We start from the raw sequence: 113,982 nt of genomic DNA, 5'->3' as shown, positions 1-113,982 counted from the left end.
GTCTTTTCGAGTCGACCTCAGTCGATCCAGCTGGGACGTTTGCGATCGCTCATGCCCTGAGTCGATCTCGGTCGACCTCGCTCGACGTGTAATTTCGCCCTTAAATCGCCCCTAGTTCCTGACGAAGCACCAGCCCACGCAAGCTGGACCACCTGATCGAGGATTCCGATCAGGTACGAAGCTGCCCAGACTGACCAAAATTCGCCGGTATGATCTTCAAACACCCAGGTCAATTAGTGTCGTCCCCGCGCAGGCGGGGTTGGTCCCGGTGTCTCGTGGGTGACGGTGCGTGGCGGTGAGTCGTCCCCGCGCAGGCGGGGTTGGTCCCGTGGCATCGTGTTCCCAGCCCGGCATCGCGACGTCGTCCCCGCGCAGGCGGGGTGGTCCCGTGCCGTGCGCACCGGGCACGAACCTCTCCGTGTCGTCCCCGCGCAGGCGGGGTTGGTCCGTGGAGCGGCCCGAACAATCCCGAAGGCGCCGCGTCGTCCCCGCGCAGGCGGGGTTGGTCCCGCGAGCACGACGTCCGGTGACCGGCCCGCTTCGTCGTCCCCGCGCAGGCGGGGTTGGTCCCGGTCCCGGACGCCCAGCAGGTTTCCGGTCCGAGTCGTCCCCGCGCAGGCGGGGTTGGTCCGGAACTGCGCGGCTCGCTGCCGCGTCTCGATCTGTCGTCCCCGCGCAGGCGGGGTTGGTCCCCCGATCACCCCGCCCAGTCCGACGCCACTAGCGTCGTCCCCGCGCAGGCGGGGTTGGTCCCGCGCCGGACAGATTCGCGTTATCCAGGCGGGCGTCGTCACCCGCACAGGCGGGGTTGGCCCCGCGTGTGGGATGCCGCGGTTTCGTTCAGGAGGTCGTTCCCGCGCAAGCGGGGCTAGCCCCTACCGGACCTCGCATCCCAGCGAGGTAAGGAAGTTCTCCCCGCGCGAACGGGGTGGTCCGGGCATCCTCGGCCGGTCAGTCACCCTGACGTTGTTCTCCCCGCGCGAGCGGGACTGGCCCGCCGGCCGCGTCACTTACCGCACGCAAGCTCAGGTTCTCCCCATGCGAACGTGGCTGCCTCGCGACTGGGCGGGTTCCCACGACCCTAGCCAGACGTCACCGCACCGCATCGTCAGGCAACACCGCAGCAGCCGTAACCCGCCTGTGCCACCATCGCCGAACGGCACAAGTCTCGTCACTGCTCCCTTGCGACCGCCTCAACGACCTTCAATGAAGCTCTCGAAAGACCTCAGGTCGGGGTAACCATCCGGAGCGCCCACCACTCGTTCATCAATGACGTGGACCTCAAAGCGCCCAAGGTCATAGCCCCGGGCTTCCCACGCCATGTCACTCGTCTCCACACGCCACTCACGCCCAGTGACACGCTCCCGTACCAGCCAACCCAGCTCATCCACCTCCTTGACTCCGCGTCACGTACCGACCGACCACGCAACCCCACAAACGGTAGAACGCATGTTCGCATCCAGCCTCAGCTGGGTAGCGATCGAACGGCGCCTCTGGCGCCGACGTGCACGGTAGCGCTCTTCCAGCGTGCCGAAGGTAGGTCCGCCGGCTGGATGTAGCTCTGCATGAGAGATCCCTCGCGCAGCGCGATCACGGGGCGGGCGATGCCGTCGTGGTCGGGATCCTCGGCACTACCGCTTTCGTCTTGCTCACACAGCGATCTCCAAGAGCGGCCTCAGCGTGCATCGGACTCTTGCGTCGTGGTCAGCGAGCACTTGTGCTGCCTAAGCATCGCGTAGAACTTGAACTCCGTCGAAATCAGGAACCAGGTCCGGCTGTCGTGACTCACCTCGGCGAACCTTAGATTGTCTGGCTATGACTGTTTGAGTTGACCGCAGATGTTCGTGGGTTGTGACCGCACTTGCGGGTCGAGTTCATGATCAATGTTGGTGGGAATTGACCGCGCTGGTGAGGCTAGGGCGGCTGGTGTCCTCGGTTGATCCAGCTGTGCATGATTTCGGCGGCGAGCCAATGCCCGCGGCTTTCTGCCTCCTCGACGACCGGGATGCCGTTGCAGCGCCGGAGTGGGTCGGCCCCGCGAGCGAGCAGGAACGCGGTAGCGTCGGCGTGTAGCGGCTCGCCGGTCTGGATGTGACCGTCGTGTTCGACGTCGATGGCGTGGCGGAGAAGGGTCCAGCCGTCGCCGTTGTCGTCCTCGATGTCGTGACCGGCATCGAGGAGGTCTCGTAGCCGGGGTAGGTCTTCGAGTTCGATGGCTTGGTGAGCTGGTGACCAGGACATGGCGTGCCTCTGCAAGATCGATGCTGGTTCTGTCGCACGATATCCGGCCGAGGCAGATGAGAAGTCGCTGGGTTGCGGCGATCTCGACCTGTGCTCGTGAGGCCAGCGGCTGTCCGCGATCGGTGTCCCGGGGTCGAAACGGAGCTGCGCGTCATCGGGGCTGGTGCCGAGGGCGTGGCCAATCTCGTGCCAGGCGCTGCCGCTGGCTCGTGCGTCGTGCACTAGCTGCGGCAGAAATCGTTCGGCCTGTTCGATCAGGCTAACGACCAGGGCGATCGTGGCGAGGTCGTCGCCGAGCCAGCAGCGGCGGCGTTCAGCGAGGGTGGCCAAGGCCTCATCGATCAGGTCGAAGGTGTCATCGCCGCTTCGCGGGCTTGGAGCGTTGCTGGTCATGGTCCTCTGCCTGGGCTCGGCTGTGGGCGAGGCGATAGGAGTCGGTGCCGGTTTCGATGATGTTGCCGCCGAAAGTGAGGCGGTCGACGATGGCGGCGCAGAGCCGTGGGTCGGTGAAGGTTTTGGTCCAGCCGCCGAAGCTTTCGTTGGAGGCGATCGCGACGGACGCCTTCTCTTCGCGTTCGGTGAGAACCTGGAAGAGCAGTTCGGCGCCGCGGCGGTCGAGTTCCATGTAGCCGAGCTCGTCGATGCAGAGCAGGTCGACGCGGCCGTAGCGGGCGATGGTCTTGGCGAGCACCATGTCGTCGGCGGCCTCGACCAGCTCGTTGACCAGCTTGGTGGCCAGGGTGTAGCGGACCCGGAACCCGGCCATCGCGGCTCGGTGCCCAGTGCGATGAGCAGGTGGGACTTGCCGGTGCCGGAGTCGCCGATCAGGCAGAGCGGCAGGCCTTTCTTGACCCATTCGCAAGTGGCGAGAGTGTGGATGACGGCCGGGTCGACGCTGGGGTTTGCTTCGAAGTCGAAGGCGCGCAACGACTTCTCCCGCGGGAACGCGGCTGCTTTGATGCGGCGCTCGGAGCGGCGACGGGCTCGGTCGTCGCATTCGGCCATGAGCAACTCGGCGAGGAACCCGCGGTAGGACATCTGCTCCCGGGTCGCCGCCTCGGCGATGTCGGGGAACTGGGTGCGGATGGTGGGCAGGCGCAGCAGGCGGCAGGCCTGATCGACTGCGGCGTCGGCAGCTTGCTCGGTCAGGCCGCGATGGCGTTGAGCGGTCATGTGTTTGTCCCTTCTCTGGGAGTTCGGTGGCTGGGCAGCAGCTGGTCGTAGATCGCCACCGACGGCAGCGGCCGGGTGTCGGGCGGCAGCTGGGTCAGCCGCCGTTCGGTCAGCGAGGCCACCGCCGCGGCCGGGACGACCCGGTCGGAGGCCGACGGTGGTGTGATGTCGGTGTCGGCGGCCTTACGGGCTTCGAGCGCGACCGCGTCCGCGGTCAAAGCGCCGGCGCGCAGCGCCGCGGCCAGACCGGCGACGACGTGTTCGTGGGTCATGTGCCGGTGCAGCAGCAGGACCTGGATCAGCGCGCGGGTGCCGTCGCGGTCGCCGTGGGTCTTGCGGGCAGCGGCCCACCAGGCGTCGTGCACCGGCGTGAACTTGCCCGCCGCGCGAGCCTGCTCGAGGGCGGTCGCCCCGGGCAATGCGCCGGGCTTGCGGACCAGCGCTTCGAGGTAGTGGTCCAGCTCGAGACGGCTGCCGGCCTTGGCCAGCAGCCGTTCGTGCCGGGCGACCTCGGTGCGGCCGTCGAACACGATCAGCTCGGAGGCATGCAGCAGCACCCGGACCCGGCGCCCGATCACCCGAACCGGCACCGAGTAGCGGTTGGTGCGGATGCTGATCTGGCTGAACCGGTCGACCCGCGGGGTGAACCAGCGGCCGATCTCGAACGGCTCGTCCGGCAACGGCCGCAGCAGCGGCGCCTCGATCGAGAACATCTCGCCGACCGTGCGTGGCCGCGCCCCGATCCGGCGGGTCTCATCGGCGACGTCCCAAGCGTCAACGCAGGCGTTGAGCTCGGCCAGCGAGCCAACCTCGGGAACCGGGACGAGGTGAGTGCGGCGGAACCATCCGATCTGGCCCTCGACCCCGCCCTTCTCGTGCGCGCCCTGCGAACCGGGCTGGCAGTAGAAGGGCTCGATAGCCCAATGCGACCGGAACGCGGTCCACCGCTCGGTTTCCACCCGCTGCCGCGAGAACCCCAGCACCTGGGCGACGACCGCGGCCTTGAGATTGTCATAGCGGATCTGGCCAAGCGGGACACCACCGAGCACCCGGAACGCATGCTCGTGCCCCTCGAAGAACGCCTCCTGTCCACCCGACAGGGAAATCTTGTGGACGGCCTTGCCGGAAAAGGACAGCCGCAGCGAGAACAGGAAACACGTCACGAGCGTGCCGCGCCGCCGCACGGCCACCTCACCGAAGTCGACCTCCGCCTCCTGCCCCGGCCGATGCGACTGCGGTATGAACACCTCGGCAGGGCCGCGGCCGACCTCGGTCCGGATCTCAGGCTTGCGGATCGCGACGTAGGCGCGGACGACCTGATACGACACGTCGGCCATGGCGTGTTCGTCGATCAACCGGTCGAAGATCCGCTTCACCGTGTGCCGCTGTTTCCGCGGCGCATCCAGATCAGCGCGCAGGATTTCGTCGATCACCGACTTGAACGAGTCCAGCTTTGACGGGCGAGGCGGTGGCTTCTTCCTCGGCTCCGGCCACGCCGACGTCAACGCCTTGACCACCGTACGTCGGCCGACGTTGTACTTCCGCTCCAAAGCACGCCCGGACATACCAGCCCGGGCGTCCCGGCGGATCGCCGCGTAGAGCTCTACCTTCGACAGTGGGGACATACGTGCTCCGCCATGCACACGTAGCCGCCCACTGCAAGGGTTCACCCGCGGTCAAATCTCACGAACACCAACTTCGCAACCGCACCGGCCGCGGTCGCAACAGACGAACATTCGCGGTCACATCACGCGGACAAAACCACTAAGCCTTGTCGGCAACAAGCGTGACGTCATTGGCGGTCAGCATGTCGATCAGGATTGCGCCGATTTTCCACCGTCATCGTCCGCACACCCGGCAACGCGACCCTTCACCCCAGCTGGACCAAGCGGCAGAACCCGGCATCACTCGACACCATCCGACACGGAGTTTCACCGGCTCTGACCATTGGGTTCGAGCCCCTGATGGCGCACCGTGAGAAAACAAAGCCCACCAACGATTTTCCCGTGGTTTCTGGGTTGCCGTCGGTGGGCTTTGTTGATGCGTGAGCCCGAAGTAGGCCGCTGATCACTCAGCTGATATTTCTGGCAGGTTTCAAGGGCCAGCGGCGAAAGCGGCAAGCTGCGCGGCTGTACCGGCGAAAACATCCTGGTCGCCGGGGAAGGTGCCCGATTTGGCCCACTGGTAGAAGGTGTACGCGGTCCAGCCCGCGGGCATTCCGGGTGGCCCGCCGGCGTCGGAGGACACCGGAGAGATCCACAACGGCGAATTGGCCGGAATGGTCGTGTTACTGCCGGTGCAGTGGTTCCACCAGCCACGGGTCGTGTAGACCACCGGCCAGCGACCAACACTGTCGTGCACCGTGGTGACGAAATCCGTGAGCCAGGCCGTGACCTGCTCCGGCGTACGGTTGTAACACCAGCCCGCCCAGTCCACGGTCGAATAGGGGTTGTACTCGATATCCAGCACCGGCGGCAAAGTTTTTCCGTCGCCGACCCATCCCCCGCCGTTCGCAAGAAAGAACCTGGCCTGGTCCCCGCCCGATGCTTTGTCCGGCAGGCCGAAGTGATAGGCACCCCGCTTCAGGCCCGCGTTCGCCGAACCCGCGTAGTTCGCCGCGAACGTCGGATCGCGATAGGTAGTGCTCTCCGTCACCTTCATGTAGGCGAACTTGGCACCCTTCGCCGCCACCGCGGGCCAGTTCACACTGTTCTGGTAGTGACTGACGTCAAGGCCTGGCAGTCCCTCCGGCGCGACAGCGTTCACCGAAGCCGCCGACGGCCAGGCTTTGGCCGCACGCTCGAAACTCGGAACAGACGAACCCATGTAGTCCGCCTCTGGATGTGCTGGAGCCAAGGCGTCCGCCGCGGATGCCTGCGCGGCCTCTACAGACACCTGTCCGGCGAGCAAGGCCAACGTCAAGCTTGCTGCCACTCTCGCACGTCTCAAGTTGACCATTATCGAAACCTCTCAAGTCGATGACCCTGCCGCTGTCAATGTCGAAAATCCTGCTTGATCAACCCAGCTACCTATCCGACGAGGGTTTTCACCCGCCGTTATAGCCACACTGATCATCACTCTTTTGACAGAGTGGAAACATGAACGAAAATGCTCGACAATACGATGAATTACAGTCAGCGACTGTTTTCGAGAAGCTCAGAAATCCGCTTCAAATAACCCGATTCCCGGTCGGGCCTTATGCGATAGTAGGACAGCGGGTGAAGTTCAATCGAACGACCATCGTTCAGCGAAAGCACTGGCACGCAGAGCCACACCAGAAGGTAATTGGTCTTCTTCGCGTCGACGGATGCGATCTGCCCCCACGGGATAGGCCCTGAGGACCGCAAGCCCTGCCGCACGACAATCCCGGACTCGTCAACGACGACCCCTCGGCGGAGGCCGACCGCCACTACATAAAGGCCAACGATCCCAACACAGAAACCGATGACCTTTGACGCCGTGTCGAAGCCACTGGCGATCAGGGCTGCTCCGATGCCCGCGAAGGCCAGCCCGGCAAGGACAAGAACCAGGTTCCACGAAGACCTGAACTTCGCCGCCTCTGACTTGCGGCCCTGTTCCGACATTTCCGGACTGCTCCTTGACTGGATTTATGCGTAGGTGGACGTTAACACCCGCGCCGTCGGGGTGTCCGGTGGCCAACGCTTCCGGACACCCCGACCTTGGCACAGCTGTCAGCAGCCGCGGCGGTATACCCGGCAGCCGTAGAATTTCAATCCTTGCGCCCCACCGGAAGCACCAGCGACTACGCCCTTGTGCCACCAGCGCATGCGCTTCCACGTCTTGGTGTAGATCTTGGGCTGCCGCCAGGCCTTGATCCTCCCGAACTTCGCCAGACGGGCACCGACGCCCACTGTGCCGAAGGTCGCGGCGGTGAACAGCGCATCACCGACGTTGGCCTTCCAGGTGGCCTTCCATCCGCCGCCTTGCTGCGCACGCTGCTGCGCGCGAATGGCGAGAGCACCTGCTTGAAGGGCACCGCACGCACCCCAGCCGACCGCAGGCACGAGGCAGGCTCCGGTGGCCACGACCGTGGCGACGGTGCCACGGTTGTTCCAAACCCAAGTCGCGGCTTGGGTGGCCTTCTGGCCGACCCAGCTAGCGGCGTTCGTGAACCAGTTACGCCCGTCTAGATCCAGTTTATTGATCGGGTCGGCCAGCACGTATTCGTAGTCATTGGCCGATCCTCCTTCGACCGGGTCGACGGAGAGGAACCGGCCCAGGAGCGGGCTGTAGGGCCGTGCGCCCATCTGTACGAGCGCCAGCGATCCCGCGTGTTCGTAAGGTCGCTGGTGCTGTCCGAGCCAGCCGTAGTCCATCTGACCTGGCTGGTTGTCAGGCACAGCGTCGTTGTTGACGGCACCCGTGGTGTTCAGCGGTTCACCGTAGGGGGTGTAGCTCCTCAAGTCCCCGAGTTGCTTGCCCGAGTTGTCGCAACTGGCGATGATGTCGCCTCGGACCGACGGCAGATCCCAGCTCTCGACCGGGGCGCTGTTCGCGTAGTTGACCGTGTAGAGGACACCGGCCGGCAAGGTGATAGAACGGGTGAGCAGACGCTTGTCCGGAGCCAGTGTGAGGTCGGTTCCGTCACCGTTCGCCGTGTACGAGTAGAGCAGATCTCCCGAATTGTCTCCCTGTGTGACGCTGCGGCGAGTGATGCGGTCCGTCGCGTCGCGACCGTAGGAGAGGTCCGCCCGGTCGGCCCCGGTGGTCCGGGCCGTGATGTTGCGGTCGGCGGAGTCCCATCCGAGATAGGTCGTCCCGGCGCTGTCCGCGAACTGGGTGGTGTTGCCATGGGAGTCGTAGCCGACAGAGGTGATCGCAAGCGCCCCGGTGGTACCGAGCAGCCTGTCCGCGCCGTCGTAGCAGTATCCGGTCTCGGCAGTGCCCGAGGCGGTCTGGTCCAGCAACCGGACACGGTTGGTGTTGAGCCCTGCGTTGCCCTGGGTACCGCTGGGGCAAGTCACGGGGGCGGGGGACGAGAAGTCGTATGTGTAGTGGTGCCCTGGCACATAGGCTTCGACCATGCGGCCCGCCGCGTCGTAGACGTAGTTCGGCCCGTTCGGACGAGGATCGACTCCTCCTGAAGACTCGTCCACGATGGTGCCGGCCCGGGTTCTGCCGACCTGCGAGGTGATTGTCTTGTTGTCGCTGGTCTTCCACGTCAGCGAGACAGGCCTGCCGGCCTCGTCCTTGCCGATGGAGGTCAGCGCGGCTCCGTTGGCGTAGGACACGCTCGCCGGCTCGCCGGCGTTGTCGTAGGCCGTGGTGGCAAGGACCGTATTACCGAGTTTGGTGCTCAGCAACCGGCCCGCGTCGTCGTAGGTGTCCGCTGTGACCTGCACGGCGTCAGCGGGGTTGGCAGGGAAGGTCTTCTGTTCGGTGACCCGGCCGACGAGGTCGTACCCGGTGGCCGTTCGGACACCGTGGACGTCGGTGTAGGAGATCACCCGGCCCAGCAGGTCGATTTGCGTGGTGATCGTGCCTGCGTTGTCGGCGACCGAGGTCGTCAACGGATCCCCGCCGACCGCGTAGTTGTTCGTGACGGTGCGTTCGGCGGCGGTCGGATTCGCGGGTGTCTTGACCGTGATGAGGCGGTCACGTGCATCGTAGGTATTGCACGTCCAGTCGCCCGAAACGGCTTTGGCGATGATACGACCCGATGCGTCGTAGACCTGCTCGTCGACCCTGGGCTGGCCATTCGCCGGGGCAGTGGAAGTGGTCGTCTTCGCCATACCGGCCTGGTTGATCGCCGGACTTCCCACCGCACACGGATTGCTTCGGGCTTCCGTGTCTCCGTAGTACGCGATCGTGGTGACCGCGCCTGTGGGCATGGTCTTCTTCGTGGCACGCAGGTAGCCGGTGCCCGGAGCCTCGTAGCCGGTGCCGGTGGTCAGCTGTGCGCCGCCGCTTCCGGTGGTGGAACTCGTGGCGAGACCGTACGCCGCGTCGAGGCCGTTCTGGTTGTACTGGCTTGTACTCACCTTGTCGGGTACGCCGTCGGACTCCGACGTGACGGTGGATGTGGCAAGTCCGTAGCGCGGACGCAACTGGCTGCCGGGGACGAGTTCCTGGATTCCCGAGGGGGTGGTCCAGTTTAGGTCCAGCTTGGCGTACCCGCCATTGTCGTAGTAGTCGATGCGGATTTTCTTGACTTGTCCCGGTTTGTCGCTGTGGACGGTCGCCTCGCGCCAGGCCGGTTCGCTGATCTGCCAGTAGTCCATGACCAACTGGTCGTCGATCCACATCCTGATGCCGTCGTCGACGTTCGCTCGCAGTTTGTAGTCGCCTGCGGTGGGAAAGACGATTTCACCGTTCAGCCGCAGAGAGAACACGTCACTGGAGAGACCAGGAGTGACGTCCTTGCCGTACTCCCAGGAACTCTTGATGGTTCCGCCCGCGCCGCCGATACCTGTGGTAAAGGCCTTGGGTGCGCCGGTGAGTGTCGGGTTGTCGTAGAAGGCGGCCGAGAGTCCTGGCAAGCCCTCGTCGAATCCCGTGTGAGTGTGCGTCACGGTTCCGGCACAAGCGGCGGTGGGCAACTGCGCCGCGAAGCACGATGCGGGCGCCGGGCCGTAGACGTCGGTGGGTCGATCGGCATGGTCGTAGACGGTTGTCGAGACCCTGCCAGCAGGGTCGGTCGACGTCAGCTTCTGGTCCTTCGCGTTCCAGGTTTGCCCGGTGCTTTTGCCAGTGGCGTCGACGGTGGACAGCAGCCTGTCGGCGTCGTCGTAGGTGACCTTGGAGAAGAATCCAGTAGCAGGATTCAGCCCGGCGACGGACAGGGTGGTCGACCTGCTTGCGGCGTCGTAGGTGTACCCGCGCTGTGGGCGAGCCTGCCCGGGAGAGGGTGCCTGTACCAGCACTCCCGACACCTTCGGTTTGCCGGAGCTGGTGTCATAACTGATTTCCGAGCGGATGTCGGTCGCTCCGGACCGGTTCGCCGGGTCCGCGGCGATCCAGTCGTTGATCAGCGAGGAACGCTGCGTGATCATGAGTCCAGTGGCGTCGTAGCCGTAGTCACTGACCTCGGCGCCCGGATCTTCGATACGGGTAAGTCGGCCTTGGGAGTACCACAGGCGGGTTTCAGTGCCGTCCCAGTAACTGACGCGGCACAACATCTGGGCGGGAGCAAGCGTGTCCGCTCCTGCCGGTACACCGGCACCGCCGTAACAGTCGTCTCCGGACCGGTTGTAATGCAGGGTCTGCGAGCGCTGCGCGACGGGATCTTTGATCTCCCGCAGCCGCGACGGTACGCCGTCATAGACGTACTGAAGCGTTGCCGGTTTCCGGCTGTCGACGACGGCGGATTGACTTTCCAGTTTACCGTCGGCGCGGAACACCGAGACACTGCCGCCGTCGATCAAGGTGATCCTGCCGCCGGTGTCGAGCGCGAGGATCCCGCTCTCGTTCTCGGGCGGGGTGTAGCCGCCGGCACTCTTCTTCGTCCACGTGTGCTTGGCCCCGGAAGCGTCGGTCAAGACGATGGTCTGATCGGCGACCTTGGCTTCGGTGTAGCCGGCTCCGTCACCGTCCAGGTCGACCGATACCGTCCAGCCCTTGGGCATGGTCGAGAGATCGTTGGTGTAGAGCCAATCCGCAGGAACGATCTGCGGGGTGACCGTGGTGTTGTCGGTCGTACGCACGAACAGGCGCATCTTGGCCGCACCGGTGGCTTCCGCGTTCTCGACCTTGATCGGCACCCGCTGCCCCGCGGTGAGGGAGACATTGGTGGCCTGGGTCCAGTTCACGTCGCTGGGGGTGCCGACGTCGTAGACCTTGGCGTTGTTGACCCAGACGACCGCGCCGTCGTCGTGCACCCCGGCGAATTGGTAAGTACCGGTTGCGGGAGCCTGGAAGAAGCCCTCCCAGCGGGCGACAAACCAGTCCGCGGACAAGGCAGGCGCGAAGGGCGAGTCGGTCCCCCAGTCGACGTTCACCTGCGGCTCGGTGCGTACCAAGACCGGCTGTTGCGCGTCGCTGATCAGGCCATTGTGCGACAGGTCCGCGAAGTAGGAAGCCTTGAGGCCTTTACTCTCCGATTGCTGGGAGTTGTAGGTGAAGTTGAGACCGGTGTTTCCCCCCACGGTGGTGAACGTGGGCCCGGCTTCGGAAACCGACGCGTTGCCGTTGGCCAGGTTGACGCTGACCGGACCGGCGGTGTCCACAGGGGACGGGCCGTGGTCACCGATGCGCTGGTCGACCTTGAGGTGACCGATCCACGTAGGTGTCGTGGTGGTGGTTCCGCTGTAGGTCAGGGCTTGCCAGGTGTAGGCGACACCGTCCTGCAGGATCCCGGCGGGGACCGTCCAGGTGGGGGTGGTCAGGCAGCCGGATTCGACCACGACGCCGGACTTGGCGTCGGCACCGGTCGCGACGCGGAAGCAGTACTTGACCGGGTCGCCGTCAGGGTCGGTGACCGGGTTGACCGCGAGGGTGGGGGTCAGCGAGGTGGAGACGGTTCCGTCGGCGGGGCCGGCGAGAACCGCGGCGGGCGGTGCGGAGCCGGTGTCGACGGTGAGGGTGGCGTTGAGGTTCTTGTAGGTCCAGGTGCCGGGGTTCTCGGCGCCGAGCAGCATGAACGACACGTTGATGTCGCGGGCGTTGACGCGGTCCCGCAGGAAGTTCGTGAACGCCGTGCTGGAGAAAGAGCCGACGTCGCCGACGAGCGCGGACGCCAGGTAGGGGCCGACACCGTTGAAGTTGTTGTCCGACGCGTGGTACAGGTTCGCGTTCCAGGTCTTAACCGACCCGACGACGCTGGTGTTACGGGTGAGATCCAGGGTGGCGCCGACGACGGTCTTGCCCCACAGCGGCGAATAGTCCAGGTGCGCGACCGACCGGTTGTAGGTGTCGCCGTTGGCCTGGCTGTTACCGATCCGCAGACCACAGTCGGTGCACTTCGAGCCATCGGAACGGAACGCGAACGAGTACTGCACGCCATAGGTGAAGGTGGGGTCGATCGAGACCGGGTAGACCCGCTTCGGGTCCTTCAGCCAGTTCGCGTCGACAGCGACCGTGAGCCACCACTCGGAGCCGGTTTGCTCGAGAGTGTAGGTACCACCGGTCATCGCCGGGGCGGTCTCCCCATGCCCGGCGGAGTCCCAGGTCTCGATCGGCGGCAGCACGAACTTCGCCGCTCCGGCCTTGTCCAGCAGCGATACCGCCTTGGACTGCGCGTCCAGCTTGGGCGTCAGGTCACCGGTGGTGAGCTTGAAACGCCACGAGGAACGCCCGTCGGCCGGAGGCCGCTTCAGCTTGATGGTCTCCTTGACCGCCCCAGGCGTGACCTCGTAATCCAAGTCGGTACCGGCAGCAACCTCCGGATAGGTCACAGAGTCGCCCTTCACCACCGCGGCGGCGGGGGCGGCCTGGTCGAGCGCGAGGCTGGCGGTGTGCCCGGCCGACTCGATCTGCAGCACGGAAGGATCGTTGGCCTTCCCGGCGAGGGAGGGGCTCAGTGGATGGTTGTCCACATCGGCGCGCTTGGTCACCGCGTCGGTGTCCGGCGTGGTGTCCACCGGCTGCCATTGGCCGGCCTTGTCCTGCACGTTCAGCGGTTGCGTCGACTCCCGTACCGAATGGGTGCCGTCCGGGTTGAGGTACTCGGTGGTGAACATCGACCGCGACACCGGCTTCGACCTCGCCGGGTCGAAATGACTTCCCGCTCCCCCGTCCAACCGGGCCTGAGCAGCGAAGTCACCTGCTTTCGGGGCATTCGGCGCCACGGCCGCGGGCGGCTGCGACGACAGCACCGGAACATCCCGCGGGCTGATCGGAGCGGGAGCCGCGGCCGCGCGAGGCGGGGCGGACACCGCCTCGACAGCGCTGATGCCGACCACGGCGACCAGCATGAAAGTCATTGTTCTGATGGCGTTCGATCTCCGCGCGGCGCGCGACATCCAGAGCACCGATGGTTCCCCTCGTCATGCACGGCTCTTGTGAAGCCGTACCAATCCCGATCCGCACCGGGCCCGCGGTCAGGCGGACCCCATCCGCGATATACGGACACGACAACGAACCCCTGAGAGGGGTGTCGGTGGCGTGGTGGGCTGGGCGAAAGCCCCCGGGCTTTCGTCCTCAAGCTTGATCGTCTTCACCTCACGCGGTTGTTACCTCGCTCGACGTGGTGAATGTCGACCGTCACCGTTCCGTTATACGAAAAGGGACACTTTGGCCAAAGTGATAGCAAATCACTCAACAAAACTTGCCTCGATTCACCCGCATCACCAATACGTGGACGTCTGTCTATCCTCAGACAAGTGATCGCAACCGATTCGCACTATTCGGACACCCGTCTCACGACGACCGGGCAACGGGTAGTGGTGTATCTCATCCTCACGACCGTGTCGCTGATCAACCTCATCTCCTACGCCCCCCTGGAATTGCGGGCGCACGAGAAGGCGTGGGGCGACGCGGTGAACTACTACGCGATGTCCGAGCACACCGGTGCCCAGGTCGACAACCCCTTCGCGCTGAGGATGCTCAGCCCCTAGCTGGTACACCTGGGCGGCAAGATCTCCGGCCTCGCGCTCGACACCGTGTGGATCGGCTTCACCTTCGTGATCACACTCGCCTGCACCGTGGTGTTCTTCGAGTTCTGCCGGAAACACCTCAAGCTGCAGCCATTCACCTCGGCGCTCGCCGCGATCGCGCTGGGCAGCACCTTCTGGTATGACCCCTACGCCTTCAGCAACCCGTACCTGGTCGACCCGCTCAACAACCTGCTCTACCTGGTCGCACTGTGGCTGTTGTTCCGGCGCAAACTGGTCTGGTTCACCGCCGTCGTCATCCTCGGCGCCATCAACAAGGAGACCACCCTCCTCCTCGCGCCGCTCTACCACTGCTGACCTGGACCCGCACCCGCTCACTCCGCGACCGGCAGGTCCTCGCCGGGATCGTGGCCGTGCTCATCGCAGCCGTGGCCTACATCGCGTTCCGCCTCTGGGCGCAGTCACTGATCGGCGGCACCTACGGCTTCGGCTCCGGACAAGCCAACAAAGGCCTGCTCTCCAATATCTACTTCGCACTGTCGTCGAACAAGCGCGGGGAACACGCCGCGCTGTTCGACACCTTCCACTTCTTCTGGCTTCTCTTCGCCTACGGCCTCTACCACCAGTACCGCAAACACGGTCCCCGCAACGAACTTCTCGTCGCCGGCGGCTGGCTCATCCTGTGCTGCCTCGCCGGACGCATGGTGGCCACCGACACCCAGCGAGTCTTCGTCATGCTCGCCCCGCTCGTCATCGCACTGGTCGCCATCACGCTCGACAACCAACGCACCAACGCGCTCCGACTGCTGACCGGCGTACTGGTCTTCCTCTACCTCGCGCTCAACCTGCAATTCGTACCGAACGAAACCAAATTCCTCGTCGAACTAGCCGGCTTGGCATTCTTCGCACTCCTCATTCTTCCCCTGCCCCGCATACTGCCTACCCGGCACCGGCAGGAGCACGACGGTGGCGAACATTTCATCCCTCACCGCGGAGTACTCGACCCCACCACATCGACTCACGGCCGCTGGCGGCAAAATTCAAGACCTGCCGACGGGCGTCAGTTTCCCGACTGACGCCGCTTCTTCGCGTCGAGGCCTCGCTTCATCAGCCTGCCCGCTCCTCCGACGAAGAGGATTACCGCCGCCAAGACAGTGGCGAAGACGAGCGAGGCACCAAGATCGCTGACGGCGAAGGGCAGGGTCATCAAGAAGCAGGCGCCCCAGAGGATCGCCACCACGATCACGACGTCCGAGGCTCGCTTCAAAGGGCCACTCGTCTGAAGAACCTCCCCTTGACCCGAGTTCTGACGATCTTACGTGGGCCGCCACGCGAACCCTTCAGTGCTACTTGAAGGTCCACCTGCTCCGAACGGGTCGCCGACCCAAGATCACTTCCGTAGGTGCGGAGTTCTTCGCAAGTAGCGGGTCCTGCTGCACGGCAACAAGGGCGTGCAGGTGGGTGACCACAACACCCAGCACAACTACAACACCGTCACGCAGGCTCCGCTGCCCGCGATCGAGTCAGTGCATGCGGTGCCGGGCGTGTCCCGGATCCCTCTCGACACAGCATTGTTCGTGAGCCGCTCCGATGAGCTGGACCAGCTCGACGAGGTGCTCAGCGAATCCGGGCGGGCGACGGTGGTCGCGGTGTACGGCCTGGGCGGGGTGGGCAAGAGCACGCTGGCGGCCCGATTCGCGCACCTGCACGCCGACCGATTCGCATTCCGATGGTGAATCACCGCTGACTCCCCCTCCGCCATCGACACCGACCTCGCCGAAACCCTCCAGCCCGCCACCAGAGAACTTCCCGCGGAGCAACGCAGTGCACTGGGGGTGCGGTGGCTGGCAACCCACGAGGACTGGCTGCTCGTGCTGGACAACGTGACCAGCCCGCAGGATGTGGCGAGTCTGTTGGAGCAGTGCGGACAGGCACGGTAGTGATCACCAGCTGGGCCGAACGAATGGCGTGGAAAGCAGCTGAGCGGACGGTTTCCGCTGTTCACCGGACAAGGCCTACGCAGCGTCAACTGTCCTGCGCGGATCGTCATCCTTCAGGCGGCAGACAAACTCCGGGAAATCCGGTGAGTTGGAAAGCGGTGCATCACGGCGGACGCACGAGGGGACGGGAAGACCATGAAGCTCAGAGACGCGTTGGAAAAGCTCTTGCAGAGCTCTCATGTGGCGATTCACTCCACCGCAGAGCTGTCCGGAGCTGTAGCCCGCTACATCGCGAAACAAGACGAGAAGCGTTCCAAAGACGAAAAACCGGAGGTGCTGCGCAAGCCTGAACTCGAGCCCGTCCCTCCGGACGAACACCGAAGCGGCTTCACGATCACGCCGTGGGAGTTGCTGCAGACGTTTGGCCGCGCGACCACGCTGTCCGGACAGAACCCGTCGCGCGGCCTCTCCCAGCATTGGAACTGCTTGCGCTACCTCACCACGCTGGAAGCTCTTGGCGGCCGGATGGCACTCTCACCCGACGGACATGACCCGAGGTATCACCGCAAGGGCGTGCAAGCGCAGGAACTCGGTGCAGCGTTCGCGCTGACTGCGGCGCGGGAGATCTTGCAGCGGAGGCATCCTGGGTACCGTTTCGAGCCCGTCGACGTGGACCTCGCACTCGACGCAGGCTGGGCACTGCGGGGTCAAGGTGCGGAGGCGAAGGGCACACGACGGAGCAGACCTGGGCATTTTCTCGTCGGCAGGAAAGCCGGTGAGCCCTTGCGCATCGCGCTGGTCGACGGACGCGGGTCACACGGTCAGCCCAGCGCGCAGCACAGTCAGCTGATGGCCTCGGCCGAGCGGGTCCAAGTGATCGCACTCGGCGATGGGCGCGGCAGTGCCGATCCGCTGCCGAGCCTGCTGATGTCGACGGCTTTCGTCGCGGAAGGCGGGATCGAGATACGCCTGCTCGATCCCGCGGGCGGCGGTGTACTCGCCGAACCAGGCAAGCCCCCTCCCGACCCGTACGGCCCGGTGCAGGAAGAGAACTTCTTCCCGGACATCCAAACCGTCGACGCACAGGGCCAGACCTCGAGCCGCCCCGGATTCCACATCACATCGGACAGGTTCGAGTGGTTCTCCCGGGTGTTGGTCCGCGCAAGCGCTGCAGCACTCCTGACTTTCGTCGGCGATCGCGACAACGCGTACAAGTACCTGACCGTGCGGCAGCAACGACGACTGGGCGCCGATCACTCTCCGCAGGCAGTCAACGCGGAATGTGACGTCCGCGTCGAACTCGGCGGGATCGTATTCGTCGGAACCGACCACGTCTTCCGGTTCGCACGTGAGCGAGTCGAGGTCTTCTCGGCGATGCCGAAAGAACTCCACGAGATCCTCAAGACGGGTGACGGCGCCCGGGCCTACGCGGAGAAGATGCCGGAGGTGGTCGCCGAGTGCAAGAGGCGCTGGGCGGCGGTACAGCGGGACTGGACGGGAATCATAACCATGGATGGCGATGGAGCGGTCATGGCGCTCCGCATATTGAAGAGCGAAGGGCGACCGCTCGAAGCGATCCCCGAACCGCAGGAAGGACCCGCATGAACCGCACAGGCCACCTCGCGGAGTGGGGCGCAGAAGGTCGACACAGCACCGCGGCGTTCGTCCGGCCCGATGCTCAAGGCGTTCTTCGCGGTGATGTACTACGCGGCGCTTCGGCCGGAAGAGGCCGCCATGCTGTCCAAACCAGACCTCCAGCTGCCGGAACGTGGATGGGGTGAACTGCTGCTGTCCGAGACGGCACCGATCGCCGGTGCCGCGTGGACCGATTCCGGTGGCCGGCGTGACCGTCGGCAGCTCAAACAGCGCGGGCGAGGCGAGATTCGCACCGCGCCGTCTCCTCCGCCGCTCACCGCGATCCTGCACGCGCACCTGGCGGAGCACGGGGTGGCGGCGGACGGCAGGCTGTTCCGGAGTCTTGTCGGTGGAGATCTCGCTGAGTCGACGATCGCAAGAATCTGGGACAACGCGCGACGGGCAGTGCTCACTGAGGCCGAATACGCCTCGCCCTGGGCAGGCGGCCGTACGACCTCCGGCACGCGTGCGTCTCCACGTGGCTGGCGAGCGGCGTCCCGTCCACCCAGTGCGCCGAATGGGCCGGGCACTCCGTGGCGGTGCTGCACCAGATCTACGCCAAGGTGATCGCGGGGCTGGAATCCGCCGCCCACCAACGGATCGAGCAAGCCCTGGGCTGGACGGAGGGCATGGGCGAGGACCAATGACGCCGCCTGATGCCGCGTGCCGCGAAATTTGGGGGCGTAATGGGGGTGGCCACCCGTAGGACACCGGTTTCAGCCGGATACAGCCGGACAACACGACATCGGCCCCTCACCTGGTTTTGCCTGGTGAGGGGCCGGTTTTCGCTGGTCTTTCTGCGTGCCCCCGGTGAGATTCGAACTCACACTGGACGGGTTTTGAATCCGTTGCCTCTGCCAGTTGGGCTACGGGGGCGGTGCCCGGTGAACTTTACGGGATCACGGGTCCGCGCCTTTCGCCGGGCCCGGGGTGTGATGCCCGTCTGACGTGGTGAACGCCATCTAGCCGTCTGGATCGTTCCCGGTAGGCTTCAGGTTCGCGGACAGACCGCGAGCCGAACTGCCCGACGACCTTCAGGAGGACCCCGGTGACCGAGCAGGCTGCCGAGGCCAATGGTGCCGTCGCCGCACCCCAGCGGCGGGTGCTCGTGGCCGAAGATGAGGCCCTCATCCGTCTGGATCTCGTCGAGATGCTCCGTGAAGAGGGTTATGAGGTGGTCGGTGAGGCCGGGGACGGCGAGCAGGCCATCAACCTGGCCACCGAGTTGAAGCCCGACCTGGTGATTCTCGACGTCAAGATGCCCAAGCTCGACGGTATCGAGGCCGCCTCCAAGATCACCGGCGACCGGATCGCGCCGGTCGTCATCCTGACCGCGTTCAGTCAGCGCGACCTCGTCGAGCGGGCCAGGGACGCGGGCACGATGGCGTATCTGGTCAAGCCGTTCGCCAAGCGCGACCTGGTGCCCGCCATCGAGCTGGCCGTGAGCCGGTTCGCCGAGCTCCAGGCCCTGGAGTCCGAGGTCGCGGGCCTCACGGACCGGCTCGAGACGCGCAAGGTCATCGACCGCGCCAAGGGGTTGCTGATGAGCCGTCAGGGGCTCACCGAGCCGGACGCTTTCCGCTGGATACAGCGCACCGCGATGGACCGCCGGACCACGATGAAGGCGGTCGCCGAGGCCGTCGTCGAAAGCATCGGCTGACCGGCATCCGTGAAGGCCACCTCCGTCGCCGGAGGTGGCCTTTCCCGGTTCAGAGGCCGCTTGCGGCCCGCATCACCCAGTGGACGTCGGTGTTCTCGACGGTGCCACCCAAACGGGTGGCGCCGGGACCTTCGGCGGTGACCGGGGTGTCGGATCCGGTGTGGTCGTGGGTCGTCCAGTCGACGGTGAAGCGGAGCTTCGAGCCCGGGACGTCGAACGGGCCGTCCTGGTCGGTGTCGGAGGCGTCGTAGTTCTCGATGGCGAGCCCACCGGTCTCGTGGTCGCCGCCGATGATCACCAGCGTGTCGGGATGCGTGCGGACGAACCGCATGACCTCGGCGACGGTGGCGTCGAGCGCGCGGCCCGCGTCGATCACGCCATGCGCGTTGTTCTCGTGCGACATCCCGTCGGTTCCTTCCTCCTCCAGGAAGAGGAAGAAACCGCGCGGGTTCTTGGAAAGGGTGTCCAGCGCCTTGCGCGCCATCTGCTGGAGCGGTACCCGCGGCGCGTACTTCCCGACACCGTCCGGGCCGTAGTCGACCATGTCCTCGTTCGCGAACAGGCCGAGGATCCGGTTCGCGCGGGTGGTCCGCAGCTCGTCGCCGTCGCGTACGTAGGTGTAACCCGTGCGCTGGGCGCGTTCGACCAGGTTGCCGTACGGGCTGCGGCTCTCCTCGCCCGGTTTGTCCGGCCAGAGCCCGGGATTCCCCTTCGGGTACCACCAGTCCTCGCCGCCGCCGAGCAGGACGTCCGGGCGGCTGTTCTCGATGTACTGCTTCGCGATGTCACTCTGCGAGTCCCGGCTGGGCACGTGCGCCGCGAACGCCGCGGGCGACGCGCCGGTCACCTGCGCGGTCGTCACCAGGCCGGTCGACTTCCCCGCCCGTTTCGCCCGTTCGAGGATCGTCTCCAGCGGGCGCCCGTGCGCGTCCACGCCGACCGCGCCGTTGCGCGTCTTGTGCCCGGTCGCGAGGGCGGTGGCCGCGGCGGCGGAGTCGGTGACGATCTCGCCGGGGTCGGCCGAGGACGTCCGCACGAGGCCGGTGACCGCGAGCCCGTCCATCGCCAGCCTGCCGTTCTTGCCCTTGAGCGCCAGGCGAAGCAGGTCACGCTGGCCGAGGCCCAGGCCGTCCCCCTGGATGTAGATGATGTTGTGTGCCGAGCGCGCGGTCGTGGTGTCCGCGACGGCGGCCGAGCCACCGCACAGGACCACCAGAACCGTCGCCGCCGCCAGACCACGTCCGCGCATATCGCCTCCCGTTAGTTAGGAACCTTTCCTAACAGAGAAGCCGCGTGGAGGCCAGAGGCCCGCTCAGCCGCGCAGGATGCCCGCGTCGTGGGCGAGGATCGCGGCCTGGACCCGGTTCGCACAGCCCAGCTTGGCGAGGATCCGGCTGACGTGGATCTTCACCGTGCCGCTCGAAAGCCGCAGCTCACTCGCGATCTCCGCGTTGCCCAGCCCACGCCCCACCCGCACCAGGACTTCGAGTTCGCGGGCGGTCAGCGCGTCCAGCCTTCGCCTCGCCCGCGCGACGCTGTCGGCGTCGGCCGCGTCGGCGTCGCGGAACCGGTCGATGACCTGCTTCGCGATCCGGGGTGACAGCACCGCCTCCCCGGCGGCCGCGGACCGCACGGCCTGGATCAGCTGCGCGGGATCCGTGTCCTTGAGCAGGAAACCGGCCGCACCCGCGCGCAGGGCACGCGCGACGTAGGCCTCGTCCCCGAACGTGGTGAGCATGATGACCCGCACCTCGCGGGCGATCTCCTCCACGGCGGCGAGCCCGTCCATCCTGGGCATCCTGATGTCCATCAGCGCGACGTCCACGGTCATCCGCCGGACGACGTCGATCGCCTCCGCGCCGTCGGAGGCCTCGGCCACGACCTCGATGTCACCCGCCTGGTCCAGCAGGAGCCGCGCGCCGGCACGGAGCAGCGGCTCGTCGTCCGCGAGCAGAACCCGGATCATCGCTCCTCTTTCGGTACGGGGACCTCGAACCAGGTCTTCTCCACCAGCCGGTCGTCGCCGAAACAGAACCGGAAGATCGCGGCGGTCTCCGCGTCGGGCGGATCGGCGGCCGCCGTGTAGACGCAGTAGCTGCCCTCGGGTATCGGCGGCTCGTGCCCCTGCGCGGCGACCTGCGCCGACGGTTCGTTCGGGCCGAACCACTCCTCGACCTCTTCCGGGGTCATCCCGATCCGGACGCTGGCGAGCGGATCCTCGCTGTCCGCCGGCGCGAGCGGCGGCACGAAGGCCAGTGTCGTCAGCAGCAACGCGGCGACGGCGGCCAGACCCGTCACCAGCAGCAGCCCCGACTGAAAGCGACCTGGCCGCTCCTCGGCCACTTCGTCGACGAGAGGCGCGCCTGCCCGCAGCGGCAGCTCGGTCGTGACGGCGAAACCACCTTCCGGATCCGGCCCGGCCGCGAACACTCCACCGAGAAGACGGACCCGTTCACGCAGGCCGGTCAGCCCGCGACCGGTGCCGGGCAGACGCTCCGCCTCGACCCGCTCGGCGGTGTTGCGCACCACGACCTTCACCAGCTCGGGACCATGGTCGACGACGACGGTGACCGACGCCGCCGCGGCGTGTTTGTGCACGTTGGTCAACGCCTCGCGCACCACACGGTGCACGGCCCGGCGGACCGGTGGCCGGACGCCGTCGAGGTCCGTCCCGCTCCAGTCCAGCTCCACGTCGAGGCCGGCGTCACGCGACGACGCCACCAGGCCCGCGATATCCGCCTTCGTACCGGCTGCGTCGGTGGCTTCGGCGGGGTCGGCCGGTTCCCCTCCCGGCCTCAGGATGCCGAGTGACTCCCGCAGTTCTTCGAGCGCGAGCTTGGCCGTCGACCGGACGTGGCCGGCGGCGTGGCGCAGCTCGGGATCCTTGCCCTCGGCGGCGACCTCCAGCGCGCCGGAGAACATCGTGATCAGGCTGAGCCGGTGCCCGAGCTGGTCGTGCATCTCCTCGGCGAGGCGCGAGCGTTCCTCCAGCCGGGCGCGGTCGCGCAACGCCACCACCAGCCTGGCCTGCTGCGCCTGCATCGCCCCGGCCAGCGCGGGCAGGACGAGACAGAAGACCGTCGAAACGACGATCACCACCAGGACGTACTGCCAGCGGAACGCGGGCTGGGTGATCAATACGACCGCGGCGGGCGACAGCGCCGCGACACCGAACAGCGGCCACTTCCGCCCGCGCGTCCCCGCGGTATGCGCGACGACCGCGAGGGCGACGCCGGTCGCGGGGAACAACCCGAACGACACCGTCGCGGCGAGCAGTGCGGACACCGTGAACCGGCGGCGCGCCAGCGTCAGCACGACGGCGCCGACGATCACCGCGGCCGTCACCGGCCCCGTCGGGGAGAACACCTCCGGCCAGCCCCACGCGGGCAGCAGATCGGCGAGGAAGATCGTCACGCCCGCGACGAACCCGGCCAGGAGCGCCTCGGCGAGCACGGTTCCCCACCGCCGGTCGGTCCTTTTCACGATCCCAGCATCACACGGGACCGGTGGCGCAGCGGGCCGGGGCCGCGGGAAGCGTCAGATCGATCAGGTACCGGCTCACCCGCTCGTCCACACAGGACGATCCGCCGCCGAAGACGGCGTGCCCGACGTCCTCATTGGACAACAACACCGCCGACTTGAGGCTCTCCGGCAACCGCCGCGCCCAGCCGTAGGGAGTCGCGGCGTCCTTCGTGGTCCCGACGAGCAGGATGGGCGGCGCGCCCTCGGCACGGACCGTCCGCGACGGAGCCGATCCGGTGGGCAGGAAGGCGCAGCCGAGCGCCTCCGTTCCTGGCGAAAGCCGGGAAACGCGGCGGAGCTCGCGCGCGGCGTCCTCGTAGGCGGCCAGATCGGTGGGATGGGCACGATCGAGGCAGTTGACGACGGTGAGCGCGTCGGTCGTGTCTCCCGAGGGCTCCGGCTCGCCGGCCGGTTCGTCCGGCGAGTCGTCGGCGGGAGCATCGGCGGCAAGGATGATTCCGGACAGCTCCGCCCAGTCCGCCGGGAAAGTGAGCTTCGCGGAGATCTCCTGCCTGAGCGCGTTTCCGTCGCCCGCTTTGTCCGCTTTGGCCAGTACCCGGTCCACGGCGGCGAGGATTTCGGTCTCGTCCCGGCCAGGGCACGGCTTGCCGGTCCTGGTGGCGCACTGTTTCGCGTAGGTGAGGAGCGTGTCTTCCACCCCCTTCGCCTGCTCGACGGTGTCCGCCCGCCAATCCAGATAGGTGTTGTCGACGCCGTCGAGCACCATGGCGCGGATCTTCTTCGGGAACCGGTCGGCGTACAGCTGCCCGATCCGCGTGCCGTAGGAGTAGCCGAGGTAGTTCAGTTTCTCCTGGCCGGTGACCACCCTCAGGACGTCGAGGTCGCTGACGACGTCGTCGGTACCGAGGTGCCGCAGCACGTTCTCCCCCGTGCCCCGCAGGCATGCCTCGGCGTACTGCCGGGTGCTCGGGACCTCCGCGCCGATCAGCGGCAGCCCGTCGGGCGCCTTCGAAGCGGGCTCGCCCTCGGTGTCGCACCGCAGCCGCGGTTCGCTGCCGCCGATCCCCCGGGGGTCGAAGCCGACCAGGTCGAACCGTTCCCGGACCGCGGCGGGCCAGGTACCCGCGATGTCCTTGATCATGGCGACACCGGACTGGCCGGGGCCGCCCGCGCCGGCGACGAGCGTGCCGAGCGGCCCCGGCCGGGTCGCCGCGGCCTTGATCACCGGCAGGGTGAACCTCGGCCCGTCCGGCCGCCGGTAGTCGACGGGCACGGTCAGTTTCGCGCACTGGAAGTCGTCGCAGGGACGCCAGTCCAAGGTCTGCCGGTAGAACGACGACAGGGCCGCCTCGCGCTCGGGTTCGTCCACTTTGGCCACCGGGGCCGGGCTTCCTTGCGACGTGGTACATCCGGCGACCAGCACGACCGACAACACCAGGCACTTCCAGCTCACGCGTAACTCCTGCCTTCGGGACACCGGACGATCCAACCGCGGCGCCCGGTCCTCGCACGACCTTCGACAGGCTGAAATGACGGCACCGTAGTCGGCCGTGGGGAGTAGGCCAAAAGACATACCCACGATCGGTGAGATCCAGACCACACGATCGGGTCGTGACGATCTTCGCGCGGCTGGGTCTATGGAGTGTGGAAGCGAAGAACTTCCACCGCAGGCAACGGAATCCGAACCGAGGAGATCGCGATGACGAACACCGCCACCACCGCCAAGCCGAACTCGAACTCCACCGCCCCGGCCGAGAACAGCGCGCTCGTCTCCACGCAGGGCGTGACCACGATCGCCGACACCGTCGTGCAGAAGGTCGCGGGCCTCGCGACCCGCGAGATCACCGGTGTCCACGCGCTGGGCGGCGGCGCCGTCCGGGCGTTCAACGCGCTGCGCGAGCGCATCCCCGGCGCCACCGCGTCCGCCGGGCAGGGTGTCTCCGTCGAGGTCGGCGAGCGCCAGGCCGCGGTCGACCTGCAGATCGTCGTCGAATACGGCGTCGCGATCGCGGATCTCGCCAAGTCGGTGCGCCGCAACGTGATCGGCGCCGTCGAGCAGATGACCGGGCTCGAGGTCGTCGAGGTCAACATCAACGTGTCCGACGTGTACATCCCGGGCGACGACGACGCCGACGAGAACAACGAATCCACCCGCGTCCAGTGACCACCGGCGCCGGTTCGCGCCCGACCACAAGGAGAACGTTCATGAACGCCACCCATCTCGGCCTGTTGACCGGTCTCGCGCTCGGCGTGGCCGGCGCGTTCGGCGGCTTCGGCGCCTTCCTCGTCGTGCTCGTGCTCGCCGTCCTCGGCCTGCTGGTCGGCCGGTTTCTCGACGGCAAGCTCGACCTTTCGGCCCTGTCGGGCCGCGACAGGGGCTGATCGCCATGACGACCATGACCGCCGCGCCCGGAACGGACGGGCGCGGCGCCCTGACCGTCGCCGACGGCGCCGTCGAGCGGATCGCCGCACAGGCGATCACCGAAATCGACGGCGTCGGCGGCGCGGCCTCCCGGGTGCTCGGGATCGCGGTCGGCGGTGAAGATCTCGACCAGGGCGCCAAGGTGAGCGCGCACGTCACCGGCTCGACGGCCACTTTGGACGTCCGGCTCTCGGTGAAGTACCCGCTTTCCGTGCGTGCCACCGCCGAAAGGGCGCGAGAGCACCTGATCCGCCGCGTGGGCGAACTGTCGGGCCTTGCCGTCACGCGGGTCGACATCACCGTCACGGCCCTGCATTCCACGGAGACCGAAACGAGGAGGGTCCGATGAAACGGCGCCCCCGCCGCACCGTCCCGGCCGTGCTGGTCGGCATCGTGGTGCTCGCCGGATGCGCGCTGGCCGCCACCGTCGCGGTCCAGACGATCATCGGCGAGAAACCGTGGATCCGCTACGACACCGTCGCCTCCGCCCTGCACGGCACCCGGTGGAGTGATCCGCTTCCGGCGATCGCCGGCGGCGTGGTCGCGCTGCTCGGCCTGCTGCTCCTCGTGGCCGCGATCGTCCCCGGGCGGCCCACCGTGCTGCCGCTCGGCGGCGGCACGGACTCCGGCGCCTCCCGGCGCAGCTACCGGTCGACGCTGCGCACCGCGGCGTCCACTGTGGATGGTGTCTCGGCGGCGAAACTGAAGGTCAAGCGGAGCAAGATCGTCTCGGTGGTCACCACCGGGCGGACGAACACCGCGGGGCTCGCCGACGCCGTCCGCGCGGCCATCGAGCACCGCCTCTCCCAGATCGGCCCCGCCACCGTCCCGGCCGTGCGGGTCCGCGTCAAGGCCACCAGGAGCGCGTCATGACCGACCTCAACCGTCCCGCCCGGCTGAACCGCACACTGCTGGTGCTCACCGGGATCGTGCTGCTCGCCGTCGGCGGGTTCGCCGTCGGCACCCATTTCGGCCGGATCCCGCTGCTCGATCCCGGTGCCACGCTCGTCCCCGGCACCGCCATGCCGCCCGGATGGGTCTGGTACGCCGTCGCCGGGGCCGCGGTGGTCGTCGGGCTGCTGGCGCTGCGCTGGCTGATCGCGCAGCCCGTCCGCAAACCGAAGTCCCACACCTGGCGGTTCGACCAGGAGACCGGTGAGACCTCCCTGGCCGCGAGCGCCGCGGTGGAACCGTTCACCGCGGAGGTCGCGACCTATCCCGGTGTCCACGCCGCGCACGCCACGCTCGGCGGAACGCAGGACGCGCCGGTGCTGGCCGTGGTGCTCAGCGCCGAGCAGGACGGCGATCTGGCCGCCATCCGCGAGCGGATCGCCGACGAGGGCCTGCCGCGGCTGCGCCAGGCGCTGGATCTCGCCGAGCTTCCGATGACCATCGAGTTCCGCTTCTCCGCGAAGACCGGATCCCGCATCCAGTGACCCGCTAGACCAGGTCCACCATGACCACCGCCGGAACGGTCGGGGCAGGCGAGCCACCGGCCGGTTCCGCGGTGATGCCGACCCGGTCGATCGCGCCCGGCAGGTCCACCAGGACCGGCCGGGTCCGCTGTGGACCGTCCGGCTCCAGCAGCCCGGCCGAATGCACGCCACTCGCCCCGATGAGCCAGACCTGATACGCCTTGCCGGGCGCCAACGGCGGGAGATCACCCGCCAGTACGACGACCTTGCCCTTGCTCCGCGAGGTCACGACCGTGGTGGCCCCTCGTTCGCCGCCCTTGACCGTCGACGCGTCGGGCGCGGTGAGCACGGCGTTGACCGAGGCCAGCTGCTGCTGGGCGGGGTCCGCCCCCGGATCGGTGGTCGTGGTGACCAGGCTGAACACCAGCGCTCCGACGGCCGCCGCCGCGGCACCCCATAGGGCGATCCGCGTCTTCACCGGCCCGCCCTGACGCGCGACAGCGACCAGCGGAGGCCACTGACGGGTGCGGGCGACCTCCGCGAGCGTCGCTTCCCGCAGCCTCGGCGGTGGCGGGGTGGCGAGCGCCGAGCCAAGACGCGCGGCGGCCTCCCGGAGTTCCCGGACCTCCTGACGGCACGCGGGGCAGCCCCGCAAGTGCCGTTCGAAGGCCGCGGCCTCCTCCTCCGGGACGGCGTCCACGGCGTAAGCCCCGGTCAATGTGTGCAATTCCGCCGTCATTGCCCGACCCCCAAGCAGTCACGCAACCGGATCAGGCCGTCGCGGATGCGGGTCTTCACCGTGCCGGGCGCGGTTTTGAGCACTTCCGCGACTTCCGGGTACGTGTAGCCGTTGTAATAGGCCAGCACGACCGATTCCCGTTGCAGGTCGGTCAGCGCCGACAGGCACTGGCGCACCCGCTGCTGCTCCAGGTTGCTGATCGTCGACTCGGCGACCTCGTCGAACGGCCGGCGGAAGTCGAGTCTTCCCGCGCGATCGTCGCGGTCGAGCGCGGCCTGATGCGAACGCACCCGGTCGACGGCCCGCCGGTGCGCGATGGTCAGCACCCAGGAAAGCGTGCTCCCCTTGCCCGGTTTGAACCGGGCCGCCGTCCGCCACACCTCCACCAGGACCTCCTGGGTGACCTCCTCGGCGAACGTGCCGTTGCGGACGACCCTGTTCACCACTCCCCACACCGGTCCCGCCACGACGTCGTACAGGTCGGCGAACGCCTGTTCGTCACCCGCCGCGACCCGTTGCAGCAAACTCGTCTCGGCCGGCTCCGCTCCGGAGCCGCCGTTTCCGCGCGGACTCGTCCGCACACCCTCGACCATCAAGCCGCCTCCACCTCACCCGACGCCCGGCTACGCGGTGCCGTGACGTCCGGGAGGGATTCGGTGCCGAGGGCGGATCGGACTGGTCCGGGTCACCCCTGTTCTTCGAGCACGCTGTCCATTGTGGACTTCAGATGCCGCAGGAAGGCCTCGAACCGTTCGATCTCCTCCGCCGGGTACTCCGCCACCAGCGCCGCGAGCCCGGCGCTGAACGGGCCGAAGAACTCGCGCGCCGGCCCCTGGATGTCCGGGCCGCTGCGCAGGGTCACCCGCCGCCGGTCGGCGTTCTCCCTGGTCCGCACCACGTAGCCGAGGTTTTCCAGCCGGTTCAGCAGATTCGTGGTCGCGCCGGAGGTCAGCGCGATGCGTTCGCCGAGCCGGGCCGGGGACAGCGGCGAGCCGGTGTCTTCGGCGTAGAGGATCTCCACCAGCGCGGCGGCGTCGGTGGCGTGCAGGCCGAGCCAGTCCGCGAACCGCCGGGTGAACTCGGTGTAGTTCGCCCCGAAACTCCGGAGGCCGTCCAGCAGCGACGCGCTCCGCGCCGCGACATCGTCCGCCATCACCCCTCCTCGGATCCGTGCTTTGACAACCTACCGGCCGCAAATATACCTTCATGATGAAGCAACTTTCTCATGAAGGAGTTCTGGTGCTCCCCGATCCGTTCGCCGCGACGACCCGCGGCATCACCGAACCCGACCCCGTCCGCCCCGCGCTGCGGGCCGCCGGCCCCCTCGTCGAAGTGGCCGCCCCCGAAAGCGGGAGCGCGTGGATAGTGACCGAGGAAAAGCTGGCCCGCGAGGTCCTGGCGGACCCGCGTTTCGCCAAGGATCCCGCGCTCGCCCCTGAGGGCTGGACCAGGTTCGAACAAACCGCCGCCGAACAGCCGTCCCTCACCACGTTGGACGGCCCCGGCCACGCGCTCTTGCGGCGAGCGCACGCTCCTTTGCTGAGCGCCAAACGGATCCAGGCGCAATCCGATCGGATTCACCGGATCGCGCGAACACTGCTGGCCGATCTCGGCGACGGCACGGTCGACCTCATGGACGGGTTCTCCACCCGTTTCCCGCTGACCGTCCTGCTCGATCTGCTCGGCATCCCGCTGCACCTGCTCGACGCCGCGGTCGACGCCTGCCGGCGCATGTCCGACCCCGAACCGGGCGCACAGGGCAAGGCCATCGCCGCGATCGCGGATCTCGCCGCCGCCGGACTGACACCGAACCGGACGGGGCTCGCGACGGAACTCCGCGACAACCTCCCGCCCGAGACGTCCGAAAAGGACCTGAGGTATCACCTGTTCGCGTTGATCTTCGCCGGACAGCTGACCACCGACGCCTCGATCGGGTTCCTGATCTCGCGGCTCCTGAACGGGGACGACGCCTCCGTGAACGATCTCGTCCGCGAAACGCTCCGGGAACATCCGCCCGCGCCGTTCACGCTCTGGCGGTTCACCACCGCGGAACTCGACCTGGCCGGGATCCGGCTCCCCGCCAGGGCCCCGGTGCTCGTCGACATCCAGGGCATCAACACCGACCCGGCCAGGAAACCGGGCCCGGACCTGACCTTCGGCGCGGGCCCGCATTTCTGCGTCGGCGCCCAGCTCGCGCAGCTCGAACTGCGGGCGGTGGCGACGGTTCTGCGCACGGACTTCCCCGAAGCCCGGCTGGCCCTGCCCTACGGCGAACTCCGGCAGACGTTCCTCGGCGGCATCCAGGGGACGCGGCTCACGAGCCTGCCGGTGGTCCTGCGCGACTGAAAAACGGGCCGGGGCGCGGAAATCCGCTGCCCCGGCCCGGAGACGCTACTTCTTGAAGGTGTCGCGGACCTTGTCCGCCACGTCGCCGACGGCGTCCTTGACGTTTTCGACCGCGCCCTTGAGACCGGCCTTCGCCTGGTCCGCCTGACCTTCCGCGCGCAGTTCCTCGTTGCCGGTGGCGTCGCCGGCGGCCTCCTTGGCCTTGCCGCCGAACTCCTCGGCCTTGTTGCTGATCTTGTCACCCAACGACATCGTGTCCTCCTCAGGATCGAACGCCTTACCCTCGAAGGACAAACGAAGATCGCGATTCGTCACGCGCACGGACGGGTGATGGGCCTCACCCGAGCAGCGACGCCACGGCGGCCGCGAACGCTTCAGGGGCTTCCTGCGGGACGTTGTGCCCCACCCCCGGCAGGGCCCGATGCTCGTACGGCCCGGTGAAGTACTCGCGGTCGCCCTCGGCGCTCGGGCCGCCGATGCCGTCGTCCCCGCTTTCCAGCACCACCGTCGGCACCGTGATGGCCGGCTCCTCCGCGATCAGGTCTTCGAGCGCCTGGTACCGCGGATCGCCTTCCACCAGCCCGAAGCGGTGCCGGTACGAGTGGATGACGACGTCGACGAAGTCCGGGTTGTGGAGGCTGGGGGCGCTGGCCGGGAACGCCTCGGCGGCGCCGGTCCAGGTCGGCGACCAGGTGCGCCACAACAAGGCGCACAGCTCGTCGCGGTTCTCCGCCAGCCCGCGACGGCCCCGCTCGGAATGGAAGTAGAACTGGTACCAGTACGTGCGTTCCCACTCCGGCGGCGCGGGTTCGCCCGCGTAGGCGAGATTCTGGACGTTGTAGCCGTCCACCGAGACCAGCCCGCGCACGCGCTCGGGCCGGAGCGCCGCCGCGATGCACGCCGCGCGGCCACCCCAGTCGTATCCCCCGACGACGGGCTTCTCCAGCCCCAGCGCGTCCAGAAAATCGAGCAGGTCCTGGGCGAGGGCGGCCTGCTGTCCGGAGCGCGGGGTCGCCTTGTCGAGGAAACGCGTCCCGCCGAACCCGCGGAGATACGGGACGTACACCGAGGCTCCGTCCGCCGCGAGGAGCGTGGCGACCTCGTCGTAGGCCCGCACGTCGTACGGAAAGCCGTGCAGCAGGACCACGGGCGGCCCGCCCGCTTCACCGAAGTGCTCGTACTCGATCTCCAGGACCGGTGTGGTGACGCGCTTCGTGGCCATCAGCCGGACCAGCCGCTCAACCGGGTCAAAAGCCGTTCCAGGACTTCGGGATCGGCGCCGACGGGCTCGCCGGAGACGGGTTCGTCCACCAGGGTGCGACGGTCGCCCCGCCTCGGCAACCGGACCTGTCCGGCCGACAGGCCACCGGGCAGCGGCAGCTCGCACCAGAAGGTCACGCCGCGGGTCTCGCTCGGCGCCACCCCGGTCCGCTCACCCGGCGCGGGCGTCGGCACGGGGAGCCCGTCCAGCTCGTGGTCGACCTCGATGACCAGCACGTCCGACCGCAGGCGCAGTCTCAGCGTCAGGAACGGCGGCTCCTTCGGATCGGCCGCGTCGACCAGCGTGCCCACCAATCTGGCGGCGGCGGTCTTCGCCTGATCGAGCAACGGCCGCAAGGACCAATCCGACAAGATGAGACGGACGAAGAGCTCGGAACACAACACGGCATTCGGTTGTGCCACCAGCCGGAGGTCGTCCACCTGGGAAGTGCGCGCGCTCAAACCAAGGCCTTCCTCGTCGACGTGCGAGCGTGCATCATGCCACTCCATCCGGTGAACCCCTCACGCCGGGCTTTGGTCCTGTGAAGTCCACCGGCTTTGGCTCTGTCCGTCGGACCAAAACGCGCGCACAGTGATCTCGTGAGTATCGCCTTCCTGATCACCACGCTGGTCGTGGTCGCCACGCCCGGCACCGGCGTGGTCTACACCCTTTCCGCCGGGCTGGCCAGGGGCAGACGCGCGAGCGTCATCGCCGCGCTGGCGTGCACCCTCGGGATCATCCCGCACATGATCGCCGCGATCACCGGCCTCGCGGCGCTGCTGCACGCGAGCGCCGTGGCGTTCGAGATCATCAAGTACCTGGGCGTCGCTTACCTGCTCTACATGGCGTGGGCGACGTTGAAGGACCGCGAAGCGATCGTCGTGGACGGTGATCCCGAACCCGCGTCGACCCTGCGGACGATCACCTCCGGCGTGCTGATCAACGTGCTGAACCCGAAGCTGACACTGTTCTTCTTCGCGTTCCTCCCGCAGTTCGTCCCGGCGGGCGAGCCCGGTTCGATTCCCCGGATGCTGCTGCTGAGCGGGGTGTTCATGCTGGCTACCTTCGTGGTGTTCAGCGTGTACGGCGTCCTCGCCGCCGGCGTGCGGCACCACGTCCTTTCCCGGCCGCGCGTGCTCTCCTGGCTCCGGCGGGTCTTCGCCGGTTCCTTCGCCGCGCTCGGCGTCAAACTCGCGTTCACCACCCAGTAGACAGGTTCGGCATGAAACTCCAGCACCACCCGGAAATCCGCGCCGCTCACCCCGGCCTCGCCGTCGGCACGCTGCAGGCCACCGGCATCACCACGGAAATGCCGGTCGACGTCGAGAGGTTCCTCGCGCGGGCGACGCGGCGGCTCGCGGACGGGCCCGAGTCGGAATTCCCCGAGATCCAGGCCTGGCGGCGGGCGTTCGCGAAGATGGGCCTGAAGCCGACGCAGTACCGCTGCGCGTCGGAGTCACTGCTGCGCAGGCTGCGGAAAGAAGGCACGCTCCCCCGGATCCATCCGGTGATCGACCTCTGCAACGCGGTCTCGGTCGCCTACGCCATCCCGGTCGCGGTGCTCGACGTCGCGAAGATCAGCGGCTCGCTGGAGGTCCGCCACGCGCGGGGCGACGAGAAGTACGTGACCTTCGCCGGCACCGTCGAACACCCGAACCCCGGCGAGGTGATCTTCGCCGACGAGGACGGTCAAGCCCACGCGCGCCGGTGGACGAACCGGCAGAGCGGGCACTCCGCGGTCTCGGCCACGACGTCCGACGTGCTGATCGTTTCCGAAGGGCTGCACGCGACAGCGGCCGAGGACGTCCGGCTGCTGATCGAGGCCATCGCGGGCGAACTGGCGACGGCGGGTGTCGTCACGACGCCTTGAGCGCCTTCTCCAGGCCGGCGCGGGTCATCTTCGACCGCCCCTTGATGTTCCGCTCCCGCGCCAGCTTGTCCAGATCCGCCTTCGACAGCGAGGACAGGTCTTTCGCAGCAGCCTTCTTCGCCGCGGTCTTCTTCGCGGCCGGCTTCTTCGCGCCCGACTTCTTCTTGGCCTTCCCGCTCTCCACGCTCTTCGAAAGCGCCTCGAACAGGTCGACCACCTTCGTCGGCTCACCGGGTTCGGTCGCGGGCGTGATGGTGTCGCCCTTCTTCTTGGCCTTGATCAGCTCCCGCACGCGGTCGGTGTAGGTGTCGCGGTAGTCCTCGGGCCGCCAGTCGTCGCTCATCGCGTCGATCAGGTTGACGGCCATGTCGAGTTCCTTGCCGCGCGCCTTCGCCTTGCCCGGCAGGTCCGGCAGCTGCTCGGCGGGATCCCGCAGGTCGGCGGCGAAATGCAGGGTGTTGAGCACCATCACGCCGTCCCCGGAGCGGACGAGCGACAGGTACTCGCGGCCGCGCATGACGAACTTGGCGATCCCGGCCTTGCCAGAGGAGTCCATCGCCTCGAGCAGCAACGCGTACGGACGCTCGAACTCGTCCTTCGCGGGCGCGAGCCAGTACGTCTTGTCGAAGAACATCGGGTCGATCTCGTCCAGCGCGACGAAGCTCTCGATGTCGAGCGACTTCGACCGGCCGGGGGCGATCTCGTCGAGCTCCTCGGGTTCGACGACCACGTACTCGCCGTTGTCGAGCTCGTAACCCTTGACGATGTCCTCGTAGTCGACTTCCTTGCCGGTGCGCTCGTTCACCCGCCGGTACCGGATGCGGTCCTCGGTTCCGCGCTGGAACTGGCGGAAATGCACCGTATGGTCCTCGACCGCGCTGTAGAGCCGGACCGGCACCGTCACCAGGCCGAGCGAAAGCGAACCGCTCCAGACCGGACGCATGGGCACTCCTCTCCTCCAGCGGGCTGGTACCCGGAATCGAGGCGGATCACACCTGGTCAGAGGCTGAACGCGAGGGACTGCAGGAGGACGACCCCGAGGAACACGAGGGTGAAGGCGAGGTCGAACGCGACCCCGCCTGCCCGAACCGGGCGCACGACGCGGCGGACCGGCGCCAGCACGGGCTCGGTCAGCCGATGGGCGATCCCGCGGGCCCGGAAGGCCCAGCCGGGCGGACGGGTGGCGAGGTTGACGACCCAGTCCAGCACCATGCGGACGATGAGCACGATCAGGAACAGGGTGAGCAGGTAGCCCAGCAGATCACCTAGAGCACTCATGGCGGCACACTCCTCTTTGGTCCAGTGTGCCGCGCTTTGCTGGGAGCAACCTGTGACGAAAGAAAGGGCTACCAGGGCGGTTGGCCACCCCCAGTTCGAAGGCCAACCGCCGCGGAGCCCCTACCCGCGGTTCGGCGCGCTGCCCCGTCGCTCCGACCCGCCAGCTGTGCCTTCAGCTTTCCAAGGCCCTGCATCGGAATTACATCGGCTCTCCACCGCATGGCATCCGCGCAGTTCAGGAGTGGCCGGGCGTAGAATCGAACCGGTTTCAGGGCAGCCCCGTGCCCGTCCGTTAGGCCGAATGCCGTAAGGCGCGCACCGCGCCGACCTGGCTGACGGCCGAAGCGGTGGGCTAGGGTGCCGGTCAGCCGCCGAACGGACTGGAGGTAGTGCGTGAGCACGCTCACGGTCTCGGACGACATAGTCGCATATGACCGCTGATCGTTTACCCGATTCGGCGGGATCGCCCACCGGCGGCCCATCCCAGCTCAGCTTCTCCGTTCTCGGCCCGCTCGAAGCCGAGGTCGACGGTGTCCCCGTCCGCTTGGGCGGACGCCGTGAACAGCGCCTCCTCGCCGCCCTGCTGATCAACGCGGGCAGGCTGGTCCCGGTGTCGTACCTGATCGGCACGATGTGGCCGGAGAACCCGCCGAAGACCGCGGTCCGCCAGGTCAGCAACGCGATCGCGCGGCTGCGGCACGATCTCGGCGTGGCCCGGTCCGCCGTGGTCACCACCGGATCGGCGTACCGCGTCGTCGTCAGCAGCGCCTCGCTCGACTCGGTCCGCTTCGAAGCGGACTACAACCAGGGCGCCGAGCTCCTGTCCGCCGGGCTGATCTCCCAGGCGGCCGCCAAGCTGGCGGACGCGCTCTCGCTCTGGCGCGGACCGGCGTTCGACGGTCTCGAAGGCGACGCCATCGAGCAGACGGCGCGACGCCTCGACGAAGAACGCCTGGCCGCCTGCGAGCTCCTGATCGGTGCCAGGCTCCGGCTCGGCGAAACCGAAGCGGCGGCTCGCGAGGCCTTCGACCTCGCCGCCTGGCATCCCACGCGCGAGACCCTGCAGTGCCTCACCATGCTGGCGCTCTACCGGGCGGGCCGCGGCGCCGACGCGCTCCGGACGTTCGACCGGACCAGGGTCGCGCTCGCCGAGGAGCTCGGCGTCGACCCGAGCGCCGAACTGAGCGCGCTCCACCAGCAGATCCTGCGCGCCGACGCCGAGCTGATGACGGACGGCGCCCTCGTCCGCTACGGCGTCGGCGGGCTCCGGGCCGGAATGGACACCGGCGGACGGCGCGAGGACGCGGACGCGCAGAAGGCGCTGTTCCCCCGCCCCGCGCAACTTCCCGCGGATCTCCCCGCGTTCGGCGGCCGTGCCGCGGAACTGCGGACCGTCCTGGAGATCGGCCAGGCGAGCTCCTCGGCGGGGCCGAGGCTGATCGCGATCGACGGGATGCCCGGGGTCGGCAAGACCGCGCTGGCCGTCCACGCCGCACACCGGCTCGCGCCGCTGTTCCCCGACGGGCAGCTCTTCGTGAACCTCGAAGGGTTCTCGCCCGCGGGCGACCCGGTCGACCCGGGAGCCGCGCTCGAAGCGCTCCTGCGGTCGCTCGGCATCCAGGGTTCGGACATCCCCTCCGGGACCGAACAGCGCGCGGCGCTCTTCCGGAGCTGCCTCGCCGGCAAACGCGTGCTTCTGGTGCTGGACAACGCCATCGGGGCGGCGCAGGTGAACCCGCTGCTGCCCGGCTCGGCGAGTTGCTGCGTGCTGATCACCAGCCGCACCCGGCTCGTGGACCTCGACGGCGCCGAGCTCCTCTCGCTGGAACCGTTCAGCCGGGCCGACGCCGTGGATCTGCTCGGCAGGATCGTCGGGCCGTCGCGGTTGAGGAGGGAATCCCCCGACGCGGCCGACCAGGTCGCGAGCCTGTGCGGTGATCTCCCGCTCGCACTGGCCGTCACGGCGAGCAGACTGCGCGCGCGAGCGTCGTGGACGCTCGACTTCGTCGCCAGGCAGCTGCGCGACGAACGGAACCGGTTCGGCGAGCTCACCGCCGGGGAACGCGACGTGGCGGGCGCCTTCCGGGTGTCCTATCTGAACTTGACCGAGACCGAGCGCCGGGTGTTCCGCCGGCTGAGCCATCACCCCGGCGCCGCTTTCGATCTCCACTCGACGGCGGCCCTGGCGGAAGTGAGCCTCGGCGAGGCCCGCCGTCTCGCCGAACGCCTCGTCGACGTGAACCTGCTGCGCCAGCCGTCGATGGACCGGTACGAGATGCACGACCTGCTCCGTAGCTATGGTCGTGAACTCCTGCTCGCCGAGGAGCCCGAGCACCAGCGCGAGGCGATGATGCGGCGGCTGTTCGACTACTACCGCAGCACCGTCGCGGCCGCGATGGAGTTCATCGACCCGGACTCCGAAGACGAGCCGGGTGGTCTCGAGGTCCCGAAGAGCGAGTTCGGACAGTCCTTCGCGGACTACGACCAGGCGGCGCACTGGATGGACGCGCAATGGCAGAACGTGCTGCCGGTGGCCGTCGCGATGAACAACCACCAGCAGTACTCCGACCTCGTGCCCTTCTGTTCGGCGGTGTGGCGCTACTTCGACAACCGCGGCTACTACCGGCAGGCCAGGGAGCTGGAGACCCTCGCCCTGTCCGCGGCGCGGGTCACCGGGAACGTGGTCCTCGAGTACCAGGCGCTGCACATGTACGCGCTGACCCTGTGGCGGCTCGACGAGTTCACCGAAGCGAACAGGCTGTTCAACGAGGTGTTCGAGCTGGCAGCGACCACCGGCGACATCCGGATGCAGTGCCGGGCCAGGGGCAACTCGGGGGTCACCCACTGGCTCAAGGGCGAGTCGGACGAGGCGATCGAACACCTCGGCTGGGTCCGCGAGACCGCCCATGCCCATGGCAGCGTGCTCATCGAAGCCCGCGCCAGGCACCGGATCGGGCTGATCCACACCGAGAACAGGCGTTATCCCGAAGCCGCCGAGGAACTCGACAAGGCGCTGAGGCTGGCACAGGAGAACGAATCGCCCGATCTCGAGGCGGAATGCTTTCTCGCCCTCGGTATCAATTCGCGCGGACTCGGTGACGGCGCGCTCGCGGTCAGTCAGTTGACGACCGCGGTGGAAGTGCTCGAATCGACCGGGAATCGCAGCATGCTGCCCATCGCCCACAAGGAGATGGCGTTCGCGTTCGACATTCTCGGTGAGCGACTGAATGCGGACCGTCATCGCCGGTTCGCATTGCGCCTCTACAGCGATCTCGGCATTTCGGAGTCGCCGGAGGTTCGCGAACTCAAACAGCGCCTGAGCGATTACTCGGCGTAATTGTCCATTCTGCTCCGGTACTCTGTTGGCGTGGGTATATTCGCTTGACCGGAGTAACCACTCACGGAGAGGATCGGCGGCATGCACGACGAGGATGACGACGAGTTCTTGTACGAGCTCGAAGCGGAGTACAAGGCGCAGAGCACTTGGGGCGGGTTCGAGCCGCCTCCGCACGGCGGGCCTCCTTTCCGCTCGCCACGCTGAATGACCTGACGTATTCGGAACGTATTACTGGGGACTGGGGCACAAGACATTCGATGCTGGTCAGGGTTTCCTCGTGCGGAACGCTTTATTGGTCCGATGGTGACGTCGTCTGGGACGACCATCTCGGCCATCGCCAGCTGAAACTCGCCGAAGGAACCGAACGCGTCCTGCGCTGGTTCAGTTCTTGGCGGGAACCGGAATCGATCCGCACCGCGGACGAGAATCCCGAGATCGGGGAAAGACTCGTCCGTATCGCGCGGGCGATGATCCGGTACGACGTGCTGGTGATCAAAGGTTCTTCCCGGCAACAACGGGAAGAAGAGATCCTTCGGGATTGGGGCCCTTGGGGAACGTCCGCGCGGGCGTTTCACTTCGGCACCCGTTCCTTGCGGGAGACCGAGTTCACGACCAGCGAAATGACGGCGAAAACCTTGCTGGAGAAGGCGAAGGCCAGTCCTCCGCCTTCTCCGGTGAGGCCGTCCGGCGAGCACGACGCGATAGCGCTGCCCGAACCGTCACCGGAACCCTTGAACGCGATCGCGCTGGGCGACGCGCTGAACCAGCGCAGAAGTGTCCGCGAGTTCGGCGAAGAACCCTTGCGGCTGCGTGATTTGAGCACTCTCCTCACCGTGGCGAGGCCGACGAGGCCCGAAACGCATTCCGACATCCCCGCCACCGGGAACGTCTTCAAGACGAGCCCGTCGGGCGGAGCCCGGCATCCGACCGAGGTGTACGTCTACGCGAGGAACGTCGAGGGCCTGGATCGGGGCGCCTACCACTACGACGGTTTCTCGCATCGCCTCACGCCACTGGACGCCAAGCTCGACGACGACGAACTGACCGCCCTCGCCGGCGACCAGCAGTGGACCCGGAACGCCGGCGCGCTGCTGATCTACACGAGCGTCATCGAACGGAACCAATGGAAGTACCCGGTGAGCCGCACCTATCGGGTGCTGCTGATGGACGTCGGGCACCTGAGCCAGACCGTGTACCTGATGGCGACCGCGCTGGGACTGAACGTCACGTTCACCGCGGCGCTTCGCGATGAACTGGTCGAGGACCTCCTCGGCTGCGATCCGGCCAGCGAGCTGGTGCTCGGCATGTCGGTACTGGGCACTCGCTTGTGAATGCCTGATGGTGTAGCGCTTTGCCGTATTTCGGCGATGGGGCACTTTGGCCGTCGGGAAGGACGGCTATGGTGCGGCCCAGTGCGGATGAACCCCAGGACCGCATGCAGCGCGACAGCCGCTGCGAGTCCTGTCCACGCGCTCGGCCGTTGCTGTGATCGGTGGGGGCCATCGACCCCGTGGCCGCCATTCGGAGATGGCGCCTTACCGGAGCACTGTCGCCGCTGTGAACCTCAGAGCCTGCTCGCCGCCCCGCCATTTTTCGGCAACGCCTACGCCAGGCAGCAGTTCCTCCACCTAGCGGCGCAAGGATGGCGCCCAAACCACACGGCCGCACCGAGTCCTGTCGGCGCGCTGGCCGTCGCCGTGTTTCGGGCAATGCGGTGGCGGTATCCCCGGGCCGGCGAACAAGATGCCGTGGACTACATATCGACTCCCGTGGCCGTCTTTCGGCAATGGCCCCAGGTCTGGGCACGCGGCTAAGCGGCGGACGCTAGCCGCACGACGGGCGCGGCCACAAGCCGCGAGAGGTGATCACAGGGTGCGCCGTGCTTGGCTCCGTGGCCTAATTTCGGCAATGGTCCCAGTCCTGGGGCGCCGTTGCCGTTTTCCGGCGACGGTTCAGAACGGTGGTTCCTCGGCACGAGGTTCGTGCAGGGGTGGTGGTGTGCTGTCGTAGCTCTGTCCGGTGGGTGTGGTGATGGTGAGTGTGCCGTCGGAGTCGAGTCGGTAGGTCCAGCCGGGTTCGTCTTTCAACCGGTGGTCCCGTCGGCACAGGTCGATCAGGTCGGTATGGCTGGTGTGGCCGCCGTGCTGCCACGGCACCGCATGGTCGAGATCGCAGGCCTGGGCGACGCGGTGGCAGCCGGGTCTTCGGCATTCCCGGTCCCGCACCCGCACGAACTCCCCCAACCCCGCGGTGGGCCGATACCGGTCACGACCCAGATCCAGCACCTGCACGGAGAGGGGGTCGGTGATGATCCGCCGCAGGACGGTATCGGGCCCGGTGGCGATGTGCCGGGCCAGGGCAGCCGGAATATGGCCGTGGCCGGCGAGTTCGGCGGGGTCATCGTTCAGCCCGAGGTAGGTGTTCAAATCCATGTACAGGAACACCTCGGACCGTTCACTCCCACCCTGCCCACCCAGCAACAGATCAAGGGCCACATCCGCACGCAGCTGATCCAGAGTGCGAGTCTCCCCACTGGTCTTGAGAGCGCGGGCTTCACGATCGATCCGGGTGTAGGCAGCGGCGACCTTCTCCACCGGCCCGTCCTCGACCTCGATCGACGCCACCCCAGCCTCGCCGTGGCGGATCGACAACCGGCGCCCGGCACGATGCCGCTCCGCACGCCGGGCCGCGCCCTCGCGGTCGGCCATCATCGCCGCATGATTCGCCGCCTTCCGAACCTGCTCGGAATTCCGCCCCGGCAACCGATCCTCCAGCACCGCGTCCACCGCACGCGCATCGTCATCGGACAGCCACGCGGTGGCGGCGGCGACCTTCATCGCCCCATAGCCACCCACCTTGCCCCGATCCAGCAACCCCAGCGTGCACGGAAGCCGCGTGGTCAACGCCTCCGCCGTCGACACCAGCCCAGCCGCGTGACCGTCCACAACAGACAACCCCAGCGCGACCTCCTGCACCACACCGCCAGCGCCGTCACGGTGACGACTCAGCTGCGCCAACGCACGAAACCGCACCGCCTCCAACCGCGCGATCCCCTCCGACGCAGCAACCGCAGCAGCAACAGCATCGCCGTCCTCCAACATATCCAACGCGCCATTGACCTCCTTCAAAACATCAGCCGACGTGATTTCCTTGAGTACCGCCACAATGGCGTTGCGTGTATCCACACACCGAAGCTACAACCGGCCACCGACAGTTTTCGCACCCACGAGCTTTTCCTTTGAACCACAACGGTTTCGGCACCAAGTTGCCCTGTCGTCGAATTCCGGCAACGGCCCGAACCCACCCACCATAGAACCGGAAGCTTCAAACCACCGTGTACCACAACGCTTCCAGCACCCCCTTGCCCGTCGCCGAATTCCGGCAACGCCCAGCCCACCTCACGCCAGAGCACAACAACCACCCGACACCAGTCGCCAAATCCCGGCAACGACCACCTCACACCACCCCCGAAGCCAAGAACTGCGGCACAGCCACCTCACCGACCTGATCCGCCAGCCAGATCTCTCCCTCCGCCGCCGAAACCGCCCCCACCCGAACAGCGACGTCCGCCAGCCCACGCAGGAACCCCTCCCCACCGAGGAACCCGACCACTCCCTCGACCGAAACCTCACGAAACCCGCTCCCGACAAGCAACCGCCGGAACCCACGCGCGATCCGCGGAGCGGTGATCACCGAAGCCCGCGCACGCACGATTTCCCGGGTCAGCGCCGGATAGGCGGAATCGACCACCAGCGCCTCCCAGTCGGGCCCGGACAACACGATCCGTCCACCAGGGACCAGAACCCGCCGTGCCTCCGCGAGAGCGGCCTCGGGATCAGCGAGTTCATGGAACACCTTGTCCGCCCGATAGCCCGCGAATCCACCCTCGACCGGCAACGCGTAGGCGTCCCCGATCAGGAAGTCCCGGTCGGGCGAACGCCGCCGGGCCTCGTCCACCATCTCGGCCGCAAGGTCGACACCGACGGCGCGGAAACCCAGTGACGACAACTCGGATACGGCGAGCCCGGCACCGCAGCCGACGTCGATCACGGCGGAGCCGGGTTCGAGGCGGAGAAGTTCGTAGGTCCGGGCCCGCAGTTCGGCGGCTCCCGGCAGGGCATCGGCGGCGTCGAGCCGCTGCAACATGGACATACCGGGGATCGTCCGACTTAATGACGACATGAAGTCAAGCACCTTGAGCGTCGGCGAGGTCGCGGAGCGCTTCGGCCTGGCGACGCACGTCTTGCGCCATTGGGAATCCGTCGGCCTCCTCGAGCCGGCCCGGTCGGGCGGCCGGAGGCGGTACGACGACAACGACCTCCACCGGATCGCGATCATCCTGCGTTCGAAGGAGGCGGGCCTGAGCCTCGACGGAATCCGCGAGATGTTCGGCAAGCCCAGCGAGCGCGAAGCGATCCTCAAGCGCCACAAAGAAGAACTCGAACGACGTATCGCGGCCGCGCAGGCGTCGCTCACGATCGTCGACTGCGCGCTCGGGTGCGAGCACGACGACTTCACCCGGTGCGCGCACTTCCGGGAGGCGGTGGCGCGAGCTCGGCCCGCGCCACCGTCCCGGCTCAGCCGAGCAGTGCGCGCATCTCGGTGATCTCGGCCTGCTGACCGTCGATCACCTTCTGCGCCAGCGCCTTGACCTCGGCGTTGCTGCCCTGCTGCAGGGCGGTTTTCGCCATCGAAAGCGCACCCTCGTGATGTTCGATCATCATCTCGAGCCACTGCTTGTCGAACGCGGCGTCCTTGGCTTTGCCGAGTTTCTCCAGATCGCCGTCGGTCATCATGCCGGACGCCGAGCCGTGCCCGGAGTGTTCGCCCGACGGCGCCACTCCCCAGCCCTTCAGCAATCCGTTCAGCTGCTGGATCTCCGGATCCTGCGCCTTCTGGATCCGCGCGGCGAGGTCGACGATCTTCGCGTTACGAGTACGGCCGTCGACGAGTTTCGCCATCGCGAGCGCCTGTTCGTGGTGCGGGATCATCCCTTGCGCGAACGTGACGTCGGCCTGGTTGTGGCCGGCCCGCTGGGGATCCGGCGCCTTCACCGTGGACATGGAGTGCCCGGTGGAGGCGGTGTCGGAGCTGGCACAGCCGGTGAGCACGGCGAAGGAGGCCAGGGCGGCGAGCGCGGCCCCGGCCAGTTTCCTGCTGGTCATGGTTCTTCCTCGAAAATCGGTTGTGGTCAGGACGGGACGAACCCGCCTGTCACACCCGCAACACGCAGAGAAGCGACAATCTTTCGGGCACCGGTCTCCAGCGCGGCGGATCACGGCCCGACGCCGAACCGCCGCGCGGACGCGATTTCCAGGTCGTCACCGTCCGTCCATTCCGGACGAGCAGCCAGGAGACGATCAGGAGCACGGCCGCGGCGAGCACCGCGAGGCACAGGTGCAGTCCACTGTGTCCAACGCCGTCGTGCGAAGACGTGTCCGCGCAACACGGATCAGCCATCGCGACAGCGGAGTGCCCGGCGTCGTGCCCGGATTCGGCGACGACGTGGTGCATGCCGACCAGACCCAGCGCCACCACGCACAACAACAGCCACCGCAGGGCGGCCGGGTACGCGGGCTGGGTCACGGCTCCACCGTAGCCGGATTCAGCGCGCCGCCGGACGGTGGGGTTTCCCCGCCGAATGCAGTGCCGGGATGTCGCGATCGATGTGGTCGGCGTGGAACAGGGCCTGCGCGAGCAGCCCGCGGACGTGGTCGTTGGCCGCCGAGTAGTAGACGAACGTCCCCTCGCGACGCCCCTTGACCAGTCCGGCGAGCCGCAGTTTCGCGAGATGCTGGCTGACCGCCGTCGGCGCCGCTCCCGCCAGTTCCGCGAGACAGGCGACCGAAGACTCACCTTGGAGCAGCGCCCAGAGGACCTTGATCCGCGTCGGATCCGCGAGCAGCCGGAACGTCTCCGCGGCCAGGTGGACCTGCTCCTCGGTGGGCATCTCGAAATCCGGGACCGACTCGTGCATGCCAGGAGGATAGCCGCTATCCTTCTGCCTGCGTACCTGCATGACTGCGCAGGTATTGTGACAAGGAGGTGGAAGATGCCCGGGCATGGACACAGTCATGGCCACCAGTCCGCGAAGGGCCGTCTCCGGCATCTGCTGACTCCGCACAGCCACGACAGCGCCGACCGCGTCGACTCCGCGCTGGAGACCAGCAAACGCGGCGTCCGGACGCTGATCTGGTCGTTCGCCGCCCTGTTCATCACCGCCGTCGCCCAGCTCGCGCTCGTGCTGATCACCGGTTCGGTGGCCCTGCTCGGCGACACGATCCACAACTTCGCCGACGCGCTGACCGCGGTCCCGCTCGGCATCGCCTTCCTGCTCGGCCGCCGTGCCGCCACCCGCCGCTACACCTACGGGCTCGGCCGCGCCGAGGACCTGGCCGGCGTGATCGTCGTCCTGCTCATCGCCGCCTCGGCCTTCCTGGCCGGCTACGAGTCCGTCACCCGGCTGCTCGATCCACGCCCGGTCCAGCATCTGTGGGTGGTCGCGGCGGCGGGTGTCATCGGCTTCGCGGGCAACGAACTCGTGGCCAGGTACCGGATCACCGTCGGCCGCGAGATCGGGTCGGCCGCGCTGGTCGCCGACGGGCTGCACGCCCGCACGGACGGTTTCACGTCGCTCGCCGTCGTGCTCGGCGCCGTCGGGGTGGGGCTCGGGTTCCCGATGGCCGACCCGATCATCGGCCTCGCCATCACCGTCGCCATCCTGTTCGTCCTGCGCGACGCGGCCAAGGAGGTCTTCCGCCGCCTGATGGACGCCGTCGACCCGGCCGACGTCGATCGCGCCGAACGCGCGGCCACCGAGGTGCCGGGTGTGCTCGGCACGCGGGACCTGCGGATGCGCTGGATCGGGCACAGCCTGCGCGCGGAACTGGCGGTGTCGGTCGAGGCCGGGCTGAGCGTCACCGAGGCACACCACCTGGCCCATCGTGTCGAGGCGCGGCTGCGCGAGGTCCTCCCGCGGCTCGCGGAAGCGGTGGTGCACACCGAACCGGCGCACGCCCATGAGATCGTCAGCGGGTGACACTGTCCGGCAACGACATCCGCGCCGTCCGCGCCCACGCGCAACTGCTGACCGCGCCGGCCGGGGACGTGCTCGCCGTGGTCGGTTCCGTCGCCGCGGTCCAGGCGCAGTCGACGCCCGCCGCCCGCCTCGCGATCCGGGCCCGTAGCCGGGGTCTGACCGCTCCGGACGTCGACGCTTCCCGCGCCGTGACGCGCACCTGGCTGATGCGCAAAACGCTCCATCTCGTCCCGACGGCGGATCTCCGCTGGCTGAACCGGCTGTTCGGCCCCCGCAACGCCCAGGCGGGGCAGGGACGGCGCAGGCAGCTGGACCTCACCGACGAACTCTGCGAACGCGCGCTCGGGAAACTCCAGGATCTCTTGCGGGGCAAGGAACTCACTCGACAGGAGATCGTGGACGGCTTGGCCGCCGAGGGCATCGCGCTCGACGCGAAGTCTCAGGCACCGGCGCATCTCTTGGCGTATGCGGCCAACCGCGGACTGCTGTGCCGAGGCCAGGACGTCGGCACGGAACCGACGTACGTGCTCCTCGACGAGTGGGTCACCGAGAGCCGCACGCCGGACGAACCGCATACCGAACTCGCGCACCGGTACCTGACCGCCTATGGCGTCGCGACCACCGAGGACTTCAGCGCCTGGTCCGGGCTCCCGATCGGCCTCTGCCGCAGGGCTTTCACCGCGCTGGACCCCGTTCCCGTCGGCAAGGCCTTCGCCCTCCCGGAGACCGATCTGTCCCCTCCCCCGTGTCCCCCGCGCCTGCTCGGCGCCTTCGACACGTACCTGCTGGGTTACCGTGACCGCGATCTGCTCCTCGATCCGGCCGAGACGAAACGCGTCAACTCCGGCGGCGGGATGATCGCGCCGACCGTGCTGATCGACGGACGGATCGCCGGAACCTGGCACACCGAGCGGACCGCGAAGCTGACGAAGGTCGTCGTGGAACCCTTCGCCACGCTGCCGCGGTCCGCCATCGCCGGGCTGGAGTCCGAAGTGGATGCCTACGGCCGCTTCCTCGGGCGAACGGCCGTCCTCCTCACTTGAGCGAGCGGAAGAACTCCCGCACGTCCGCGACCAGGATCTCGGGCTCCTCCAACGCCGCGAAGTGCCCGCCGCGATCGACGTCGGTCCACCGCACGATCGTGTGGGCGTCCTCCGAGTAACGCCGGATCCCCACGTCGTGCGCGAAGACCAGCGCCGCCGTCGGCACGCCGGAGTTCTTCTCGACGGCTCCCCAGGTTTCCGCCTGCGCGTAGCCGACATACGCGGACGAAGCCGCCGTGCCGGTGAGCCAGGTGAACATCACGTTGGTCAGCAACCGGTCCTTGCCGATGATCTCTTCGGGCAACGTCGGGCGCGGATGCGTCCACTCACGGAACTTGTCCATGATCCAGGCCAGCTGCGCGACCGGGGAGTCCACGAGTCCGTAGCCGAGGGTCTGCGGCCGCGTCGACTGGATCGCGATGTAGCCGAACTCCTCCTGCATGAAGGCCTCGATCCGCTTGACGCGGTCACGTTCGACGTCGGTGAGCGACGCGAACTCCTCCTCCGGCATGGACATCGGCGGCATCGGGGTCAGCCCGCCGTTGACGTGCACGCCGATCACCTTGTCCGGCGCGACCCTGGCCACCTCCGGTGACACGGAAGCGCCGAGGTCGCCGCCCTGCACGCCGTAACGCTCGTAGCCGAGGCGGCGCATCAGCTCCGCCCATGCCCGGCCGATCCGCGGCATGGTCCAGCCGGAATCCGAGACAGGGCCCGAAAAACCGAAGCCGGGCAGCGACGGGATCACGAGGTGGAACGCGTCCGCCGGGTCTCCGCCGTACGCTTTCGGATCCGTGAGCGGGCCGATGACGTCCAGGAACTCCACCACCGAACCCGGCCAGCCGTGCGTGAGGATCAGCGGCGTCGCGCCGGCTTCGGGCGAGCGCACGTGCAGGAAGTGGATCCGCTGGCCGTCGATGACCGTGGTGAACTGCGGATGACGGTTGATCTCGCGTTCGGCGGCACGCCAGTCGTAGCCGTCGCGCCAGTATTCGGCGAGTCCGCGCAGCCACGCCACCGGCACGCCGGTGTCCCAGCCGTCGCCGGGGAGCGGAGCGGGCCAGCGCACGCTGTCGAGCTTCGCGTGCAGCTCGTCCAGCTGCTCCTGCGGGATGTCGAGGCGGAAGGGGCGGATCTCGGTGTTTTCCATGAAGCCCACGTTACGAGGCATTGCGGACAGTTTCGGTCCTTGATTCGGCGGGCATTTCGGATACGGGAAGATGCGCTCGTGACGGACAAGTACTTGGCCTACGGCAGGCTCATCCGCGACGGGAAGATCCTGTTCATCCGGCGGCGGCCGGGCGCTTTCCTCGGCGGCCGCTGGGAGCTGCCGGGCGGCACCGTCGAGCCGGGCGAGCGGCCCGACGAGACCGTGGTCCGCGAGTTCGCCGAGGAGACCGGGCTGACCGTCCGCGTGACCGGCGAACGCGGCTCCCACAGCTGGGACGACGTCGCGGGCAAGCCGATGCGGATCCACGCCACGGTGTACGCGCTCTCCGAAGAGACCACGGACGAAGTGGTGCTCGATCCCGGGGAACACGACGCCTTCACCTGGTACACCCGCGAAGAAGCCGCGGCACTCGATCTCGCCGATCACTTCCGGCGAGCACTCGAAGGCTGATCCCGGGACCAGTCCCGCTCGAGGCTTCAGCCGACGGTCTCGACTTCACGGCCACGCTCGGGCCGGACGGCACCGTCACCTACAACGGCCTCTCCATCGATCCGCTCGGCGTGAGCGACGGCGCCGCCGTCCGCCGGATCACACCGCTGTGAGCTCCGCTCCGCCCAGCGGACGACCGGGCCGGTGAGCGTGCCCGCCACCAGGAACAACCCACCCAGCACCACCCAGCCCGCCGCGCCGCCGACCAGGATCAGCCCGGTCAGCAACACCGGGCCGAGCATGCGGGCGATGGCCGCCCCGGCGCCGAAAAGCCCCTGATACTGACCCTGTTTACCCTCGGGAGCGAGACCGAAGCCGATCTCCCACGAGCCCGCCGCCTGCGCCATCTCCCCCACCACCTGCAGCGCGGCCCCCAGAAGCAGGACCAGCGCCGCCGCCCACGCGGATTCGCCCATGGCGGAGAACGAGAACACCAGGCAAGAGAAGAAGAGCAGCAGTCCCGCGTACCGGGCGTAGCGGGAGGCGCTGCGCAGCCCGGTCACGCCGCGCGCCACGCGGACCTGGAAGACCACCACGCTCGCCGTGTTGAGCACGAGCATCGCCGAGACCAGCCAGCTCGGGGCCGCGGTCCTGGTCGAGATCCACAGCGGCAGGACCAGGCTGAACAGCGGCATGTAGAGCAACATGACCATGTTGAGCAGCGCCAGCAACGCGTACGGGCGATCACGGAGAACGGCGACGGACGGCTCGCCCTCCCGCGCCGGCACCGGAGCCACCGAAGGCACCTTGCGGAGCACAAGCGCCGCGGCGACGAAAGCCAGCGCGTCGAGGACGAAGACGGTCAGGAAGGCCTCCCGCGTCCCGAGCGCCAGCGCGATACCGCCGAGCGCCGCGCCGATCGCGATCCCCGCGTTGGAAAGCGCCTGCAACCGGGCGCGGAACGTCGTGCGCTCGGCGGGGTCGATCAGGCCGGCGAGCAACGCCTGCCTCGCCGCGCCGAGACCGCATTGAAAGCAGGCGTAGACGCAGGCCGCGATCACGAACGTCACGACGGAGCCGACGAAGAGGAACGCCGTCACCGACGCGGCCGTGCCCAGCGCCAGGAGGACGGCCGTTCCCTTGGGGCCGCGACGGTCCGCCAGGTGTCCGAGGGCGATCCCGGCCACCGAGCCGACAGCCCAGCCCGCGGTGAGGCCGAGGCCGACCTGCGCGGGCGAAAGCCCCACGACGAGCGTGAAGTAGACGGCCGAGCTGACGTAGTAGGCGCCGTCGCCGACGGAGCTGATCAGCTGGGCCGAGGTCAGTCGCTTCATACGACTCAAGCTAAGTGCCGGATTGGCCACTTCCCAGTTCCAATATGAGCCATTCTCGTTGGGCCAATATAGGCTCGCCCCGTGCCGTTCCACATCAGCCTCGACGGACACACCGACCTGGCCGCGCGGATCTACCGCCAGCTCCGCGACGGCATCCTCGACGGGCGCCTGCGCGCCGGGGAGCGCCTGCCGCCGACCAGGGAACTGGCCCGCGAGCTCGACGTCTCGCGCAACACCGTCGCGGTCGCCTACGAACGGCTCACCGCGGAGGGGTTCCTCAGCGGCCACGTCGGACGCGGGACGTTCGTCAGCGCGGATCCCGTGGCGCGGGCGGAACGCGCCGCGCCCGCGGGCTCCGGAGTGCGGCCGGTCGCCCGCTGGCGTTCGCTTCCGGCCCTCCCCGGCGACGACCGGTCCGCTCCCGAGTTCGACTTCCGCGTCGGCGCTCCGGATCCGACCCTGTTCCCCTTGCGGACCTGGCGACGGCTGGTCGGCCAAGCCTTGCGGCCGTCGCTGCTGCCACCGTCGGGTTATGCCGACCCTGCCGGGCTCGAAGCACTGCGGGTGGCGATCGCCCGTCATATCGGCGCCGCCCGATCGGTACGGGCCGGCGGTGAAGATCTGGTGGTCACCCAGGGAGCGCAGCAGGCTCTCGACCTGATCGGCCGGGTCCTGATCGAGCCCGGCACGCGGGTCGCCGTCGAGGATCCCGGCTATCCCCCGGCCGAACGGCTCTTCGCCGCCCACGGTGCCCGGATCACCAAGGTCCCGGTGGACGCCGAAGGCCTCGATGTCGCCTCACTCGTCAAGGGCACCCGGCTGATCTACACGACGCCGTCGCACCAGTTCCCGCTCGGCACGCCGATGTCACTCGCCAGGAGGACGGCGTTGCTGGCATGGGCGGAGCGGAACGACGCGGTGATCGTCGAGGACGACTACGACAGCGAGTACCGGTTCTCGGACCGGCCGCTCGAACCGCTCCAAAGCCTGGACCGCGACGGCAGGGTGGTCTACGTCGGGTCGTTCTCGAAGACGCTGCTTCCCTTGCTGCGTCTCGGCTTCCTCGTCGCGCCCGCTTCGCTGCGCCCGGCGTTGCGGCAGGCGAAACAGCTCACGGACTGGCACGGTGATCTCGTGACACAGGCCGCGTTGGCGAGCTTCATCGACGAGGGTCTGCTCGCGCGTCACGTGCGCAAGGCGACCCGGGAGTATTCGGTGCGACGGGAGCGGATCCTGGCGTTCGTCCGCGACGAACTGCGCGACCTGCTGGAAGTCGTTCCTTCGAGTGCCGGGCTCCACCTGTGCGCGCTGTTCCGTCCACATGCGACGGTCACTGTGGACGGTGTGGTGGCGGAAGCGTCTCGCGCGGGGGTGGCCGTCGAAAGCCTGGCCGCCTACGGAGGAACGCGCGGCGGACTGGTGATCGGCTACGGCCTGGTCGGTTCGGACCGCGTCGACGAGGGACTCGCGCGGCTCGGGGAAAGCGTTTCGGCCGCTCGCGGGATCACGAGAGGGTAGTTCAGCGCACTTTTCGCCTTGAACCACCCTTTCGTGACAACCGGCCCGCCGCGGGACGCCGGAAACTGTCGTACCCCGGTGGTCTCCTCTTCACAGGCGACAGCGGGCCCGGCCGGGTCCGCGCGCCGGCCCGAGGAGGAAAGTCCCATGGCCGGAGAAACGGTGCTCACGGTGATCGGCAACCTGACGACCGATCCGGAGCTGAAGTTCACCCCGTCCGGAGCGGCGGTCGCGAACTTCACGGTCGCGTCGACACCACGCGTCCTGGACCGCGCGAGCGGGGAATGGCGCGACGGAGACCCGCTGTTCCTGCGCTGCGCACTGTGGAAGCAGGCCGCGGAGAACCTGGCCGAATCCCTCACCAGAGGGACGAGGGTCATCGTGCAGGGCAGGCTGAAACAGCGATCCTTCGAAACCAAGGAAGGCGAGAAACGCACGGTGGTGGAGCTCGACGTCGACGAGATCGGCCCGTCGCTGCGGTATGCCACGGCGAAGGTGAACAAGGCGGGCCGGAGTTCGGGCGGCACACCGTCGGACGGGGCTTGGGAGCGAACGCCGGTGTCCGCCGGAAGCCCGGAGCCGCCCTTCTGACCGGGAGGTTTCCCTCTCGGGAGGGAGCGATCTCCCTCCCGGGCGCCATGCGGTCGCGAGCCTCCGGCTCGGATGCTGGAGGTCGTGAACACGACCACGACGATCACGGAACTCGGCCTGGACCCGGCCATCGAGCGGCACGCGGAGTTCGCCGCCGGACTCCGCGCCGGGCTCGCCCGGGTCGAAGAGAGACTTCAGGAGGTGTTGCGCAGCCCCGGTCATCCGGAACTCACCGAAGCCGCCACCCATCTCGTCCGCGCGGGCGGGAAGAGGCTGCGTCCGTTGATGGCGCTGACCGCGGCGGCGTTCGGCGACGGGCGAGGCGACGCGATCTCGGCGGCCACCCTCGTCGAGCTCGTTCACGTCGCGACGCTGTATCACGACGACGTGATGGACGAGGCGCCGATGCGGCACGGGGTCACCAGTGCGAACTCCTTGTGGGGCAACAAGAAGGCCGTCCTGATCGGAGACTACGTGCTCGCCTGCGCGGCACAGGTCGGCGCCGGGCTCGGCGACTACGCGCTGCGGTCGCAGGCGAAGACGTTCGGCAGGCTCGTGCGCGGCCAGTTCCTCGAGACGACCGGACCGTTCGAGGACTGCGGCCGTCACGCGCCGTACGAGCACCACATCCAGGTGATGGCCGACAAATCCGCGTCGCTGATCGCGATGGCGGGCAGGCTCGGCGCGCAGGTGTCGGGCGCGGATGAGCGGACCATCGAAACGTTGGGCCAGTACGGCGAACTGATCGGGGTGGCGTTCCAGATCTCCGACGACGTCCTCGACATCTCCGCGTCCACCACCGACCTTGGCAAATCCGCGGGCACCGATCTCCGCGAAGGCGTCGTCACCTTGCCGATGCTCCACGCGCTCGACGACGAGGGGCCCGGCGCCGCTCGGTTACGCGAGATCATCGGCCACGGACCGGTCACCGATCCGGTGGTCCGCCAGGAGGCGCTCGGGCTCCTGCGCGACTCCGCCGGTGTCGTGCGCGCGCTCGCCGAAGCCCACGGATACGCCGCCAAGGCGAGGGACCTCGCGCTCGGCCTTCCCGACCGGCCCGCCAGGGCGCTGCTCGTCGGGCTTTCGGCGTTCGTGGTCGACCGCGGCGAGTAGGCCCACCGCACCCGTGACCAGGGCTAGAGTGGCGGAATGAGCACCGAAACCCTGGGAAACGTCGAAGGCCGCGACATCGGTTCCGGAGTCTCGATCATCCGCGAGCGGACCGACGTCGACGGTTCCGGACCGAGGCTGCACCAGCATCCGTACCGCGAGACGTTCGTCGTCATCCGCGGCCGGGCGAGGTTCACCATCGGGGACACTGAACGCGAAGGAGGAACAGGCGACATCCTGGTCGTGCCCGCGGACACCCCGCACAAGTTCGCCGTGATCGGGCCGGAAGTCTACGAAGCCGTCCACATCCACGAAAGCGACCATTTCATCACCGAGTGGCTCGAGTAATTCTGTCGGGCGCAAGAAAACCCTTTCCCGGGCTAGAATCCGGCGACGTGCTCGTGGACGGCGGGCACCCGAGGCGACGGGAACCGGGAACTGTGACCGACGTGGCGGACCGCAGCGGTGACGAGACCCGCCAGGAGGACAGGTTCGGCCAACGGCGCGCGCAGCTGGCGATGTCGGCGCTGGTCACCTTGTCCGAGCTGGGCTACGCGCGCACGAGCCTGCGGGAGATCGCGCAGAACTCCGAGTTCTCGCACGGGGTCCTGCACTATTACTTCCGGGACAAGGCCGAGCTGATCACCTACTGCGTCAAGCAGTACAAGGCCGAATGCGTCACCCGGTACGACCGGATAGCCGAGACCGCGGAGACGGCCGAAGAACTGAGAACGGCCTTCGGTGCCGCGACGGCGGCCACGCTGCGGGAAAACGCGCGCCTGCACCGGCTCTGGTACGACCTGCGCAATCAGAGCCTGTTCGAGAAGCTGTTCCAGGCCGACGTCCTCGCCATCGACGAGACACTCGAACTGATGATCTGGCGGGTCGTCTCCCGGTACGCGGAACTACTGGGCAAGCCGACGGACTTCTCCCCGTCGACGACGTATGCGCTCTTCGACGGCCTGTTCCAGCAAGGCTTGCTGAAGCACCTCGCCGGCCGGGAGGACGCGGCGAGGTGCCTTCAGGATTCAGTGGAGCAGGTGCTGGCCCGGCTCTTCACCATTTGATCGTCGGGTACCAGATGACGCCCGTCCGGCCCAGCACGCGCAGGTCCCAGTACAACAGCGTGAACGTGCCGGCGACCAGCAACGCGGCACCGGTCACCACGGCGATCCTGGTGGGCTTCGCGAGCATCCACCGCTGCAGCCGCCCGCCCGTGCCGTGCGTGAGCAGAAGGAACAACAGCGCCATCACCAGGATGTTGCCGACCGACTGGAGGGCGAACGCGGCGGCGCCGTAGAACACGTTGTGGCTTTCGGCCGCGCTGCGGAACATGATCCGGAACAGCGGGAACGGCCTGCCGATCAGGAAACCGCCGATGAGCGCGCCCATCAGCACGAGCGGCGCGGGCGGGAACCGGCGGGTGAGCCCGGCGATCGGGTTGCGGACGATGCCGACGGAAGCCAGGCCCAGCACGATGAACACGATCCCGATCACGCCGTAGACGATCATCGACTGGATGTTCCGCGGGGAGAGCCCACCGGCGGACGAGGCCGTCGAGAACTGCGGCATCCTGGTGCCGACGAGCGCGACGATGACGCCGTACACCACGGAAACCGTCAGCATCCCCGTGGCGATCCAGCCCAGCGGCTTGAGGGTGTCCGCGAACTTCGGCCGCCCGGTGGCTCCCCCGCCGACCAGCGGGGCGACGGCACCGAAAGCGGCGATGTTGCACGCGGTGAACGTTCCGGCCAGCCCCGAAACGAACGCGAAGAACGTTCCGGCCAGCACACCGCCGATCGGGGTCGCCTTGGCGTCGTGGCCCAGCAGCGTGTTGGCGACACTGTCCCCGATCACACTGTCCACAAAGGGCGCCGACCAGATCACGGTCAGCGCGAATCCCGCGAGGACGGACCAGAGGACCACCCGCCATCGGTGCTCCGGATACGGTCCGGAACCGAGAAAGCTCGCCTGCGGTGAAACGGGTACGCGTTCGGTCACGGACATTCGGTGCCTCCAGCGGCTGATGGTTTCCCCCTGATCACCATCGTTGTTCCGCCATCGGGAGGAAGCCACCTCCAAAGTGCCGATCTGCCGTTGGTCCGACCGGCTCCGGGCAACCCGGATTCACCGGTCCGGCGGGTGTCGCCGGAGGGCCCGATCCGCTAGGTGGGCGGATGACCCCGAAAAGGTGAAAGCTCCCGAATCTCGTGGGATCATCGGCTGACGCGTACGGCAGCATGGCCACCCCGATCCGGCCTTGACCGGCCACTGACCCTGCGGAGGGCGATGGACTTCGACGAGGTCGCGGACGAGCTCTACGGCGGCGATCCGGCCGAGTTCGTCTCGGTGCGCAACCAGCGGGCGAAAGAGGCCAAAGCCGCGGGGGATCCCGCCCTGGCCGAGCGTATCCGCGCCCTGCGGAAGCCCACGCTGGCCGCCTCGATCCTCAACCGCCGGGCGGGCTCCTCCGAGCTGGCGGAGCTGGCGAGGCTCGGGGACGATCTGCGCAAGGCGCATTCGGCGCTCGCCGGCGCCGACCTGCGCAAACTCGCCCGGCGACGGCAGGAGCTGGTGAACCGGATCCTCCGGGACGAGCCTTCGATGAGCGAGCCGGTCGCCCGCGAAGTCGAAGCCACCCTCGAAGCCGTCGTGGCCGACCCCGAGGTCGCGGCGCTCGCACTGGCCGGGCGGCTGAGCAGCGGGGCGGACAGCACCGGTGACCAGTGGCTGACCAGCGGCTTCGTCCCGCAACCGAAGCGGAAACCCGCTCCGGAGCGCGAAAAACCCGCCACCGTGTCGCATTTGGACGATCGGCGGAAGGCGAAGCAGAAGGCCGCCGAGAAGGCCGAACAGGAGCGGATCGCCAAGGCCCGTGAAGAGGCCGAACGCGAGCAGAAGCGGGTGGCGGAGTTCAACCGGCTCCGGCGCGAGGCCGCCGAGCTCGCGAAGGCCTGCAAACAGGCCGAGATCGACGTGTCCCGCGCCGAACGCCGGGCGGAGAAGGCCACGGAGAAGGCGAACGAGCTCCGGCGGCGGCTCGCCGACGCCGAGCTCGAGGAAGAGACGGCGAACGATGAAACCACGGCGGCGCAGACCGTCTTGGACGATCTGCGCGCCGAAGCCGAGAGGATCGACGAAGCCCTGAACGAGTTCTAAGCGGGCTGCCGGTCACGAACCCGGGTGGCCGTCACCCGGCGGCCGTACGGGGTCTTGCCGCCCGGCTTGTACACCGACAGCACGGTCATGGTCACGTACATCGTCGTGGACACGATGATCGGATAGAACCCGTCCACGCGCCGCCCCGCCTCCACGAACACACCGTCCAAAGTAGACTCCGCGGCGGCCGCCAGTTCGCGGATGCCCGGCAGCAGCGAGAACAGCGTCAGCCCGGCGGCGATCAGGGTCAGGACCAGTTTGATCGCGACCCACTTGTACCGGACCAGGCCCCATTTCGTGCCGAGACTGAGCACGATCCCGCTGACCAGTGCGGTCATGCTGACCGGCAGCAGGAGATAGCCGCCGATCTGGTCCATCATCAGGATGGCCGCGTGCTGGCGGCGGGGGTCGTCGGTGAACACGGAGGTGAAGGTCAGGACCGCGTTCACCATGGTGATCCCGAGCCAGCCGAGTGAGGAGACGACATGGACGACGAGGACGAGTTTCCGCCACCGCGGGGTGAGCGTCATCGGCGGTCGCCGCACTGTGGAAGTACTCATGCGACCAGTGTTTCCGCGGGCGGCGTCCCCGTCGTCCGTCGTGGAGCGGCACCTCGCCTACGTATCGCGGAGTACGAGCCCCCGGACGTACGCCGCCTGCCCCGCGTGCTGAAGATCGTCGGAAAGCACGCTGACCAGGCGAACCCCGAGGGTGACGGGCGGATCCCAGCCCTCGTCGACGATACGGTCGAGGTCGGCTTCGGCCAGTCCGGCGGCCCACGCCGTCGTCGCTTCGTGCACCGCGTCGTAGTAGCCGGTCAGCAGGTCGGCTGAATCGGGGCGGACCGCCTCGACGTCTTCGGGGCGATGTCCGTACCCGGTGTCCGACGCCGGGAAGGGCAGCGAGAAGCGGCCCACCCAGTCCTGTGCGGTCCAGATCTGCTCGGTGCCCATCAGGTCGGCGACGTGATCGTCCTGCACCCTGGTCAGATGCCAGACCAGCCAGGCGATCGTGTTCGCACCCGGCGCCGGGCTCTCGGTCAGCCGCTCGGCACTCAACCCCTCGACGGCGTCGTGCACGACCTCTTGGACGCGGCCGAACCCGTCGGCCACCACTTCGGCCAGTTTCATCGATTCCCCTTCCGGCGTCTCCCGTCCCACGATGCCACCGCGAGGTGACCCCGGCCTTGCACGCTTGACTTATATAAGTCCAGGCCGTGATAGTTGCCGGATGCACGCGTTCGACGTCCTCGGGGATCCGGTGCGCCGCCGGATCCTGGAACTGCTGGCGGGCGGGGAACAGAGTTCCGGCGACGTGACCGCGGTGGTCCGCGCCGAGTTCGGCATCTCGCAGCCCGCGGTCTCCCAGCATCTGCGCGTCCTGCGCGAGAACGGCTTCACCACCGTCCGCGCCGAGGGCGCGCGGCGGTTGTACTCGGTCGATCCTGGCCCACTCAAGGAGATCGACGGCTGGCTGGACCAGTACCGGCGGTTCTGGACCGGGCCGCTCGACGCGCTGGCCACCGAGATCGCGCGCGGCCGCCGCGAACGCCGGAAGGCCGCCGAGGACTAGGCCGTGGCCTAGTCTCTCCTCATGCGCAAAGGCTGGGGTCGCGCAGTGGTGATCGCCGTCGCGAGTGTCGTCATCGTGCTGGGGCTCGTGTTCGCGGTCACGGTGCGTGGCGGGCGCGACAAGGGAGCGCAGTGGTACGCGGCCCCGCAGACGGCACCGACGACACCGCGCACGCCGTCCTACTCGACCGCCGCGCCCACGACCCGGCCGACGCTGACCGTCGACAGCGGCTGCCGCCTGGGACAGGGGCCTGCCGCACTCGATCCGGTGCCCGAGGCGACCACCCGCCGGGTGAACGCCGCCTGGGACCGCGTCGAGCGATGGCTCGAGGCCAACGCGCCGACGACGGCGGCGAGCCTCCGCCCGCCCGCGACGCTCGCGAAGATCGCCAAGGCGCAACGCGAGACGGGCGTCGTCTTCCCCGCCGAACTCGTCGCCTTCCTGCTGCGGCACGACGGTGTTTCGGGCATCGGCGACAGCTTCGCGCTGCCCCCGTTCGAACACCTCGCTTCCACGGAAACCATCGCGAGTCAGGCGAAGGTCATGTGCGAAGTGCTGATTTCGGGCGGGTGGGACGACAGCGTCGGCTCGTGGTGGCACGGGCGGTTCGTACCCGTCGCCGTCGACGGCGGTGGCGACGGCCTCTTCCTCGACCAGCGCACCGGCACCGGGCGGCTCGGCGACTGGAACCACGAAGGTTCGGTGAGCTTCGATCACCGGCCCGCGACCCTGACCGAGCTGCTGGAGCGGACCGCGTCCGCGCTCGAGACCGGCGGGCCCACCGACGGCGGCTACCGGCCGGTCGTCACCGGAAACCGGGCGCTGGACTGGGAATTCCCGCGCTGAGGTGCGCGGGCGCGTCGACTGTCGGACCCCGCCCCTAGAATCGTCCGGGTGGCAGCCCCCGACATCGGTACCTCGGAAGCCCTGGAAACGCTGAACCGCGTCTTCGGCTACGACGACTTCCGCGGCGACCAGCACGCCATCGTCGAACACGTCATCGCGGGCGGTGACGCGCTCGTCCTCATGCCCACCGGCGGCGGCAAGTCGCTGTGTTACCAGATCCCGGCGCTGGTGCGGCCGGGCGTCGGCGTGGTGATCTCCCCGCTGATCGCGCTGATGCAGGACCAGGTCGACGCGCTGCGCAACCTCGGCGTCCGCGCGGGTTTCCTCAACTCGACGCAGGATTACGCCGAGCGGAACAGGGTCGAGGCCGCGTTCGTCGCCGGCGAGCTGGACCTGCTGTACCTGGCCCCCGAGCGGCTCTCGGTGGAGTCGACGGTGCGGCTGCTCGACCGCGGCAAGATCTCGCTGTTCGCGATCGACGAGGCGCACTGCGTGTCCCAGTGGGGCCACGACTTCCGGCCCGACTACCTGATGCTGTCCGCGGTGCACGAGCGCTGGCCGGACGTGCCGAGGATCGCGCTCACCGCCACCGCAACCAAGGCGACGCACGCCGAGATCGCGTCCCGGCTCAATCTGGAGGACGCGCGGCATTTCGTCGCGAGCTTCGACCGGCCGAACATCCAGTACCGGATCGTCGGCAAGAACTCGCCGCAGCGGCAGCTGCTGGAGCTGCTGCGCACGGAGCACAAGGGCGACGCGGGCATCGTCTACTGCCTGTCACGGAACTCGGTCGAGAAGACCGCGGATTTCCTGGTGGAGAACGGGATCCCGGCGGTGCCCTATCACGCCGGGCTGGACGCGCGCACCCGCGCGAAGCACCAGTCGCGGTTCCTGCGCGAAGACGGGCTGATCGTCGTCGCGACGATCGCGTTCGGCATGGGCATCGACAAGCCCGACGTACGGTTCGTCGCGCATCTGGACCTGCCGAAGTCCGTCGAGGGCTACTACCAGGAGACCGGGCGCGCCGGCCGCGACGGGCTGCCGTCGACGGCGTGGCTGGCGTACGGGCTCCAGGACGTCGTGCAGCAGCGCAAGATGATCGACATGTCGGAGGGGTCCGAGGCGCACAAGCGGCAGCTGAGCGCCCACCTCAACGCGATGCTGGCGCTGTGCGAGACGGTCGAATGCCGTCGTGTGCAGGTGCTGAACTACTTCGGGCAGCGGAGCGAGCCCTGCGGCAACTGCGACACCTGCCTGACGCCGCCGGAGACCTGGGACGGCACGATCCCGGCGCAGAAGATCCTCTCGACCATCGTCCGGCTGCAGAACGAGCGGCGCCAGAAGTTCGGCGCGGGGCAGATCATCGACATCCTGCTCGGCAAGTCGACGCCGAAGGTGACGCAGCACCGGCACGATTCACTGAAGGTCTTCGGGATCGGCACGGAGCTGAAGGAGCCGGAGTGGCGGGCCGTGGTGCGGCAGCTGCTGGCGCAGGGGCTCGCGGCGGTCGAGGGCGACTACGGCTCGCTGGTGCTGACCGAGGCCAGTGCCGAGGTGCTGAACGGGGAGCGGAAGGTCCAGCTGCGGCGCGAGCCGGAGCGGGCGGCGAAGGCCGCGGCCCGGTCCAGCGCGAAGAAGGCCGCGGCGGCCGACATGCCCGCCGAGGCGGCGCCGGTGTTCGAGCTGCTGCGGTCGTGGCGGGCCGCGGCGGCGAAGGAACAGGGGGTGCCCGCGTACGTGATCTTCCACGACGCGACCCTGCGCCAGATCGCCACCAAACGACCCACCACGCTGCAGGAGCTGGGTACCGTCAGCGGCGTCGGCGAGAACAAGCTCGCGAAATACGGCGAGCAGATCCTCGAGACGCTAGCCGACGCCTAGTGCTCGTAGGGCCGGCGCGGCGGCCGCCCGGTCATCCCGTCGACCTTGCGCACCGCGCCGTCGATCTGGCTGTGGTACTTGCCCTTGGTCTTGTGGTCGACGAAGGTCGCGGCCTTGTTCACGACCTTGGAGACCTTTTCGGGGTTCTTCCGCACGTAGGCGCGCACGGCCCCGGCGGTGCCGGCCAGGGCGGTCAACTTCCGCAGTAGAGGCACTGTGGTCCCTTTCCTCGGGGTCGTCTGGTGTCCTGCTCAACGACCGGTGGTGCCCCCAGGGTTCCCCGCGGCGAGCCGAATCACTCATTTCGGATACCGGGCCGCCGGAAAACCGGGCGCGCGAGGCGGGCCGGGCGCACTAAATTCGAGTTCATGCGGGATCTTTCTCTGCTGCCCAAGGCCCATCTGCACGTCCACCTCGAGAGCACCATCCGGCCGGACACGCTCCGTGACATCGGCGAGGCGAACGGCATCGCCGTACCCGCGGAACAACCCGTTTTCGATGGCTTCCGCGCGTTCGGTGACTACAACGGGCTGCTGCGGTCCTGTCTCCGGAGGCCGGAGGACTTCGAACGGGTGGCGCGCGAGTTTTGTGAAGACCAGGTCGCGGACGGCGTCCGCTACGCCGAGGTCACCTTCACGGCGGCTTCGCACGGCGAACGGCTGGGCGAGCCGGACATGCCGCTGGCGTCCGTCCTCAAAGGACTCTCGGTGGGCGCGGCCGAACACGGGCTCCACTGGCGGGTGCTGCTGGACCACTCGCGCCGCCGGTCGGTCGACCGTGCCCGGCTCACCCTCGACCTGGCCCGCCGGTACGCCCCGGACGGGGTGTTCGCCATCGGGCTCGCCGGGGAGGAGAAGTACCCGCTCGCGCCGTTCGCCGCGATCTGCGACGAGGCCGAGGAGGCAGGGCTCCACCTGATCCACCACGCGGGCGAGGACGCCGGCCCGGCCAGCATCCGCGAGGCGCTGGAGGTCGGGCACAGCGAACGGATCGGCCACGGCATCCGGATTCTGGAGGACGTCGCGCTGGTCGCCGAGGTGCGGGAACGCGGTATCGCCCTGGAGGTCTGCCCGTCGTCGAACGTGACGCTCGGGCTCGTGCCCTCGTTCGAGGAGCACCCGCTCCCCCGTCTGGTCGACGCCGGGCTCGTCGTCACGCTCAGCACCGACGTCCCGTCGGTCACCGGGACGACGCTGACCGACGAGTTCCTGCGCACTCGCGAGGCGTTCGCCTACGACGACCTCGCGCTCGCGGGTCTCGCCCGGGCGTCCGTCGACGCGTCCTTCGCGCCCGCCGAGCTCAAGCGTTCGATCCACCAAGAGATCGACGCCTGGCTGGCCTGACGCCGCGCACCTGGACACCCGCGGCGTCGATGAAGGCGTCGAGCGCCCGCTGGCACCGCTCTTCGTGATCGGCCAGTTCGGCGTGGTCGGCCGCCTCCCGGATCGCACCACAGTGTTCGAACGCGACATCGGCGAGCGCCACCAGCTCCGGATCGCCGGTGAGCAGCGCCACCCGGAAGCGGGCGTGGTCCGCCGCGGCCCCGAGAACGTCGGATTCGGTGAACGCGGCGCGCACATCCTCGTCGTCAGCGGCGGCACGCCGTCGGAGTAGCCAGAGACTGACGGCACCACGCCGCAGCCCGGTGATCGCGCCCGCGAAGTCGACACAGGCTTCCGTCCGGTCCTGGCGGAGTCGTTCCTCACGGGTGAACCGCTCGGTGCGAGCGGTGTTGAGCCGCTGGAACAAGAAGGTCGACGTCGAGCCGAGCAGAGTCCCGGCGACGGCGATGAGGCTGGTGAGCCACGCGGTCATCCGGCGGAGTCTGCCACGCCGGGGAACGCCTCGTGCCCGGAAAGCGGGCACGAGGCGTCCGAGGGTCAGCCGGTCGGGAAGTCGTCCGGCGTGCGGATGCGGTCCCGCACCCAGACACCGGCGGGTTTCAGCATCGAAGTGCCGGTGAAGGAGTTCCCGGCGCAGGTTCCGGTCTTGAACACGGCCCCGGAGCGGAAGTCGTCGGAGAAGTTCCAGTTCGTCCAGCCGATCTTCTTGGCGGCCAGCAGATCAAGGTACTTCTGCGAGTAGGCGAAGTCGTTCCCGCCGTCACCCGTGTAGGTCTGGGTGCCGAATTCCGTGACGAAGACCGGGAGCTTGTCGGCCGTCCGCGCCAGTGCGTCGTAGTGCTCGTCCTGGTGCGACGCCGCGTAGAAGTGGAACGTGTACATGATGTTGGTGGCGCGCACCGGGTTGTTCAGGATGTCGGTCTCGTCACGCTGGTCGGAGACGCCGAAGGTCGACCAGCCGTGCGTCCCGAGGAAGACGACGCTGTCCGGGTCCTGGGCGCGGATCACCGGGATGACCTCTTCGGCGTACCGCTTCACGTCCGCCCAGCTGACGCCGTTCGGTTCGTTCGCGACGTCGTAGATGATGTTGACCTTGTCCTTGTGCCGCTGGGCGATCTCGGTGAAGAAGGTCTTCGCGAGATGGGTGTTCGCGTTCGGGTCGCCCGGGTCGAGCTGGTGCCAGTCGACGAGGACGTACATCCCGCGTTTCGTCGCTTCTTCGATGTAGTTGTGCATCATGTCGGTGAACTTGCGCGGATTGCTCTCGTAGCCGTCGTCCTGGATGTACATAGCGACGCGCAGGATGTCGGCCTTCCAGTCGTTGGCCAGCGCGTCCAGCGAGGCGGTCTTCACGCATTGGCTGTACCACTGGATCCCGTGCGTGCTCATCCCCCGCAGCTGGATGGGCTTGCCGTACTGGTTGCACAGTTTGACACCGCAGACGTGGAGCTTTCCGTTGATGGACACCGGTGTCCCGGTACCGCACGCCGGTGTGGTGGCGGAGACGGCGGCGCTCGGCGCGGACGTGTTCCCCGCCGCGTCGTGGGCGACCACCGTGAACGAGTAGGCGGTCGACGCGGCGAGACCGGTCACCGTCGCGGGCGGATTCACCGTCGTGGCAACGCTTTGCCCGTTCCGGAGCACGCGGTATCCGGTGACGCCGACGTTGTCGGACGACGCCTGCCAGGTCAGGGTCACGCTGCCGCAGGTCACGTTCGACGTGGTGGGCGTGCCCGGCGCCGTCGGCGCTTCGGTGTCGTTGGAGCCGCCGCTGCCCTCGACCGACAGCGAGTCGGCGTTGGGGCCGCCGTTCGACGTGACGGCGGTGGTGCGGATCTTGTTGCTGCCCGCGGCGAGGTTCACCGTGGTGGTGACGGTCCGCCAGGTCGTCCACGCGCCGGTGCCGGCGAACCCGAGGTCGTCGACGGCGAGGGAGCCGTTGACGGTGATGTCGAGCGGGCGGTTGGCGGTGGTGCCGTTGGCGTAGCGGAAGGTCAGCGTGTGCTGCCCGGCCTGCGCCGCGTTGACGGTGTACTCGACGTAGCTGCCGGTGACGTTGTCGTAGTTGACGAAGCCGGATCCGGTGAAGCCGGTGTGATTCGCTTCGACCACGCCGCGTGAGATCGTCGCGTTCTCGGACTCGTAGCGGACGGGAGCCGCGGAAGCGGCCTGGGCGGAGATCGGGACCGAGGCGGCCGCGAGCACCGTGACCAGCGCCGCCCGCCATCTTGGGCGTACCACTTTGTGCCTCCTTCAGAAGCGTCGTTGCGTTCCGTGAAGCAGGGGCGCGGCGAGCCCTCGTTAAGAAACCTTCCTAACGCGGACCAGTCTCACCACCCGCCCGAAGCACTGTCAACCGGGCAAAAGGGGCGATCGCACCCCGCAGTTGGTCCTCTACTTGCGGTAGTTGCACGCGCAAGGACCGAGGTGGGCCGGGTCACCCGCACGGCGGGCCACACAAGTTCTCCACATTCGTCACGTACCGTGGAACCGGTGACCGCTTCGTCCCCTTCGACACTGGACCTCATGGACCAGTGGGAACAGCCGCCCAGGAAACGTGGCCCGCGTGGCTGCGTGATGCTCGCGCTTCTGGTCGTCGGCGCCTTGGTCGCCGGTGCCGTCTGGGTCGTGATCAGTCTCAACGACCGCGAGCCGGTGCCGGTCAAGCCGGCGTTCGAGGTCCCCGCGCTCAAGCCCGCCCCGCGTTCGGCGATCCCCGGCGACGCCGGACCGCTGCCCGCGGAGCCCGCGAAGGACGCCTGGATCGCGAAGGTGTCGGAGAACACGGACATCCCCTCGCGCGCGCTGCGGGCCTACGTGAACGCCGCCGAGAAGACCGCGAAGACCACTCCACGCTGCGAAATCACCTGGGCGACCATCGCCGGGATCGGCCGGACCGAGTCCCAGCACGCCCGGCACGACGGTTCCCGCGCCGGTGAGGACGGCGTCGTGACGCCGCCGATCATCGGCATCCCGCTCGACGGCTCCCCCGGTGTGCTGGCGGTCGTCGACACCGACAAGGGCGCCCTCGACGGCGACGCGAAGTGGGATCGCGCGGTCGGGCCCATGCAGTTCCTGCCCGCCACCTGGAAGCGGTACGGCGTCCGCGCGAGCGGCGACGGCGCCGCGCCCGACCCGCAGAACATCGACGACGCGGCGCTGACGACCGCGCGGTACATGTGCGCCCGGGGCGGCGACCTCGGAGACCCCGCCGGCTGGTGGACCGCGGTGCTGACCTACAACAACTCCACCGCGTACGGGCAGGAAGTGTTCAGCAACGCCGACGCCTATGGGAAGGCCGCGCTGAAGCCTTAAGCCGGCAGCAATCTGGTCACCAGCCGCGTCAGCTGGTGCACGTTCCGGCATTCGTGCATTTCGACGACCTGAGCGTACGCGTGCGCCTCGGAGTCCCCGGTGGACCACAGCGCGGTCCGCTCGGGGTTGAGCCAGTACGTATGCCTCGCCGCGGCGGCGATCCCGCGCACCGCCTCCAGATTCGGGTCGCCGCCGTTGGTCCTGGCGTCCCCGAGGATGAGCAGGGACGTCTTGGGCCCCACGGCATCCGAATAGCGCTCGGCGAACTCGCCGAGCGCGTGCCCATAGTCGCTGTGCCCGTCCCAGCGGGTCAGTTCCGCGTCGGCGAGGATGCGCGCGCCGAGGTCCTCCGGATCGGCGGCCCCGGTGTCGACGAGGTGGGTGATCTCGTCGCACGCGTCGATGAACGCGAACACCCGCACCTTGCTGAACTGGTCGCGCAACGCCTGCACCAGCAGCATGGTGAAGTTCGCGAAACCGGCCACCGAGCCCGACATGTCGCACAGCAGCACGATTTCCGGCCGTCCCGGCCGGTGCCGCCGGTACGACGGCCGCATCGGGACGCCGCCGGTGGACAGCGAGCGCCGCAGCGTCCGGCGCAGGTCGATCTGCCCGCGCGCGTGCCGCCGTCGCCGGGCGGCCAGCCTGGTGGCGAGCTTGCGTGACAGCGGCTGGACGACGCGGCGGAGTTCGGCGAGTTGCGCGCGGCTGGCGAGCAGGAAGTCGACGCGGTCGGCCGCCGGTGGCACGGCGTGCCGCGAAACCCGTTCCCTGCCACGGACTTCCGCCACCCTGCGGCGGGCTTCGGTCCGCACCAGCCCACGGAAGCCTTCGACCCGCCGCCGGACGTCGTCGCGGTCCAGCCTGTCGGTGAAGTCCTCCTGGCCGCCCGCGCGGATCGCTTCGAGGACGCGGACCACGAGTGTCTGCGGCTGAAGCCGTTCCAGTGTCTGGTGCGCCGACCAGCCGCCGCTTCCCGCCGTACCGCCGTACTCCCCCAGCATGTCGACCGCGAGCCCGGCCAGTTGCGTCAGTTCCGTCTGGTCGTTGGCCGCGAGCGCCGCGGCGAGCCGATCCCGCAACGCGGCCAGGTCTTCAACGGGGTCCTGCGACGGCGCACCGACGCCGAGCGGGAAGTAGATGTCGAACGTCGCGTCGAACACGGCACGCTGGCCGCCGCGCCGGACCAGTGCCGCCGCGAGCCCTTCACGCATCTGCTCGCGGGAGGCCAGACCGAGCACTTCGAGTGCCGCGGCGGCGTCGACCGTCTCGCTGGGACCCGCCGGGATCCCGTGCTCCCGCAACGCTTCCACGAATTCGACGAGCCTGCCCGGCACGCCGCTCACGAGCCGAGGACCTTGCCGAGCTCCAGCCGCGCGTCCGCCTTCACGACGTCGTCCTGGTGTTTGAGGATGACGCCGAGGCTCGCGCGGACGACGTCCTCGCCGAGGCTGTCCGCGCCGAGCGCCAGCAGGGTGCGGGCCCAGTCGATGGTTTCGGCGACCGACGGCGCCTTCCGCAGTTCCATCGCCCGCAGCGCGGTGATCACCTTGACCACGGACGCGGCGAGCGCGTCGTCGACGCCCGGCACCTTGAGCCGCACGATGCGCTGCTCCAGTGCGGCGTCGGGGAAATCGATGTGCAGGAACAGGCAACGCCGTCGCAGCGCCTCGGAAAGCTCACGCGTCGCGTTCGAGGTCAGCACCACGAACGGTTTGCGCCCGGCGGTGATCGTGCCGAGTTCCGGGACGGTGATCTGGAAGTCGCCGAGCACCTCCAGCAGCAGGCCCTCGATCTCGACGTCGGCCTTGTCGGTCTCGTCGATGAGCAGGACCGTCGGCTCGTCACCCTTGATCGCCGTCAGCAGCGGCCTGGCCAGCAGGAACTCTTCACCGAAGATGTCGTTGCGGGCTTCGTCCCAGGTCTCGTCCTTGCCGGCGGTGATCCGGAGAAGCTGCTTCGCGTGGTTCCACTCGTACAGCGCACGCGACTCGTCGACGCCTTCGTAGCACTGCAACCGCACGAGCCGGGAGCCGCTGGCCTGCGCGACCGCCTTCGCCAGCTCGGTCTTGCCGACCCCCGCGGGGCCCTCGATCAGCAACGGCTTGCCGAGGGCGTCCGCGAGGAACACCGTGGTGGCGACGGCCGCGGAGGCCAGGTAGCCGGTGTCGGCGAGCTTCGCCGTCACGTCTTCGACGGATGTGAAGTACCCGGTCCCAGCCACGCGGCCTCCCAGCTCGATCGCCTACCCGGCCGACTCTACGTCGCGGATCCGCTTCGGCAGCAGGAACCCGACCGCGAAGGTGAGAATCACCATCACCGCGACCACCCAGAACGTCCGCTGGGCCGCGTCGGTCGGGTCGGCGGTCCCGGCGTCGAAGAACACCGTGCCCAGCAACGCCAGTCCCAGCGCGCCGCCGACCTGCTGGAGCGACGTCAGCGCCCCCGACGCCGATCCGGCCTCCGACGGTTCCACTCCGGACAGCGCGATCTCGAAGTACGGCCCCATGATCAGGCCGGAGCCGATCCCGACCACCAGCAACGCGGGCGCGATCTGCCACGGACCCGTCTCCGGGCCGAGGACCAGCAGCAACGCGACCACACCGGCGGTCATGATCAGGGCACCGGTGTGCAGCACCTTGCGGCCGTGCTTGCGCACCGCCTGCACCAGGCCCATCCCGACGATCATCCCCAGCGACATCGGCACCCCGCTCAGCCCCGCCTTGAGCGGCGAGAAACCGAGCCCGAGCTGCAGGTACAGCGTGAAGACGAGACCGAAGCCGGAGAACGCCGCGAAATAGATCGTCCCGGTCGCCATCCCGGCGAGGAAGCTGCGCTTGCGGAACAGGCTCGGCTCCACCAGCGGGTCACCGCCGCGAGCGCTCTTGCGCTTCTCGAACCACGCGAACACCCCGAACACCACGACCGCGGCGGCCATCATCGCGAACGTCCACAGCGGCCAGCCGTACTCGCGGCCCTGCACCAGCGGGAAGACGATCAGCAGCGCGCCGGTCGTGGCGAGCAGCGCACCGGGGATGTCGAGTTTGAGCGAGGCACCCGGCCGGCTGGCAGGCAGGAACTTCAGCGCGGCGAGCACGGCCAGCGCACCGATCGGCAGGTTGATCAGGAAGATCATCCGCCAGCCGGTGCCGAAGAGATCGGCGTCGACCAGCCAGCCCGCGAGGATCGGGCCGCCGACCGCGGCGAGCCCCATCACCGGGCCGAACATGCCGAACGCGGACTGAAGTTCCTTGCCGGAGAACATCTCCTTCATCATGCCGAGGCCTTGCGGGACCATCGCGGCGCCGAAGAGTCCCTGCACCACCCGCGCGGTGATGATCATCTCCGGGTTCACCGCGACCGCGCAGAACAGCGAGCCGGCGACGAAACCGATCGCGCCGATCAGGAACATGCGCTTGCGGCCGAAGATGTCGCCGAGGCGGCCGCCGGTGAGCAGGCCGGACACCATCGCGAGGGTGTAGGCGACGCCGAGCCACTGGATCATCGCGGTGCCGCCGCCGAGCGACTCCCGCATGACCGGTCCGGCGATGCTCGTGACCGTCATGTCGAGCAGTTCCATCACCGACCCGGTCAGGATCACGAACAGCGCGGGCCAGCGCCAGCGGTAGGACTTCTCCACGTTTTCCGTGGTCACACCGCTCGGGGTGTCCAGTGTCATCGTCATGGGAACAACGCTAAAGTCAATTCCGGCCACTTTCTGACCGGAATGCGAGCGAACCTGGATTCATGGCGAATACGAGTGCGCGGATGCTGCGGTTGCTGTCCCTGCTGCAGACACACCGCTTCTGGTCGGGGATCGAACTGAGCGACAAACTCGAGGTGAGCGAGCGGACGCTGCGGCGCGACGTCGAGCGGCTGCGCGAGCTGGGTTATCCGGTCAACGCGAGCCGCGGTGTCGCGGGCGGCTACCAGCTGCGGTCGGGCACGGTCATGCCGCCGTTGCTGCTGGACGACGAAGAGGCCGTGGCGATCGCCGTCGGCCTGCGGACGGCGGCGAGCGGTTCGGTGGAGGGCATCGAGGAGACCTCGGTCCGGGCGCTGACGAAGGTCGTCCAGGTGATGCCGCCCCGGTTGCGCAGACGGGTCGACGCGCTCCAGGCGTACACGACGCCGGCGGCCGTCACCGGCCCCAGGGTCAACGCGGCCAGCCTGACGGTGATCGCGCAGGCGTGCCGGGACGACGAGCGGCTGAAGTTCGACTACGCGGCACGCGGCGGCGAGGAGTCCGCACGGCTGGTCGAGCCGCACCGGCTCGTCTCGCTCGGACGGCGCTGGTACCTGGTGGCCTGGGACCTCGACCGGGTGGATTGGCGCACGTTCCGCGTCGACAGGCTCAGCGAGCCTCGCACCACCGGCGCCCGCTACCGCCCGCGCGAGATCCCCGGCGGCGACGCGGTCAAGTTCGTCGAAGCCCAGATCAAGGCGAGGCCGACCACGCATTCGCTGGTCGTCCGGGTCGAGGCGCCGAAGGCACAGGTCGAATCGGCCGTGCGGTACCTCGGCGGCACGCTCGAAGCGATCGACGAGACCTCGTGTCGTCTGACGATGAACGTCGACACCTTCGACTGGCCCGTCCTGATCCTCGCCGCCATCGGCGCGCCTTTCGAGGTCGAGAGCCCTTCGGCGTTCAAAGACCACCTCGCGTCCGTCGCCGCCCTCTTCACGGCGGCTAGCATCGGGCCGTGAGCACCTATGTCGCGGCCGAGGGCCGATACGAGAGCATCCCCTACCGCCGCACCGGGCGCAGTGGCCTGAAGCTGCCCGCGATCTCGCTGGGCCTGTGGCACAACTTCGGGAACGACAAGCCGCTCGGCACCCAGCGGGACATCGCGCGGCGCGCGTTCGACCTGGGCATCACCCATTTCGACCTCGCCAACAACTACGGCCCGCCCTACGGCTCGGCCGAGGAGAACTTCGGCAGGCTGCTGGCGTCGGACTTCAAGCCCTACCGGGACGAACTGGTCATCTCGACCAAGGCCGGCTACGACATGTGGCCCGGCCCGTACGGCGAATGGGGCTCGCGCAAGTACCTGCTGTCCTCTTTGGACCAGTCGCTCGGCCGGATGGGCCTGGACTACGTCGACATCTTCTATTCGCACCGGTTCGACCCCGAGACGCCGCTCGAAGAGACGGTCGGCGCGCTCGACACCGCCGTCCGCTCCGGACGCGCGCTGTACGTCGGCATCTCGTCGTACTCGTCGGAGAAGACCGCCGAGGCCGCGCGGCTCCTGCGCGAACTGGGCACCCCACTGCTGATCCACCAGCCGTCGTACTCGATGTTCAACCGCTGGCTCGAAGGCGACAAGCTGCTCGACACGCTCGAAGCCGAAGGCGCGGGCTGTATCGCCTTCTCGCCGCTCGCGCAGGGGCTGCTGACCAGCCGCTACCTCGACGGCGTTCCCGAGAATTCCCGTGCGGCGCAAGGGAAGTCGCTCAACCCGGACACGATCACCGAGAGCACCCTCGGCAAGATCCGGGCGCTGAACGAGATCGCCCAGCGGCGCGGGCAGACGCTGGCGCAGCTCGCGCTCGCGTGGGGCCTGCGCGACCCGCGGATGACGTCGGTGCTGATCGGCGCGAGCAGCGTCGCCCAGCTGGAGGACAACGTCGGCGCGCTGAAGAACCTGCACTTCACGAAGGAAGAGCTGGCCGAGATCGACCGCTACGCCACCGAGGCCGACATCAACCTCTGGAAGCGCTCGACCGACGCCGGATGACACCCGAAATCGCGTTGCCCCGCCGGGCCGGGGCGCCGAGACTGCGAGCATGACTTTCGAAGATCTACTCGCCGAAGGAGAGGCCGTCCCGGTCGAAGGCTGGGATTTCTCGTGGTTCGAGGGCCGGGCCACGGAGGAACGGCCGCCGTGGGGTTACTCGCAGCTGCTCGGCGAGCGGATGGCGGCGGCCGCCGCCGGGCTGGACCTGCAGACCGGCGGCGGCGAGGTGCTCGCGGGCATCCCGGAACCGCCGCCGGTCCTCGCCGCCACCGAAGGCTGGCCGCCGAACGTCGAGGTCGCCCGAAGGAACCTCGCGCCGCTGGGCGGTGAGGTGGTCGAGGCCGAGCACGACGCGCCATTGCCCTTCCCCGACGAGTCCTTCGATCTGGTGACCAGCCGCCATCCGATCGCGAACCCGTGGCGGGAGATCGCCCGCGTGCTGCGCCCGGGCGGAACCTTTCTGTCGCAACAGATCGGCGCCGGCACCGTGCGAGAGCTGAAGGAGTTCTTCCTCGGCCCGCAGGACTACGGCGGCTGGACACCCGACGTCCTGCGCGTCGAGGCGGAGGCCGTCGGGCTGCGCGTCGAGCGTCTCGAACCGGCGAAACTGCGGATGGAGTTCTTCGACCTCGCCGCCGTCGTCCACTTCCTCCGGAAGGTGATCTGGATCGTGCCGGGGTTCGAGGTCGAGACGTACCGCGACCGGCTCGCGGAACTCCATCGGATCATCGAGACCGACGGGAAGTTCGTGGCGCACTCGCGGCGGGTGCTCGTGGAGGCCGTCAAGCCCTAGTCCGGTTGGTCCCAGGTCCGACCTCGCCAGGTACATGAAGGCCCCCTTCCTTGCGCCTGGCGCAAGGAAGGGGGCCTTCATGTACTTCAGGCGCCGTGCCGGTCCGACCTCGGTCGGTTCTCTTGAGGGGTAAGGCAAATCGGGCGTGTCGCGAAAGCCACTTTCGCGACGCTCAGTGTCCCGAAAGTGGCTTTCGCGACAGGGGGCGGCCCACATCGGCTGGTAGTGAAGGGCCCCTTCCCTACCTTCAGGGTAGGTAAGGAGGCCTTCACGGACCGGTGAGCGCGGCGCCCCGAACCCACGTGCCTTCACCCTTCACGAGGACAAGCGCTCCAGGTGCTCGGCGGTCAGCTTCACGTCCCCCGCGGCGAAGTTCTCCTCAAGGTGCGCGATATTCGCCGTCCCGGGGATCGGCAGGACCACCGGCGACCGCGCCAGCAGCCACGCGAGCCCGACCTGCGCCGTGGTCACTCCCAGTTCGGCGGCGACGGCGGTGAGCTCGGAACCGGCCTCGGAAGCGGCGCCGAGCACCGGACGCCAAGGCAGAAAAGCGATTCCGGCCGCCTCGCACGCGTCCAGCACCGCCTCGTACGAACGGTCCAAGAGGCTGTAGCGGTTCTGCACGCTCGCGATGTCCACGATCTCCCGTGCTCGCGCGAGTTCGTCCGCGGTGACCTCGGAGAGCCCGATCCGGCCGATCTTGCCTTCGTCGCGCAGATCCCGCAGCGCGCCGAGCTGGTCGGCCAGCGGGGTTTCGGGGTCGAGGCGGTGCAGCTGCAGCAGCTCGATCCGCTCGGCGCGCAGCCGTCGCAGCCCCTCGTCGACCTGCAACCGCAGCGATTCCGGGCGGGCGTCGTACTTCCAGTCGTCGCCGGCCCGCACGACGCCGACCTTGGTGGTGATCACCAGGTCGTCCGGGTACGGATACAGCGCTTCGGCCAGCAGCTCCTCGTTCGCTCCCCCGCCGTAGAGATGCGCGGTGTCGATCAGTGTGATGCCGAGCTCGACCGCGCGCCGCGCGACGGCGATCGAATGCTCACGTCCGGGTCCCGCTTCGGTCGGCAGGCGCATGGCACCGAAACCGATCCGGCGCACGGGCAGGTCTCCGCCGATGGCGAACTGTTCCATGGAGACGAACCTAGCGCAGCGGATCCCTCGGCGAGGGCAGATGCGAGGTGTCCGGGAACATGTGGAGCGCGCGCAGGGCGGCGCCGAGTTCGGCGATGTCGGCCGGGTCGGTCAGCGAACGGCCCAGTTCCTCGGAGATCCGCTTCAGCCGGTGCCGGATCGTGTTGGGATGACAGAACATCCGCTCGGACGTCAGTTTCGTGGAGCCCTGGCATTCGAACCACGCCCGCAACGTCAGCAGGAGCACGTTCCGGTCGTCGCCGGGCAGGTCCAGGATCGGCCGCAGCACGTGGTGCGCGAGCTGGACCGACGCCTCTGGCGCGCTGGCGACGAGACCGGCCAGCGGCGATTCGTTGAACTGCACCATTCCCGTCGACCCCGGCAGCAGGCTGGAGAGCGCGACGCGGGCGAGGTGCAGCGCGCGGGAGGTGTTCCCGAGGCCGGTGAACACCGGGCTGACGCCGATCCGGCCGGTCTGGTTCTCCCGCAACAGCTCGATGATCACCTGCGACGCCGCCGGATCCCGCATCGAGACCACACCGACCTGCAGGTCCGGGGTGAGCCGCCAGGCGGACGCGTGATGCCGATCGCGGAGCCGGTTTTCGATCTGCGGCAACGGTTCGTGCCCGACGCGCGGGGTCTCGGCTGCGACGACCACGTAGGTCCCGTCGAGCGAGAGCTCCAGCACGCGCGCGATGTCCCACAGCGTGCCCTCGGTGGCCGCGCCGCCGGCGAACAGCGCCTCGACCAACGCGGAGCGTCTGCTTTGGTGCGCCAGCATGACTTCGGCGGTGGTGTCGCGATACGTCGTCGTCAGCGCCTCGGCGTAGTCGTCGATCAGCGCCCAGATCGCCGACGTGGCGGCGACGAGACCGCGGAGGTCCTGGTGCTCGCTCGAAGCGGTCAGCTCGACGAACCGGTTCCACACCTCGGTGAGCCCGATCCGGTAGGCGCGCAGGAGCTCCGGCAGCGGCGCGCCCTGCAGCGCGCGGGCGCGCCCGGTCGCCCTGGCCTGGGAGAGGTCCGGTTCCTCCGTGCCGCGGAGGGTCCGCATGACGAACTCGAGGTTGTTCCGCACCGACGTCCGCAGTTCGGCGAGGCTGACGAACTGCGCGTCGCGGTACACCGGCATCTCGGCACGGATCTGCCCGACGGTGCCGTCGATGAGCGCCGGCAGCTGCTTCTCGACCTCCACGGCCAGCTCGGCGACGACGGCGGCCGAACCTTCGCGGAGCACAGTTCGGTAGTGCATGGACGTCCTCCGGGGCAGGGACTCCTCGTCGAGCCCCTGGGGACGCCATCTAACACGACTTGCCCGCGGGCGGCCTGTCGAAACCGGCGGGCGCCGCCGGTGCGGCGGAAAATCGGGATTCCCGCCGCACCGGCGGGATTTCACAGCTTCGCGGCCGCGCTCTTGATGGCTTCGCGGATCCGGAAGTAGGTGCCGCACCGGCAGACGTTCTGGATCGCGTCGATCTCGGCGTCGGTCGGGTTCTTCGTCTTCTTCAGCAGCGCCACCGCGGCCATGATCTGCCCCGGCTGACAGTAGCCGCACTGCGCGACGTCCTGCTCCAGCCAGGCCTCCTGCACCGGGTGCAGGTCGTCGCCGTCGGCGAGGCCTTCGATCGTGGTGACCTCCTTGCCCGAGCACTCGGACACCGGCGTCACGCACGGGTTGAACGCCTCGCCGTCGAGGTGGCTGGTGCAGGCCTTGCAGACGTTGATCCCGCAGCCGTACTTCGGGCCGCGGACGCCGAGCTTGTCCCGCAGCGCCCACAGCATGGGCAGATCCGCGGGGGCGTCGACGGTGACGGTCTTCCCGTTCACCGTGAAGGTGTAGTTGGGCATCGGAACTCCTTGGCGGGGAAGGAAAGTCAGCGGGGGAAGGGTTCGAAGTCGATCGGGAAGTTGATCGGGAAGCTGCGTGGTTTGATCCCGGTGGCCCGCGCGTAGGCGTTGGCGATCGCGCCGACCGGCGCGGGTACACCGAGTTCCCCGGCGCCGCCGATCTCGCCCGTCTCCGGCATCACGAACACCTTGACGTCCGTCGGCGAGTTCTTCTGCCGCGCGTAGTGGAACTGCGAGTAGCTGCCTTCCAGCGGCAGGCCCTTGTCGATGTGCAGACCCGCGGTCAGCGTGGTGGAGATGCCGTCGGTCAGGCCGCCGAGCATCTGCGCCTCGATCCCACGCGGGTTGATCGGCTTGCCGACGTCGACCGCGATGGTCGCCTTGGTGACGCGCGGTTTCTTCGGGTCGCGGGCGTCCATTTCGACGAGACAGGCGGTGTACGACTTGTACTCGCCGTGCACGGCGACCCCCTGCGCGAAACCCTTGGGCATCTTCTTGCCCCACTCGCCGAGTTCGGCGACCTTGTCCAGCACCGCGCGCTGCCGGTCGTTCTTGATGAACTCGCGCCGGAACTCGACCGGGTCCTTGCCGAGTTTCGCGGCGATCTCGTCGACCATGATCTCTTCCGCGCCGCGCGTGCTCGCGGAGTACACCGACCGCCAGGCACCGGTGTGGAAGTCCACCGGGACCTCGTTGAGCAACTGCGTCGTGACACCGAAGTTGTACGGCGACTTCACCGTCAGGAGGAACACCGTCTGCGCGAAGCTCAGGTTGCCGCCGACGGGCAGTTCGGAGGCGAACGCCGTGAGGACCTCGCCGAGCCCGTGGCTCCAGTCGGTCTCCACGCTGGCGACGCGGTGCTCGAAGGTGAGCACCTGGCCGAGCGCGAAGGTGGCGCGGATCTTGTGGTGACTCGCGGCCCGCGCGCGGCCGTGGCGCATGTCGTCGATGCGGCTCCACATCAGCCGCACCGGCCGCTTGAACGCCTTGGACGCGCGCGCGGCCTCGATGGCGCCGTCGGAGAACAGCCGACGGCCGAAGGAACCACCCGCCTGCTGGACGTGCACGGTGACCTTGTTCTCCGGCAGCCCGAGCTCCTGCGCGATGTTCTGCTTCGCGAGGATCGGGACCTTCATCCCGGACCAGATGGTCGCGCTGTCCTCCCGGACGTCGGCGACGGCCGAGTTGGTCTCCAGCGGCGCGTGACTGGCGAAGGCGAAGTCGAACTCGCCGTCGACGTACTGGGTCAGCAGCGGCGGCACGACGAACGGGAGCGCCGCGGCCTGCAGCTTCTTCTTGATCGTCGCGTTGTTCTCGCCGTCGACGGTGCCGCCGTTCCAGGTGACGTCGAGGGCGTTCTTGCCGTCCAGCGCCTGGCCGAAGGTCTCGGCCATCACCGCGACCCCGGTCTTGATCACGGCGATGTCGATGATGCCGGGCATCGCGCGGACGGCGGCCTCGTTGTTGACCGCCTTCACCGTTCCGTTGATCGTCGGCGGACGGCGGACCATGACCGGCTTCGCGCCGGGGATGTCCAGGTCCAGCGTGTACTGCAGCTGCCCGGTGACCATCGCGCGGGCGTCCTTGCGCGACTGCGGCGTGCCGACCAGCCGGTGCGCGGACTCCACCTTCGGGGTCGCGGTCACCTTGCCGAGGTCGGCGCGGGCGGCGGGCTTGGCGAGGGCGCCGTAGCCTGCCCGGCGGCCGTCGGGCGCGATCACCGCACCGTCCCTTGTGGACAGCCGCGCGGCCTCGGCGCCCCACTGCCGGGCAGCGGCCGCGACCAGGCGGGCACGCGCGGCGGCGGCCGCGACCCGCACCGGCGTGTAGAGCGAGCGCATCGTGTTGGAACCGCCGGTCAGCTGGTTGAACAGCAGCTCGGAGCGGGCGTCGGAGAGGACGACGTCGACGCGGTCGAGCGGCAGGTCCATCTCCTCGGCGACCAGCATCGCGTTCGCCGTGGTGATGCCCTGGCCGACCTCGGTCCGCGGCAGTTCGAGCCGCACGCGGCCGTCTTCGCGGACTTCGAGCACCAGGAGACCGGCGGTGGGGGCGTTCGACAGGATCAGCACGTCGCCGAGGTCGAGGATCTCGGCCGGTCCGGGCGGGGTCGGGATGACGGCTTCGGCCTCTTCGGGCGCGACGGTGTCGATACCGATCTTCGTGGCGATCGTGAGCGTGGGCGCGGCGACGAGGAAGCTCAGGAACCGGCGGCGGCCGAGGCCTCCGGAGTCCGGAGCCTCGCCTTGGGTTCCAGTGGTGGGACTGGCCATCGGGAAGATCCCTTCGAGAGCGCGCGGAGAAGGCGGGGACCCTCGCGCGGCCTGGGGTCGGATGGCGACACGCTAGGCATCGGCATTCGGCCTAGTCAACGCGGAGTAGTCGGGTCGGCCCATCTGTGTGACGAGATGACAGCGAACGGCCCCGAATGTGTGGCGCGCCACAGCGAGGGCTAGATGGAGTCGCGCTCCCGGCCCGCTTCGAGCAGGTCCTCGCGGGCACGGGCGACACGCGAGCGCACGGTGCCGACCGGGCAGCCGCAGATCTCGGCGGCCTCGGCGTACGAGAGCCCCAGCACCTGGGTGAGGACGAGGACCTCGCGCCGCTCCGGGTCGAGCCCGTCGAGCAGCATCCGCAGCTCCACCAGATCCTCGAACCCGGCGACACCCTCGGCCTGGCGGGCGCCACGCCGCTCGGCCGTGGCCTCCCAGTCGACGTCGGCGAGCTTCGGGCGCGCCGAAGCCGCCCGGATGCGGTCGACGACGACACGGCGCGCGATCGACAGGAGCCAGGTCCGCGACGAGGACCGGCCGGCGAACCGCCGCAGGCTGCCGAACGCCCGCAGGTACGTCTCCTGGGTGAGATCGTCGGCGGCGCCGACGTCGGCGAGGTGCGCGACGAAACGCCAGACGTCGGCCTGGGTGGCACGCACCCAGTCCTCGAGCGCCCGCCGGTCGCCGCGGGCGGCGGCGAGAGCGAGCTCGGTCACCCGCTCGTCGTCGTGGTTGCGCGGCCTGGCCATACGAGAAACGTAGCAGCGTCCCGGGAACCGGGGCAGGCCCGCGCCCGACAAGTGAGACGTGAAGTGCGAGACCTGCCGCGAGGCCCTGTCGGCCCGGCTCGACGGCGAAACCGAACCCGCCCCGCCCGAGGTGGTCGACCGGCACGTGGCCGGCTGCCCCGCGTGCCGCTCGTGGCTTTCGCGCGCCGAGCGGATGCACCGGGGGATGCTGCTGCGGCCCGCTCCCCCGGTCCCGGACCTCACCGCCGTCATCCTCGAACGCACCCCCGCCCCGCCGAGTGAGGGCTGGACGGCCAGGATCGCGCTCGCGCTGGTCGCGATCGCGCAGCTCGGCCTCGCCTTCGCCCAGCTCCTGGGCGTGGAAGACCACACCGCGGGACACGGCACGGAATCCCTGATCGGGCACCTTTCGCATGAAAGCAGCGCGTGGAACCTCGCCGTCGGTGTCGGCCTCGGCTGGGCGGCCGTCCGCACGAAGGCGGCGGCCGGGCAGCTGCCCGCGCTGACCGGTTTCGTCGCGCTCCTGCTGGCGTTGTCGGCGGGCGACCTCGTCACCGGGCAGGTGACCGCCGGACGGGTGCTCACGCACGGGTTGGTCGTCGCCGGGGTGTTGCTGCTGTTCGTGGTGAACCGCCAGCACCGGCTGCGCAACCGCCCCAGCCCGGCGACGACGGCCGGTTACCCGGATTCCCGCACCGCCGAACCGGACCACGAAACCGGCGAAGTCGCCGAACGACCCCGTCAGCACAGAAGTTTCCGGCGCCCGGCGAGCCGCCACGTGGCTTGAATCTTCTGGTCTAGACCATTACCGGTCACTGGGAGCACGCGCACGGATACCGGGTGAATCACGGTTTTTCGCGCGCGGCGTGCGCGATTCGCGGCGCGGGCACGTTTATCGTCGCCTTGGACCACCGAATGTAAACCTTCTTGCCCATTTCGGGCCGGAGGCGGATAACTTTGGTGGAACACCTTGGTTCGACAGGAGGCGAAGCTCGTGGTTGGCGCAGAAAACCCACCCGTCGGCACCCCCGCCGGGATGCGGAAGATCAATCAGCGCGCCGTGCTGGACCTCCTGCGCCGCAGCGGCCCGGCGACGCGGCCCCAGGTCGCGAAGGACACCGGACTTTCGAAACCCACGGTGAGCCAAGCGTTACTGGCGCTCGAAGCGGCCGGTCTCGCCAGGGCGACCGGGCACACCTCGACCGGCACCGGCCGGTCCGCCGTCCTCTACGAAGCGGATCCCACGGCGGGCTACGTCCTCGGTGTCGACATCGGACGCGAGCATCTGCGCGTCGCCGTCTCGGACCTCGGCCACACCGTGGTCGCCCGCCGTGACGAGCGGAACACCTCGCGGTCGGGCACCGCGCTCGTCAGCGCGGTGGGCGCCCTCGCCGCGGCCACCGTGCGCGAAGCGGGACTGTCGCAGGCGGACATCGTCGTGCGGGTCCTCGGCTCCCCCGGCGTCGCCGACCCGGACAAACGCTGCTTCCGGCACGCGCCGAACCTTCCCGGCTGGGGCAAGGCGGGCCTGCTCGACGAACTCGAAGCCGTCCTCGGCCCGGATCTGATGGTCGAGAACGACGCGAACCTCACCGCCGTCGGCGAATGGGAACGCGGTGCCGCGCGCGGCGCGTCGGTGTTCGGCTGCATCACCATCGGCACCGGCGTCGGCATGGGCGTGATGGTCAACGGCCAGGTCTTCCGTGGCGCGACGGGCGCGGCCGGCGAGATCGGCTACCTGCCGTACGGGCAGTCGCACGCGGCGGGCGAAGGCGAGGACTCGCCGCCGGTCCGCGGCCACCTCGAAGAGGCGACGGCGGCGCAGTCCGTCGTCCGCGGCGCGCGCGAACTCGGCCTCGGCACGGCGAAATCGGCCCGCGAGGTCTTCCGGCTCGCCCGCGACGGCGACGAACTCGCCCTGCGCGCCGTCGAGGCGGAGGCCGACAGGCTCGCGTACACCGTGGCGTCGGTGGCGGCGGTGATCGACCCCGAACTGATCGTGCTCGGCGGCGGGATCGGCACCGCGGCCGATCTGCTGCTCGACCCGATCGATCGCGCCCTGCGCTCGTTCACGCCCCTGGTCCCGGCGGTCGTCCAGGGCGAACTGGGCGACGACGGGGTGCTGACCGGCGCGATCAGTGTCGGCCTGCGCGCCGCCGAGGGCCTGGTCTTCGAACGCAAGGTGGGCGCGGCTTAAGCCCGGGTCGGAAGTTCGCGTCGGCCTGCACCTGGCGAGCGGGTCGTGAGTGGCGTTTCGGGTTAGAACCCGAAACGCCACTCACGACCACCTTGACCGCCACGTTCCGCCGCTCTGAGCCTTTACCTCCGCGGTAATCGACAGCGCGGGGACGATGTTCCTATGACCACAGCCAAGAAGATCGTCCTCGACTGCTTCGAGAACATGTTCGTGCACAAGGACTTCGCCGCCGCGGGCACGAACGTGCGCCCGGATTTCGTCACCCACAGCCCGGGATTTCCTTCCGGCCGCGACGCTTTCGTGGAGGCGATGCGGAATTCGCCGATGGCGGGCGCGGACGTCTCGGTGAAACGCGTGATCGCCGACGACGAGCACGTCGTCGTGCACCTGCACGTCGTCCGGCCGGGTGAGGAATCCGGCGCGGCCGTCGTCGACATCGTCCGCGTCGAGGACGGGCTCATCGTGGAGCACTGGGACGTCAAGCAGCCGGTGCCGCCCGGCGCGGAAATGTTCTAGGGCTTGATGATCAGGCAGGTGCTCGACGCCGTCGCGAGCACCTTGCCCTGCCCGTCGCGGATGTCGCCCTCGGCGAACGCGACGCGCGAACCGGCCTTCACGACCCAGCCGTGCGCGCGGATCTCCCCCACCGAGCCGGAAATGGCGCGCAGGTAGTTCACCTTCAGTTCCACCGAGGTGTACCCCACACCGGCGGGCAGGGTCGAGTGCACCGCGCACGCCACCGCCGAATCCAGCAGGGTCGCCGCGACGCCGCCGTGCACGGTCCCGATGGGGTTGTACAGGGACTCGTCCGGCGTCGCGGCGATCACGACGTCGCCTTCGGCCACGCTGACCCAGCGCATGCCGAAATGCGCCGAGATCGGCGCCGGCGGGATCCGGCCCTCGGCGATACCGGTCAGGTACTCGAGCCCGGACATTTCCCGGCCGAGCCGCGCGGTGGGCAGCGGATCCTGCCAGGTCACGGTCTTCTGCCTGGTCTGCCCGGTGACGTCGGTGGTCATGGCTGCCTCCTAAGACGATCGTCCTAGGCTTTCCTAAGACGGTCGTCCTAGTCAAGGGCTATGCTGAGCCACGTGTCCGACACCACGACTCGCGAGCGGATGATCTCGACGGCGATGAAGCTCTTCCGCCGCGAGGGCTACCAGGCGACCTCGTGGCGGCGGCTGGTCGAAGAGGCCGGGACCCCGTGGGGATCGGCGTACCACCACTTCCCCGGCGGCAAGGAACAGCTCGCGGTCGCCGCCATCGAACTCGGCACCGCCGTCGTGTCCAAGACGGTCCGCCGCGCCTTCGAGCGCACCGAGACCGTCGAGGACGCCGTGGCCTGGTGGTATCGCAAGGCGGGCGAGGCGCTGGCAGCCGACGACTACCGCGGCGGCTGCCCGCTCGCCACGATCACGCTGGAGATGGCGCACGCTTCGCCCGCGATCACCAAGGCGTGCCAGGACGCGTTCGCCACCTGGCACACGCTGCTCATCGAACTGCTCGGTGACGTCAAAGATCCCGAAGACGTCGCGACGGCCATCATGAACAACCTCGAAGGCGCTCTGCTGGTCAGCCGGGTCCGCCGGTCGCCGGAGCCGCTGGACCGGGCCGCACGGCATGTCGCGCTCGTGATCCGCGCCTCCTGACGAAGCCGAGCGGGCACCGGCGAGCCCGGGTAGCGTGGCCAGACATGATCGGTCTGCCCGACACCATCACGGCCTGTCTCTTCGACCTCGACGGCGTGCTGACCGGAACCGCGGCCCAGCATCGCGAAGCGTGGAAACGCACGTTCGACGAATTCCTGCGCGCCCGCGACGGTGACTCGTTCTCGCCGTTCACCGACAACGACTACGCGGCCTACGTCGACGGAAGGCCGAGGGCCGACGGCGTCCGCACGTTCCTCACCTCGCGCGGGATCGAACTGCCCGAGGGAAGCCCGGACGACGGGATCGACGCCGCCACCGTCAACGGCGTCGGGAACCGGAAGAACCAGCTGGTGCTGAAGATCATCGAGGACGAGGGCGTGACCCCGTACCCGGGTTCCGTCCGGTACCTGGAAGCCGCGAAGGCGGCTGGGTTGCGCATCGGCGTGGTCACCTCGTCGGCCAACGGCGCGAAGGTGCTCGACGCGGCCGACCTCACCAAGTTCGTCGAAACCCGGATCGACGGGATCGTGATCGCCGAAAAGAATCTGCGTGGCAAACCCGCCCCGGATTCGTTCCTCGCCGGCGCCGAGGCGTTCGGTGTCGCACCGGCGAACGCGGCCGTCTTCGAAGACGCCCTCGCGGGGGTGCAGGCGGGCAAGGACGGCGGTTTCGGTTACGTGGTCGGGGTCAACCGCGCGCACCAGGCGGGCGAACTGCTCGCGCACGGCGCCGACGTGGTGGTGGACGACCTCGCCGAGCTCCTGGAGGACCGCAAGTGAGCGAATCGCTTTTCCGCGGCTACGAGGTCGCGCCCTGGGAGCTGCGCTGGCACGGGATGGACGTCGACGCGTTGCAGCGCACCGAATCGGCGTTCGCGGTGTCCAACGGGCACATCGGCCTGCGCGGCACACTGGAGGAGGCCGAGCCGCGCGGTCTTCCCGGCACCTATCTCAACGGTTTCTACGAACAGCACGATCTTCCTTACGCGGAAACGGGTTACGGCTATCCCGAAGAGGGACAGACGGTCGTCAACGTGACCGACGGCAAGGTCATCCGGCTGCTGGTCGAGGACGAGCCGCTCGACATGCGGTACGGCCAGGCGACCGAACACGACCGCGTCCTCGACTTCCGGAAGGGCACGCTCGCGCGCGACACCGTCTGGTCGTCGCCGACCGGCCGCCGGGTCCGGGTGAAGACCGAACGCCTGGTCTCCTTCACCCAGCGGGCCGTCGCGGCGATCAGGTACGAGGTCGAGCCGCTCGACGACGAACTCCAGCTGGTGGTGCAGTCGGATCTCCTGGCGAACGAACCGATCGAATCCGACACGCGTGACCCGCGGGTCGCGGCGGCGCTGGAGTCGCCGCTGATCGGGGAATACCACCACGCGGAGGCGTATCACGCGGTGCTGGTGCACCAGACCCGGCGCTCCGGGTTGCGGATGGCCGCCGCGATGGACCACAAGATCGACGTCTCCGACGGCGTGCGCACGCATATCGAGGCCGAGGACGATCTCGCGCGGCTCACCATCGCCGTCGACGTGCCCAAGGGCGGGCGGCTGCGGATCACCAAGTTCCTCGCCTACGGCTGGTCCGCGCAGCGTTCGGTGCCCGCCGTGCGCGCGCAGGTCGAGGCCGCGCTGGCCGGGGCACGCCAGACCGGCTGGAAGGGGCTGCTCGCCGAGCAGAAGGCGTTCCTCGACGACTTCTGGGAGACCTCGGACATCGAGATCGACGGCGACGCGGAACTACAGCAGGCCGTGCGGTTCGCGCTCTTCCACCTCCTGCAGGCGGGAGCCCGCGGCGAGACGAGGGCCTTGGCGGGCAAGGGATTGACCGGCCCCGGCTACGACGGGCACGCGTTCTGGGACACCGAGACCTTCGTCCTGCCCGTGCTCACCTACAGCATCCCGGACGCCGCCCGGGACGCGTTGCGCTGGCGTCACTCCACTTTGGACAAGGCGCGGGAAAGGGCCACCCAGCTGGGTTTACGCGGTGCGGCGTTCCCCTGGCGGTCCATCAACGGCGCGGAATGCTCGGCATACTGGCCGGCGGGCACGGCGGCGTTCCACGTCAGCGCGGACATCTCCGACGCCGTCGTGCGCTATCTCAATGCCACCGGCGACGACGAGTTCATGCGGACCTGCGGCGCGGAACTGCTCCTCGAAACCGCGCGGTTGTGGTTGTCGCTCGGGCATTTCGACCGGCGGGGCCGGTTCCGGATCGACGGCGTCACCGGACCGGACGAGTACTCCGCGGTGGCGGACAACAACGTCTACACGAACCTGATGGCCCGCCGGAACCTGTTCTACGCCGCCGAAATCGTCGGCCAGCACGACGACATCGCCCGGCGGTTCGAGGTCGGCGCGGACGAGGTCGCGTTGTGGCGCAAGGCAGCCGACGCGATGCTGGTGCCCTACGACGAGGATCTCGGCGTACACCCGCAGTCCGAGGGGTTCCTGGAACACGACGAGTGGGATTTCGAGGCCACAGACCCCGATTTCTACCCGCTGCTGCTGAACTACCCGTACTTCGACCTGTACCGCAAACAGGTGGTCAAGCAGGCCGACCTCGTGCTCGCGCTGCATCTGTGCGGGGATTCCTTCAGCCCCGAGGAGAAGGCGCGCGACTTCGCGTACTACGAGGCGCGGACCGTACGGGACTCCTCGCTGTCGGCGGGAACGCAGGCGGTGGTGGCGGCCGAGGTCGGGCATCTCGAACTGGCCTACGACTACCTCGCCGAGGCGGCGCTCACCGACCTGCACGACGTGCACAACAACGTCCGCAACGGCCTGCACCTGGCCTCGCTGGCGGGCGCGTGGCAGGGCACCGTCGCCGGTTTCGGCGGCCTGCGCGACTACGGCGGCCGGCTGACCTTCGCGCCGAGGCTGCCGCCGCAACTCCGGCGGATCGCGTTCCGGCTGACCTTCCGCGGCACCCGGTTCCAGGTCGAGATCGACGGCGAGGGCGCGACGTACCACGTGATCACCGGGGAGCCGCTGGAACTGGCGCACCACGGCGAGATGTTCACGGTGACCGCCGAGCCGGTGCGGCTGCCGATCCCGGCGATCGACCCGGGTCCGGCGCCGGTGCAGCCCGCGGGCCGCGCTCCGGCGCGGAGGCGGCCGAAGGACGGGTGAGTGCTCAGTCCGGAGGCTCGACCGGTACCTCGCCGCTGCCCGGCACGCCGTCGACCTCCTTGGTGCCATGCGGCCCGATGTCACGGTTCGGCGCGCTGGGCACGTCGGTCTTCGGCTGGATCCCGCGAAGGTCGTCGAGGTCTTCTTCCTCGTCCTGCCCGAAGTTCTTCTTGCTTTCCCTCATGTGTCCGGGGTACCCGCTCGCGGCCGGATGCGCCAGTCCTCAGGCGGCTTTCGCCGGTTCGCCCTCCGGCGTGACCAGCCCGTCGAGCATGCCGAGCAGCAGCCCGTCCCTGGTGGACCACGGGCAGATGGCGACCTGGCCGCCGGCCAGCGTCAGCAGCGCCTCGGCGACGATCGCGCCCGCGAGCGCCTGGTGGGAGCGTTGCCGCGAGATACCCGGCAGCTCGGCGCGGCGTTTCGCGGGCAGCTTCGCCAGCCGCGGGATCCACGCGCGGAGGTCGTCGAGGTGCAGTTCCCTGGCGCGGGACGGCCGGTCCCCGGCGAGCCGGGCGAGCTGCCGCAGCACCTTGGAGCAGCCGACGGCGCGATGGTCGCGGATATGCGGGAGAACGTCCTGCATCGCGTCGCGGACCTCGTCGAGCACGTGTTCCCGCATCGCCCGTACCACCTTGGGCGACGGGCATTCGGTGGCGAACCAGTCCCGGGTCAGTGATCGCGCGCCGAGCGGCAGGGAGTGCGCGAACCCGGCCTCCTCGGCGTCCCCCGCGGCGAGCTCGACGGTCCCGCCGCCGATGTCGAGCACCAGCAGCCCGCCGGCGGAAGCGCCGTACCACCGGCGCGCGCCGACGTAGGCCAGTTCGGCCTCGCGGCGGCCGGTGAGGAACCGCAGTTTGACCCCGGTGGCCTTCGCGACGTCGCGGACGACCTGCTTGACGTTGGCCGCGTCGCGGATCGACGAGGTGGCGAGCGGATACACGTTTTCGACGCCGTGCTTGGCGGCCATCGTCATCCCCGCCTCGACCGCGGAGGAGACCGCGTCGATACCACGCCGGGTCAGGTTCCCGTCATCGTCGAGTTCCCGGTCCAGGCGCAGCCGCGTCTGGTGGTTCAGCGCGGGGTCGAGCGGCGAACCGCCCTTGGCCAGTACCACCAGCCGCGCGCCGAACGACCCGACGTCCAGGACCGCGGCGGACGGCTCGCCGATCTGCTTGCGCACGCGAGGCACCTCACCTTCGTCGCGAACGGATTCCCCCGAGGTCTCGCTTTCACTCCTGATAATGGCGGATTTTCCGGCCGTTCAGGCGTGGTTTACGTTCTCTTTCCACCGGGAGGCCGCTTTTTGACCACGAAGGGGTTATACCGGCGCAGGTCAAGTATACCGGATCGATACAGGTGAGAGGTTCGCCTCCCCGCCGCGTGCCCTGGTCCGCGTCAGTCGATGAGTTCGCGCAGCTTCGAAACCTGCGCGACGCGGGCCTCACGACCGGGCAGCAGCGGATTGACCACCAGCGTGGTCGCACCGGCCTCGCGGAACGCGGCGAGGCGCTCCTTGACGTAGCCCTCGGGCCCGATCAGCGAGATCGCCCGGATCAGCTCCTTCGGCACCGCCGCGGCGGCCTCGTCCTTCTTGCCGTCCAGGTAGAGGTCCTGGATGAGCTTCGCTTCGGCCTCGTAGCCGTACCGCTGGGCGAGACTGTTGTAGAAGTTCTTGCCGCGCGCGCCCATGCCGCCGATGTACAGCGCCAGCATGCCGCGCAGGTGGTCCAGCAGCCCTTCGACGTCGTCACCGATCGCCAGCGCGGTGCCGACGAAGGTGTCCAGCTCGCCCAGCGACGGGTCGCGCTTCGCCTTGCCCTCGGCCAGCGACGCGCCCCAGACCTCGGCGGCCTTCTCGGGGTGGAAGAAGATCGGCTCCCAGCCCTCCGCCAGTTCGGCCGTGAGCGCGACGTTCTTCGGGCCGATCGAGGCCAGCAGGATCGGGATCCGCTCGCGCACCGGGTGGTTGATCAGCTTCAGCGGCTTGCCGAGGCCCGTGCCCTGCTCGGGTGGCAGCGGGATCGAGTAGTGCGTTCCGGAGTGCACCACCTTCTCCCGCCGCCACACCTGACGGCAGATGTCGATGATCTCGCGGGTCCTGCCCAGCGGCGCGTCGTACTTCACGCCGTGGAAACCCTCGATGACCTGCGGACCCGACGCGCCGATGCCGAGCGTGAACCGGCCGTCGGAGACGAAGTCCAGCCCGGCGGCGGTCATCGCGGTCAGCGTCGGCGTCCGCGTGTAGATCTGGAAGATGCCCGACGCGATCTGGACCCGTTCGGTCTTCGCCGCGACGTAGCCGAGCTGGCTGACCGCGTCGAACGAATAGGCCTCGGGGACGAAGACGATGTCCAGCCCGGCCTTCTCCAGCTCGACGATGTCCGCCACGCTGTCGGCGAAACCACCGGCGTAGCTGATCGCGGTCCCGATCCTCATCGGCATCTCCTCGTGAAGTTACTGAGCGCTCGCTTAGCGACAGTATGCGCCGGGACCGCGCGGTTCGCCTGTGTTCCGGCTCACTGCGCGGCCACCCACGCCTTCACCACGTCGTCCAGCACGCGCAGCGGCAGGATCCCGTTGCCCAGCACGACCTCGTGGAAGCCCTTGATGTCGAACCGGTCGCCGAGCGCGGCCTCGGCCTCCGCGCGGATCCGCTCGATCTCCAGCCGTCCCACCATGTACGACAGCGCCTGCCCCGGGACGGCGGCGTAGCGGTCGATCTCGGCCTCGATCTCGACCCTGGCCATCGGCGTGTTCTCGGCCAGGTAGTCGACCGCCTGCTGACGGCTCCAGCCGAGCGCGTGCATCCCGGTGTCGACGACGAGCCGCCCGGCGCGCATCGAATCCTGGGTGAGCATGCCGAACCTGGTCAGATCGCTGGAGTACAGGCCCATCTCGTCGGCGAGCCGCTCCGAGTAGAGGCCCCAGCCTTCGACGTACGCGTTGACGTCGGCGTGCCCGCGCAACAGCGGCAGGCCCTTGAGCTTGTGCGCGATGCAGATCTGGAAGTGGTGCCCCGGCACGGCTTCGTGGAAGGCGATCGCCTCGCTCGTGTGCTTCGGGCGCTGCTCGGCCTCGTGGGTGTTCGCGTAGTAGGTGCCCGGCCGCGAGCCGTCGAGCGACGCCTCTATGTAGTACGCCAGCGTGCCGCCGGGCGCCTCCGCGGGCGGGACCGGCTCGACCTGGCACCGCTCCTCTGGCACGGTCGAGAACCACTGCGGGGCGACGGCTTCGGCGCGGGTGATGGCGTCACGCGCGGCGTCGAGCAGTTCGTCGCCGTCCCGCCAGCGCAGGGCCGGGTCGGTGCGCAGCCGCTCGAAGATCTCCTCGAGATCCTTGGTGCCGAAGATCTTCTCGCCGAGTTCGCGGTACTCGCCGGCCAATTTCGCGATCATGTCGAGGCCGGTGTCGTGCAGCTCCCGCGCGGTGCGCTCGGTGGAGGTGTGCGCGCGGATCAGCGCGGCGTACTTCTCCTGCCCGCCGGGGAGCGCGCAGAGACCCGGCTCGGTTTCGGGCTTCGCCACGGGACGCAGCTCGTCGGCGAGGAAGTCGCGGTACCGCCGGTAGGCGGGCCGGACGACCTCAGCCAGCAGCCGGTCGCGTTCGGTTTCGTAACCCTCCACGGAGACGGACGCGGTGAGCGCCAGCGGATCCCCCGCCTCGTCACCGAGATAGCGCTCCACGTAAGCGATCCCGCCTTCGACGAGGAAACCGGGCGGGACCAGCCCGTCGGCCGCCGCCGCGCGCTGGCGCACGATCAGGGCGTCCAGATAGGCGCCCATGCCTTCCAGCCGCTTCAGGTAGCCGCGGACCTTTTCCTCGTCGTTCAGCGACAGGACGGCGAGTTCGTTGAGCATGAACAGCGCGGGCGACGCCAGCCCGTCACTGACCGAGAACTCGGCGGCGCGCGAATCGACGACGTCGACCATCGCCCTCGCCTGCTGGATCACGACCTCGCGGGTGACCGCCTCGGCCGGGGAAAGGCCTTCGGTGTCCAGGGCTTCGGCGCGCTCGGCGATGGCGACCGCCGACGCGCGCTGCGCGGCCGCGGCCTCCGCGCTCGGATCGGGCAACGCGCCTTCGTCACCGGGAAGCCCGAGCAGGGAACGCCACAGCGGAAGTTCCTCGAACTTGAGCTCCATCAGCTCGTCGGCCAGACCGTTCGGGGTGTCGCCGTGGCCGGCGACCCAGTCGCGGACCACGCCGTCCAGCACCGACAGCGGCAGCGAACCGCCGCCGAGCACGACGTCGTGGAAGGCCTTGATGTCGAACCGGCTGCCCAGCTTCAGTTCGGCCTCGGCACGGATGCGCTGGATCTCCAGCCGTCCCACCATGTACGAGAGCGCCTGCCCGGGGAAGGCGATGTACCGGTCCACTTCGGACTCGATCTCCACCGGCGCCATCGGCGTGTTCTCGGCGAGGAAGTCGATGGCCTGACGGCGGCTCCAGCCCAGCGCGTGCAGTCCGGTGTCGACCACCAGCCGTCCGGCGCGCATCGAATCCATGGTCAGCATGCCGAGCTTCGCGACGTCGTCGGAGTACAGGCCCATCTCGTCGGCGAGCCGCTCGGTGTACAGGCCCCAGCCCTCGGCGTACGCGGTGAAGTCGCCGATGCGGCGCAGCAGCGGGAGCTCGGTGAGGCCCTGGGCGAGGCTCAGCTGGAAGTGGTGGCCGGGGATGGCCTCGTGGAACGCCGTCGCCTCCGCCGCATGCCGGAACCGCTCCTCCGCCTTGTGGGTGTTGGCGAAGTAGATGCCGGGCCGGGAGCCGTCGACCGCGGGCCACATGTAGTAGGCGGCGGGTGCGCCGGGCGCGGATTCGGCGGGAACCGGCTCGACCGTCCACGGCTGCGGCGGGATCCGGCCGAACCACTTCGGCGCCTCGGCCTCGGCCCTGGTGATGGCCGCGCGGGCGGAGTCGAGCATCTCGTCGGCGCCGGACCAGCGCAGGGCCGGGTCGGAGCGGAGCTTGGTGAAGATCTCCTGGAGATCGCTGGTGCCGAAGACCCGCGAGCCGTACTCGCGGTACTCGGCGGCGAGGCCCGCGATCACGTCGAGCCCGGTCTGGTGCAGCTCGCGCGGGGTGCGGTCGGTCGTCGTGTGCATCTCGGCGAGCAGGGCGTAGATGCGCTCGCCGTCGGGCAGCCAGCAGACGCCGGGCTTGTCCTCGGGGCGGCCGTGCGGCGCGATCTCCTTCGCGAGCACCTCGCGGTACTCCGCGATCGCGGGCCGGACGACGTCGCGCAGCAGCTCGGCGCGGCGGGTCTCGAAGTCCTCGTCGGGCGCGGGCTGGCGCAGCAGCGGATCGGCCGACGGCTCGGCGAGGTGCCGGTCGAGGTACGCGACGGCGGCGTCCACGAGGTACGCGACCGGGACCAGCCCGCGGGCGACGCCGTCCCGGTGCCGCTGCGCGGCCTGCCGCAGGTACTCCGGGATCGCGGCGATCCGCCCGAGGTGCGCCTCGGCCTGCGCGCCCGTCCCGACCGACATCATCGGCAGCACGGTGAGCACCTCGGCGGCGGGCGAGATGAACAGGTCACTGACGGTGAACTCGACGAATCGCGAGTCCAGCAGGGCGATCCTGGCCCGGGCCATCGCGATCAGGACGTCACGGGTGGTCTTCTCCTCCGCGCTCAAACCGTCGGTGGCGAGTGCCTCGGCCCGCTCGGCGAACCCGGCCAGCCGCGCGCGGAAGGCGTCCCCCGCGGCCTCGCTGAGATCGCCGAGACCGGTCGATTCCGGACGGAAGCCCTGCAAGGCGGGCATGACCGGCTCGGCGTCGAAGAGGGCTTCGACGAACTCGTCGGCGAGGGCGGAGACTTCGCTCATGTTTTCTTTCCCCAGAGGTCGATGGAGGCGGTGTCCCCGACCCTAATGGAGACCGCGTACTACCGAAGCCGGGTTTTGCCGCGCTCGGGCGGCCTCTCCCCGCGGCGCCGAGGGCGAGACGGTAGCGTTCCCGGACGTGGCCGTGACCGATCCCGTGGACATCCGCCTGCTCGCCGCCCTCGCGGACCTGGGCAAGGCGGCCGTACACGAACTCGCGGCCAAGGTCGGGATGGACCCGCGCGAGGTCGCGTACCGCCTGGTCGCCCTGTCCGGCAGCGGGTTGCCGCTGCTCGTGGGCGTGGAGAGCGACCCGAACGGGCTTCGGGCCGCCATCGCGAGCGCGCCGCCTTCGTGGGCCCAGCAGCCCCAGCAACCTCCGCAGCCTCGTCCGCCGGGGCATTCGGGCCCGCACAACGTCCAGGGCACCCCCTCCGGGCCGTACAACGTCCAGGGGACGCCGTCGGGCGCGTACAACGTGCACGGCACGCCTTCGGGCCGCTACCCCGGCCCGCCGTCGGCCCCGGTGCGCCAGCCGATGGCGCCGCCTCCACGGCCGCCCGCCCCGCCGCAGCAGCAGTTCGCGCCGCCTCCCATGGCGCCCCCCGACCCGGTGATGAGCACCTGGGGCGTCCCGCAGACCGCGTCCTGGGCGCGCGGCGACGAGCAGCAGGTCACGCCGCAGGCCGCCCCGGAGGGCAAGAAGGGCCGGACCGGCGACGTGATGGAGACCCAGGGCCTGGAGGGCGAGCAGCTCACCGTCCAGCTGCTCGAGGTCCAGGACCCGGCGGACTACCTGTTCAGCGCCGCGGGCTACTCGCTGGAGGCCGGGGAACGGTCGGTCGTGGTGCACACCGAGATCACCAACCGCGGGAACATCCCGTTCGTGTCGCTTCCGGACAACTACCTCGAACTGCTCACCGCGGACGGCAAGCCGATCGCGAAGGCGCCGGTCTCGCTGACCTCGCGGCCGCCGCACAAGATCGGCGTCCGGCCCGGGGAGACCCTGGGCGGGCACACCGTCTACGTGCTGCCGGACTCGACTCGCGTGGTCGCCGTGCGCTGGTCGCCGCGGCCCGAGCCGGACGAGCGCACGCTGACCTGGTCGATCGAGGACTGACGCGCCTAGTTCTCGTCCTGCAGGATCCTCAGCGCGTTGGCCAGGTCGTCCGGGTACTCCGACTCGAACTCGACCCAGCGCCCGTCGGACGGGTGGGCGAAGCCGAGCGTCTTCGCGTGCAGCCACTGCCGCGAGAGGCCGAGTTTGCGCGCCAGCACCGGGTCGGCGCCGTAGGTCAGGTCACCGACGCACGGATGCTTGAGCGCCGAGAAGTGCACCCGGATCTGATGCGTGCGGCCGGTCTCCAGCTTGATCTGGGCCAGCGACGCGGCGCGGAAGGCCTCGACGACCTCGTAGTGCGTGACGCTGGGCCGCCCGCCCTGGACGACGGCGAACTTGTAGTCGTGCCGGGGGTGCCGGTCGATCGGCGCGTCGATGGTGCCGCGCGTCGGGTCGGGGTGGCCCTGGACGATGGCGTGGTAGCCCTTGTCGACGGTGCGTTCCTTGAACGCCCGCTTCAGCACGGTGTACGCGTGCTCGCTCTTCGCCACGACCATCACGCCGGTGGTGCCGGCGTCCAGCCGGTGCACGACGCCCTGACGCTCGGCGGCGCCCGAAGTCGCGATGCGCAGCCCGGCGGCGGCGAGCCCGCCGACGACGGTCGGCCCGGTCCAGCCGGGGCTCGGGTGCACGGCGACGCCGACCGGCTTCGAGATCACCACGATGTCGTCGTCGTCATGCAGGATCTTCATGCCTTCGACGGGTTCCGCGACGACCTCGACGGCCGACGCGGGATCGGGCAGCGTCACTTCGAGCAGTCCGCCGGCGGTCAGCCGGTCCGATTTCCCGGCGGGCCTGCCGTCGAGGAAGATCTCGCCGGATTCGGCCAGCTCCGCCACGACGGTGCGGGAAAGCCCCAGCAGTTTCGCCAGCCCCGCGTCGACGCGCATACCGTCGAGCCCGTCGGGAACGGGCAACATCCGCGCGCTCATTCGCTCGCCGCTTTCTTCTTGTCCTTGGTGGATGTTCCGTCGTAGTCCTTGCCCAGCAAGGAAAGGATCACGATGAGCACGCCGCCGACGCAGATCGCGGAGTCGGCGACGTTGAAGATCGCCCAGCCCTGCCCGTTCGGCGCGAACGCGGAGATCATGTCGACCACGTGCCCCTGCAGCGGCCCGGGCGCACGGAAGATCCGGTCGGTCAGGTTGCCGAGCGCGCCCGCCAGCACCAGGCCGAGGCCGATCGCCCAGCCGGTCGAGCGCAGCCGCCGGGCCAGCCAGACGATGGCGATCACGACGGCGATCGCGACGAGCGCGAGCACCCAGGTCAGCCCGGTGGCCATCGAGAAAGCGGCGCCGGGGTTGCGCACCAGCTGGAAGTACACGAGCCCGCCGAGGAACTCGACCGGCTGCTTGCCCTCCAGCGTGGACACGGCGATCTGCTTCGTGAGGAGGTCGATCCCCCACAGCACCGCGGCGACGGCGAACACCAGGGCGACGCGCTTCTTGGGCAGCGGGGGCGACGGTGGCGCCGTTTCGGGCTCAGTACTCACCGCCCCATTGTCCACTGAGCGTGTTCAGGACTCCCCGGCGGCCGTCTTCGGCCTGCTCAGCAGCGCCGCGAACGCCCCGGCGAGCACGACCAGCGACGAAAGCACGAGCGCGAGCTGTCCTTGGGCGAGCACGACCGCGCAGAGCACGAACGCCGCGGCCACGACGAGCACCAGCACACTGCGCTCCAGCCACGCGAGCCCCGCCAGGCCGAGTGTCAGCAGGATCGCGCTCCGGGTGTCGCCGTCGAGATCGAATTCCCAGTAGCCGACCAGATCCGCCAGCACGATGGCCACCAGTCCGCCGAGCGCGATCGCGGCGACCTTCCACCAGCGCAGGGTCTTCGTCCGGAAGGCGTAGAACAGCACCGTGCCGAGGTAGACCGCGAGGACGGCGAACAGCCAGCCGTCGGTCCGGCCGGCGGCGATGTCGAACGACGCGTCCAGCGCGGCCACGTTCGCGCGGCTCATCTCGACCCCGTACAAGCCCACGTACCCGAACGAATGTCGTTCACCGGCGGGCGCGTAGGCGAACCAGCCCCCGGACCACATTCCGCCGAAAGCCACCACCAGCAGCTGGGCGAAACCCAGCAACGCCAGCGGAAACCAGTAACGCGGTCGCTCGTTCCCCATACAGGGTGAGGGTAGTGGGTCAGGCGCAGAACGGAGGAAGCTCCCGCGGATCGTTCTCCGGCACCCAGCGGCCCTCCGGCTTCTCGTACTGCCAGCGCGCGCCGCGGGCGACGATCTGGCGCAGCGCCAGGACGATCCGGTCCACGTGCTCGGTGGTGCTGCCGAGGCCGAGGCTGACCCGCACGGCCTGCTGCCCCGTCGAACCGGCCACGGCGATCAGCCGCTTCGTCGCCACGTGCGCGCAGAACGCGCCGTCCCGCACGCCGATTCCGTACTCCGCCGAAAGGACCGCGGCGAGCCAGCCCGGGTCGAAGCCGTCGACGACGAAGCTGAGCGTGCCGACCCGGTCGACCGGCGCGTCGAACAGCCGCAGTTCGGCGAATCCGGGGATGGCGGCGAGGCCGCGGCGCAGACGCGCCAGCAGTTCCTCCTCGTGGGCGACGATCCCGTCCCAGTTCGCGGCCAGGGTCTCGCAGGCGACGCCGAGCGCGTAGACGCCGACGGTGTTGGGGGAACCTGCTTCGTGCCGCTCGGGACCGGAGTTCCAGACGACGCCGAGGTTTTCGGAGTCACGGTTGACGAGCTTCGTCGCGCCACCGCCGGCGAGGTACGGCTGGGCCGCGCACAGCCAGTCGGCGCGGCCGATCAGCGCGCCGGCACCGAAAGGCGCGTACAGCTTGTGGCCCGACAGCGCGACGTAGTCGACGTCCAGTTCGCGCACCGAGATCTTCCGGTGCGGCGCGAGCTGCGCCGCGTCGAGCGCGATCCGGGCGCCGTGTCGCCGCGCGACGGCCGCGATCTCCTTGACCGGCAACAGTTCCCCGGTCACGTTGGACGCGCCGGTGAGCACCACCAGCCGCGGTCCCTGCGGGCAGTCCGCGAGCGCTTCGTCCACAGCGGACACCGCGGCGAGCCGGGTCCGCGGGGTTTCGATCCGGCGGACGTTCGGTCCCTTCCACGGCAGCAGCGCGGCGTGGTGCTCGGTGTCGAACACGATGACCGACGTGTGCTTCGGCAGGCTGCGCGCGAGAAGGTTGAAGGAATCGGTGGTGTTGCGGGTGAACACGACGGTGTCGGTCGATCGCGCGTCGACGAAGTCGCGCAGGATTCCGCGCGTGCGCTCGTAAAGCTTGGTCGAAACCTGCGAAGCGAACCCGGCGCCGCGGTGCACGCTGGCGTACCAGGGCAGGAATTCGTCGACCGCGGCACGCACCTTGTCCAGACACGGGGCGCTCGCCGCGTGATCGAGGTTGGCGTAGCCGATGTCGCCGCCGGTGACCAGCGGAACCCGCAGATCGGCGCACGCGACCGCCGGGATCTGGTGCGTGGCAACGACTTCAGCGGGGCCGTTCGTGCGTTCGAGAGCGAGGGTCATCGTCATCCTCCGGGCCAGGGGACCCGGCGAGGATCCCGCGCTTGCCCGCCGCACCACGCGACGAGCCAGGTCCTCACCCGGGGCACCCCACCGCGGAAGGAGGGTTGCCGGTCAGCTAGCCGGGGCTTGACGCTGACACTCGTGACCTACGGACGAAGTTAGCGGATGGGCGGGCGATCGAGCCAGCCCTCGTCCGCATCTTGAGACGCCGCTCACGTGTTCCGCAAGCGGGAAGAACCGCTGCCCGGCGCCGCGCCGCGCCGGGCAACGGCAGGTCAGGCCCGGAATCGGCCGGGCAGCGGGACGGTCGAGCGGGAGGAGACCTCGGTCGCGGTGCCGGAGTACTGATCGGTGCCCGCGGTGAACTGCCAGCCGCCGAAGGTCTTGCCGTCGATGGCTTCGCCGTAGGCCTCGGCGACCTTGGTCGAGACCTCGTCGTAGGACAGGCCGTTCCAGTTGCCCGCGCCGACCCCGAAGTCGCGCGAGTCGCCGCCCTGCGCGGCGGCCGTCGGCAGGGTCCACAGGGTGAAGTGCACGTGCGCGCCGGTGCTGCTGCCACCGCAGGGCAGCGCGTTGCCGGTCCGGCCGAGAGCGTCGCCCGGGGCGACCTTCTGGCCGTCGGTGACCGAAATGCCCTCCAGGTGGTAGTACCCGGTCCGCCAGCCGCCGTCGTGGTCGACGGTCACCCAGTCGCCGCCGGAGCAGTGCTGGATCCGGACCGTGCCCGCCAGCGGGGCGCGAACGGTCTTGTCGCCCGGGCTGAAGTCGATGGCGTTCTTCACTCCGGACGTGCCGTTGTCCGAGTGGATCCCCGCCGAGTAGACCGACTGGCCAGTGTCGAAGGGCAGCCCGAAGGCAGGAAAAGCGCCGGCCGCAGTAGCCGTCGGGGCGGCTAGAACCACTCCGACGAGTGCCAAAGTGGCCCCCAGGCCAGCGAACCGCACAGGAAGCTTCGTCACCTTGCGTACTCCTTACCCCGTGACACTCACCCATTCGATGGAGTCGATTGCGGGGAAAGTAATCCAAAAGGAGTACAAATGGGAAGAAGTTTCTGAGATCAACCGACGAACAGCTGGTGCCGGTTCGTGACCTACTGGCCGGATTCGCCCTTCCACCTGGCGAGGCGGCCCGCGCGGTCGACGGCCCGCAGGCGTCGTTCGGCCGCGTCACGGGCTTCGGCGGTGGTCACGACGAGTAACTGGTCGCGCTCCTGGAGCCGAGTGTTCTTGTTCGGAGTGAAGCCGGAGCCGTCGCGGACGAGCAGGCTGATCGTCGCCCCCACCGGCAGGCGCAGCTCGGCCAGGTACACGCCGTGCATCTTCGATCCGGTGTTGATCCGGACCTGCAGGAGTTCGGCGCCCATCTCGTCGAGCGGCGCGGAGTCGACGTCGATCTCGTGCGCCTCGGCGTGCTGGGCCAGCCCGAGGATTCTCGCGAGCGGGGTCAGCGTGGCCCCTTGGAGCAGCGTCAGCACGATGACCAGCACGAATACCGCGTCGACCAGTTCCTGCGCGCCCGGCACCCCGGACGACAGCGGGATCAGCGCGAGCACGATCGGGACCGCCCCGCGCAGCCCGGCCCAGGACAGGAACACCTGTTCTCGCCAGGGGATCTTGAACGGCAGTGCCGACAGCAGCACCGACAGGGGGCGGGCGAGCAGCAGCACGACCGCGCCCGCGACCAGGCCCTGGATGAGGCTTTCGAAGATCCTGCTCGGCGAGGCGAACAGGCCGAGCAACACGAACAGGCCGATCTGCGCGAGCCAGCCGAGCCCTTCGGCGAAGGACAGCGTGTCCGACCGGTGCGGCAGCTTCGAGTTGCCCAGCACCAGGGCCGCGACGTAGGTGGCGAGCAGGCCCGACGCGTGGGCGAGCTGCCCGCTCGAATACGCCACGACGCAGACCGCGACCGTGGCCAGCGGGTACAGACCGGTGGCGGGAAGCGCCGCCCGGCGCAGCGCGAACGCCCCGCCCCAGCCGAAGGCCAGGCCGATCACCAGCCCGGCGGCGAGTTCGTAGACCACCAGCAGCGGCAGCGACCAGTCGATGGTCGTCCCCTCGGCGAGGACGACGACGGCGATGTAGGCCGGGGCGTCGTTGATCCCCGACTCGATCTCCAGCGCGCCGACGAGCCGCTTGCCGATCCCCGCGGATCTCAGCACCGAGAAGACCGCGGCGGCGTCGGTCGAGGCCAGTACCGCGCCCCACAGCAACGCCATCCGCCAGTCCAGGCCCAGTAACCAGTGCAGGGCGGCGCCGGTGACCGCGATGCTCACCACCACGGCCACTGTGGACAGTGCGATTCCGATGCCCAGCGAGGGTTTCACGGCCGACCAGCGGGTGGTGAGACCACCTTCGGACAGGATCATCACCAGCGCGGCGAGGCCGAGCGACTGGGTGAGCTCGGGGTTGTCGTACTGGATGCCGAACCCGGCTTCGCCGAGCAGGACCCCCATCCCCAGGTACAGCAGCAGCGAGGGAAGGCCGACCCGGATCGACACCCGGACGGCGATCACGGCGACGAGCAGCACGGCGCCGCCGGTGCCGAGGATGAGCGGGAGTTGCTCCATGTCGCCTCCCGTTCCGGTCGCCGTGAGGGCTCCAGAATAGTGAGGCGGTGATCGTCACACGTTCGTGTACCGGTCGGAAAGCGCGCGGACAACCTGTGTTACAGACTGTCCACTAGGGACTGCGCAGGGCCACCAGGTCGACACCGAGTGCCGCGAACGGCTTTTCCGCCGCGGGCAGGACCTTCACCGCGCGGTTGCCCTCACGGGACAACCAGCCGGCGCTCACACCGTGAGACAGTAACGCCGCTGGCACCCGGCCCGCCAAATGATCACGCCGGACCGTCCAATCCAGACAGTCGCGCAGCATCGGGCGGCGGCCGTCGTCGATCTCCACCCCGAGCGCGCCGAGCACCTCCCGCCCGCGACCGGTCAGCGTCAGGCCGCCGGCGTCGTCGATCAGCCCGGCGGCGAGCATTCCGTCCCGCAGTGCGACCCCGACCGTCCCGGCGAGGTGGTCGTAGCAGGTCCTGGCGAACTCGAGCCGCTTCACCCGCACCGACGACCGAAGCCCCTTCACCGGCCGGTGTTCGGCGTGCTGCGCCAGATGCTCGATCAGCTCCGCCACCCGGGGGTCGGCTATCCGGACGTAACTGTGCCTCCCTTGCTTGACCCGCACGACGAAACCGGCCTCGGTCAGCTTCGTCACGTGCTCGCTCGCCGTCGACGCGGCCACGTCGGCCGCGCCTGCCAGCTCGGTCACCGTCCAGGCACGCCCGTCGAGCAGCGCGAGACACATCGACGCGCGGCTCGGATCGGCGAGCACGGCCGCGACCTCGGCCAGGGCGATCGTCTCCATGCGTCCACCGTAGAAGACCCACGGTTCGGCGACCGCCGAAGCGTCAGCCCGCCAGGAACTTCGCCGCCAGCTGCACCGCGGGTTTGGAGTCGTTGGAACCTTCGAGCATGACGGCGAACGCCACGTCCCCGCGATAGCCGACGAACCAGCCGTTGGCGTCCGCGCCCGAGCCGAATTGCGCCGTCCCGGTCTTTCCGAAGACCGCTCCGCTGCCCTTCAACGCCTTCGCGGTCCCTGTCGTGCAGACCTCGCGCATCATCGCGCGGACCTGGTTCAGCACCCCGGCGGGCGGGGCCTGGTACCCGGCGTTGACCTTGGTCTCCAGACCCTGCCACAGCTTCGGGACCACCGGCTTCCCCGTGGCGACCGTCGCGGCCATGAGTGCCGCGCCCAGCGGGCTGACCTGCACCCTGCCCTGCCCGATCCCGGCTTCGACCTGCTCGTCACCGCCGGCGGACGGCTCCACCTTCCCGGTCTCCGTCGACAGTCCCGGGATCTCGAAGTCGGCGTTGAGACCGAACTGGCTCGCGGCCTTCGCGAGACCGTCCGCGGGCAGCTGCTTGGCGAGCCGCCCGAAGGTCGTGTTGCACGACGCGGCGAACGCCGTCTTCAGCGAGACGGTCCCCAGGTCGAACCCGTTGTCGTTCTTGAGCGTGCGGGTGCCGATCTGCTCACTGCCCGGGCAGGCCAGCGGAGACTCGGCGGTGACGCCGCCCTGCTGCAACGCCGCCGGTCGCCGTGGCGATCTTGAAGGCCGACCCCGGCGAGTACAGGCCGTTGAGGGCCTTCGGCTGGTTCCCGGCGGCGCCGTTCTGCGCGACCGCCAGCAGTTCGCCCGAGGTCTTCATCGCGACGATGATCGCCGGCCCTTGGAAGCCGTCGACGGCTTTCTGGGCGGCGGTCTGGGAGGCCACGCTCAACGTCGAAACCAACGGCTTGTCCGTCTCGGCCGCCTGTCCGAAGAGCGTCTCGACCGGTTTTCCGGAGGCGTCCACGCGAGACACGGTGACAGTCGCTCCGGTGCCGCTGTTCTCCCCGGAAGCGACCTTGGACAACGCCCCCTGCAGGATCGGCGCGACGCCCGCCGCGTCACCGCCGACGAGAGCCTTGCCGTCGCGGTCGGTCACGACCGGTTGAGCCGAAACCGGCGCGATGGCGAGCCGCTGCCCGGCTTCGAGCTTCGGGTGGATCGCCGACATCGCCCAGCGGACGACCCATTTCCCGGCGTTGCGCACCAGGTCCAGCTTGCCTTCGTATTTCCAGACACTGCCGCCGGCGAACGTCCACGCGGCGTGGAAGGTGGCCGACGTCGAGGGTGCGTCACCCGGCGTCGTCGGGACCTCGCCGAGGGACGTCTTGACCGAGGCCCCGCCGAGGGCGTTGCGCGTCCCGGTCAGCGCGGCCGTGGCCGCCGCCGGATCGTCGACCGGGGCGGTGGTCAGGTCACCCGTGTCGAACAGCCGCAGAAACCGGGTGGCGACCTGGGCGGGGCTGTCCTGCGCGTTCGCGGTGGACTCCCCCGGCCCGCCTCCGGAGGCCGCGGGCGCCCGGTCCTCCTTGACCAGCAGCACCACCGCGGCCACCACGATGGCGACGACCGCCAGCGCGGCGCCGATCAGGATGCCTCTTTTCCGGGCAGGACTCATGGATTCGCTCTCCCCCATACGGCACGCCCCTCGCGCGCCCCCGGGCGCCAGCCTGCCGATTTCCCCCGCGCAAGGCGCGCTTCGGACGGGAATGCGGCTGATCCGAATCCTTTTCGTGATCCCGGTGATCGGGACCTCGCGACCGCATTGAAAGGCCCCCTCATCGCGGATTTGCGATGAAGGGGCCTTTCATGTCACCCGCGAGGTCAGGCCTTGGCGACCGCCACGGTCACCTTGGTGCCCTCCCCGACCGTCCCGGCCGAGCCGTCGGCGACGTCGCCGTAGGCCACCGAAGTCGCCAGCGTCTCCGAAGCGACGAACTCCTCGTGCGTCTTCGCCGCCGTGACCACGTCTTCCGGCGCGTCGACCGTCAGCGCGATCCGGTCGGCGACGTCGAGCCCGGCGTCACGGCGGGCCTGCTGCACGACCCGGACCAGGTCACGGGCCAGCCCCTCGGCCGCCAGCTCGTCGGTCACCTCGGTGTCGAGCAGCACCAGCCCGGCGCCGCCGGGCAGTTCCGCCGCCGCGCCGCCGCCCTTGGCGACGAGACGCCGGTCGTACTCGCCTTCGACGAGCTCGATCCCGGCCGCCACGACGGCGCCGCTCTCGGACGTCGTCCACTCACCGGCCTTGACGGCCTTGATCACCGTCTGGACGTCCTTGCCGAGCCGCGGACCGGCGGCGCGGGCGTTCACCGCGACCTCGAAACCGCCGTGCGCGGCGACGTCCGTGGTCAGCTCGACGGATTTGACGTTGACCTCGTCGCGCAGGATGTCGGTGAACTCGCGCAGCGACTCCGCCTCGTGCGCGGCGACGACCAGCTTGGCCAGCGGCAACCGCACCCGCAGCTTGTTCGACTTCCGCAGCGAGAGCGCCGAAGACGCCACCTGGCGCACCCGGTCCATCGCCGTCACCAGCGCCGCGTCGGCGGGCAGGTCGAGCGCGTTCGGCCAGTCGGTCAGGTGTACCGAACGGCCGCCGGTCAGCCCGCGCCAGACGACCTCGGTCGTCAGCGGCAGCAGCGGCGCCACCACCCGCGACGTCACCTCCAGCACGGTGTGCAGGGTGTCGATCGCGTCCTGCTCGCCCGCCCAGAACCGGTCGCGCGACCGGCGCACGTACCAGTTCGTCAGCACCTCGAGGAAGTCACGGACGGTCGAACAAGCGCCTGCGACGTCGTAGGTGTCGAGCGCGTGCTCGACGTCGGTCACCAGTTCGTGCGTCTTCGCCAGCACGTACCGGTCGAGGACGTGCTTCGAATCCGTGCGCCACTGGCCTTCCACGCCCTCGGCGTTCGCGTAGAGCGCGAGGAAGTAGTACGAGTTCCACAGCGGCAGCACGGCCTGGCGGACGGCGTCGCGGATGCCCTTGTCGGTGACGACCAGGTTCCCGCCGCGCAGGATCGGGCTCGCCATCAGGTACCAGCGCATCGCGTCGGAGCCGTCGCGGTCGAAGACCTCGTTGACGTCCGGGTAGTTGCGCAGCGACTTGGACATCTTCTGGCCGTCCGAACCGAGCACGATCCCGTGCGAGATGCAGGTGCGGAACGCCGGCCGGTCGAACAGCGCCGTCGCGAGCACGTGCAGCACGTAGAACCAGCCGCGGGTCTGCCCGATGTACTCGACGATGAAGTCACCCGGGTAGTGGTGCTCGAACCACTCGGTGTTCTCGAACGGGTAGTGCACCTGCGCGTAGGGCATCGAACCCGAGTCGAACCAGACGTCCAGCACGTCCTCGATCCGGCGCATGGTGGACTTCCCGGTCGGGTCGTCCGGGTTGGGCCGGGTCAGCTCGTCGATGAACGGCCGGTGCAGGTTCTCCAGCCGCACGCCGAAGTCGCGCTCGATCTCGTCGAGCGAACCGTAGACGTCGGTGCGCGGGTACGCCGGGTCGTCCGACTGCCACACCGGGATCGGCGTACCGAAGTACCGGTTGCGGGAGACCGACCAGTCGCGGGCGTTCTCCAGCCACTTGCCGAACTGGCCGTCCTTGACGTTCTCCGGGTACCAGGTGATCTGCTGGTTCAGCTCGACCATCCGGTCCTTGAACTCGGTCACCGCGACGAACCACGACGAGACGGCGCGGTAGATCAGCGGGTTGCGGCAGCGCCAGCAGTGCGGGTACGGGTGCTCGTAGGTCTCGTGACGCAGCAGGACCGCGCCCTGACGGCCGGCGGAACCGGTGCCGTTCTTGAGATCCTTGATGATGTTCGGGTTGGCGTCGAAGACCTGCTGGCCCTCGTAATCCGAGACGGTCGCGTCGAACTTGCCCTGCGCGTCCACCGGGGTGACCGGGACGATGCCCGCCGCGTCGGTGACGACCTTGTCCTCTTCACCGTAGGCGGGCGCGATGTGGACAACACCGGTGCCGTCCTCGGTGGTGACGTAGTCCGCGGACAGCACGCGGTGCGCGTTCTCGTGCCCGGCGAAGTACGGGAACGGTGGTGCGTAACGGGTTCCGAGCAGTTCGGTGCCGGTGTAGTGCCCGACGACGGTCGGCTCCTCACCGAGCTCGCGGGCGTACGCGGCGACGCGCGCTTCGGCGAGCAGGAACCGCTTGCCGTCGGATTCCACCACGACGTACCGCACGTCCGGGTGCACCGCGGTCGCGAGGTTGGACGGCAGCGTCCACGGGGTCGTGGTCCAGATCAGCAGGTAGGTGCCGTCGAGCTCGTTGTCGTTGCCCTCCAGGCGGAAACCGACCGTGACGGCCGGGTCCTGACGGCTGGCGTAGACGTCGTCGTCCATGCGCAGCTCGTGGTTGGACAGCGGCGTCTCGTCGCGCCAGCAGTAGGGCAGGACGCGGTAGCCCTCGTAGACCAGGCCCTTGTCCCACAGCTGCTTGAACGCCCAGATGACCGACTCCATGTAGGACAGGTCGAGCGTCTTGTAGTCGTTGTCGAAGTCGACCCAGCGGGCCTGGCGGGTGACGTAGTCCTGCCATTCGCCGGTGTAGCGCAGCACGGACTCGCGGCAGGCCTCGTTGAAGACGTCGATGCCCATCGCGTCGATCTCGGACTTCTCGGTGATCCCGAGCTGGCGCATGGCCTCGAGCTCGGCGGGAAGGCCGTGGGTGTCCCAGCCGAAGCGGCGCTCGACGCGCTTGCCCTTCATGGTCTGGTAACGCGGCACCAGGTCCTTCACGTACCCGGTGAGCAGGTGGCCGTAGTGTGGGAGACCGTTGGCGAACGGCGGGCCGTCGTAGAAGACGTACTCGTTCGAACCGTTGACGCCGGGGTCGCGGGCGTCGATCGACGCCTGGAAGGTCCGATCGGATTCCCAGTACGCGAGGACGCGCTTCTCCGACTCGGGGAACGAAGGCTGGGACGGGACGCCGGTCTCGCCGTCCACCTGTGCCTTGGGATACATCTTCGGTGCTCCTCGCGCTTCGTCTCTCTCGTACGGGCTCGCGCCCACACGGGGACGAGACGGCCGTTTCCGGCGCGTTCCGCGGTACCACCCCGCTTGCCCGGCCGGTTGGTGTTCCGGCTGGGCCGCTCATTCGACGGCTGTGACGGGCCGTACCCGTCCGGTTCTACTGAGGGTGTGGGCCCTGTTCTTCCGGAGGCTCCCCGGTGATGGCCGGATCGGTGCCAGTTGGTTCAAGGGTAGCGCGCGGGGGCAACCGGGTTGTCCGGGGTGGGTGGAAACTCGGAGGCGGCGGGCGGGCACCGTGATTAGGCTCCCGCCCGATGGACACCGAAGAACAGCTGTGGCGCCAGATCCGCGTCACCGACCGGATGTGGGAGGGCCCCGGCCAGATCGCCGCGCTCGAGAAGGTGTTGCGGCGCGTGGACGCGCTGGGGCTGATCGCGCATCGGAACGAGGCGCGCGTCCGGCTCGCCACCGCGTACCTGCTCGGCGGCGAGCCCGCGAAGGCGTTCGAGCCCCTCTCCCGATGTCTGGCCTCCGGAGATCCCGAGCTCAGGCCGGTGTTCGACTACCTGGCCGAGGCGTTCGTCGAAGACCCGCGCGTTCCGCTGGCGGACACCCTCGCCGCGCTCGACGAAGGTGAACGGCTTTTCGGTCCGATGCCCGACAATCGCCTGATCATCGCGTCGCACCTCGGCACCGAGGCGGACTTCCGGTACGAGGCCCCCGCGGAAAGCTCGCGGTGCGGCCAGTGCGACACCGGCTTGAGGATCGATCACCTGCTCCGGATCGGCCGCATCGACGACGCCGTCGAGCTCTTCTCCGACGACGACCACTGCTCCCGGCAGCCGCACACGATGCTCGCGGCACTGATGCTCCCGTTCGCCCGGGCCGGCAGGCTCGACGACGCGGTGGAAGCCTTCCGGAGGTCCTATTCGGCCTTCTGGACCGAACAGGCGGAGCTCGGCTCGCTGGCCCGGCACGTCGAGTTCTGCGCACACACGGGAAATCACGCCGCGGCCCGGAAACTGATCGACCGGCACGGCGGCTGGCGATCGACGCCCTCCGCGACGATGGAGTTCCACGCCGCGGCGGCCTTGGTGACGGAATCCCACGCGTCCCTGGCGCTGGAGATCGCCGCCCGGTTCGACGCCCGCAACGGTAACTCCGCGCAGAGCGAGCGGATCCGGGCCCTGCTCGCCGCGGATCCGGCACCGATCGCGGTGGACCTGGGTTCCGCGTTGCTCCCCAGCACCAAGCGAATCGGGTCGCGACTCGTGATCTATCCGACGACCGTGGAGGAACTGGCTTCCCTGGCCGAACGCAGCGAAGACGATCCGGAGTTCGCGGCCATCATGTGGGAGCGGTTCGACGAGCTCCTGCCGAACCCAGAAGGTGAACTGCTCACGCGCCGTCGCGCCGGTTCCGGCGAACCCGCCGCAGCCACCGACCGCGGTCCCGGGGCACGCGCGTTCCGGGACGCTGAGCTGTCCCTGGAAGAGGACCCCTTGCGAGCCTTGACGTTCGCGCGAGAGGCCATCGATCTCCTCCAGGCGAAGTTCGACTACGTGAACGCCGCGCGCGCACGACTGATGGCGGCCTGGATCCTGGCGTTCACAGACGATCCGAAGGCCGCCCTCGACCTGATTGGCGATTGCGACGTCACCGGCGGCAACCCCGAGGTGCAGGCCGAGGTGCTGTACACCCACGGAAAGCTCTCGCAGGCGTTCGGCGATCTCGACGAAGCGGCGTTCCGGCTCCTCATGGCCGCCGAAAGCTTCGAGTCCGCCGAGAACACCGACGCGCTCGGCTGGACCCGCGCCGATCTCGCGGAGCTCTTCTTGACGATGGAGCGTTTCGAAGACGCCGCCGATGCCGCCGAAGAGGCCGTCCGGCTGGCTCCTACGGCGCGGGCATCGGCACTGCGGGATCGGGCTTACGCTTTACGTGCCTAGAGGCGTCGCGCGGTGATCGCATCGTTGCTTCCGGCGGAAAGGGGCAGCGGGGAGAGCGGCGGCGCAGTCAACGGCGCGGGTGCGCGATTTGTGCATGAGCGCACCGGTGCGCCGTGGCGTGACCTGACCGAACGGCTGCGCCGCGTATGAGCGGTCACGGAAGTGGACCGCGGACAGTATTGGAGATCGGCTCCTGGAACACCTCGCTAGGGGCTTGGAGGACCATTTCGAGTTCGTGATCCGCGTCGATTCCATGAGTGTCCGAGCGCATCAGCGCGCCGCGGGCGCCCGGAAAAGCGCTGCGAGGATGGATCGAAAACCTCGCCCTCAGCGCAGCCGTGTAGGTCGTTATACAGTCGCCAAACGGCCTATGTCCTGAGGTGCATGGTGTTGCGTCTCGGTGTCCCGGTCGGGTCGAGGTAGCTAGGCGGGGTGAATTCGGGGAGTCCGTCTTGGGCGATCTGGACTTTCCATTCGCTGTGGTGGATGAGCCGGTGATGCTTGGTGCACAGGAGCACGAGGTTGTCGATTTTGGTTTCGCCGTGGTGGCGCCAGAAGACGATGTGGTGGGCGGTGCAGCGCGGCACCGGCATGTCGCAGCCCGGGAACGCGCAGCCACCGTCGCGGATCGTCAACGCGTATTTCTGGGCCAATGACACGGTGCGTTTCGACCGGCCGATGTCCAGCGGTTCTCCGGCGGTGCCGAGGACGCCGGGGCGGACGCGGGCGTCGCAGGCGAGGATGCGCGCGTCGGTGGCGCTGATCGGGCCGACCAGATCGAGGTGGGCTTCGCCGAGGTCGTTGATCAGGTCCTCGTAGGACATGGTGACGAGAATGTGGGTCGCCTCGCCCGCTTGGCCTGGGAGGTTGCGGCTGGTGGTTTTCAACCGCACATAGTCGGTGAAAGCGTCCCCGTAGCGTTCGTCCTGGGTGCGGGAGTCCCGCACTCCGTCGATCGCTTTGTGGGGCTTGGCCATCGGGTCCAGATCGGACTTCAACCGCGCATAGGTTTCGAGATCGAGCCGACCCTTGAGGCCGAGGGTGCCGTCGCGGTGCTTGACGAACCGCAACTCCGGCCGGGTGTCCTTCGGATCCTCGTTACGGGGCTCTTTCCCGTCGGGGTCGAGTTCGTCGAGCAGGCGACGTCCAGCACGGGCGATCTGCCGCGGCCCCGCCCGGCGCGCCAACTCCACCAGGATCGCCTCCCCGGCCCGCACGTCCTCCTCGGGCACGCTCGAGGGAATGCGGGCGAGGGTGCGAATGATCGCGTCGATCTGGCCCCCGCCGATCGCCCCCTCGGCAGCGGCCTGAGCGGTCAAGGGCGCCAGAGGTGGTTCGGGATCTCCGCCGATGGCCGGGCCGGGATGCAGCGCCAGGACCCGGTCGGCGCGGGCGCTGGCTTCCTTGTCGGTCACCAGGAAGTCCTCGAAAATCAGTGCCGCCAACGTCGAATGCCCACTACACCCACGCACCCCACGGGAATTGATTTCCGCCAGGATCGCGTTCTGCTCCGCATCCGCTTGGCGCTTCAGGATTTCCAGTTCCTGTTTGCGGGCATGCAGCGTGGCGGTGTCGACGCGCCACCACTCGGTGGACGTCCCCTGGGGTGCATCGTTGCTGGCCACGACCGCAAAGCTACTCCCAATCGAACACCTGCACTAGCCCAAACGGCCCAACGGAGAGAATTGCCAAAAAATGGCAACCACGAAGAGAACCTTAAGACGGCGAAGCATACTTAAGCGTGCGAAGAACGCGAAGCAAAGGAATGCGTTGAAGGCGAGCGGGCCACGTGTCAGTGCGGAAGTGATAAGCGCAGGAGCGGATGTCGGCACCACGTCGGACAACCGCCACGGAACCCGAATCCGCGATCACCAGGCCGGACGCGCCGAGACACCACCGTCCACAGCCAAGTTGTGCCCGGTGATCGACGCCGCGAGCGGCGAGGAAGGGAACAGTCAGGCGTTCGCGGGAGCCTTAGAGCGTCGAAGGGCCGCAGGGGCGCGAAGGCGCCATAAGCACTAGGTAGCCCTTAAAGCACGAATCGCACCGCGAGCGCGGCAAACTCCGACCCACCACCCAGGGCCCGAGTTGCCGTCCCCGCCACCGCCTCTAGGTTGACGGGTATGCCGATCTGCGGGGCCCGATGAAAGGGCCCGGACTCCTCATCGCCCTCCTGGTCGTCCTCGGCGGCGTCAGCGGACTCGGATTCCTCCTGGGACTGGGCAACGCGGCCGTCCTGGCGGCCCTCACCGCGCTCTTCTGCCTCATGGCGGCGGTGGGCGGGCCGCTCTGGGCGGATCTGCGGTTGCTGGCGTGGTTCGCGCCCGCGCTGATCCTCGCGGTCGGGGTGCCGCGGTTGCTGGGCGCGGTGTCGCAGTGGGCGGCGATCGCGCTGCTGGTGGCGATCGTGGTCGTCGCCGGGTTGCTGCCCGTGCTCGGGACCCGGTTCGTCACGGTCGGGCTGGGACTCGGGATGGCGTCGCTCTTCGGGTACGGCTTCCAGCTGACGGGAACGGCCTCGGCGGGGCAGATCCTGGGCGCGCCCGCGCTCGCGGTGGGCGTCGTTATCCTGTTGCGGGCGTTGATGGGCGCGAAGGATCCGGCCAAGCCGACCCGTGACGCGCTGGCCGACGCGCTCGCGACCGGTTCGCCCGAAACGCAGGAGCGCGCGGCGAGGCTTTGGCTCGCGGACCGGCCTCGTCGCTGGACCGGCCGGGTCCTCGGCGGCATGTTCCGCTACCGCGCGGCCACCGGGCTGCTGGAGATCCGCGGGAAACGGCTCGACAGCGAGGAAATCGGCGAAACGCTCGATGCCGCCAGGGAAGAAGCCGCCAGGCTCGCTGACGCCGTTCGGAGCCCTACCGCACTGGGAGACGTCGAACCGGTGCGCCGCAAGGAACCCACCGGGCTTCCCGGCGCCACGGCGAGGCTCGTCACCGCGCTCTGGGAGTCTCTCGAAACCATCCGGACCGCGGCGGCCGAACGCGACGAGTCGCGTGTGGACGTTCCGAAAGGACTCCGCGGGGACCTGCGCCGGATCGAGCTGAGCGGCGCGTTTTCCTGGCGGTCGGCGCAGTTCCGGCACGCGCTCCGCTGCGGGCTCGGCGTCGGGCTGGCGCTGGTGGTCGCGAGTTTCCGGCCGGGCGACCCGCTCACCGTGTCGTTCCTGCTCGCCACCTTCGCCATCATGCAACCGGAATGGCGGGACAGCCTCGGCAAGGCCTGGCAGCGGATCGGCGGCTCACTCGGCGGCGCCGTCGTGCTCACGCTCGTTCTTTGGCTTCTGCCACAAGGGGTTCTGCTGCCGATCGGGCTCGTCGCACTGCTCGGCGGGTTCTCGGTCATGCGGACGCGTCCGGCGATCTTCAACGGCTGCATGGTCCTGATGTCGGTCGGCATGAACGCGACCACCAGGCATCTCGACCCGCGTTACGTACTCGTCGAGTACCTGCTCCTGATGGTCCTCGCCGGCGCCATCGCGCTGCTGTTCGGTTTCGCCGCGATCCCCGGCGTGCCGAAACCCGGCCCGGCGGAACGGTTCGAGAGCGCCGTCGCCGCCACCCGCGCGCTGCTCGGCTCGGTGGCCCGGAAACTGCGCGGCGAGGACGTCGATCCGCGGACGCTCGGCCGTGAGTTCCGTGAAGCCGCCGTCGCGCACCACGGTCTGCGAGCCGCGGAACCTGGCACCAAGGAACCGGCGCCAGGCCAGCGGGACGCGCTGGAGAACGCGGCCGAAGCCTTGCGCGGTCTGTCCGTTACGGCGTCGTCGCTCCTGCTCCGGCCCGGCTCGGCCGGAGCGGCGGAGGCCGTCGACGTGGCGGCCCGCACGCTCGGGACCGACGAGGCAGCGGAGATCCCGGTGCCCCGCGACGCGGACGAGGAGCAGCGCCTGGTGCTCGACACGATCGCCGCCGACGTCGTGGCGGTCGGCGAAGCGGCCCAGAAACTTTAAGCCTTCTCGCGGTGTTGCCCGGCGATCTCGGCGTCGGGCTTGCACAGCGCGCACGGCGTGAACCCGAGCTGGCGCGCCTCACCGATGCCGAGCGGAATGGTGTCCCGGGTTTCGAGCCATGTGCAAGAGGTCACATGATAGCGCGGGTACTCGTCGACGACGACGACTTCGACCTCGAGTTCGGAGACGACCGCCACATCCTCGGGGTCGCTCTTCTCCTCGCCGGGGTCGCCTCCGCTTTGCGGCTCCGGCGTGTCCTCCACGTCGCCCAGTTCACCGGCGGCGGGCATCAAGACGGTCTGCTCGGCGTCCTCGGGTTTCTTTTCCTCAGCCTCGGCGGGTTCGTCCTCGTCGGACTCGTCGGACGAGGACGTGTCCTCTTCAACCGGAGCCGCGCGCTTCTTGCGGCGGCGCAGCAGGTCGAAGAGGAGCAGCAACCCCGCGACGACGGAGACGCCGATGGAGATCCAAGCCCACAGGGAGTTCGCGGTGATGAGCGCCGCGACGAGCAGCCCCAGAGCCGCCAGTACCAGTACCAGGACGATGTAGAGCACGGTGAATTACAACACGAGGGCCAAGGGAAACGGCCCCGACCCTCCGGAGAGTGCCGAGGCCGTTCCACTGTGTAGAAACAAAACCAGTGTAGAAACGAAACCGGATCAGCCCGCTTCGGCCCGCGGGCCGAACGAGTAGCCCTGTCCGCTACCGGAGGACGAAGACTGCCCCGAGCTCGACGAGGACGCCGACGCGGGAGCGGCCGAACCACGGTCGTCGAGCTCACGCAGCTGGGACTCGAGGAACCCGCGCAGCCTCGTGCGGTATTCCCGCTCGATCGTGCGCAGCTCCTCGATCTTCTTGCCCAGCGAGCCCTTCTCCGCGTTCATGTTGTTCATGGTCTCGGTGTACTTGCGCTGAGCCTCGCGCTCCATGGTCGTCGCCTTGTCGCGCGCCTGGCGCTCCAAGGTTTCGGCACGGGTTCGCGCGTCGTTCAGCATGGTCTCGGCACGCGTGCGTGCCTCGTTCACCATCGAGTCCGACTTGGACCGCGCGTCCGACAGCAGCTGCTCGGACTTGGTCCGGGCTTCGGCGAGCATGCCGTCCGACTCGGTCTTGGCCTCGGCGGTGAGCCGGTCGGCCATTTCCTGCGCCAGCCCGAGCACCTTCGCGGCCTGGACGTTGGGCTCCCCGTTGTCCGGCACCATCGAGTGGGCCTGGGTCTGCTCCATCGCCGACTGCGGCGGCGGCACCGGCGCCAGGCGGCGCGACGGCTCGTCGCGTACCTGCGGCGGCGGGCCGACGGCGCCGGCCTTGGCGTTCTCGAGCTCACCACGGGTGGTCTCGAGCTCGTTGTCGAGCTGCTCGACCTGCTGCCGCAGCTCGTTGTTGTCCTCGATCAACCGGGCAAGCTCGGTCTCCACCAGGTCGAGGAACGCGTCCACCTCGTCCTCGTTGTAGCCCCTTTTGCCAATGGGCGGCTTGCTGAACGCGACGTTATGCACGTCAGCGGGGGTCAACGACATCAGATCACCTCACGCACTCCATGGCCTGCAGGTCCACCGGGGCTTCCCCGAAAATCACCCTGGCGTTGCCAGCTGCATCGCGAAGAACACAACCAACAGCAGCACCATAATCGATAAGTCCAGTCCGACGCCGCCGATTCGTACGGTCGGGATGATTCGTCTGAACAGACGAACCGGTGGGTCGGTCACTGTGTAGATGGTCTCGAGCGTTACCGCAACCCCTCCGGCAGGACGCCACTCGCGAGCGAAAGCACGCACGAGCTCGACGACGATCCGTGCCGTCAGCAGGAGCCAGAAGGCGAACAGCACGTACCAGACGACCAGCAACACAGCATTCACGTAACCACTCTGCCATGCCTCGCGTCAAAAGACGCAGTTGACGGGCCGCGGATGGCGATGAGTCGACAAAATCACATCCGGCTGCGCTCAGCGGTCACCAGGTGATCAGCCGCGCAGGAACAATCCGCCTTCGGCGATCCGCCGGCGGTCTTCCGCGGTGACATCCACATCGGGCGGTGAGAGAAGGAACACCTTGTTGGTGACCTTGTCCATCGATCCGCGCAACGCGAAAGCGAGCCCCGCGGCGAAGTCGACGAGACGCTTCGCGTCCGCGTTCTCCATCTCCGTGAGGTTCATGATCACCGGGATGCCCTCCCGATAGTGCTCCCCGATCGCCCGCGCTTCCGCGTAGCTCGTCGGGTGCAGCGTCGTGATCCGGCTCAACGGGTCACGCACCGGCGGACGCACCGGCTCGGTGACCGGCCGCAGCCGCGCGACCGGCTCCGGCTGACGGTCCATCGCCAGCGCTCCGTGGACGGCAGGCTCCGGGCTGGCCACGGAGCGTGACCGAGGCCGGGGCGCGGGCTCGTCATACGTGTCAACTTCGTCCCGGTAACGTCCACCCCGTGACCGGGACGGCGGCTCGTCGTCGTAGTCGTACTCGTCGTCGGCGTATTCCTTCGAGGCGTAACCTCGCCGGTAGTCGTCCTCGACGTCGTAGCCGTCTTCGTCCGCGGGCACCATCCCGAAGTAGGCCTTCAGCTTCTGCAGCGCGCTCATGCCTCTCCCTAGCCTTAGCCGCGTCCCGCACCGTACTCCCCCGCCCTCGCCGCCACTCCCCGTAACGACGAGACGGTATTCCCTAGGGCGAGGCTAAACCGCGCCCACCGAGCAACGCGGTTCCGACACGCACACAGGTCGAGCCGTGCGCGATCGCCTGCTCGAGATCATTGCTCATTCCGGCGGAGATCTCACGGGCTTTTGGGTGTTCTTCCCGTAGACGCTCCGACGCACGAGCGAGTTTCCCGAACGCCTCCGCGGGATCAGTACCCAGCGGTGCCACCGCCATAAGCCCTCGGAGGCGAATATCACCCACATGGGCTATCCGCTCCGCCAAATGGCTCATTTCGCTCAACGGAATGCCCCCGCGCTTCGGATCGTCATCGAGACTTACTTGAATGAGGACGTCCAGCGGGTGCTCGCGTTGCCCGGAATCCAGCGCCGACTTGGTCGCCTTCGCGAGCGCGTCGGCGAGGCGCTCGGAGTCGACGGACTGGACCTCGTCCGCCCAGCGCACGACCGATTTGGCCTTGTTCCGCTGCAGGCTGCCGACCATATGCCAGCGGATCGGGGCGTCCGGACGGAGAGCGGCGACCTCTTCGGCCTTCGCGCCCGCCTCCTGATCGCGGTTCTCGGCGAGGTCGAGCGCGCCGAGGTCGGCGAGCAGCGCGGCGTCGAGCGCCGGGAAGGTCTTGGTGACCGCGAGCAGTTTGACCTCGTCGCGGGCCCGGCCGGCGGCCTTGCACGCGGCGCCGATCCGCTCTTCCACTTCGGCGAGGGACGCGGCGAGTTCCGCCTTTCGTGCGTCACTCACGACGCGTCCAGCCACGTGATCCCCGCGATCCGGCCGGTGGTGCCGTCGCGGCGGAAGCTGAAGAGGGTCTTGTCTTCGTTGGTACAGCGCGGATCGACGCCGATCTTGCCGATGCCGAGGTCGGCCAGCTGCCGCCAGAGCCCGGCGCGCAGGTCGAGGCCCGGCGTGCCCTTGCGGGTTTTGCAGGCACTGCCCGGCACGTGCTTTTCGACGTCGGCGGCCATGTCGGCGGGGACTTCGTAGCAGTCGCCGCAGATCGCGGGTCCGAGCAGCGCTTCGGTGCGGGCCGGTTCGGCGCCGACCGAACGCATCGCCTCGACGGCGGCGGGGACGACGCCGACCCTGGCGCCGACGCGGCCCGCGTGGACGGCGGCGACGACACCGGCTTCGGCGTCGGCAAGCAGAAGCGGCACGCAGTCGGCGACGAGCACCACGAGCGCGAGGCCGGGCTCGGCGGTCACGAGCGCGTCGGTCGCTTCGGCGGCGGAGGTCTCCGAACCGTCGACGATGGTGGCGGTCCGGCCGTGGACCTGCTCCATCCACGCCAGCCTGTCCTCGGCGAGGCCGAGTTCGGTGGCGAGACGTTTGCGGTTGGCGTAGACGTCGCCCGCGTCGTCGCCGACGTGATCACCGAGGTTGAAGGTGTCGTAAGGCGGCCGGGAAGCCCCGCCCGCCCTTGTCGTGACAACCCGCCGTACCCGCACGCGTTTCCTCCTAGACCTGAGTGAAGGCCCCCTCGACCGTAGTCAAGGAGGCCTTCACGGAACGTACTGGCGAGTGCTACCGCCGCATGAACGGGGGAACGTCGACCTCGTCGTCCGACGGGTCGTCGTGCACCGGGGTCGCGCGGCCGGGCAGGCTGCCGTGGTTCGAGTTCGACCCGATCGGCGAGTAGCCGCGCGAGCCGCCGCCGGGCTGCGGGAGCCCGCCGGTCATGGAGCCGTTGCCCTCGTTACGGGCGGACGGCATCGGCGTGTGCGTGCGCGGCGGCGCCACCGGGTAGCCGTTCGAACCGGTCGACGGCACCGGCGTGGCACCCGAAGGCGGGCTCTGCACCGGGGTCGCCCCGCCGCCGTTGACCTGACCGGCCTGCGCGGACGCGGTCGAGTTCGAGCGGGAGCCGAACGCCGGCGGGTCGAGCTTCTTGTGGGTCGGGGTGCCGGCGTCGAAACCGGCCGCGATCACGGTGACCCGGACCTCGTCGCCGAGCGAGTCGTCGATGATCGTCCCGAAGATGATGTTGGCGTCGGGGTGCGCGGATTCCTGCACCAGCGAGGCGGCCTCGTTGATCTCGAACAGGCCGAGGTCCGAGCCGCCCGCGATCGACAGCAGCGCGCCGTGCGCCCCGTCCATCGACGCTTCCAGCAGCGGCGAGTTGATCGCCTTCTCCGCGGCCTGGATCGCCCGGCCCTCGCCGCGCGCCGAGCCGATGCCCATCAGCGCGGAACCCGCGCCGGACATGACGCTCTTGACGTCGGCGAAGTCCAGGTTGATCAGACCCGGCGTGGTGATCAGGTCGGTGATGCCCTGGACACCCGAAAGCAGGACCTCGTCCGCCGAGCGGAAGGCGTCCATCAGCGAGACGCCGATGTCGCCCAGCTGCAGCAGCCGGTCGTTCGGGATGACGATGAGGGTGTCGCATTCGTTCCGCAGCTGCTGGATGCCCTCTTCGGCCTGCTTGCTGCGGCGCTTGCCCTCGAAGGTGAAGGGGCGGGTGACGACGCCGATGGTCAGTGCGCCGAGCTTGCGGGCGATCTGGGCGACGACCGGCGCGCCACCGGTGCCGGTGCCACCGCCCTCGCCCGCGGTCACGAACACCATGTCGGCGCCCTTGATGACCTCTTCGATCTCTTCGCGGTGGTCCTCGGCGGCCTTCTGCCCCACCTCGGGGGCGGCGCCGGCACCGAGGCCGCGGGTCAGTTCCCGGCCGATGTCGAGCTTGACGTCGGCGTCGGACATGAGCAGTGCCTGAGCGTCGGTGTTCACCGCGATGAACTCGACACCCTTGAGGCCGACCTCGATCATGCGGTTCACGGCGTTCACTCCGCCGCCGCCGATACCGACGACCTTGATCACCGCAAGGTAGTTGTGCGGGGGCGTCATCGGAGCCGCCTTCCTGATCGTGTGTGCTCGTGCTGCCCGCCGGTCGCTGAGCCCTTGCCGAACCCTCGAGCTGAAGTTCAGATTGAGAGTTATGTCAACTGCCGACGTTGAAGCAGGACGGTATGCACCAGGCTGGCTCGAATCCAGTAGCCACGCCGTGTGTCGCAAAGGTGTTTTGCCACAACATGTTCGCGGGCGCAAGAGCGAGACCCGGCCGCGGCGGCGAACGGCGGCCTGGTAAGGGCGAAGATCAGGTGGGCATCGACATGACCATGACGACGTCCTTCGACGGCGTTCCCGTCGGTGATCCGCCCGCCTGTTCGACGCTGAGCGCGAACTTCTCGGCGCCGCCGATTCCGTCGGCGACCAGCAGCGCACCGTCCTGACCACCGGGAATGAGCCCGGCGGGTTTGGGCGCGGTGCCCGGGTACATCAGCCAGGCCTGGTAGATCCGGCCCGGTTCGTTCTTCGGCAGTCGCGCCGCCATGAACACCAGCCGGTCCTTCGCGCGCGACATCATCACGGTCCCGCCGCCGCCCGCCGAGGTCTCGGCGTGCCCGGTGCGGAGGTCGGCGGCCGACA

Annotated in this window: 105 protein-coding genes, 1 tRNA gene, 4 pseudogenes, 1 CRISPR repeat array and 1 riboswitch (1 of these 112 cut by a window edge); of the genes and pseudogenes, 46 read left to right on the top strand and 64 right to left on the bottom strand. The window is 68.8% G+C overall.

From position 1 onward, the window contains the following. Nucleotides 1-238: 238 nt before the first annotated feature. Nucleotides 239-753: a CRISPR direct-repeat array (repeat unit 28 nt; unit sequence GTCGTCCCCGCGCAGGCGGGGTTGGTCC). 1,161 nt (nt 754-1,914) lie between these two features. The 6 genes and pseudogenes from NQK81_RS39210 to NQK81_RS39185 all read right to left on the bottom strand — a co-directional run bounded on the left by NQK81_RS39210 (nt 1,915) and on the right by NQK81_RS39185 (nt 13,286). Then, entirely contained in the window at nt 1,915-2,634 is a 720-nt protein-coding gene (locus tag NQK81_RS39210; RefSeq protein WP_257485486.1) for an ankyrin repeat domain-containing protein, read from the bottom strand. Further along, nucleotides 2,597-3,414: pseudogene (gene istB, locus NQK81_RS39205) on the bottom strand (IS21-like element helper ATPase IstB). The gene NQK81_RS39210 and the pseudogene istB overlap by 38 nt, the downstream one beginning before the upstream one ends. Beyond that, nucleotides 3,411-5,039, bottom strand: coding sequence for an IS21 family transposase (gene istA / locus NQK81_RS39200; protein ID WP_257485485.1), 1,629 nt, complete (start codon nt 5,037-5,039; stop codon nt 3,411-3,413). Before istA ends, istB begins: the two are co-directional and overlap by 4 nt. Nucleotides 5,040-5,508: 469 nt before the next feature. Then, complete coding sequence (locus NQK81_RS39195) at nt 5,509-6,348, bottom strand: GH25 family lysozyme (protein ID WP_257485484.1); 840 nt, start codon at nt 6,346-6,348, stop codon at nt 5,509-5,511. A gap of 200 nt (nt 6,349-6,548) precedes the next feature. Continuing rightward, entirely contained in the window at nt 6,549-6,998 is a 450-nt protein-coding gene (locus tag NQK81_RS39190; protein ID WP_257485483.1) for a hypothetical protein, read from the bottom strand. A 108-nt stretch (nt 6,999-7,106) separates the two neighbouring features. Further along, on the bottom strand, nt 7,107-13,286 hold the full coding sequence (locus NQK81_RS39185; protein ID WP_257485482.1) for a PA14 domain-containing protein: 6,180 nt from the start codon (nt 13,284-13,286) through the stop codon (nt 7,107-7,109). Nucleotides 13,287-13,694: 408 nt separating this feature from the next. Between NQK81_RS39185 and NQK81_RS39180 the strand changes: the two genes are divergently transcribed. From NQK81_RS39180 to NQK81_RS39170, 3 genes are all read left to right on the top strand, one after another. After that, a complete protein-coding gene (locus tag NQK81_RS39180) occupies nt 13,695-13,928 on the top strand; it encodes a hypothetical protein (protein ID WP_257485481.1) in 234 nt (77 codons plus the stop codon). Between the two features lie 66 nt (nt 13,929-13,994). Beyond that, nucleotides 13,995-14,282 carry a hypothetical protein gene (locus NQK81_RS39175; RefSeq protein ID WP_257485480.1) on the top strand — a complete coding sequence of 96 codons (288 nt, stop codon included), beginning with the start codon at nt 13,995-13,997 and terminating at the stop codon, nt 14,280-14,282. A gap of 56 nt (nt 14,283-14,338) precedes the next feature. Beyond that, a complete protein-coding gene (locus tag NQK81_RS39170; RefSeq protein ID WP_257485479.1) occupies nt 14,339-15,001 on the top strand; it encodes a hypothetical protein in 663 nt (220 codons plus the stop codon). Here the strand turns inward: NQK81_RS39170 and NQK81_RS39165 are convergent. Beyond that, nucleotides 14,986-15,171 carry a hypothetical protein gene (locus NQK81_RS39165; RefSeq protein WP_257485478.1) on the bottom strand — a complete coding sequence of 62 codons (186 nt, stop codon included), beginning with the start codon at nt 15,169-15,171 and terminating at the stop codon, nt 14,986-14,988. The two genes, NQK81_RS39170 and NQK81_RS39165, sit on opposite strands and share 16 nt — an antisense overlap. A 211-nt stretch (nt 15,172-15,382) precedes the next feature. Here NQK81_RS39165 and NQK81_RS39160 point away from each other — a divergent pair, with 211 nt between their 5' ends. The 3 genes and pseudogenes from NQK81_RS39160 to NQK81_RS39150 form a co-directional block, all read left to right on the top strand. Next, the gene (locus NQK81_RS39160) at nt 15,383-15,661 is read left to right on the top strand and encodes an AAA family ATPase (protein WP_257485477.1); all 279 of its coding nucleotides are present in this window, start codon (nt 15,383-15,385) and stop codon (nt 15,659-15,661) included. A 399-nt stretch (nt 15,662-16,060) separates the two neighbouring features. Further along, a complete protein-coding gene (locus tag NQK81_RS39155; RefSeq protein WP_257485476.1) occupies nt 16,061-17,470 on the top strand; it encodes a hypothetical protein in 1,410 nt (469 codons plus the stop codon). Between the two features lie 27 nt (nt 17,471-17,497). Beyond that, nucleotides 17,498-18,147 (top strand): annotated as a pseudogene (locus NQK81_RS39150) (site-specific integrase); the annotation flags it as partial. Nucleotides 18,148-18,302: 155 nt separating this feature from the next. On the opposite strand, the gene NQK81_RS39145 reads toward NQK81_RS39150, so the two are convergent. Beyond that, a tRNA-Leu gene (locus NQK81_RS39145) sits at nt 18,303-18,376 on the bottom strand. 172 nt (nt 18,377-18,548) lie between these two features. Here NQK81_RS39145 and NQK81_RS39140 point away from each other — a divergent pair. Next, on the top strand, nt 18,549-19,160 hold the full coding sequence (locus NQK81_RS39140; protein WP_005157321.1) for an ANTAR domain-containing response regulator: 612 nt from the start codon (nt 18,549-18,551) through the stop codon (nt 19,158-19,160). A 49-nt stretch (nt 19,161-19,209) separates the two neighbouring features. Here NQK81_RS39140 and NQK81_RS39135 read toward each other — a convergent pair whose 3' ends face one another. The 4 genes from NQK81_RS39135 to NQK81_RS39120 form a co-directional block, all read right to left on the bottom strand. After that, nucleotides 19,210-20,409, bottom strand: a complete 1,200-nt coding sequence (locus NQK81_RS39135) for an alkaline phosphatase (protein WP_257485475.1) — start codon at nt 20,407-20,409, stop codon at nt 19,210-19,212. Nucleotides 20,410-20,472: 63 nt separating this feature from the next. After that, nucleotides 20,473-21,126, bottom strand: a complete 654-nt coding sequence (locus NQK81_RS39130; RefSeq protein WP_257485474.1) for a response regulator — start codon at nt 21,124-21,126, stop codon at nt 20,473-20,475. Beyond that, nucleotides 21,123-22,643, bottom strand: a complete 1,521-nt coding sequence (locus tag NQK81_RS39125) for a sensor histidine kinase (RefSeq protein ID WP_257485473.1) — start codon at nt 22,641-22,643, stop codon at nt 21,123-21,125. The genes NQK81_RS39130 and NQK81_RS39125 overlap by 4 nt, the downstream gene beginning before the upstream one ends. Before the next feature lie 10 nt (nt 22,644-22,653). Next, nucleotides 22,654-24,096, bottom strand: a complete 1,443-nt coding sequence (locus NQK81_RS39120) for an alpha/beta hydrolase (protein WP_257485472.1) — start codon at nt 24,094-24,096, stop codon at nt 22,654-22,656. Between the two features lie 246 nt (nt 24,097-24,342). Here NQK81_RS39120 and NQK81_RS39115 point away from each other — a divergent pair, with 246 nt between their 5' ends. From NQK81_RS39115 to NQK81_RS39095, 5 genes are read left to right on the top strand one after another with little or no spacing between them, the layout of a single operon-like run. Next, nucleotides 24,343-24,807, top strand: coding sequence for an Asp23/Gls24 family envelope stress response protein (locus NQK81_RS39115; RefSeq protein ID WP_192741251.1), 465 nt, complete (start codon nt 24,343-24,345; stop codon nt 24,805-24,807). A gap of 41 nt (nt 24,808-24,848) precedes the next feature. Further along, a complete protein-coding gene (locus NQK81_RS39110) occupies nt 24,849-25,025 on the top strand; it encodes a hypothetical protein (protein ID WP_257485471.1) in 177 nt (58 codons plus the stop codon). Nucleotides 25,026-25,030: 5 nt separating this feature from the next. Beyond that, nucleotides 25,031-25,414: an Asp23/Gls24 family envelope stress response protein gene (locus tag NQK81_RS39105; RefSeq protein WP_257485470.1), complete on the top strand. Its 384-nt coding sequence runs from the start codon at nt 25,031-25,033 to the stop codon at nt 25,412-25,414. After that, nucleotides 25,411-25,938, top strand: a complete 528-nt coding sequence (locus tag NQK81_RS39100; protein ID WP_257485469.1) for a DUF6286 domain-containing protein — start codon at nt 25,411-25,413, stop codon at nt 25,936-25,938. Before NQK81_RS39105 ends, NQK81_RS39100 begins: the two co-directional genes overlap by 4 nt. Then, complete coding sequence (locus NQK81_RS39095; RefSeq protein ID WP_257485468.1) at nt 25,935-26,501, top strand: Asp23/Gls24 family envelope stress response protein; 567 nt, start codon at nt 25,935-25,937, stop codon at nt 26,499-26,501. Before NQK81_RS39100 ends, NQK81_RS39095 begins: the two co-directional genes overlap by 4 nt. A gap of 4 nt (nt 26,502-26,505) precedes the next feature. Here the strand turns inward: NQK81_RS39095 and NQK81_RS39090 are convergent, their stop codons facing one another. The 3 genes from NQK81_RS39090 to NQK81_RS39080 form a co-directional block, all read right to left on the bottom strand. Further along, nucleotides 26,506-27,219: an anti-sigma factor gene (locus NQK81_RS39090; RefSeq protein WP_257485467.1), complete on the bottom strand. Its 714-nt coding sequence runs from the start codon at nt 27,217-27,219 to the stop codon at nt 26,506-26,508. Further along, on the bottom strand, nt 27,216-27,812 hold the full coding sequence (gene sigK, locus NQK81_RS39085) for an ECF RNA polymerase sigma factor SigK (RefSeq protein ID WP_126736739.1): 597 nt from the start codon (nt 27,810-27,812) through the stop codon (nt 27,216-27,218). Before sigK ends, NQK81_RS39090 begins: the two co-directional genes overlap by 4 nt. Before the next feature lie 92 nt (nt 27,813-27,904). Continuing rightward, nucleotides 27,905-28,372: a MarR family winged helix-turn-helix transcriptional regulator gene (locus NQK81_RS39080; protein ID WP_126736722.1), complete on the bottom strand. Its 468-nt coding sequence runs from the start codon at nt 28,370-28,372 to the stop codon at nt 27,905-27,907. An 86-nt stretch (nt 28,373-28,458) separates the two neighbouring features. Here NQK81_RS39080 and NQK81_RS39075 point away from each other — a divergent pair, with 86 nt between their 5' ends. Next, nucleotides 28,459-29,565 (top strand): cytochrome P450 family protein, encoded by a 1,107-nt coding sequence (locus tag NQK81_RS39075; protein WP_257485466.1) that lies wholly within the window; start codon nt 28,459-28,461, stop codon nt 29,563-29,565. 45 nt (nt 29,566-29,610) lie between these two features. Here NQK81_RS39075 and NQK81_RS39070 read toward each other — a convergent pair whose 3' ends face one another. The 3 genes from NQK81_RS39070 to NQK81_RS39060 form a co-directional block, all read right to left on the bottom strand. Further along, the gene (locus tag NQK81_RS39070) at nt 29,611-29,817 is read right to left on the bottom strand and encodes a CsbD family protein (protein WP_126736724.1); all 207 of its coding nucleotides are present in this window, start codon (nt 29,815-29,817) and stop codon (nt 29,611-29,613) included. Nucleotides 29,818-29,902: 85 nt separating this feature from the next. Then, a complete protein-coding gene (locus NQK81_RS39065; RefSeq protein WP_257485465.1) occupies nt 29,903-30,787 on the bottom strand; it encodes an alpha/beta fold hydrolase in 885 nt (294 codons plus the stop codon). Continuing rightward, the gene (locus tag NQK81_RS39060) at nt 30,787-31,287 is read right to left on the bottom strand and encodes an ATP-binding protein (protein WP_257489932.1); all 501 of its coding nucleotides are present in this window, start codon (nt 31,285-31,287) and stop codon (nt 30,787-30,789) included. Before NQK81_RS39060 ends, NQK81_RS39065 begins: the two co-directional genes overlap by 1 nt. A gap of 138 nt (nt 31,288-31,425) precedes the next feature. On the opposite strand from NQK81_RS39060, the gene NQK81_RS39055 reads away from it, so the two are divergent. Continuing rightward, a complete protein-coding gene (locus NQK81_RS39055; protein WP_192741244.1) occupies nt 31,426-32,037 on the top strand; it encodes a LysE family translocator in 612 nt (203 codons plus the stop codon). 11 nt (nt 32,038-32,048) lie between these two features. Then, nucleotides 32,049-32,696 (top strand): B3/B4 domain-containing protein, encoded by a 648-nt coding sequence (locus tag NQK81_RS39050; RefSeq protein ID WP_257485464.1) that lies wholly within the window; start codon nt 32,049-32,051, stop codon nt 32,694-32,696. Here NQK81_RS39050 and ku read toward each other — a convergent pair. After that, the gene (ku, locus tag NQK81_RS39045) at nt 32,683-33,639 is read right to left on the bottom strand and encodes a non-homologous end joining protein Ku (protein WP_126736728.1); all 957 of its coding nucleotides are present in this window, start codon (nt 33,637-33,639) and stop codon (nt 32,683-32,685) included. The genes NQK81_RS39050 and ku overlap by 14 nt on opposite strands. 56 nt (nt 33,640-33,695) lie before the next feature. Beyond that, nucleotides 33,696-33,974 (bottom strand): YggT family protein, encoded by a 279-nt coding sequence (locus NQK81_RS39040; RefSeq protein ID WP_126736729.1) that lies wholly within the window; start codon nt 33,972-33,974, stop codon nt 33,696-33,698. Between the two features lie 430 nt (nt 33,975-34,404). Here NQK81_RS39040 and NQK81_RS39035 point away from each other — a divergent pair, with 430 nt between their 5' ends. The 3 genes from NQK81_RS39035 to NQK81_RS39025 all read left to right on the top strand — a co-directional run bounded on the left by NQK81_RS39035 (nt 34,405) and on the right by NQK81_RS39025 (nt 38,642). Continuing rightward, entirely contained in the window at nt 34,405-37,311 is a 2,907-nt protein-coding gene (locus tag NQK81_RS39035; RefSeq protein WP_257485463.1) for an AfsR/SARP family transcriptional regulator, read from the top strand. Between the two features lie 81 nt (nt 37,312-37,392). Continuing rightward, a complete protein-coding gene (locus NQK81_RS39030; protein ID WP_257485462.1) occupies nt 37,393-37,515 on the top strand; it encodes a hypothetical protein in 123 nt (40 codons plus the stop codon). Between the two features lie 53 nt (nt 37,516-37,568). After that, complete coding sequence (locus tag NQK81_RS39025; protein ID WP_257485461.1) at nt 37,569-38,642, top strand: SagB/ThcOx family dehydrogenase; 1,074 nt, start codon at nt 37,569-37,571, stop codon at nt 38,640-38,642. 621 nt (nt 38,643-39,263) lie between these two features. Here the strand turns inward: NQK81_RS39025 and NQK81_RS39020 are convergent. Then, nucleotides 39,264-40,412, bottom strand: coding sequence for an HNH endonuclease signature motif containing protein (locus tag NQK81_RS39020; RefSeq protein ID WP_371878929.1), 1,149 nt, complete (start codon nt 40,410-40,412; stop codon nt 39,264-39,266). Between the two features lie 355 nt (nt 40,413-40,767). Next, nucleotides 40,768-41,463: a methyltransferase domain-containing protein gene (locus NQK81_RS39015; RefSeq protein WP_257485460.1), complete on the bottom strand. Its 696-nt coding sequence runs from the start codon at nt 41,461-41,463 to the stop codon at nt 40,768-40,770. Between the two features lie 28 nt (nt 41,464-41,491). Between NQK81_RS39015 and NQK81_RS39010 the strand changes: the two genes are divergently transcribed. Further along, complete coding sequence (locus NQK81_RS39010) at nt 41,492-41,917, top strand: helix-turn-helix domain-containing protein (protein WP_257485459.1); 426 nt, start codon at nt 41,492-41,494, stop codon at nt 41,915-41,917. Here NQK81_RS39010 and NQK81_RS39005 read toward each other — a convergent pair. Genes NQK81_RS39005 through NQK81_RS38995 form a run of 3 tightly spaced genes read right to left on the bottom strand, consistent with a single transcriptional unit; the run spans nt 41,889 to nt 43,288 of the window. Continuing rightward, complete coding sequence (locus NQK81_RS39005; protein WP_257485458.1) at nt 41,889-42,476, bottom strand: DUF305 domain-containing protein; 588 nt, start codon at nt 42,474-42,476, stop codon at nt 41,889-41,891. The genes NQK81_RS39010 and NQK81_RS39005 overlap by 29 nt on opposite strands. Before the next feature lie 49 nt (nt 42,477-42,525). Further along, the gene (locus NQK81_RS39000; protein WP_257485457.1) at nt 42,526-42,897 is read right to left on the bottom strand and encodes a DUF6153 family protein; all 372 of its coding nucleotides are present in this window, start codon (nt 42,895-42,897) and stop codon (nt 42,526-42,528) included. A gap of 19 nt (nt 42,898-42,916) precedes the next feature. Beyond that, complete coding sequence (locus NQK81_RS38995) at nt 42,917-43,288, bottom strand: ArsR/SmtB family transcription factor (protein WP_007030039.1); 372 nt, start codon at nt 43,286-43,288, stop codon at nt 42,917-42,919. A 75-nt stretch (nt 43,289-43,363) separates the two neighbouring features. Here NQK81_RS38995 and NQK81_RS38990 point away from each other — a divergent pair, with 75 nt between their 5' ends. Both NQK81_RS38990 and NQK81_RS38985 read left to right on the top strand, forming a co-directional pair. Beyond that, nucleotides 43,364-44,350, top strand: a complete 987-nt coding sequence (locus NQK81_RS38990) for a cation diffusion facilitator family transporter (protein ID WP_257485456.1) — start codon at nt 43,364-43,366, stop codon at nt 44,348-44,350. After that, nucleotides 44,347-45,393: a winged helix DNA-binding domain-containing protein gene (locus NQK81_RS38985; RefSeq protein ID WP_257485455.1), complete on the top strand. Its 1,047-nt coding sequence runs from the start codon at nt 44,347-44,349 to the stop codon at nt 45,391-45,393. The genes NQK81_RS38990 and NQK81_RS38985 overlap by 4 nt, the downstream gene beginning before the upstream one ends. Here the strand turns inward: NQK81_RS38985 and NQK81_RS38980 are convergent. Next, entirely contained in the window at nt 45,386-46,543 is a 1,158-nt protein-coding gene (locus tag NQK81_RS38980) for an epoxide hydrolase family protein (protein WP_257485454.1), read from the bottom strand. The two genes, NQK81_RS38985 and NQK81_RS38980, sit on opposite strands and share 8 nt — an antisense overlap. Nucleotides 46,544-46,621: 78 nt before the next feature. Between NQK81_RS38980 and NQK81_RS38975 the strand changes: the two genes are divergently transcribed. Beyond that, the gene (locus NQK81_RS38975; RefSeq protein ID WP_257485453.1) at nt 46,622-47,014 is read left to right on the top strand and encodes an NUDIX hydrolase; all 393 of its coding nucleotides are present in this window, start codon (nt 46,622-46,624) and stop codon (nt 47,012-47,014) included. A 26-nt stretch (nt 47,015-47,040) separates the two neighbouring features. Here NQK81_RS38975 and NQK81_RS38970 read toward each other — a convergent pair whose 3' ends face one another. Beyond that, nucleotides 47,041-48,327, bottom strand: coding sequence for an MFS transporter (locus NQK81_RS38970; protein ID WP_257485452.1), 1,287 nt, complete (start codon nt 48,325-48,327; stop codon nt 47,041-47,043). Between the two features lie 81 nt (nt 48,328-48,408). On the opposite strand from NQK81_RS38970, the gene pdxR reads away from it, so the two are divergent. From pdxR to NQK81_RS38945, 5 genes are all read left to right on the top strand, one after another. Then, nucleotides 48,409-49,845: a MocR-like pyridoxine biosynthesis transcription factor PdxR gene (gene pdxR, locus NQK81_RS38965; RefSeq protein ID WP_257485451.1), complete on the top strand. Its 1,437-nt coding sequence runs from the start codon at nt 48,409-48,411 to the stop codon at nt 49,843-49,845. Between the two features lie 147 nt (nt 49,846-49,992). Continuing rightward, nucleotides 49,993-50,436 (top strand): single-stranded DNA-binding protein, encoded by a 444-nt coding sequence (locus NQK81_RS38960; protein WP_126733641.1) that lies wholly within the window; start codon nt 49,993-49,995, stop codon nt 50,434-50,436. Nucleotides 50,437-50,520: 84 nt separating this feature from the next. Then, nucleotides 50,521-51,549, top strand: a complete 1,029-nt coding sequence (locus tag NQK81_RS38955; protein ID WP_257485450.1) for a polyprenyl synthetase family protein — start codon at nt 50,521-50,523, stop codon at nt 51,547-51,549. A gap of 36 nt (nt 51,550-51,585) precedes the next feature. After that, nucleotides 51,586-51,894 carry a cupin domain-containing protein gene (locus tag NQK81_RS38950; protein ID WP_126733643.1) on the top strand — a complete coding sequence of 103 codons (309 nt, stop codon included), beginning with the start codon at nt 51,586-51,588 and terminating at the stop codon, nt 51,892-51,894. 92 nt (nt 51,895-51,986) lie between these two features. Continuing rightward, nucleotides 51,987-52,613 carry a TetR/AcrR family transcriptional regulator gene (locus NQK81_RS38945; RefSeq protein WP_257485449.1) on the top strand — a complete coding sequence of 209 codons (627 nt, stop codon included), beginning with the start codon at nt 51,987-51,989 and terminating at the stop codon, nt 52,611-52,613. Here the strand turns inward: NQK81_RS38945 and NQK81_RS38940 are convergent. Continuing rightward, on the bottom strand, nt 52,603-53,553 hold the full coding sequence (locus NQK81_RS38940) for a hypothetical protein (protein WP_257485448.1): 951 nt from the start codon (nt 53,551-53,553) through the stop codon (nt 52,603-52,605). The genes NQK81_RS38945 and NQK81_RS38940 overlap by 11 nt on opposite strands. Nucleotides 53,554-53,835: 282 nt before the next feature. On the opposite strand from NQK81_RS38940, the gene NQK81_RS38935 reads away from it, so the two are divergent. After that, nucleotides 53,836-54,705, top strand: a complete 870-nt coding sequence (locus NQK81_RS38935) for a hypothetical protein (RefSeq protein WP_257485447.1) — start codon at nt 53,836-53,838, stop codon at nt 54,703-54,705. Here the strand turns inward: NQK81_RS38935 and NQK81_RS38930 are convergent. Both NQK81_RS38930 and NQK81_RS38925 read right to left on the bottom strand, forming a co-directional pair. Further along, nucleotides 54,702-55,265: a hypothetical protein gene (locus NQK81_RS38930; protein ID WP_257485446.1), complete on the bottom strand. Its 564-nt coding sequence runs from the start codon at nt 55,263-55,265 to the stop codon at nt 54,702-54,704. The two genes, NQK81_RS38935 and NQK81_RS38930, sit on opposite strands and share 4 nt — an antisense overlap. Nucleotides 55,266-55,322: 57 nt before the next feature. Next, nucleotides 55,323-55,835 carry a mycothiol transferase gene (locus NQK81_RS38925; protein ID WP_257485445.1) on the bottom strand — a complete coding sequence of 171 codons (513 nt, stop codon included), beginning with the start codon at nt 55,833-55,835 and terminating at the stop codon, nt 55,323-55,325. Nucleotides 55,836-55,935: 100 nt separating this feature from the next. On the opposite strand from NQK81_RS38925, the gene NQK81_RS38920 reads away from it, so the two are divergent. From NQK81_RS38920 to recQ, 3 genes are read left to right on the top strand one after another with little or no spacing between them, the layout of a single operon-like run. Next, the gene (locus NQK81_RS38920; protein WP_034324421.1) at nt 55,936-56,277 is read left to right on the top strand and encodes an ArsR/SmtB family transcription factor; all 342 of its coding nucleotides are present in this window, start codon (nt 55,936-55,938) and stop codon (nt 56,275-56,277) included. A 21-nt stretch (nt 56,278-56,298) separates the two neighbouring features. Next, the gene (locus NQK81_RS38915) at nt 56,299-57,123 is read left to right on the top strand and encodes an SMI1/KNR4 family protein (RefSeq protein ID WP_257485444.1); all 825 of its coding nucleotides are present in this window, start codon (nt 56,299-56,301) and stop codon (nt 57,121-57,123) included. A 48-nt stretch (nt 57,124-57,171) separates the two neighbouring features. After that, nucleotides 57,172-59,004: a DNA helicase RecQ gene (gene recQ / locus NQK81_RS38910; protein WP_126733648.1), complete on the top strand. Its 1,833-nt coding sequence runs from the start codon at nt 57,172-57,174 to the stop codon at nt 59,002-59,004. Here the strand turns inward: recQ and NQK81_RS38905 are convergent. Continuing rightward, nucleotides 59,001-59,219 (bottom strand): antitoxin, encoded by a 219-nt coding sequence (locus NQK81_RS38905; protein WP_016335889.1) that lies wholly within the window; start codon nt 59,217-59,219, stop codon nt 59,001-59,003. The genes recQ and NQK81_RS38905 overlap by 4 nt on opposite strands. A 153-nt stretch (nt 59,220-59,372) precedes the next feature. Here NQK81_RS38905 and add point away from each other — a divergent pair, with 153 nt between their 5' ends. Next, nucleotides 59,373-60,347 (top strand): adenosine deaminase, encoded by a 975-nt coding sequence (add, locus tag NQK81_RS38900; RefSeq protein ID WP_257485443.1) that lies wholly within the window; start codon nt 59,373-59,375, stop codon nt 60,345-60,347. Here add and kilB read toward each other — a convergent pair. After that, nucleotides 60,304-60,819, bottom strand: a complete 516-nt coding sequence (kilB, locus tag NQK81_RS38895; protein ID WP_257485442.1) for a plasmid transfer protein KilB — start codon at nt 60,817-60,819, stop codon at nt 60,304-60,306. The genes add and kilB overlap by 44 nt on opposite strands. A 65-nt stretch (nt 60,820-60,884) precedes the next feature. Continuing rightward, the gene (locus NQK81_RS38890; protein ID WP_257485441.1) at nt 60,885-62,588 is read right to left on the bottom strand and encodes a cellulase family glycosylhydrolase; all 1,704 of its coding nucleotides are present in this window, start codon (nt 62,586-62,588) and stop codon (nt 60,885-60,887) included. 252 nt (nt 62,589-62,840) lie between these two features. Between NQK81_RS38890 and NQK81_RS38885 the strand changes: the two genes are divergently transcribed. Then, nucleotides 62,841-63,662: a lytic murein transglycosylase gene (locus NQK81_RS38885; RefSeq protein ID WP_257485440.1), complete on the top strand. Its 822-nt coding sequence runs from the start codon at nt 62,841-62,843 to the stop codon at nt 63,660-63,662. On the opposite strand, the gene NQK81_RS38880 is transcribed toward NQK81_RS38885, so the two are convergent. Genes NQK81_RS38880 through NQK81_RS38870 form a run of 3 tightly spaced genes read right to left on the bottom strand, consistent with a single transcriptional unit; the run spans nt 63,659 to nt 67,347 of the window. Beyond that, nucleotides 63,659-65,008, bottom strand: coding sequence for a vWA domain-containing protein (locus NQK81_RS38880; protein ID WP_257485439.1), 1,350 nt, complete (start codon nt 65,006-65,008; stop codon nt 63,659-63,661). The genes NQK81_RS38885 and NQK81_RS38880 overlap by 4 nt on opposite strands. After that, a complete protein-coding gene (locus NQK81_RS38875) occupies nt 65,005-65,886 on the bottom strand; it encodes an AAA family ATPase (protein ID WP_192741216.1) in 882 nt (293 codons plus the stop codon). The genes NQK81_RS38880 and NQK81_RS38875 overlap by 4 nt, the downstream gene beginning before the upstream one ends. A gap of 21 nt (nt 65,887-65,907) precedes the next feature. Beyond that, complete coding sequence (locus NQK81_RS38870; protein WP_257485438.1) at nt 65,908-67,347, bottom strand: MFS transporter; 1,440 nt, start codon at nt 67,345-67,347, stop codon at nt 65,908-65,910. Between the two features lie 62 nt (nt 67,348-67,409). Between NQK81_RS38870 and NQK81_RS38865 the strand changes: the two genes are divergently transcribed. The 3 genes from NQK81_RS38865 to NQK81_RS38855 are packed head-to-tail and all read left to right on the top strand — an operon-like array spanning nt 67,410 to nt 70,193. After that, a complete protein-coding gene (locus tag NQK81_RS38865) occupies nt 67,410-68,369 on the top strand; it encodes a helix-turn-helix transcriptional regulator (RefSeq protein ID WP_257485437.1) in 960 nt (319 codons plus the stop codon). Continuing rightward, nucleotides 68,366-69,400, top strand: a complete 1,035-nt coding sequence (gene mgrA, locus NQK81_RS38860) for an L-glyceraldehyde 3-phosphate reductase (protein WP_257485436.1) — start codon at nt 68,366-68,368, stop codon at nt 69,398-69,400. The genes NQK81_RS38865 and mgrA overlap by 4 nt, the downstream gene beginning before the upstream one ends. Before the next feature lie 49 nt (nt 69,401-69,449). Next, on the top strand, nt 69,450-70,193 hold the full coding sequence (locus tag NQK81_RS38855; RefSeq protein ID WP_257485435.1) for a class I SAM-dependent methyltransferase: 744 nt from the start codon (nt 69,450-69,452) through the stop codon (nt 70,191-70,193). A 315-nt stretch (nt 70,194-70,508) separates the two neighbouring features. Here NQK81_RS38855 and NQK81_RS38850 read toward each other — a convergent pair whose 3' ends face one another. The 5 genes from NQK81_RS38850 to sigC all read right to left on the bottom strand — a co-directional run bounded on the left by NQK81_RS38850 (nt 70,509) and on the right by sigC (nt 76,191). Further along, entirely contained in the window at nt 70,509-71,321 is an 813-nt protein-coding gene (locus tag NQK81_RS38850) for an aldo/keto reductase (RefSeq protein WP_257485434.1), read from the bottom strand. A gap of 10 nt (nt 71,322-71,331) precedes the next feature. Next, on the bottom strand, nt 71,332-72,573 hold the full coding sequence (locus tag NQK81_RS38845; RefSeq protein ID WP_257485433.1) for a PucR family transcriptional regulator: 1,242 nt from the start codon (nt 72,571-72,573) through the stop codon (nt 71,332-71,334). Nucleotides 72,574-72,713: 140 nt separating this feature from the next. After that, nucleotides 72,714-73,169, bottom strand: a complete 456-nt coding sequence (locus NQK81_RS38840; protein ID WP_034324549.1) for a (2Fe-2S)-binding protein — start codon at nt 73,167-73,169, stop codon at nt 72,714-72,716. Between the two features lie 26 nt (nt 73,170-73,195). Continuing rightward, nucleotides 73,196-75,442, bottom strand: coding sequence for a xanthine dehydrogenase family protein molybdopterin-binding subunit (locus NQK81_RS38835; RefSeq protein WP_257485432.1), 2,247 nt, complete (start codon nt 75,440-75,442; stop codon nt 73,196-73,198). 179 nt (nt 75,443-75,621) lie between these two features. Further along, a complete protein-coding gene (gene sigC, locus NQK81_RS38830) occupies nt 75,622-76,191 on the bottom strand; it encodes an RNA polymerase sigma factor SigC (RefSeq protein WP_126733658.1) in 570 nt (189 codons plus the stop codon). Nucleotides 76,192-76,249: 58 nt separating this feature from the next. Between sigC and NQK81_RS38825 the strand changes: the two genes are divergently transcribed. The 3 genes from NQK81_RS38825 (at nt 76,250) to NQK81_RS38815 (ending at nt 78,904) form a co-directional block, all read left to right on the top strand. After that, complete coding sequence (locus NQK81_RS38825; protein WP_257485431.1) at nt 76,250-76,978, top strand: zf-HC2 domain-containing protein; 729 nt, start codon at nt 76,250-76,252, stop codon at nt 76,976-76,978. Between the two features lie 207 nt (nt 76,979-77,185). Continuing rightward, nucleotides 77,186-78,388, top strand: coding sequence for an ROK family transcriptional regulator (locus NQK81_RS38820; RefSeq protein WP_126733660.1), 1,203 nt, complete (start codon nt 77,186-77,188; stop codon nt 78,386-78,388). Nucleotides 78,389-78,550: 162 nt separating this feature from the next. Continuing rightward, the gene (locus NQK81_RS38815; protein WP_257485430.1) at nt 78,551-78,904 is read left to right on the top strand and encodes a nuclear transport factor 2 family protein; all 354 of its coding nucleotides are present in this window, start codon (nt 78,551-78,553) and stop codon (nt 78,902-78,904) included. Here the strand turns inward: NQK81_RS38815 and NQK81_RS38810 are convergent. Continuing rightward, entirely contained in the window at nt 78,901-79,407 is a 507-nt protein-coding gene (locus tag NQK81_RS38810) for a PaaI family thioesterase (RefSeq protein WP_034319130.1), read from the bottom strand. The genes NQK81_RS38815 and NQK81_RS38810 overlap by 4 nt on opposite strands. 72 nt (nt 79,408-79,479) lie before the next feature. On the opposite strand from NQK81_RS38810, the gene NQK81_RS38805 reads away from it, so the two are divergent. From NQK81_RS38805 to NQK81_RS38795, 3 genes are read left to right on the top strand one after another with little or no spacing between them, the layout of a single operon-like run. After that, nucleotides 79,480-80,037, top strand: a complete 558-nt coding sequence (locus NQK81_RS38805; protein WP_257485429.1) for a TetR/AcrR family transcriptional regulator — start codon at nt 79,480-79,482, stop codon at nt 80,035-80,037. 44 nt (nt 80,038-80,081) lie between these two features. Beyond that, nucleotides 80,082-80,816, top strand: coding sequence for an HAD family hydrolase (locus tag NQK81_RS38800; protein ID WP_257485428.1), 735 nt, complete (start codon nt 80,082-80,084; stop codon nt 80,814-80,816). Further along, nucleotides 80,813-83,173 (top strand): glycoside hydrolase family 65 protein, encoded by a 2,361-nt coding sequence (locus NQK81_RS38795; RefSeq protein WP_257485427.1) that lies wholly within the window; start codon nt 80,813-80,815, stop codon nt 83,171-83,173. Before NQK81_RS38800 ends, NQK81_RS38795 begins: the two co-directional genes overlap by 4 nt. A 4-nt stretch (nt 83,174-83,177) precedes the next feature. Here NQK81_RS38795 and NQK81_RS38790 read toward each other — a convergent pair whose 3' ends face one another. The 4 genes from NQK81_RS38790 to NQK81_RS38775 form a co-directional block, all read right to left on the bottom strand. Beyond that, nucleotides 83,178-83,357: a hypothetical protein gene (locus NQK81_RS38790; protein ID WP_126733665.1), complete on the bottom strand. Its 180-nt coding sequence runs from the start codon at nt 83,355-83,357 to the stop codon at nt 83,178-83,180. 39 nt (nt 83,358-83,396) lie between these two features. Then, complete coding sequence (locus NQK81_RS38785; RefSeq protein WP_126733666.1) at nt 83,397-84,353, bottom strand: Ppx/GppA phosphatase family protein; 957 nt, start codon at nt 84,351-84,353, stop codon at nt 83,397-83,399. Nucleotides 84,354-84,568: 215 nt separating this feature from the next. Continuing rightward, the gene (locus NQK81_RS38780; protein WP_126733667.1) at nt 84,569-85,609 is read right to left on the bottom strand and encodes an LLM class F420-dependent oxidoreductase; all 1,041 of its coding nucleotides are present in this window, start codon (nt 85,607-85,609) and stop codon (nt 84,569-84,571) included. 80 nt (nt 85,610-85,689) lie between these two features. Beyond that, nucleotides 85,690-89,001 (bottom strand): DUF885 domain-containing protein, encoded by a 3,312-nt coding sequence (locus NQK81_RS38775; protein WP_257485426.1) that lies wholly within the window; start codon nt 88,999-89,001, stop codon nt 85,690-85,692. A 136-nt stretch (nt 89,002-89,137) separates the two neighbouring features. Between NQK81_RS38775 and NQK81_RS38770 the strand changes: the two genes are divergently transcribed. Further along, nucleotides 89,138-90,118, top strand: coding sequence for an Lrp/AsnC family transcriptional regulator (locus NQK81_RS38770; RefSeq protein WP_257485425.1), 981 nt, complete (start codon nt 89,138-89,140; stop codon nt 90,116-90,118). A 5-nt stretch (nt 90,119-90,123) separates the two neighbouring features. Here NQK81_RS38770 and NQK81_RS38765 read toward each other — a convergent pair whose 3' ends face one another. The 9 genes and pseudogenes from NQK81_RS38765 to ileS form a co-directional block, all read right to left on the bottom strand. Continuing rightward, the gene (locus tag NQK81_RS38765) at nt 90,124-91,050 is read right to left on the bottom strand and encodes an RluA family pseudouridine synthase (RefSeq protein ID WP_257485424.1); all 927 of its coding nucleotides are present in this window, start codon (nt 91,048-91,050) and stop codon (nt 90,124-90,126) included. Further along, the gene (gene lspA / locus NQK81_RS38760; RefSeq protein WP_257485423.1) at nt 91,047-91,610 is read right to left on the bottom strand and encodes a signal peptidase II; all 564 of its coding nucleotides are present in this window, start codon (nt 91,608-91,610) and stop codon (nt 91,047-91,049) included. The genes NQK81_RS38765 and lspA overlap by 4 nt, the downstream gene beginning before the upstream one ends. Before the next feature lie 24 nt (nt 91,611-91,634). Next, on the bottom strand, nt 91,635-92,240 hold the full coding sequence (locus NQK81_RS38755; RefSeq protein ID WP_257485422.1) for a hypothetical protein: 606 nt from the start codon (nt 92,238-92,240) through the stop codon (nt 91,635-91,637). 19 nt (nt 92,241-92,259) lie between these two features. Continuing rightward, entirely contained in the window at nt 92,260-93,615 is a 1,356-nt protein-coding gene (locus NQK81_RS38750) for an aminotransferase class V-fold PLP-dependent enzyme (RefSeq protein WP_257485421.1), read from the bottom strand. Between the two features lie 32 nt (nt 93,616-93,647). Beyond that, nucleotides 93,648-93,762: riboswitch (SAM riboswitch) on the bottom strand. A gap of 128 nt (nt 93,763-93,890) precedes the next feature. Next, entirely contained in the window at nt 93,891-94,574 is a 684-nt protein-coding gene (locus NQK81_RS38745) for a M23 family metallopeptidase (RefSeq protein ID WP_257485420.1), read from the bottom strand. Between the two features lie 131 nt (nt 94,575-94,705). After that, nucleotides 94,706-96,184: a potassium/proton antiporter gene (locus tag NQK81_RS38740; RefSeq protein WP_257485419.1), complete on the bottom strand. Its 1,479-nt coding sequence runs from the start codon at nt 96,182-96,184 to the stop codon at nt 94,706-94,708. Nucleotides 96,185-96,296: 112 nt separating this feature from the next. Further along, nucleotides 96,297-96,980: an ArsR/SmtB family transcription factor gene (locus NQK81_RS38735; protein WP_257485418.1), complete on the bottom strand. Its 684-nt coding sequence runs from the start codon at nt 96,978-96,980 to the stop codon at nt 96,297-96,299. Nucleotides 96,981-97,023: 43 nt separating this feature from the next. Beyond that, a pseudogene (locus NQK81_RS38730) lies at nt 97,024-98,626 on the bottom strand (penicillin-binding transpeptidase domain-containing protein). Nucleotides 98,627-98,832: 206 nt separating this feature from the next. Next, on the bottom strand, nt 98,833-101,994 hold the full coding sequence (gene ileS / locus NQK81_RS38725; RefSeq protein ID WP_257485417.1) for an isoleucine--tRNA ligase: 3,162 nt from the start codon (nt 101,992-101,994) through the stop codon (nt 98,833-98,835). Nucleotides 101,995-102,317: 323 nt separating this feature from the next. Here ileS and NQK81_RS38720 point away from each other — a divergent pair, with 323 nt between their 5' ends. Next, nucleotides 102,318-103,952, top strand: a complete 1,635-nt coding sequence (locus NQK81_RS38720) for a hypothetical protein (protein WP_257485416.1) — start codon at nt 102,318-102,320, stop codon at nt 103,950-103,952. Between the two features lie 102 nt (nt 103,953-104,054). After that, a pseudogene (locus NQK81_RS38715) lies at nt 104,055-104,247 on the top strand (IS5/IS1182 family transposase); the annotation flags it as partial. 73 nt (nt 104,248-104,320) lie between these two features. On the opposite strand, the gene NQK81_RS38710 reads toward NQK81_RS38715, so the two are convergent. Continuing rightward, nucleotides 104,321-105,577: an HNH endonuclease signature motif containing protein gene (locus tag NQK81_RS38710; RefSeq protein WP_257485415.1), complete on the bottom strand. Its 1,257-nt coding sequence runs from the start codon at nt 105,575-105,577 to the stop codon at nt 104,321-104,323. Nucleotides 105,578-106,095: 518 nt separating this feature from the next. Here NQK81_RS38710 and NQK81_RS38705 point away from each other — a divergent pair. After that, nucleotides 106,096-107,904, top strand: a complete 1,809-nt coding sequence (locus NQK81_RS38705; protein WP_257485414.1) for an FUSC family protein — start codon at nt 106,096-106,098, stop codon at nt 107,902-107,904. Here NQK81_RS38705 and NQK81_RS38700 read toward each other — a convergent pair. The 8 genes from NQK81_RS38700 to NQK81_RS38665 all read right to left on the bottom strand — a co-directional run. Beyond that, nucleotides 107,901-108,458 carry a hypothetical protein gene (locus NQK81_RS38700; RefSeq protein ID WP_257485413.1) on the bottom strand — a complete coding sequence of 186 codons (558 nt, stop codon included), beginning with the start codon at nt 108,456-108,458 and terminating at the stop codon, nt 107,901-107,903. The genes NQK81_RS38705 and NQK81_RS38700 overlap by 4 nt on opposite strands. A 105-nt stretch (nt 108,459-108,563) precedes the next feature. Continuing rightward, a complete protein-coding gene (wag31, locus tag NQK81_RS38695) occupies nt 108,564-109,424 on the bottom strand; it encodes a DivIVA-like cell division protein Wag31 (protein WP_192741184.1) in 861 nt (286 codons plus the stop codon). A gap of 54 nt (nt 109,425-109,478) precedes the next feature. After that, nucleotides 109,479-109,754, bottom strand: coding sequence for a YggT family protein (locus NQK81_RS38690; protein WP_005155180.1), 276 nt, complete (start codon nt 109,752-109,754; stop codon nt 109,479-109,481). A 114-nt stretch (nt 109,755-109,868) separates the two neighbouring features. Beyond that, the gene (locus tag NQK81_RS38685; RefSeq protein WP_257485412.1) at nt 109,869-110,483 is read right to left on the bottom strand and encodes a cell division protein SepF; all 615 of its coding nucleotides are present in this window, start codon (nt 110,481-110,483) and stop codon (nt 109,869-109,871) included. An 82-nt stretch (nt 110,484-110,565) separates the two neighbouring features. Then, nucleotides 110,566-111,297, bottom strand: coding sequence for a YggS family pyridoxal phosphate-dependent enzyme (locus NQK81_RS38680; protein WP_257485411.1), 732 nt, complete (start codon nt 111,295-111,297; stop codon nt 110,566-110,568). Continuing rightward, nucleotides 111,294-112,001 carry a peptidoglycan editing factor PgeF gene (gene pgeF / locus NQK81_RS38675; RefSeq protein WP_257485410.1) on the bottom strand — a complete coding sequence of 236 codons (708 nt, stop codon included), beginning with the start codon at nt 111,999-112,001 and terminating at the stop codon, nt 111,294-111,296. The genes NQK81_RS38680 and pgeF overlap by 4 nt, the downstream gene beginning before the upstream one ends. A 76-nt stretch (nt 112,002-112,077) precedes the next feature. Next, entirely contained in the window at nt 112,078-113,400 is a 1,323-nt protein-coding gene (gene ftsZ / locus NQK81_RS38670; RefSeq protein WP_126733686.1) for a cell division protein FtsZ, read from the bottom strand. 250 nt (nt 113,401-113,650) lie between these two features. Beyond that, nucleotides 113,651-113,982 carry the final stretch of an anti-sigma factor gene (locus NQK81_RS38665; protein WP_257485409.1) on the bottom strand. Its footprint extends 439 nt past the window's final position, so 332 of the gene's 771 nt are visible here — the last part of the coding sequence; its start codon lies beyond the right edge, outside the window; the stop codon is at nt 113,651-113,653.

This window comes from Amycolatopsis roodepoortensis (assembly GCF_024628825.1).
Classification (GTDB): Bacteria; Actinomycetota; Actinomycetes; order Mycobacteriales; family Pseudonocardiaceae; genus Amycolatopsis; species Amycolatopsis roodepoortensis.
The sequence above is the reverse complement of the archived record's forward strand: the minus strand, read 5'-3'. Positions and strand labels throughout refer to the sequence as shown.

Bases quoted from the DNA above. Each gene is read 5' to 3' on its own strand.
- NQK81_RS39210 (WP_257485486.1), bottom strand. From the start codon at position 2,634: ATGACCAGCAACGCTCCAAGCCCGCGAAGCGGCGATGACACCTTCGAC.
- istA (WP_257485485.1), bottom strand. From the start codon at position 5,039: ATGTCCCCACTGTCGAAGGTAGAGCTCTACGCGGCGATCCGCCGGGAC.
- NQK81_RS39190 (WP_257485483.1), bottom strand. From the start codon at position 6,998: ATGTCGGAACAGGGCCGCAAGTCAGAGGCGGCGAAGTTCAGGTCTTCG.
- NQK81_RS39185 (WP_257485482.1), bottom strand. From the start codon at position 13,286: ATGCTGGTCGCCGTGGTCGGCATCAGCGCTGTCGAGGCGGTGTCCGCC.
- NQK81_RS39155 (WP_257485476.1), top strand. From the start codon at position 16,061: ATGAAGCTCAGAGACGCGTTGGAAAAGCTCTTGCAGAGCTCTCATGTG.
- NQK81_RS39135 (WP_257485475.1), bottom strand. From the start codon at position 20,409: ATGCGCGGACGTGGTCTGGCGGCGGCGACGGTTCTGGTGGTCCTGTGC.
- NQK81_RS39130 (WP_257485474.1), bottom strand. From the start codon at position 21,126: ATGATCCGGGTTCTGCTCGCGGACGACGAGCCGCTGCTCCGTGCCGGC.
- NQK81_RS39115 (WP_192741251.1), top strand. From the start codon at position 24,343: ATGACGAACACCGCCACCACCGCCAAGCCGAACTCGAACTCCACCGCC.
- NQK81_RS39110 (WP_257485471.1), top strand. From the start codon at position 24,849: ATGAACGCCACCCATCTCGGCCTGTTGACCGGTCTCGCGCTCGGCGTG.
- NQK81_RS39105 (WP_257485470.1), top strand. From the start codon at position 25,031: ATGACGACCATGACCGCCGCGCCCGGAACGGACGGGCGCGGCGCCCTG.
- NQK81_RS39100 (WP_257485469.1), top strand. From the start codon at position 25,411: ATGAAACGGCGCCCCCGCCGCACCGTCCCGGCCGTGCTGGTCGGCATC.
- NQK81_RS39095 (WP_257485468.1), top strand. From the start codon at position 25,935: ATGACCGACCTCAACCGTCCCGCCCGGCTGAACCGCACACTGCTGGTG.
- NQK81_RS39090 (WP_257485467.1), bottom strand. From the start codon at position 27,219: ATGACGGCGGAATTGCACACATTGACCGGGGCTTACGCCGTGGACGCC.
- sigK (WP_126736739.1), bottom strand. From the start codon at position 27,812: ATGGTCGAGGGTGTGCGGACGAGTCCGCGCGGAAACGGCGGCTCCGGA.
- NQK81_RS39080 (WP_126736722.1), bottom strand. From the start codon at position 28,372: ATGGCGGACGATGTCGCGGCGCGGAGCGCGTCGCTGCTGGACGGCCTC.
- NQK81_RS39070 (WP_126736724.1), bottom strand. From the start codon at position 29,817: ATGTCGTTGGGTGACAAGATCAGCAACAAGGCCGAGGAGTTCGGCGGC.
- NQK81_RS39065 (WP_257485465.1), bottom strand. From the start codon at position 30,787: ATGGCCACGAAGCGCGTCACCACACCGGTCCTGGAGATCGAGTACGAG.
- NQK81_RS39050 (WP_257485464.1), top strand. From the start codon at position 32,049: ATGAAACTCCAGCACCACCCGGAAATCCGCGCCGCTCACCCCGGCCTC.
- ku (WP_126736728.1), bottom strand. From the start codon at position 33,639: ATGCGTCCGGTCTGGAGCGGTTCGCTTTCGCTCGGCCTGGTGACGGTG.
- NQK81_RS39040 (WP_126736729.1), bottom strand. From the start codon at position 33,974: ATGAGTGCTCTAGGTGATCTGCTGGGCTACCTGCTCACCCTGTTCCTG.
- NQK81_RS39035 (WP_257485463.1), top strand. From the start codon at position 34,405: ATGACCGCTGATCGTTTACCCGATTCGGCGGGATCGCCCACCGGCGGC.
- NQK81_RS39030 (WP_257485462.1), top strand. From the start codon at position 37,393: ATGCACGACGAGGATGACGACGAGTTCTTGTACGAGCTCGAAGCGGAG.
- NQK81_RS39025 (WP_257485461.1), top strand. From the start codon at position 37,569: ATGCTGGTCAGGGTTTCCTCGTGCGGAACGCTTTATTGGTCCGATGGT.
- NQK81_RS39020 (WP_371878929.1), bottom strand. From the start codon at position 40,412: ATGTTGGAGGACGGCGATGCTGTTGCTGCTGCGGTTGCTGCGTCGGAG.
- NQK81_RS39015 (WP_257485460.1), bottom strand. From the start codon at position 41,463: ATGTCCATGTTGCAGCGGCTCGACGCCGCCGATGCCCTGCCGGGAGCC.
- NQK81_RS39010 (WP_257485459.1), top strand. From the start codon at position 41,492: ATGAAGTCAAGCACCTTGAGCGTCGGCGAGGTCGCGGAGCGCTTCGGC.
- NQK81_RS39005 (WP_257485458.1), bottom strand. From the start codon at position 42,476: ATGACCAGCAGGAAACTGGCCGGGGCCGCGCTCGCCGCCCTGGCCTCC.
- NQK81_RS38995 (WP_007030039.1), bottom strand. From the start codon at position 43,288: ATGCACGAGTCGGTCCCGGATTTCGAGATGCCCACCGAGGAGCAGGTC.
- NQK81_RS38990 (WP_257485456.1), top strand. From the start codon at position 43,364: ATGCCCGGGCATGGACACAGTCATGGCCACCAGTCCGCGAAGGGCCGT.
- NQK81_RS38980 (WP_257485454.1), bottom strand. From the start codon at position 46,543: ATGGAAAACACCGAGATCCGCCCCTTCCGCCTCGACATCCCGCAGGAG.
- NQK81_RS38970 (WP_257485452.1), bottom strand. From the start codon at position 48,327: ATGAAGCGACTGACCTCGGCCCAGCTGATCAGCTCCGTCGGCGACGGC.
- NQK81_RS38960 (WP_126733641.1), top strand. From the start codon at position 49,993: ATGGCCGGAGAAACGGTGCTCACGGTGATCGGCAACCTGACGACCGAT.
- NQK81_RS38950 (WP_126733643.1), top strand. From the start codon at position 51,586: ATGAGCACCGAAACCCTGGGAAACGTCGAAGGCCGCGACATCGGTTCC.
- NQK81_RS38940 (WP_257485448.1), bottom strand. From the start codon at position 53,553: ATGTCCGTGACCGAACGCGTACCCGTTTCACCGCAGGCGAGCTTTCTC.
- NQK81_RS38935 (WP_257485447.1), top strand. From the start codon at position 53,836: ATGGACTTCGACGAGGTCGCGGACGAGCTCTACGGCGGCGATCCGGCC.
- NQK81_RS38930 (WP_257485446.1), bottom strand. From the start codon at position 55,265: ATGAGTACTTCCACAGTGCGGCGACCGCCGATGACGCTCACCCCGCGG.
- NQK81_RS38925 (WP_257485445.1), bottom strand. From the start codon at position 55,835: ATGAAACTGGCCGAAGTGGTGGCCGACGGGTTCGGCCGCGTCCAAGAG.
- NQK81_RS38920 (WP_034324421.1), top strand. From the start codon at position 55,936: ATGCACGCGTTCGACGTCCTCGGGGATCCGGTGCGCCGCCGGATCCTG.
- NQK81_RS38915 (WP_257485444.1), top strand. From the start codon at position 56,299: ATGCGCAAAGGCTGGGGTCGCGCAGTGGTGATCGCCGTCGCGAGTGTC.
- add (WP_257485443.1), top strand. From the start codon at position 59,373: ATGCGGGATCTTTCTCTGCTGCCCAAGGCCCATCTGCACGTCCACCTC.
- kilB (WP_257485442.1), bottom strand. From the start codon at position 60,819: ATGACCGCGTGGCTCACCAGCCTCATCGCCGTCGCCGGGACTCTGCTC.
- NQK81_RS38870 (WP_257485438.1), bottom strand. From the start codon at position 67,347: ATGACGATGACACTGGACACCCCGAGCGGTGTGACCACGGAAAACGTG.
- NQK81_RS38865 (WP_257485437.1), top strand. From the start codon at position 67,410: ATGGCGAATACGAGTGCGCGGATGCTGCGGTTGCTGTCCCTGCTGCAG.
- NQK81_RS38855 (WP_257485435.1), top strand. From the start codon at position 69,450: ATGACTTTCGAAGATCTACTCGCCGAAGGAGAGGCCGTCCCGGTCGAA.
- NQK81_RS38850 (WP_257485434.1), bottom strand. From the start codon at position 71,321: ATGGAACAGTTCGCCATCGGCGGAGACCTGCCCGTGCGCCGGATCGGT.
- NQK81_RS38845 (WP_257485433.1), bottom strand. From the start codon at position 72,573: ATGCACTACCGAACTGTGCTCCGCGAAGGTTCGGCCGCCGTCGTCGCC.
- NQK81_RS38840 (WP_034324549.1), bottom strand. From the start codon at position 73,169: ATGCCCAACTACACCTTCACGGTGAACGGGAAGACCGTCACCGTCGAC.
- NQK81_RS38835 (WP_257485432.1), bottom strand. From the start codon at position 75,442: ATGGCCAGTCCCACCACTGGAACCCAAGGCGAGGCTCCGGACTCCGGA.
- sigC (WP_126733658.1), bottom strand. From the start codon at position 76,191: ATGGCCAGGCCGCGCAACCACGACGACGAGCGGGTGACCGAGCTCGCT.
- NQK81_RS38815 (WP_257485430.1), top strand. From the start codon at position 78,551: ATGACCACAGCCAAGAAGATCGTCCTCGACTGCTTCGAGAACATGTTC.
- NQK81_RS38810 (WP_034319130.1), bottom strand. From the start codon at position 79,407: ATGACCACCGACGTCACCGGGCAGACCAGGCAGAAGACCGTGACCTGG.
- NQK81_RS38800 (WP_257485428.1), top strand. From the start codon at position 80,082: ATGATCGGTCTGCCCGACACCATCACGGCCTGTCTCTTCGACCTCGAC.
- NQK81_RS38790 (WP_126733665.1), bottom strand. From the start codon at position 83,357: ATGAGGGAAAGCAAGAAGAACTTCGGGCAGGACGAGGAAGAAGACCTC.
- NQK81_RS38780 (WP_126733667.1), bottom strand. From the start codon at position 85,609: ATGAGGATCGGGACCGCGATCAGCTACGCCGGTGGTTTCGCCGACAGC.
- NQK81_RS38775 (WP_257485426.1), bottom strand. From the start codon at position 89,001: ATGAGCGAAGTCTCCGCCCTCGCCGACGAGTTCGTCGAAGCCCTCTTC.
- NQK81_RS38765 (WP_257485424.1), bottom strand. From the start codon at position 91,050: ATGAGCGCGCGGATGTTGCCCGTTCCCGACGGGCTCGACGGTATGCGC.
- NQK81_RS38755 (WP_257485422.1), bottom strand. From the start codon at position 92,240: ATGGGGAACGAGCGACCGCGTTACTGGTTTCCGCTGGCGTTGCTGGGT.
- NQK81_RS38750 (WP_257485421.1), bottom strand. From the start codon at position 93,615: ATGACCCTCGCTCTCGAACGCACGAACGGCCCCGCTGAAGTCGTTGCC.
- NQK81_RS38740 (WP_257485419.1), bottom strand. From the start codon at position 96,184: ATGGAGCAACTCCCGCTCATCCTCGGCACCGGCGGCGCCGTGCTGCTC.
- NQK81_RS38735 (WP_257485418.1), bottom strand. From the start codon at position 96,980: ATGGAGACGATCGCCCTGGCCGAGGTCGCGGCCGTGCTCGCCGATCCG.
- ileS (WP_257485417.1), bottom strand. From the start codon at position 101,994: ATGTATCCCAAGGCACAGGTGGACGGCGAGACCGGCGTCCCGTCCCAG.
- NQK81_RS38720 (WP_257485416.1), top strand. From the start codon at position 102,318: ATGGACACCGAAGAACAGCTGTGGCGCCAGATCCGCGTCACCGACCGG.
- NQK81_RS38705 (WP_257485414.1), top strand. From the start codon at position 106,096: ATGAAAGGGCCCGGACTCCTCATCGCCCTCCTGGTCGTCCTCGGCGGC.
- wag31 (WP_192741184.1), bottom strand. From the start codon at position 109,424: ATGTCGTTGACCCCCGCTGACGTGCATAACGTCGCGTTCAGCAAGCCG.
- NQK81_RS38685 (WP_257485412.1), bottom strand. From the start codon at position 110,483: ATGAGCGCGCTGCAGAAGCTGAAGGCCTACTTCGGGATGGTGCCCGCG.
- ftsZ (WP_126733686.1), bottom strand. From the start codon at position 113,400: ATGACGCCCCCGCACAACTACCTTGCGGTGATCAAGGTCGTCGGTATC.